Source organism: Streptomyces sp. NPDC041796, assembly GCF_055590785.1.
The window spans coordinates 57,672-168,898 of the sequence record NZ_JBVJAH010000009.1 but is presented as its reverse complement, the minus strand read 5'-3'; the positions used below and the strand labels follow the sequence as shown (position 1 = coordinate 168,898).

Sequence of the window (111,227 nt, the reverse complement as noted above, 5' to 3'; positions counted from 1 at the left end):
CGTACCGATACGGCGAGGGTGTGGTCGGTGCCGGGCTTCAGGTTGTAGACGCGGGCGCTGTTCGTCTGCACCCACCCGATGGGCTTGCCGTCCAGGAAGAGCTGGTACCAGGCGGCGTTGTCGACGGCCTTCCAGGTGGCCACGACGGAGTCCGGTGCGATCTGCCCGATGGTGACCGTGGGCGCCGTGGACGGCCCGGGCGTCGGCCCGCCCGTCGGGGTCGGGGTGGGTGTGGGCGTTGGCGTCGGATTGGGCTGGGTGGTGCCCCTGGCACGCATGAGGAACTGGCTGTCGGCGATGTTCCAGTGCGTGGCGAGATAGCTGCCGGGCCTGGGGTTGGTGTGGAAGTAGTCGTCGTGGTTGCAGTCCAGCCGGTTCTCGTAGGCGCCGTCCTGGCAGACCGAACGCATCCGCGGGTAGTAGGGGCTGTCCGAGTAGCACATCACGTCCCACTCGTCGGTGCAGTGGGCGCCCCGGCTGGTGTTGGGTGCGCTGTTGTTCACCGCGCCCAGGTTGTGGCCCAGTTCGTGGGCCGCGGTGTGACCGCCCCAGCACCCGGTGTCCGTACGGCCGTAGGAGGGGCCGAAGTTGCTGAGGTTGTTCTGCGCGGGACGCTCGTCGCCCGCGAAGGTGCCTATGCCGCAGTACACCTGGGCGTCGGCGAAGATCATGTACTTGCGGTCACGGCGGTCCAGGCCCCGCGCTGCGAGTGCCCGGTTCATGGCGCTGAACTCGGCGAGCGCCGAGGCGGGGAGCTCGATGTTGAGCACCGTCGGTACGCAGTCGGAGCCGGTGACGTACCGGATGTGCCGTACCCCGCCGGTGTCCTTGGCGCTCTCGGAGAAGATCAGGTCCGCGTCGGCCGCCCACTTGCGGAAGGACGCGAGGTACGTGGCGTACCGGTCCGTTCCGGGGGCGTGGACGTAGACGACCTGGACGCGGTTGCCGGTCGTGCCGTCGCCGTCGCACTGCACGGTCTGTCCGGCGGGGCCGTTCGCGGGCGCCTTGCGGGCGCCGGTACCCGTGGCGGCCGGCGGCTCGCCCGCCTTGGGCGCGGCGGCGTCGAGCGTCGGGGTGGTCCGGGGCAGCTCGGTACCGGACGGCTTGTCGTCGGAGGGGTCACGCCCCGGCTTGGTCGGGTCCTCGGCGGGGACGGTCGTCCTGACGGCCGGGGGTGTGTCCTTCTTGATGTCGACGCCCTTCGGCGGGGCGTCCGGGCCGTGCGTGCAGTGGCCGGTTGTGGTGCGGTAGACGCCGGCGCACGGATCCCCCTCGGGCGCGGGTGTCAGGCCTTCGTAGACGAGTCCGCGGTCGGGCTCGCTCTTCGGCTTCTTGACGAGGGGCTCCGGCTCCTTGTCCCGCGTGGGTTCGGCGGCCGGTTCGGGCGCCGCGGTCGGTGCGGCGGCGGGCTGGGCGAGCGGCGCCGGGCGGTCCGTCCCGGCTGCCGGCCTGGTGGCCTCGTACGCCACGCCACCCATGACCGCCATGGCCGCGACGGCGGCCGTGGCGAGTATCAGGCGGGGACTCCTGCGCCGCTGCGGCTTCAGTCTTCGACGTCCTGACAAGTGGCACCTCTTCCTTGATCGGGGAACGGTGCGCGGAAGCCTGCCAGAACGCCGGGCCGGAAAATTCAGACATAGAGGACCCAAGGAATGTGTGCGTTCCGTTACCTGACGGTTCGAATTGACGAATGCTCAAAGTCGTTTCGGTGCAAGGTCTTTGAAGAGCAGCGGTCGGATTGGTCTAGCCCTCACCAGGCCTCTCGTTATCCAATTGAGATACGGCGGATCGCTATTTGACTTCGCGTCAACGGAATCCCTCACTCCAAGGAATTCTCGCCATTACGCATGGTGCGGCACCGAAATGCATGCTTGGAGGATCCATAAGACACCCCGATGCAGCAGGCGTGGCGCAGCTCACATACTGAGCAGTTGGTAATCTTCCTGGCCTGATGGGAACGTGACGCCGTGGGCTCCGTGGGAGCACCCACGGGACATGCCAGGGAGTGAGGAGCGACTGTGCGTGCGATACACGTCACCGAATTCGGCGGGCCGGAAGTGCTGCGCCTGGTGCAAGTGCCGGACCCCCGGCCGGAGCCCGGCCGCCTCCTGATCGATGTCACGGCGGCCGGCATCAATTACGCCGATACGCACGCGGTCGAGGATTCCTACCTGTCCCGTTCGGCCTTGCCCATGATCCCGGGCGGCGAGGTGGTCGGCCGCACGGAGGACGGGCGTCGGGTCGTCGCCCTCGCGGACAATTACGGCGGTTACGCGGAAAAGGCCTCCGTCCAGGAGGACCTGGCGATCGACGTGCCGGATTCGGTGACCGACGGCCAGGCCCTGGCCCTGATCGTGCAGGGCCTCACCGCTTGGCACCTGCTGCGTACCGCGGGGCGTGTCACCCCGGGTGAGTCGCTCGTCGTGCACGCCGCCGCGGGCGGCACCGGATCTCTCGCCGTCCAGCTCGCGAAGGCGTTCGGCGTGGGACACGTCATCGCCACGGCGTCCACACCGGAGAAGCGCGAGCTCGCCCTCTCCCTCGGCGCGGACGTGGCTGTCGACGCCGCTGCGGAGGGTCTGAAGGACCGGCTGACGGAGGCCAACGGAGGCAGGAAGGTCGACGTCGTCCTCGAAATGACCGGCGGCCCGGTCTTCGAGGAGTCGCTCGCCGCGCTCGCGCCGTTCGGCCGGCTCGTCACGTACGGCATGGCGAGCCGGCAGGCTCCGGAACCCGTCCACGCCGCGCAGCTGATGGGCCGCTCCCGGGCGATCGTCGGCTTCTGGCTGATGCACGCGGTCGGGCGTCCGGGCATGTACCGGGAGCCGATGTCCGAACTGCTGGCGATGGTCGGTGACGGACGTCTGACGCCGCAGGTCGGCGGTGTCTACCCGCTGGCCGAGGCGGCACGCGCGCACCAGGACCTGCGCGCCCGCAGGACCGTCGGCAAGCTGGTGCTCGACACGTCCCGCTGAACCCGGGCCCTTCGCCCGTCAGCCCGCGGTGCGGTCCGCGGCCTCCCGGGCGACGTCGGCGTAGAGGCGGAAGAGGACCGGCCGGGCCTCACCCTGGTCGCGTCGCTGCAAGGCCGCCCAGCAGCGGGCGACGAGTTCACGGGCCTCGGTGCCGGGCCAGGGCCGGGGCAGCAGCTCGGGCGGCAGCAGCGGGTCGGGCTCCATGGCCCGGGTGAGTTCGGCGGCCAGCTCCACCGCGATGGTGAGGAGTTCCGACGGGGAGAGCCCGGCAGGGCCGGTGAGCCGGTCGAGGCGGGGGCGGGCGACGCGGCTGAGACGGTGGTAGCGGTCGGCGATCTCCGGCAGGGGCCACAGGCGGCGGGCGAGTTCGGCGGGCTCCCGGATGTCGCCCCTGCGCAGGTCCGTCGTGGTCAGGAGGGTGAGCGCGTCATGGGCGCCGAGGCGGCGGGCCGCGTCCTCGACGTACGGTTCCCAGGCGTTGGCACAGACGTACAGTCCGCCCTGGAGCGGGGCGCCGCCGAGATGGACGAGCGTCTCACGCAGGGAGTCCCGGGCGGTGCGCGCCGATTCGGGCACGGCGAAGGCGGCCAGGTGCCAGGTGCCGTCCCAGGGCGCGAGCCCGGCGTCCTGCTGGAACGCGTGCCGGAGGAAGTCCGCGTCGGGGGCGAGGGCGCGGCTGGTGTCCTCGGTGGCGTGCAGCAGCGCCTTGCGGCCCCTGCCCTCGTGGGTGAACCGCCCCTCGGTGACCAGGCGCTTGACGCACAGCCGCACCTGCTGGTCGCTCATGCCCAGCGTGTTGGCCACGGAGTACAGCTCGTCGGCGCCCACGGTGCCGTCCTCGCGGATCAGCGCGTGGACGAGCATCCGGGTGGGGACCTCCACGTGGTCCGTCTCTGCGCTCACCGTTCTCCCGCTCCTTGCGCTCCGGTTGTTCCGACGGCCCGGCGCATGGTGGTCACCGCGCCGAACCCCAGCAGCCCGCGCAAGTAAGGCGTGCGCTCGGTGCGCACGGCCCGGAAGCCGCGCCGCTCGTACAGTGCCCTGGCGCGCGGGTTCGTGTCGATCACGTCCAGTCTGACCTCCCGGCAGCCCTGCTCCGCCGCGACGGCGGCGACTTCCTCGATGAGCAGGCTCCCGACGCCCCGGCCGCGGATGTCCGAGTCCACGGCGATGCCGTCCATGACGAGTTGCCCGGGGGCCGGGTGGCGTTCGAACAGGGCGAGAAGCACGAGTCGGTGCAGTCCTCGCAGGTGTCCGTACGCACGCAGGACGGCGGAGGCCGATCCCCCGGTGAGGGCACGGCCGCCGAGCTGGTAGCCGGCGAGCCCGACGAGCCGGCCGTCGAGGAGCGCGCACACCGCGCGGTCGGCGTTCAGGTGGGCGGCGATGAAGGGCACCGCCTTGTCCGGCGGGTTCAGCGCGGGGCCGAGTTTGCGGCCGAAGGCATCCCAGTACAGCTCGGCCGCGCGCCGTTCGGCTCCGGCCGGAATTCCCCGCCGCACCGTCACCGGTCCCGCGGCGGTGTCCGTCGTGTCCCGTTCCATGCCGACCCCCCTCTTCGCCCTGTAACCTTCCAGGAATCTATCACGAACGATACGATCGTTTTCAGAGTGATAGTTCCAGTGCTGCGCGCAGCCGAACAGAGGCGGTCAGAACCCATGTCTTCCCAGGTCCAACGCCGGCGGCGCGGGCGCCGCCTCGCCGTGTGGTCACTCGTCACCGTCCTGGTCCTGACCACCGGTCTCATCGGGGTGGTGCTGTGGCAGAACACCTACGCCATCGACGAGCAGCGCGTCTCCATCCGGCACGGCGGCCACACCCTCAGCGGCGTACTGGCCACCCCCAAGGACGGCCGCCGGTCCCACGGCCTGGTCGTGTACGTCCACGGCGACGGCCCCATCGACGCCACCCACGACGACGGTTACAAGCCCATGTGGGAAGCGAACGCCAAGGCCGGGTACGCCTCGTTGTCCTGGGACAAGCCCGGCGTGGCGGGCGCACCGGGAAACTGGCTCGACCAGTCCTTGGACGACCGGGCCGACGAGGCGGCCGCCGCCATCGCCTGGGCGCGCGCCCGCCCGGACATCGACGACGACCGCATCGGACTCTGGGGCGCCAGCCAGGCGGGGTGGGTCCTGCCGAAGATCGCCGCCAAGACTCCCGTGAGCTTCGTCATCGCCGTCTCCCCCGCGATCAACTGGCTCAGGCAGGGCCGCTACAACCTCCTGGCCGAGCTGCACGCCGACGGCGCGTCAGCGGCCCGCATCAAGGCCGAGGTCGCCAAGAGCGACACCACCCGTGGGCTGCTGGCGCGGCAGGCGCCGTTCGAGGAGTACGTCGGGGCCATGGGCGGCGACGCGGACGGTATGACCGCCGACCGCTGGGGCTTCATCTCCAGGAACCACACCGCGGACGCCACGCAGGACCTCCGCGCGCTGCGGGGCATACCGGTGCTGTTGGCCCTCGCGGGCCATGACATCAACGTGGACGTCGCCGACACCGAGCGCGTCTACCGCGAAGTGCTGGACGCCTCCGGCGCGTTGACGGTCGCGCACTATCCGGACGCGACCCATTCACTGGTCAAGCAGTCCGTCGAACAGTCGGATCTCACCATCACGCTCACCGCGCTCTTCTCGCCCCGCTCGCTCTTCGCGGAGGGATTCCTGGCGGACCAGCGGCGGTTCCTGAAGGATGCGGCGCTTTCCTGAAGAGGGCAACAACGCCCCACCAGCGGGGCCGGCCCCCTGGGGGGCCGGCCCGGACGTGGTGATCAGACGAGGTCGAACCGGTCGAGGTTCATGACCTTGTCCCACGCGGCGACGAAGTCCTTCACGAACTTCTCCCGCGCGTCGTCGGAGGCGTACACCTCCGCCAGGGCCCGCAGCTCGGAGTTGGAGCCGAAGACCAGGTCGGCGCGGCTGCCGGTCCACTTGACCTCGCCCGTGGCGGTGTCACGGCCCTCGAAGGTGTTCGCGTCCTCGGACGTCGACTTCCACGTCGTCCCGAGGTCGAGCAGGTTGACGAAGAAGTCGTTCGTCAACGTCCCGGGGCGGTTGGTGAGGACGCCGAGGGGGGACTGCTGGTGGTTCGCGCCCAGGACACGGAGGCCGCCGACGAGGACCGTCAGCTCCGGGGCGCTCAGGGTGAGCAGGTTCGCCCGGTCGAGCAGCAGGTGCTCGGCCGGAAGCCGGTTGCCCTTGCCGAGGTAGTTGCGGAACCCGTCGGCGGTCGGCTCCAGCGCGGCGAACGACTCGACGTCCGTCTGCTCCTGGGAGGCGTCCACGCGGCCCGGTGTGAACGGAACCCGGATGTCGAAGCCCGCGTCCTTGGCGGCCTGCTCGACGGCCGCGCCACCCGCCAGCACGATGAGGTCGGCCAGCGAGACCCCCTTGCCGCCGGACTGGGCGGCGTTGAAGGACTCCTGGATGCTCTCCAGGGTCCGCAGCACCGTCGCCAGCTGGTCGGGGTCGTTGACCTCCCAGCCGTTCTGCGGCTGCAGACGGATGCGCGCTCCGTTGGCGCCGCCGCGCTTGTCGCTGCCGCGGAAGGATGAGGCCGAGGCCCACGCGACGGACACGAGCTGCGACACCGACAGGCCCGTGGCGAGGACCCGCTCCTTGAGGGCGGCGACGTCCGCGTCGTCGATGAGCTCGTACGTCCGCTCCGGCAGGGGGTCCTGCCACAGCAGGGTCTCGGAGGGGACCTCCGGACCGAGGTAGCGCACGACCGGGCCCAGGTCGCGGTGGGTCAGCTTGAACCAGGCGCGGGCGAAGGCGTCCGCGAACTGGTCCGGGTTCTCCAGGAAGCGACGCGATATCTGCTCGTAGACCGGGTCGAAGCGCAGCGCCAGGTCGGTGGTGAGCATCGTCGGGAGGTGCTTCTTCGACGAGTCGTACGCGTCGGGGATGACCGCCTCGGCGTTCTTGGCGACCCACTGGTGGGCGCCGGCCGGGCTCTGGGAGAGCTCGTACTCGTAGGCGAAGAGGTTCTCGAAGAAGTTGTTGCTCCACCGGGTCGGCGTGGTGGTCCAGGTGACCTCCAGGCCGGACGTGATGGTGTCCGCGCCCTTGCCGCTCCCGTAGGTGCTCTTCCAGCCGAGGCCCTGTTCCTCGAGGGACGCGGCCTCGGGGTCGTCGCCGACGTGGTCCGCCGCGCCCGCGCCGTGGGTCTTGCCGAAGGTGTGCCCGCCCGCGATCAGGGCGACCGTCTCCTCGTCGTTCATGGCCATCCGGCGGAACGTCTCACGGATGTCGCGGGCCGCGGCGATCGGGTCCGGGTTCCCGTTCGGGCCCTCCGGGTTCACGTAGATGAGGCCCATCTGGACGGCGCCCAGGGGGTTCTCCAGCTCGCGGTCACCAGTGTACCGCTTGTCGTCGAGCCAGGTGGTCTCAGGACCCCAGTACACGTCCTCCTCGGGCTCCCAGACGTCCTCACGGCCGCCGCCGAAGCCGAAGGTCTCGAAGCCCATCGACTCCAGCGCGACATTGCCGGCGAGGATCATGAGGTCGGCCCAGGAGAGGCTCTGGCCGTACTTCTTCTTGACCGGCCACAGCAGGCGGCGGGCCTTGTCGAGGTTGGCGTTGTCCGGCCAGCTGTTCAGCGGAGCGAAGCGCTGCTGGCCGGCGCCGGCGCCGCCGCGGCCGTCGCTTATCCGGTAGGTGCCGGCGCTGTGCCAGGCCATGCGGACCATGAAGGGGCCGTAGTGGCCGAAGTCGGCGGGCCACCAGTCCTGCGAGGTGGTCAGTACCTCCGCGATGTCCCGCTTCACGGCGGGGAGGTCGAGGGCCTTGAACGCCTCGGCGTAGTCGAAGTCCTCGCCGAGGGGGTTCGCCACGGCCGGGTTCTTGGCCAGGATCTTCACATTGAGGCGCTCGGGCCACCACTGGCGGTTGCCGCCGCCCTGCGTCGGGTGCAGGGCGCGCTCGTGCGCGACCGGGCAGCCGCCTGTGCCCTCCGGCTTCGGGTCGGTGACGATTGCGTCATGGTTCTCAGGCATGGGAATCCCTCCGGATCAGGCGGATCGCTGTGCTCAGGAACTGCGGGGCGGCGGACCAGTCAGGGCCACGGTCCCGGTCCCGGTGGAGGACCTTCGTCGCATGCGCTTCCCTGCTCTTGTCCTGTCCCTTGGTTGTCGCCGGAACCGATCCTACGATGGACAAAGTCCAAGTCAATGCGATGCCGAGAAACCGAACGAATCCATTCGGCCGGGGGTCGCGGTTAGGGTGGTGGACATGAGCGATCTGCTGGAACGGCTTCGGGGGCGTGGCTGGCGGATGACGGCCCAGCGCAGGGTGGTCGCCGAGGTACTCGACGGTGAGCACGTACACCTCACCGCGGACGAGGTGCTCGCCCGCGCCACGGCCCGGCTGCCGGAGGTCTCCCGCGCCACCGTCTACAACACCCTCGGCGAGCTCGTCGCACTCGGCGAGGTGGCCGAGGTGTCCACCGACGGCCGGGCCAAGCGCTACGACCCGAACGCTCACCACCCCCACCACCACCTGGTGTGCTCGGGCTGCGGCGCCATCCGGGACGTCCACCCCGTGGGCGACCCCCTGGCCGACCTGCCCGCCTCCGAACGGTTCGGCTTCACCGTCTCCGACGTCGAGGTGACCTACCGGGGCATGTGCCCCGACTGCGCCCGCCCCTGAACGGGACGCGGTCCCGGGCGCCGCGGGCCGCCTCCCGGTGAGGGTCGCCGGGGGTACGCGCGGACGCGGCGGGCGCACCACGCGATGCGTCGGCCGGCCGGGTCCACGGCCTGCGCGCCCCGCCCCTTTCACGGCCCGCCGCCCCCGTTCCGTTCCCCGTAGAGGAGTCCACCGGCATGCACGACACCATGTGGGACACCATCGAGCGCCTCGCCCGCCGCTTCGACGACCACGACGAGCAACGCGGCCTGGCCCCGCAGGAGCAGTGGACGCTCCAGGTGTTGAAGATCGCCGAGGAAACCGGTGAGGCGTCCCAGGCCGTCATCGGCGCACGCGGCACCAACCCCCGGAAAGGGGAGAGCCACGACTGGAACGACGTCCATGCCGAGGTCGCTGACGTGATCATCACCGGCCTGATCGCGCTCCACCGGATGCGGCCGGACGATGCCGCGCACTACCTTCAGCGGCATCTGTCCGACAAGGCGGTGCGGTTCCTGCCGCCTGCCTCCGGCGGCCCCGTTCCCGCCCCGGAAACAGCATGAGCGGCACGCGGGACCCGGCCCCCTCACGGCGGTGAGGAAGGCCCGACACCCCTGGCACGACCGCGTACGTCGACACCGCCCTCCAGCGACACGCTCAACCCGCGAAGCGGGCCATCCACTCCTCGACGTCGTCCGCCGAGCGCGGCAGGCCCGCCGACAGGTTCTCGTGACCGTCGCCGGTGACGACCAGGTCGTCCTCGATCCGGACCCCGATGCCGCGCCACTCCTCGGGCACGGTGAGGTCGTCCGGCTGGAAGTACAGGCCGGGCTCGACCGTGAGCACCATGCCCGGCTCCAGCACGCCGTCGACGTACTCCGCGTTACGGGCCTGCGCGCAGTCATGGACGTCCAGACCGAGCATGTGACCGGTGCCCGCCATGGTGAAGCGGCGCTGCAGGCCCAGCTCGTACGCGCGCTCGGCCGGGCCCGCGATGAAGCCCCACTCGACCAGCCGGGCCGCGAGGTGGCGCTGGGACGCCTCGTGGAAATCCCGGTACGCGGCTCCGGGCTTGACCGCCGCCATGCCGGCTTCCTGGGCCTCGTACACCGCCTCGTAGACCTCGCGCTGGAGGGGCGTGAAGGTGCCGCTGATCGGCAGTGTGCGGGTCACGTCGGCCGTGTAGAGGGTGCGCGTCTCCACCCCGGCGTCCAGCAGGAGCAGGTCCCCCGGGCGCACCGGACCGTCGTTGTCCGTCCAGTGCATGATCGTGGCGTGCTCGCCCGCGGCGCAGATCGAGCCGTAGCCGACGGAGTTGCCTTCGAGGCGTGCGCGGCGGAAGAACGTGCCCTCGATCCACCGCTCCGACGAGGCGACCGCCTCGGACAGCTCCCCGATCACATCGGTGAATCCGCGCACCGTGGAGTCCACGGCCTTGCGGAGTTCGGCGATCTCCCAGTCGTCCTTGACGAGGCGCAGGTCGCCGAGTGCCTCCTCGAGTTCGGCGTCCCGCTCCTCCTCGGTGGTGACCGCGGCCTCCAGGGACGGGTCGACACCGCGGACGATGCGGGTCGGCGCACCGGAGGCGGCGGCCAGGTCGGCGGCCGCCGTCCGGACGTCGCGGCAGGAGAGCCCGAGCACGCGCTCCGACTCGGCGAGGGAGCGGCGCCTGCCCATCCAGAGCTCCGCCGTGGCGCCGGTCCAGAATTCGTCATTGTCCCGGCTGTCCCGCGGCAGCTGGTAGCAGTACGCGTCGTGTCCGCCGTCCGTACGCGGTTCGAGGACGAGAGCGCCGTCCCGGGCCTGGTCCCCCGTCATGTGCACATAGCCCGAGTACGGCCGGAACGGGTACGTGTCGTCGTTCGAACGGACCTTGAGGTTCCCGGAGGGAATCACGAGGCGTTCGCCCGGGAAGCGCGCGGAGAGCGCGGCACGTCGGCGGGCCGCGTACGGGGCCTGCTCGCCGAGCCGCAGGTCGCGCCGCTCGGTGTCCGCCCACCCGGTCCGCATGAGCGCGGACAGTTCCTCGGAAATCCCTGAGTAGAGACCGTTCTTCCGGCCTTTCGCCACGGCGTGCACCTGCTTCCTCGGTGGGTTCCTCGGTGGCGAGGTGCCAGGCGGGCCGTACGCTCGGGCCCCGCCTGCCGCCGGGTTCGGCCCGGGCGTCCTCGCCGCCGCCGGTGGTCGGCGGCCCGCGCACGGTATCCCGCGGCGGGCACGGCCGGGGCAGAGGAGTGCCACTGGCACGGATCGGCCACATCGCCCTGCGGAGGCGCTCGATAATGCGGCGTATGACGAACGCCAAACTCGGTGAGGCCCTGCAGCTCCTGGGCATCGATCGGACGGCCGCCCAGGTGTACCTGGCGCTGCTCGAACTGGCCCCCGCTCCACTGAGCGCGATCGCCGCCGCGACCGGTCTGGGCGGTGCGGAACTGGCCGTGGCGTACGGGACGCTGGTCGACGCCGGTCTGGCCAGCGCCGCCGAGGAGGGCGGGGACGTGGTGGCCCCGGTTCCGCCGACCGCCGGCCTGGAGATCCTCGCCCGGCGCCGGGCGACCGAGATCGAGGAGTCACGGGTCACCGTCGGGGGCGCGTTCGAGTCGTTCCGGCGACAGCGGCTCGCCGCGTACAACGACGACCTCGTCGAGGTCGTCACCGGCGAGGCCGTCGGTCCACGGATCCGTCACGCCTGGGCGAGCGCCCGCGAGCAGATCCGGCAGTTCGAGTCACCGCCGTACTTCCCCCTGGCCGGCGCCACGGACGACGCGCTGGCCACGCTCGCCCGCGGGGTGACGCAGCGCGTCATCTACTCGCGGGAGTCCCTGGAGTACCCGGGCCATCTGACCGAGGTCATCGAACCCTGCGTCAAGGCCGGCGAGCAGGCCAGGGTGCTGCCGTCGGTACCGGTGAAGCTCGTGATCATCGACGAGGCGTACGCGCTCGTGTCGCTGTCGATCAAAGAGGCCGACGTGCACAACACCATGCTCGTCGTGCAGCCGTGCGGTCTGCTCTCCGCTCTCATGGCCCTGTTCGAGCAGTCGTGGCAGAACGCGCTGCCGTTCCACGGCCGCACCACCCGTCCGGGCGGACTGCCTCCCGCCGACCGCCGCCTGCTCTGGCTGCTCGCGGGCGGCGCGAGCGACGACGTCATCGCCCGCGAGATGGGATTCAGCCGCCGCACGCTGTATCGCCGCCTGCAGGTACTGATGGCCCGGCTGGGCGCCTCGAACCGCTTCCAGATGGCCTTGCACGCACAGCGCAGCGGATGGCTGTGACCGGCATGCCGCGCGGCCCGCGACACATGTGATGCAGGTCACATCATCGAGTGTCATACGCGGAGGCCCCCGGAAACGTGTGAAGGGCGCAACACCGCCTACAACAGCAGGAGTTGGTTCATATGCGTACACGCCTCGCCTTCAGCGTGATCACCACGGCTCTCCTCGCAGTGGTGCTGGGCCTCGGCGCCGCCCCGGCGGGAGCCACGACCGCCACCACCGGCGAGGCCCGTCGGGTCACCGCCCCGTCGCAGGTGCTGGACGCACCGCCCGGCTGGATCCACCGGGGGAAGTACATCACCCACGGCGGCTGCGTGGAGGCCGGGGTGGACGGCATCCAGCGCGGGCACTGGGACTCCTACCAGTGCGCCAACGGTTTCTTCTGGAACCTGTGGACGAACCGCTGACCACAACCGCCCGGGGGAACGGGGGGTGACCAGGGCGGGCCGGGGCTCGATCTCCGGCCCGCCCTGTCATGTGCGGTCGGCGCAGGGCGGACGGTAGTCCAGGCCGGGGAAGTACCGGGACCACTGGGCCCGGCTGATGGTGACGCGCACATGCCCGCAGGCACGGGAGAGCCCGGAGCCCAGGTCGGTGTCCCAGACGTGGACGGTCTGGTCGGCGCTCACCGTGATGGCCGCCGCCCTGCCCGCGCGGGGGTCGGCCACGTCCCACAGGCGGGCCGTGCGGTCGTCGCTCCCGGAGGCCAGTGTGCGGCCGTCACGGCTGTAGGCGAGCGCGTCGACGAAGTTCTCGTGGCCTGTAAGGACGCCGATGGTGGGCGCGTCGCGCGGATCGGTCACGTCCCAGAGGCGGATGGTGCGGTCGTCGGAGCCCGAGGCCAGTGTCCTGCCGTCGGGGCTGAAGACCACCGGTTTGACGTTGAGCGAGTGACCGGTCAACACGGAGAGCAGGCGAGGGCGGGCCGGGTCGGCCACGTTCCAGAGCCGGATGGTGTCGTCGTAGCTGCCGGTGGCGGCCATGCTCCCGTCCGGGCTCACGGCCATGGAGTACACGGTCTCCGTGTGACCCGTGGGCGTCCGCGACAGGAGTGCGGGGCGTCGGGGGTCGGACACGTCCCAGAGGCGGATCGCGCGGTCGGCACCGACGCTCATCAGCGTGCCCCCGCGCGGACCGTGCGCGTCCCGTGGCCCGAAGGCCAGGGCGTGGGCGCTGCCGTCGAGGCCGGCGAGCGTGGCGAGCCGGCGGGGGCGCCGGGGCGTCGCCATGTCCCACAGGTCGATGCGGCGGTCACCGCCCGCCATGGCGACGGTGCGGCCGTCCGGGCCGACGGCCAGCGTGTACCCGGCCGGGGTCGGCGCGGCCGGGGTGGGCGGGGCCGGAGTGACGGACAGCGTACTGAGCAGGGCGTTCTTGGTGCTTCCGCTCGGTGCCAGGCGGTACGCGGCCAGAGCGATCTGGACGGCCAGTGACTGGTCGTGGGGGCGCAGCCGCACCGACGTGTCGGCGGCCTGCAGCGCCAGGGCACGGTTGCGCTGGAGGGTGACCGTGTTCCGCGCGTGCACGGCGATGCCGACGGCGGTCGCCGCGCACACCAGAAGGACGACGAGGGCCGCGACGAGTCGGCGCAGACGGCGGACCCGGCGGCGTACGCGCATGGCTTCCTTCCTCCCGGCCGTCTCGCTCGCGTCGAGGAAGGCCCGTTCCCGGGCCGTCAGCGTCTCCTTGGGGATGTCCATGGCGGCGGCCAGGCGTACTCCGCGCAAGAGACTGTCGGGGTCCCGGTCCAAGGACTCCCAGACGGCGGTGGCCTCGGTGAGCCCGCGGTGCAGACGCAACCGGTCCCGGTCCTCGCACAGCCATCGTCCGAGACGGGGCCAGCAGCGGATCAGGGCCTCGTGCGTCATCTCGACGTGGTCGCGGTCGGCGGTCAGCAGACGTGCCCGGGTGGCTCGTTCGAGGACCAGCACGGTGTCGGGGGTGTCGTCGAGCTCGTGGCGCGGGACGCGCCGCTTGGTGTCCTCCGTGCCCTCCCCGAGTGCGATGAGCCGCAGGAAGAGCCGGCGGGCGGTCTCCTGCTGGGTGGCGGACAGACCGGAGTGGAAGGCCTCGGCAGTCTGGGCGAGTGCCCCCTCGAACCCGCCGGCCGCCTGGAACCCGGCCAGGGTGAGGGTGTGGCCACGGCGCCGGCGCCAGGTCTCCAGGAGTGCGTGCGACAGCAGCGGGAGTGCCCCGGGCCTGCCGTGGGCACCGGCCGTGAGGGCCGCGAGGAGGGCGCCCTCGACGGTCAGCCCGGCGCGGGCGGCGGGCCGGACGATCGCCGCCCGGAGTTCGTCGGTGGTCATCGGACCGACGGGGACGTGGGCGTCGGCCAAGGCGTCCACGAGGCCCGGCAGGCGAGTGCAGTGCGTGTAGAAGTCGGACCGTACGGCAAGGGCGACGCGGCAGCGGCTGTCGGGAGCCTGTACGGCGTGGAGGAGCGCGCCGACGAAGGCGTCCCGTTCCTCCGTATCGCGGCAGAGGGTGAACACCTCCTCGAACTGGTCCACGAGGAGCATCAGTTCCTCCGCCGGATCCGGTGAGCCGGCCGTGATCTGCCGCACGACGCGGTGCAGTGTGCGCGGCTCCGCCGTGAGTTCGGCGCGCAGGGCACCCGGAGTGACATGGGCGCGGGAGGCGAGCTGGATCGCGCATTCCTCCAAGGGGCTCGGCCCGGGAGTGAGGATCAGGGCGGGTGATCGGGAAATTCTGGGGAGCACTCCGGCGCGCAACACGGAGGACTTTCCGGATCCCGATGCCCCGAACAGAACGAGGAATCTCTCTTTCTCCAGGTGTTCGACCAGCCTGTCGGTGAGACTCTCACGCCCGAAGAACGCATCGGCGTCCACCTGCTGAAAGGACGCCAGGCCGACATAGGGCGGAGGGGTCGTGTCCCCGGCCCGCTCGGGGTCCGTGCCGTCCGTGCCGTCGGGACGGCCCGTCGCCGCGGCGCACTCGGCCGCCGTTCTGCGCCAGATCAGCTCCCATTCCCGCTCGTCACCGCCGCAGGCCCGGACGTAGGCGAGGGTGACGGCCAGGGTGGGAAGTTGACGTCCGGCCGCCGCTCCGGAAAGCGTCGCGATCGAGTAGTGCGCCCGCCGCGCCAGTTCCCGATAGGTGGGGCCGCCGGCCCGTTCCCGCAATCCGCGCAATTGGGCGGCGAATTCGCGTAGTGGGCCGCCCTCCGCGTCCAGCGGACGCTCTCCACGTGGCACCTGTACGCACCTCCCCGGGGTCAGCCGGATTGTTCACCATGCGTTTGTTCAGTGCCAGTCGACCGATCGTGAACAACGGGACTGCGGCTACAAACGGCACATCAGGTTCCGTAACGGCCGGGCCGGACCGCGATCGCGCCCACCCGGTGGAACGTCCCCCCCCCGCCCCCCCCCAGGAGTCCTCATGCACGCCAACACGTCACACCGCGAGGAACGCCCGCTCAAGGTCACCAAGGTCGCCGATCTGACCGGCCCCGGTATCACCACACGGTTCCGCATGGAGGCCACCGACCTGGGCGTACCGGTGCGTGTGCCCGACGGCAGGCTCCTGTTCGTCTTCGGTGACACCTTCGAGGAGGCGTGGGTCGGCGGTGGCTGGTGGCGCTCGCCCGTGGCGCTGTACGGGCACCCCGGCGGCCCCGACGGGCGGATCATCTGGACGGGAGCGGTGGGCGGTCGCCACGCCCGGCAGCTGCTGCCGTACGACCACCACGGACCGGAGTACTCCACCGTGCTGCCGTCCGACGCGATCACCCTCGGCGACACCGTGTACCTGCACGTCATGGTGAACAAGGGCCTCGGCAACGTGGTGCGCACCGAGATCTGGCGATCCGACGACTCGGGCGCGACCTGGCTCCGCACCGGTGCCGTGTTCCCGCCGGGCCTGCACGGCGGCATGTTCCAGCTGCTGACCTGGGCGCCCGGCGACGACGGCTACGTCCACGTCCTGTCGACCGGGTTCCAGCGCGACAAGCCGGTCATCCTGCACCGGGTCCGCCCCGGGCGGCTGACGGATCCCGCCGCGTACGAGCCGTGGGGCCTGGCCGGGGGCCGCTGGGACTGGGGGAACCCGCCGACCCCCGTCCTCGACGGACGGTTCGGCGAGATGTGCCTGCGACCGCTCGACGGCCGGTGGCTCCTGACCTGGTTCAACCAGGGCGACTACCGGATCGAGGGCCTGGTCGCCGACCATCCCACGGCGAACCTGCGCGCCGCGCACCGTCGCACGCTGCTGTGGGGCACGGCCTGGGGCCAGGAGGACGACTCCCACGTGGCGCAGTTGTACGGCGGCTACGTCGTCCCCGGTTCCACGCTCGACGACCTCCATCTGTCGGTGAGCCAGTGGAACACCGCGGTGGGCCGGCCCTACCGGGTGATGCAGTTCCGCGTCCAGGGCCTGGCCCGCTGACCCCCCGCCAGGCATCAGGAACGACAGGAGTCACAGGAGTGTCATCAGACGTGAGCACACGAACGGCAGCCACGGCGGCTCGGACGGACACCCGTCCTCACGCGGCCGCGGAGCTCCGCCCCGTTGGCGTCGCGTGGTCCGACCGCCCGGCCCCGGCGGGGAACGGCTTCGACGAGGTGTTCAGCTCGCTGCTGCCACGCCTGTACCGGCGTTCGGCGCAGCTGACCGGGGGCGCGTCCCACTCCGCCGAGGACGCGGTGCACGACACGTACCTGAAACTGGCGGCCCGACCGCAGCCGTTCCTGGACCATCCGGACCCGTACGCCTACGCCTTCCGCGCCCTGCTCAGCGTCATCCGTGACCGTATGCGGCGGGAACGGAGACTCGTGCCGACGGCCGAGGTCGAACCCCGCTCGGCCGGCGGCTGGGACGGTGGCGTGGAGCGGCGGGCGGCGGAGATCGACGTCCTGCGGCTCCTCAGGCTGCTCACACCGCAGCAGGCGGGCACGGTGATCCTCGTGGACGTCGACGGGTACACCCTCGACCAGGCGGCCAGCATCATGGGCGTGCACCGTGGCACGGTCGCGCGTACGCGTGCGCGTGCCCTGGACCGTCTGCGCCTTTGGATGCGGGCCGACGCCCGATACGGCCGGGAGTGACATGGGGCAGGGCTGCCCAGGTAAGGCATGTACTCCGTGAGAGGGTGTGCCATCGAGGGGCGCGGGCGCCCGGCGGCCCTTGCTCGGAGTGTTCCGCGCACCACGACCGCACGGACAAGGCGATGAGGAGGACCCCCCATGAAGGCCGCCGAAGACGGACGGCAGCATCTGGACGCGGCCAGCGTCAACGCGAAACAGACGCTCCTCCAGCTCCTCGGCCGGGCGGGGGTCTTCTCCGGTGACGCGGAGGAGCTCATCGGGCTCGTCGAGGCCGGGGCGCTCGCTCTCGCGCACCGGGAGATCAGCCGGATCGGCATGAGCGCGCCGGGGGACAAGGGCGAGCTCTACGAGTCCGGCTGGCTCGACGGCACCCATGCCGTCGCCGGGGAACTGGACGACCTCACCGAGCGGGCGGTACGGCGCGCCGTCGCCGCGGATCCGTCGGCACCGTCCGCGGACGACCGTCCTCCCGTCAGGAGGATGCAGGTGGAACGGGCGAAGGTGGCGGTCACGCCCCTCTACCTCTCGTTCAGCGCCGTCTCCGACCTCGATCCCGAGGTGTCCGAGCAGGTGCTCACCGCCGTTCTGGGCACCATGACCTCCAGGCAACGGGCCGGATACGCGGGCCGGCTGGCGGAGTTCGCCTCGGCCCACCGCGTACGCCTGGAGCGGCTGTACGCGGAGTACGGCCCCGGGAGCGCCATCGCGATCCACGGCCGCTACTCCCTCCTCCACTCCCCCACCAGCATCGCCGTACTCGAACGACTCGCCACGGCGGCGCCGGCGTTGCGGGAGGAGTGGGACACCGCCGAACTGCCGCCCGCGTGGCTGGAGGGGCTCAAGACGGCCTGGGACGCGTCGGTCTGACCGACGGACCTCCGCGTCCCCGTCCCCGTGCGGGTCACCGGAACCTCGGGGCGGGCGGTGCTCGACGAGCGGTGTCAGAGGCGACGGCTAGCCTGCACCCATGATCACGAGCACTGGTGACGACGACCGCCTCTTCCCGCCCGCCCTGGCCGACATGGCGGGTGTCGCGTTCGACTACGACGAGGGCCGGGGGATCGACTTCGAGCCGTACGAGGCGTTCGACTCCGCCGAGGAGACCACCGACTGGCTGCGCGGCTGGACCGGTAACCAGGACGTGGACGGCGGCGCGTACCGCGTGTTCGGGCAGGACGGCACGGGCGGGCTCGCCGCCCTGTGGTGCATACGGGCCGGCCGGCCCCTCGGCGAGCAACCCGTGGTGTTCCTCGGCTCGGAGGGCGCGTGCGGTGTGGTCGCCGGGAACCTGTCCGACTTCCTGTGGGTGCTGGCGGACGGCATGGGGCCGATGGAGGCGGTCGAGTACGACGACCACTCGCACCGTCGCCCGGACGCGGTGCTGACCGCGCTCGCACGGCGGCACGCGACCACCCCGCGCCGGCCCGCCCACGAGATCATCGCCGCTGCCCGGGCCGAGTTCCCGGCGTACGTGGAGGACGTCGAGGCCCTCTGCCGGTGAGTGACCGGTGAGGGGGCCACCCGCGGGCTTCAAGTCACCCGCCGCACGGGCCGGTTCGGCCGCCGGATTCGTACCCGTGTCGGGAACCGGTGGGGCGCGTTGACACTCATGGTCCATGGGTACGGGGGGCGGCGCACCGGCGCCGGACTCCCTCAGTTTTCTACGGCTCACGCCATCCCGTGTGCCGTACCGATCGAGTCGAGGACCTGACGTGACCTTGTCGACGCACCGACGCCTGGCCGCAAGCGCCACCCTGATCGCCGCGCTCGCCGCCGGGCTCGCCCCCACCGGCGCGTTCGCCGCGCCCTCCACCCCCGCCACCGCACAAGCGGCCACTCCCGCCCCCGACATGGAGGGCGTGGTCGGGGCCCTGAACGCCGCCATGGGTCAGGGCGCCCCGGGCGCGATGGCCCGGTTCACCGGTCCGGAGGGCGTGGAGGCGCGGACCGTGGGAGTCCGGGACCGTGTCTCGGGCACGCCCATGGACACCCGGGCACGCTTCCGTATCGGCAGCGTCAGCAAGACCTTCTCCTCCGTGGTGCTGCTCCAGTTGGTGGACGAAGGCAGAGTGGAGCTCGACGCTCCGGTGAACCGGTACGTGCCCGGGCTGCTGCCGGACGACCGGATCACGGTTCGGCACCTGCTGACCCACCGGAGCGGCCTGGCCGACTACACGGAGGCGATGTTCGCCCGAACAGTGCCCGGCTTCGAGTCCGTGCGGAACCGGGTGTTCAGCTACCAGGAGCTGCTGGACCTCTCGCTGAGCGAACCGCGCACCACCGAGCCCGGCGTGGCGTACAAGTACTCCAACGCCAACTTCGTGGTGGTCGGCATGCTCATCGAGAAGGTCACCGGCAAGCCGGTCGCCCACGCCTACGAGCACCGCATCATCAAGCCGCTGCGACTGCGCAACACGTCGTACGTGCACCCCGACACCCGCATCAAGGGGATGCACGTGCGTGGCTACCTGCACCCCGACGAGGCCGGCGCCGCGCTCGTCGACTCCACGGAGCAGACGGTGTCCTGGGCGCAGTCGGCCGGGGCGGTCATCTCCAACCCGGCGGACCTCAACACCTTCATGACCGCGCTGATGAGGGGTCGCCTGCTGTCGGCGCGAATGCTGGACGCCATGACCACGGTCACCCCGACGGACTCGGCGAACACCCGGTTCTACGGGCTCGGCCTGCGCCGTTACGACCTGTCCTGCGGCGCCCAGGTGTACGGGCACACCGGCACCGTACAGGGGTACTACACCTACGCGTTCGCGACCCGGGACGGTCGCCGCAGCCTGTCCGCGATGGCCAACACCTCGAACCGGGGCGTGGCCAACACGGCGCTCGGCGGAACGCTGGAGGCCGCGTTCTGCGGGAAGAAGCCGGCCGCGGCGGCATCGACGTCGCCCACGCCGCGCGGCATCCCGATACGGCCGGCCGAAGCGGACCTGCCCGAGCGCCGCTGAGACCCGGCCCGGAGTGAGGCCCCCGCACCTGAGGGGGCCTCACTCCGTGGCCACTGCCCGGCCCCTTAAGGGCCTGATCAGCCCTGGGTCGCACAAGAGCGACACCTCCGGCCGACGACGGCCGGGGAAACGCTGCCTAGCCTCCTTCCCATGAAGCCCATGAAGCGCATGAAGCCCATGGAGTTCGCGAACTCAGTGAAGTTCGCGAACTCAGTGAAGTTCGCGAGGTCAGTGAAGTTCGTGAGCCGGATGAGGTTCGTGAAGCCCATGCACCCGGGGAGGACGTTACGTAGGCCGCGTCCGGCCGCCGTCGCCGTGGTCGCCGCCCTCGCCCTCACCTCGCTTGCTCCCGCCGCGCACGCGAAGGCCCCCTCCGACCGGGCGGCCGGCGTCGCCGCCCCCGGCCAGCGGACGGCGGCCGGTGTGCGGCTGCCGGAGCCCACCGGGGAGTCGGCGGTGGGCCGGTCGACCCTCCACCTGGTGGACCGGTCCCGGGCGGACCTGTGGATGCCGGCCCGGTCGCGGGAGCTCATGGTCGACGTGTACTACCCCGCTCGGTCCGCGGCGGGCTCCCCCTCCCGGTACGCGGACCCGCGGGAGGCGCGGCTGTTGCTGGAGGACGCCGGTGTGCGGGACGCGGCGGCCGTCGCGAAGCTGAGCGCCACCCGCTCCCACAGCGTCGTCCGTGCCCTGCCGGAGCGCGGCCGGTATCCGCTGGTGCTCCTCTCCCCCGGTTTCGGAGCGCCCCGGTTCACCCTGACCACCCTCGCCGAGGAGCTGGCGAGCCGCGGCCATGTGGTCGCCACGGTGGACCACGCCTACGAGTCGGCGGGGACGGTGTTCCCGGGCGGCCGGGTGCTGACCTGTGTGGCCTGCGAGAAGGCGGAGACGCCGGAGGACATGCGGAGGGCAACCGTCAACCGCGCACAGGACCTGTCGTTCGTCCTCGACCGGCTGACCGGGTCGCACCCCGCCTGGCGTCACGCCTCCCTCATCGACCGCGAGCGGGTCGGCGCGGCCGGTCATTCGCTGGGCGGCGCCGCCGCGGCCTCCGCGATGGCGCACGACGGCCGTTTCCGCGCGGGCATCAACATGGACGGCCGCTTCGGCGAGCCCGTCCCGGAGAGCGGGCTCGGAGGGCGGCCCTTCCTGATGCTCGGCACGGACGACGCCGTCCACCGGCCCGGCGGCGAGGACGCGAGCTGGGACGCCGCATGGCGGAACCTGGACGGCTGGAAACGCTGGCTCGCCGTGGCGGGGACACACCACTTCACCTTCTCGGACCTGCCCGTCCTCTTCGACCAGCTACGCCTTCCCTACCCCGGCACACCGCCGACGATCCGTGCCGAACGCGCGATCACGGTGGTACGCACCTACACCGTGGCCTTCTTCGACCTCCACCTGAGCGACCGGCCCCGGCCGGTCCTCGACGGTCCCACGGCGGAGAACCCGGAGGTGAGGTTCCACCGGCCCGAGGGGTGAGCGGGAAGGGCGGGCGCGCGAGTTCAGAAGGCGTAGCGGATGGTCAGCCACGGGGCGTGAGCCGCCACCAGGCGGCGCACGGTCTCCACCGCAGCGGCCTTGGTGGTGTTGCGGTAGCGCACGTTCCAGCCGCCGTTCTCGGAGCGCTTGGCCTGCTGGATGCCGGGTCGCCAGATGGCGTCCTCGGCGCGCGGATGCCATTGCGTGTTGACGTCGTGCAGGTCCCTGTTGTGCGTCAGCATGATCACCTCGGCCGCCGCCTGCTCCTTCACCTCACGCGGCAGTACGTCGTCCATGTGCTGGAGCAGTTCCGCCCAGGCCTGCTCCCAGCCGGGCCTGATGACGACGGGGGACAGGTTGAAGTGCACCTCGTAGCCGGCCTCCAGGAAGTCACCGGCGGCGGCGATCCGTTGCTCGACCGGACTGGTGCGGATGTCCAGGAGCCGGGAATCGTCCGGAGGCATCACGGAGAACCGGATCCGCGTCCTTCCGCGAGGATCGAGCCGCAGCAGGTCGGGGTTGACGAACTTGGTCGCGAACGACGCCTTGGCGGTCGGCCAGCGGGTGAAGGCATGCACCAGGTCGGCGGTGTTTTCGCTGATCAGAGCGTCGACCGAGCAGTCGTTGTTCTCCCCGACGTCGTAGACCCAGGCGTCCGGGTCGCACTGGTTCGGCTCGCGCTTGGGTCCCTGCTCGGTGACGTGGCGCCGCAGTCGCGCGACGATGCGGTCGATGTTGGTGAAGACGGTGATCGGGTTGGCGTAGCCCTTGCGACGGGGGACGTAGCAGTACGCACAGGCCATGGCGCATCCGTTCGCCGCTCCGGGAGCGATCCAGTCGGCGGACCGGCCGTTGGGTCTCACGGTGAGCGTCTTCTTCTCTCCGAGAACGAGAACGGTGCTCTTGATGCGGACCCAGCGCTCGGCGTTCCCCTTGTTCCCGTGCAGGTCCGGGATGCGCCAGTGGGAGTCGACGGGGATGACCTCGGCGTCGGGGAACGCCGCGAGGATCTGTCTGCCGCGCGGGGAGGCCGCGGCTCCCGGCTCCGCGTGGATCTCCCGCACCGCCAGCATGCGGCGCGCCTCCGGCGAGTCCCGGAAACTCCGCTGTCCGGGCGGCGGGGCCGGTGTCCCCGTTCGTAGCTCCTCGAGACCGAACAGTCCGTCGGGGGGTTCGTCCGCGGGGCCGGACGGCTGGGGGGTGGGCATACCTGCTCCGGTGTGTGTCGCTTCGCCCTCCACCTTACGAGAGGGTCCGGGCCCCTTCCCGCTCCTCGCGGGCGCGCTCACGGGGAGAGACGAGCTCCCGCAGGTCGGTGATCCGGTACCCGCGGGCCTGGACGGCCCCGGCTGCCCGCCGCTCTTCGGCTGCTGGGCGTGCTCGGCATGCTCGGCATGCTCGGCATGCTCGGCGGCCACCGGTGCCGCGACCGGCCCGGTCACCGCCCCTACCACCGCGACCTGTGAAGCCGGTGGCTGAGTCATTCGAGGGGCATCCGGCACGGGCCGACGCGGCGGGGCCCGTCGTGAGGGGGCGGGTGACACGATCGCCTCCGTGGCCGCGCTGATCGAGGAGTGTCGATGAGGACGTCCGACCGTTCGCAGGCCGGGCACACCGAGCGCCCGTCCCCGTGGCTGCGCGTCCTGCCGGGAATCTCTTCCGAGCGCCGCGGTTTCGTCCTGGCTTGGTGGGGGTTCGCCCTCACCTTCGGCGGGATGCGTCTGCTCACGTGGCTCATCCACATCGACGTGGCCGGGGTGGGTGACGTCCAGGCGGGCGGGGTCCACCTCCACCATTACGTGTGGGGCATCCTGCTGCTCGTGGTGGTGGGCGCGGCAGGCCTGGCCGAACGCTCCGCGCGAGCGCGCGCCTGGATGGGGCTCGGCTACGGAGTCGGGCTGGCCCTGGTCGTGGACGAGGCGGCGTTGTTGATCAGTCTGGAAGATGTGTACTGGGACACCGAGGGCGGTGTCAGCATCGCCCTGGCCATCGCGGTGATCGCCGTCGCCGGAAGCGTCCTCGCGGTGACCGGGGCTCGGCGGCGCTCCACCACCGCCGGAGGCGGCGGCGGGGGCCGGTGACCCGCCGCGTCGCCCCGCCGCGCGGCCGCGCGCACCGCCATTCCTCAGCGCTCCTCGCAAAAGTGCAGGTCACAGCCGTCAGAGTCACTCGTTCGGCCCATCGTCCTGCGCCGATCGGCTCCCCCGCCCGTAGCGTCGAAGGGCGGCCGAGGTCTCGGCCGGAAGGGAGGCGGGATGATGAAGAGCCGTTCCGCAGTTGCCGGGGTACTGATCGGCCTCGCGTCGATCGTGCCGCTGTCCGGCGTCGCCCACGCTCAGGACCTGGACTGCCGTGACTTCGTCTACCAGGAGGACGCACAGGCGGTGTTCAACAGCGACCCGCGTGACCCGCACCGTCTCGATGAGGACCAGGGACCCGATGACGGCATCGCCTGTGAGGTGCTGCCCCGACGCAACGCCGCTGTCGCTCCCCAACCGGTGAGCCCCCGGCCTCCCACCGCCACTGCGACCCCCACCCGTGGTGTACGTGGTGGCCTGGGCGGCTCGTCCGCCTCCGGTCCCACCGACTGGCAGCTCGGCGTGGGCCTCACATTCACCGTGGGTGCCGCGCTGGCCGGCGGCTATGTGCTGAAGCGCCGCCACGGCTGACGGCGAAAGCGGCGTCGGTCCGCTCGGTCACCGGTCGGCCGGGGCAGTGGGAAGGGTTCCCACTGCCCCGGCCGGAAGTGCGGCGGAAGGCGCGGGGGCACCGGCCGGCCGTCAGCCGTTCCCGGCCTCATCGGCCTCATCGGCCACCCAGCGCAGCAGGTCTCCCGGCTGGCACTCGAGCACCTCGCAGAGCGCGGCCAGCGTGGTGAAGCGCACCGCCTTGGCGCGGCCGTTCTTGAGCACGGCCAGGTTGGCGGGGGTGATCCCGACGCGTTCCGCGAGTTCGCCCACGGACATCTTCCTCTTGGCCAGCATCACGTCGATGTCGACGGCGATCGGCATCAGATCACCTCGTCCAGCTCGGCCCGCATCCGTGTCGCCTCGACGTCGCGGGCGACGGCCTGGGCGAGCAGCATGCGCAGTACCAGGACGATGAGCGCGACGCCCAGAACCGCCAGGGAGGCCCCGCACACCAGGAGCACGATGCCCGGGGCGACGGCCTCGCCGGGCGCCAGGACGACCGCGAGCGCGAACACCAGGAGGGACGCCGCCGTGAACGCGCCGGTCACCACGTCGACGTACCGGAAGGCGGCGTGGGAGAACACCGTTCCCCTGCGCACCATCGTGACCAGGCGCCACACAGAGACCATGACCACCTGGACCGTGAGGACACCCAGGACCATGATCACGAGGAGCGGGGTGCGCAGGTACGCGTAGTCCGGGGTGAGCCCTTCCAGGTCGACGGCCAGCAGCGGCACCATCACCGCCTGCACGAACACCGAACCGGCGAGCAGCACCACGAGCACCGCTCGCAGCGCGAGCACGGTCAGCTTTCCCATCGCCTCTCCCTCGATCGAGTCACGATGGAAATCTATCGAGATTCGATAGGTTCACGCAAGGGTCGCCGGAGGCGGCTGCGTCGCGCCGGACACAAGCTCCAGCAACTCGTCCACCATTCACTGGTCGTACGCGCGCTCGCCGTACGTCACGGCCAGGACGGTGCCGTCTGGGGCGAGGAGGACGTCCGCGGGCAGGCCCGGGCGACCGTGCGGCCGGCTCCGGGATCCTCGTGAGCGCGGACCAGGAGTTCCTCGGCGGCTTCGCCGTACTGCTGCGCGGGCTCCGCGCGTGAGCGGCCGGCCTCGGCGGGGACGCTGAGCACGACCGTCCGCGCCGGGCCAGGAGGCTCGGCGCCCTCTCGGACGAGGTGGTCAGCAGGGTGGGTCGGACGGGGGTGGCGTGGCCGCATTGCGGTGGCGGGGTGCCGTCCGGCGGGGTGGCCGGGTCAGGGTGACCTGCCGTACGAGCTGCTGGAAGCAGGCCAGGGCGGCCACGGCGGGCAGGGCGGCTGCCGTCGCGTCCCGTACGGTCCTCGGGGCCTGAGCGACACAGAGCAGCACGGCGATCGTCGAGAAGAGGAGGACCGCGATCCATGAGTGGGTGGCACGCCTCCGGTGGAACGCCGCTCTGAGGATGGACAGGGAGGCGACCAGCCACGGGCCGTAGACCAGCAGGGGCCACCACCGGGTCACGGCGTCGGAGGTACGCGGCCGGGTGGCGTTGCGCAGCAGGGGCTCGTAGGCGACCACGCCGCCGTAGACGCTGACCATGCAGACGATGACGGCGGTGAGGGCCGCGATGAGTATGCTCCCGCTGCGCAGCAGGCTGACGACGCGCTTCTTCCTCGGCACACGGCGGTGGCCGGCCATCGGGTGACGTACCGGCGGGAGTTCCGCGGTGATCTGCTGCTCGTCCGCCGGCCGGCGGTCGTCACCGGGGATCGCCGGGGCGTCGACGGAGGTGGCGGTGGGCGGGACGGCCCGCTGCAGGGACGGGTCGGATTCCAGCAGGAGCCTGGCCAGTTCCTGGTCCCAGGAGGGGTCCGAGGCGTCGTCGAACGCGGGGTACGACTGCCCGCCCACCACACGGTGCTCGTAGTCGCCGTCCGGCCCCATGGTGGAGTGCCGCTGCTGATCATGGACAGGGGAGCGGGCGTATCGGCTGGGCGTCTCATACATCCCGGACCCGCCCCGTGTCCTCGCCACGGCGGACGGTGGAGGGTTCAGCGGCGTGGAACTCGGACTGAAGCCTGCTCATGGTCACCAGGAAGTCCGCCAGGACCGAGGACGAGTAGTGCAGATCGACGCACTCCGCCCCGTTACGCAGCGTGGCCCCCCTGCCGGTGGTCGATGCGGCGAAGCCCGGCGTGAATGTCCACTTGCCCGCACGGGCGGCCCCGGTGCGGTCGTACCGACTGTCTCCGGCCACGTCCCTGGGGAACGAGATACTCACCTGCGCTGTGGTCATATTCCCCCTAACGCCACGGATCTTGATCCAGGTGTGCGTCATCTGAGTGATATTCATGAGGCATATGAGCGCCCTCCGTAGACCGTTTATCGCTCCGATGGCGTGTCCGGGACAACGGCGTAACTCATGCCCGCTTCGCTCGTCACCGCAGCCTCGATTACTCGTGGATCATTTCCCTCCCCCCTCACCCGGAAGCGGAATTCTGAATTGGGAACGAAACGAGAAGTGCTGTTTCCGGGAATCCGTCCGGTGGGGCGCCGCCCCCGTCTCCACCGTCTGCCGGTCACGCTGTGTGAGCAGGAACGGTGCCCCGCGCCGCGTACGCGCGGACGTCGGCGTCCCGGTCGGCCGTGGCGGCCGCCAGCGCGGCGCGGGCGTGGTCATGGGCACGGTGCCGCAGCAGGGCGAGGACCACGGCTTTGCGCACGTCGGCGTTGACGTCGTCGAGCGCCCGGGCGAGGGCGGGCACGGCCACGTCCGGGTCTGCCGCTCCGAGGGCGGTCGCCGCGCCCGCACGCGGCCGCCAGGCCCCGTCGGCGAGGGCGGCGATCGCGGTGGCCGTGAGGGCGGGCGGGCAGCCCGTCGAGCCCAGCGCCTCGAACGCGGCGCCCCGCACCAGGGGGTCGTCGTCCCGCACCAGGCGCGCCAGTGTGCCGAGGGCACCGTCCGTCGGAGGCACCGTCACCGCCGCGAGGCCCTTCGCCGTGGCGACGCGTACCTCGCGGTCGGCGTCGCGGGCGGCCGTCGCCAGGGCCTCGACCGCGTCGACCGACACGAGCGCACGGACCGTCTCGACGCGTACCGGCACGTCCGGGTCGGCCAGGCCGGGCGCGAACAGGGCGGCGTCGCCCAGGCGCAGGGCGCGCAGGACGGCGTACGCGGCCGTGCGCACCACCGGGTCGCCCGAGGACAGCGCTGCCACCAGCCCCTCGCGCAGCTCCCGCTCCGGGGGCAGGGTCTCGACCAGCTCGCGCAGCGAGTCCGCGGCGGCGCCGCGGACGTCCGCGTCCTCGTCCGCGAGTGCCCGGGCCAGCGCGGGGCCCGTACCGTCCGGTGTGGTTTCCGTGAGCGTGGCGACGGCGGCGCGGCGCACCGCCGGGTCCGGGTCCGCCAAGTACGGCCCGAGCGTCGCGAGGCCGGGCTCGTCCTCGGCGAGGGCCAGCAGCTCCAGGATGCGCGGCGACGCGGCCGTGGCCCTGTCCTCGGCGCGTACGGGTGACGCCGCGACAGGGGAGCCCGTCGGCGCGGCCTCGCGGGGCCCGGCGGTCGCGACCTGCTCCAGCGCCACTTCGCCGAGGTACCGGGACGGGCCGCCGACGGGGGCGTACTCGTCGATGGGCACCAGGTAGGGCGCGACCGGCCGGGCGGTGAACTCCATCGCTCCGGAAGCCGACTTGCGGAGGTCCAGGTGGTGCAGCCACGCTTCGTCGTCCCGCCCCGGATGGTCGGTGCGCTCGTGGTACAGGCCCCACCGCGACTCGGTCCTGGCGAGCGACGCGCGGGCCGCCATCTCGGCGCAGTCCCGGATGAAGGTCACCTCGGCGCAGCGCATCAGTTCGTGCGGGGTGGTGGCGCCCATGCCGGCGATCTCGCCGCGCATCCGCTCGAAGTGCTCGACGGCGAGCGACAGCCTGGCCCCGGACTTGGGCGGGGCGACGTAGTCGTTCACGAACCGGCGCAGCTTGTACTCCACCTGCGGCTGCGGCGGGCCGTCGGGGTTGCGCAGCGGCCGGTAGATCAGCTCGTGGGCCTCGCGCAGTTGGGCGCCCGGGAGTTCGCCCTCGTACGCCCGGTACCGCGAGGCGTCCTCGCCGGCCAGGTCTCCGAAGACGAAGGCGCCGATCATGTAGTTGTGCGGGACGCAGGCCAGGTCGCCGGCGGCGTACAGCCGGGGCACGGTGGTGCGGGCATGGTCGTCGACGCGGACGCCGGAGGCCGAGTGGCCGCCGCACAGGCCGATTTCGGAGATGTGCATCTCGATGTCGTGGGTGCGGTAGTCGTGGCCGCGGCCGGTGTGGAAGGTGCCGCGGGTGGGGCGTTCGGTGGTGTGCAGGATGCCTTCGAGGGCGGCCACCGACTCCTCGGGGAGGTGGCTGAGCTTGAGGTAGACCGGGCCGCGGTCGGAGGCGAGCTCCTCGGCGAACTCGGCCATCATCGCGCCCGACCAGTAGTCCGAGTCCACGAACCGCTCGCCGTGCCGGTTGACCTGGTAGCCGCCGAACGGGTTGGCGACGTAGGCGCAGGCGGGGCCGTTGTAGTCCTTGATGAGCGGGTTGATCTGGAAGCACTCGATGCCGGTGAGCTCGGCGCCCGCGTGGTACGCCATGGCGTAGCCGTCTCCGGCGTTGGTGGGGTTCTCGTACGTGCCGTACAGGTAGCCGGACGCGGGCAGCCCGAGCCGGCCGGCCGCACCGGTGGCGAGGATGACCGCGCCCGCCCGTACCGTCACGAAGGCGCCGGTGCGGGTGTGGAACCCGGCGGCTCCGATCGCCCGGCCGTCGTCACCGGTCAGGACACGCACCGGCATCACCCGGTTCTCGATGCGGATGCGCTCGCGCATCTCACGGCGGCGCAGCTGCCGGTAGAGCACCTTCTTGACGTCCTTGCCCTCGGGCATGGGCAGGACGTACGAGCCGGAGCGGTGCACCTGGCGCACGGCGTAGTCGCCGTGTTCGTCCTTCTCGAACTTCACGCCGTACGACTCCAGTCGCCGCACCATGGCGAAGCCGCGGGTGGCGGTCTGCCGGACCGTGGCCTGGTCGACGATGCCGTCGTTGGCGCGGGTGATCTCGGCGACGTAGTCGTCGGGTTCCGCCCGGCCGGGGACGACCGCGTTGTTGACGCCGTCCATGCCCATGGCGAGCGCACCGGAGTGCCGGACGTGCGCCTTCTCCAGGAGCAGGACGTTCGCGCCGTGCTCGGCGGCGGTCAGCGCCGCCATCGTCCCGGCCGTACCGCCTCCGATGACGAGGACGTCGCAGGAGAGCTCCTCGGCGTCGGTGAGGGAGGGGATGTCCATGGTGCTTGCCTCTCAGGTGCTGAGCGATTCGAGGACGGCGCGGCGCAGGGCCTCGGTGGCGGGATCGGTACGGCTGTCGCGGTCGCGGGGGCGGGGCACGGGCAGCACACGGCCGCCGGTGCCGAGGAGTGCGACCCGGTCGCCGAGGAAGAGCGCCTCGTCCACGTCGTGGGTGACGAAGACGACGGTCGCGCCGGTGCCCTTCAGGACGTCGATGAGGAGCTGCTGCATCTCGCCGCGGGTACGGGCGTCCAGGGCGCCGAACGGTTCGTCCATCAGCACGGCGCGCGGCCCGCCCGCCAGCGCGCGGGCCAGTTGTACGCGCTGACGCTGCCCGCCGGAGATCCGGTGGGGGTGGGTGGCGGCGTGGGCGGACAGCCCCACGCGCTCCAGCCAGGTCTCGGCGGCGGCCCGCCGCTCGGCGCGCGGTACGCCCCGGATGGCCAGGGGCAGTTCGACGTTGCCGCGTACGGTCCGCCACGGGAGCAGGGCGTCCTCCTGGAACACGAGCGCCCGGTCGCCACCGGGGCCGGTGATGGCGTCCCCGTCGAGGGTGACGTCACCGCCCAGGGCGGGCAGCAGTCCGGCGAGGGTCCGCAGCAGCGTCGACTTGCCGCATCCGGACGGGCCGACGACGGTGAGGATCTCCCCGGGTTCGACGTCCAGGTCGAGCCCGTCGACGACGGCGGCTCCGGCGTGGCCGAGCACCGCCCGGCGCAACGTGAGACGGGCGCCGTGGACCGGGGGGCGTACGGGGGAGGCGGTCGTGGTCTTCGTGGGCGTTCCGGTCATGGCGTGGGCCCTTCCGGTACGGGGACGGAGACGGTCCCGGGGGTGGTGGCCGCGCCCGGGCCACCCCGCCCACCCCGTCCGCGCCGTCCGCCCCTTACGGGTTCGCCGTGTGCCGCTCGGAGCGGTGCGGGTTCGACGGGGGCAGGTTGGGCGGGCGCGGATCGGGCGGGGGCCGGCTCGGTCGGCGCGGGCGTGCCCCCCTTCCGCGTGCGCCTGGTGGGTGGCGTGGAGCCCGGGGCGCGCGGCTCGCGCACCGCGGACCGTGGCAGCCACCGGGTCAGGCGGCGGCCCAGGACCTCCACGGCCGTCGAGGTCAGCCAGCCGAGCAGGCCGATGGTCACCATGCCGACGAAGACCCCGGGGTAGTCGACGACGGTGTAGTCCTGCCAGGTGCGGTACCCCACCCCGTACTCGCCGGAGATCATCTCCGCGGAGATGACGCAGATCCAGGAGACCCCGATACCGACCGACAGTCCGCCGAGGACGCCGGGCAGCGATCCGGGGAGCACCACCGAGTACAGGACGCGCCACCGCCCGCCGCCCATCGTGCGGACGGCTTCCTCCCAGACGGGGGTGAGCGCGCGCACCGCGTGCCGGGTGGACACCAGGACGGGGAAGAACGCCGCCGTGAAGGTGATGAAGACGATGCCCTGCTCGTTGCTCGGGAACAACAGGATCGCCACCGGCACCAGCGCGATCGCGGGGATGGGGCGCAGTACTTCGAGCACCGGGCCCACGAGGTCGGCGACGAGCCGCGAGCGGGCGATCGCCGTGCCGACGGCCACGCCCGCGACGGCCGCGAGGAGGAAGCCGGTCACGATGCGGGTGAGGCTGTCGGTGAGGTCCTGCCAGTACACGCCGTCGCCGATCCGCCGGCCGAAGGTCCGCGCCACGTCCGTCACGGTCGGGAACTGTTCGAACCGCAGCCACAGGTTGACGTCGTACGAGGTCAGTAGCTGCCACACGCCGAGCGCGGCGGCCACGGACGCGACCCGCAGCACACGCCGCCCCGTCATGACACGCCTCGCAGCACCTGGTCGTACGGGACGGTCCGCGCACCCGGGTGTCCGGCGGTGTACGCGGCGGCGGCGGACGGGGTCACGAACGGCAGCGGCTTCCTCCCGTCCACCACCCACACCGCCTTGTCGGCGAACCACGGGGTGCCGGTCGTGGTGTCGGGGACGTACGCGGCGCGCACGGTGCCTTCGGCGGCGGCCACGGCGCTCAGCAGCGCCGCCGGGGAGTCGAACGACCGGGTGGTGCCGTCCTTGAACCACACCTCGCCGCGGGCCGCGGGGGCGTGGGCGCCGACGGCCTTGGCGTACGTTCCTCCGTACACCCGCTTGAGGTACCGGTCGTCGACGAAGGCGTCCACGTCCACGTCCCCGACCAGCTTCGCCGACTTCAGCACCGGCACGTCCTTCTTGAGCGCGTCGACGAGTGCGGGCTTGACGGTCGGGTCGAAGGTGGCGATGCCGTGGGCGCCGTTGTAGAGGTAGACGACCTCGGGCGGCAGGCCGGTGGCGCGGGCGACCGACTCGGCGGCCGCGACCGGCTTGGCACGGAGGTGGTCGGTGGCCCGGACCTGCGCGCGCAGGAAGGCCTCCAGCACGGCGGGCCGTTCCTTGGCGAACGCCTCGCGGACGGTGACGCCGTGGAAGGTGGGCAGGTTCAGTTCCGCGCCGTCGTAGAGGGCCTTGGCACGGCCCTGGAAGGTGAGCAGCCCGGGCCAGGCGACGAACTGCGAGAGGGCGTCGGCGCTGCCGGACTGGAGGGCGGAAGCACCGACGGACGGCTGCTGGTTGAGCTTGCGGACGTCTTTCTCCGGATCGATGCCGGCCTGTCGCAGGGCGCGGACGAGCGTGCCGTCGGCGGCCGAGCCCACGGAGGTCGACACCTTCTTGCCGCGCAGGTCCTGAAGGCCGCGCAGCGGTGAGCCGGGTGCGGTCACGATGGTGTTGAGGCCGCCGCGCGGGTTGTAGCCGGTGACGGAGACCAGCCGGGTCGGCCGGTTCAGCTGCTTGCCTCGGGCCGCGTTGATCAGCAGGGGGAAGTCGCCCATCGAGCCGATGTCGATCTTCCCGGCGGTCATCTGGGCCGTGATCGGTGCTCCGGTGGCGTAGTCCTGCCACCGCACCTTGTACGTGATGCCGTCCTTGGTGCCGCGCGCCTTCAGCTCCTGTTCGAAGTAGCCGAGTTCGCGGAGGAGGGTGCCGGCGGTGACGGTGTTGATGGTCTTGGACTGGTAGCCGACGGTGACGGTGACCGTACGGGAGTCGCCGGCGTTCGCGTCACCGCCGCAGCCGGTCAGGAGGGTGGCTGCCAGGGCGACGGCCAGGACGGCGGAGGCGGGTCCTGTGCGTTTCATGGGCGTTGTGCCTTTCAGCGGAGCAGGTAGGGCATGTTGACCTCGACGGCGCCGGTGGGGCACCGGGCCGCGCACGGGCCGCAGTACCAGCACTCGTCGACGTGCATGTAGGCCTTGCCGCTGTCGGGGTTGATCGCGAGCGAGTCGAGCGGGCACATGTCGACGCAGAGGGTGCAGCCGTCGATGCACTTCGACTCGTCGATGGTCACGGGCACGTCGGCACGCTGGGGCGCCAGAGGCATGGCTGTCTCCAGGAAGGGGCGGGGCGGGGGATGAGGGGGGTTCAGCGGGAGCGGTGCAGCAGCCCGCTCATGGTGATGCGGTCACCGCGGAAGCGGATGAACTCCAGGTCCACGGGCCGCCCGTCGCACAGGCGGGTGAGGCGTTCCAGCATCAGGACGGCCGCGCCGCGCGGGGCTTCCAGCACGGCGGCGGAGTGGGCGTCCGCGTTGACGGCCTCGAGGGTGATGTCGGCCGAGCCGAGGGCCTGCCCGGTGAGCCGTTCAATGAGCCGGAACACGTCGTTGTGTTCCAGGTCGCAGTCGAGCAGACCGGAGCCGATGTCCATGGGGATGTACGTCACGTCGAGCGACAGCGGCAGCCCGTTCAGTCTGCGCAGCCGCTCGACGCACAGGACGTCGGACCGTTCGGGCAGGTCCAGCCGCCGTGCCACCGGCGCCGGCGCCGGGACCGGTCCCGCGGTGCGTACCTCGTTGGTCACCACGCCGTGTTCGTGCAGGGTCTCGGCGAGGCCCTGGAGCCGGTCGAGGCCGTGCGGGTACTTCTCGGACACCAGGACGGTCCCCACACCCGGTTGCCGTTCCACCAGCCCTTCGGTGCGGAGCAGGTCGAGCGCCTGCCGGACGGTGTTGCGGGACACGCCGTAGTCCGCGCCGATCCGGCCCTCCAGCGGCAGGACGCGCCCGGGGAACCCGGTGGTGCGTGCCTGGTGCCGCAGCAGGTCGGCGAGCTGCCGGGCCCGGTCCGCGCGCAGCCGGCGCCGACGGGCGGCGGCGACGGGTGCGGCGTGTTCACGGGTGCGTTCGGCTGGCATGCGCTGGACCATACCGATGCTCCGCGCACTATGGTGTTGCGGCAGTATTGCGCCACTTCCGGAATCCAACGCACCGTTGTGACCTGCGGCTTCACGGGCAATGACGGAAGATCTGCCACATCGGGGCCCGCCGGGCCCGCCGGGAAAACGGGTGGACCACCCCGCCGGGGTGGTGGCAGGGTCGCCGACCATGAACCAGCACGCCGTCCTCGCCCTGTCGCCGCAGCACACCACGACAGGTGAGCTGCTGTCGGCCGCCGCCGCGCGGAGGGGCATGCGGGTCGAGGTCCTTCCGCCCCACGGCGGCGCGGGCGTCCTCGAGCCGTGGCGTTCCGGTGACGTCCACTACTACGGAGGGCCGCTGTTCGCGTCCCGGGTCGTGGACGGCCTCGGCGTGGCGCTGCTGGAGCCGGACGACGGCTGGTTGGCGGCGCTGCCGCAGACGTACACGCTCCGCCGGGTCGTCGAGACCACGCTGGGCGAGGCGCGTCGGCTGACCCGCCCCGTGTTCGTCAAGCCGCCGAGTGACAAGAGCTTCCCGGCGGCCGTCCACGCCGACGGTGGCCGGCTCCCCCACGACGGCCCCGGGCTGTCGCCGGCGACTCCGGTCCTGGTCAGCGACGTGGTCACCTGGGAGGCGGAGTTCCGCCTGTTCGTCCTGGACGGTGAGGTGCGCTCGGGTTCGCAGTACGCGACCTTCGGCCGGCTCGACGCGGCGCCCCTCGACGGGCACCGTCACCGCTCCGCCGTGCTGGACTTCGCGGCGGATCTCCTCGGGGCGTGCGGCGACACGCTGCCCAGCGCGGTGGTCGTGGACGTGGGGCTGGTGACGGCAGCCCGGCCGGGGGACGCGGAGGGCTGGGCGGTCGTCGAGGCGAACATGGCGTGGTTCAGCAACTGTTACGCCGCCGACCCCGACCGTGCCCTGGACGTCGTCCTGCGCTCCGCGGGCCCGCGCGCCCGGACGGCCGGGCGGGACCGTCCGTTCTGCCGGTCCTGAGGCGGGGCGGCCGGGGCGGGCGTCCGGAGGGGTCGGCACCGCCTTTTGTGAACGGCGCGCTTCGGGCATGTGGCGGTCGATTCAGCATATGAGACGGGGCCGTTTTCCGCATTGACGTGTCCGGTTTCCGCTGCCAGCCTCATGGACGTGAGCCAGTCAGCGAACTTCTCCGCGCGGCGCCACGTCGACCTCCGACGGCACGCAGGCGCCCTCTGTGCGGTCGACCTCTGCGGCTGTTAGGCGCCTCCGGGGCCGACGGCCCTGACCTGCCCGGACCGGTCCCGCCCTTCTCCCCCGGCGCGTGACCCCACCGCGCGCCCCGGTGACACGGGTGACCGTCCGTCCCCCCTCTTCTCGCCTTCCGCGTTTCCTGCTCCGCGTTCTCCGCGTTCTCCGCGTTCTCCGCGTTCTCCGCCTTTCCGCCTTTCCGGTTTCCACGGCAATTCCCCCGCGGCCTTTCGCCGTTCCGTGCTGCCGCATTCCCTTCAGGAGGTCGCCATGCCGTCCGTCGTCGCCATTTCCGGAAGTCCGTCCGCCGAGTCACGGACCGCCCGCCTGGTGGAGCAGGTGCTGCGCCGGCTCGCCGTCGACGGGCACGTCGTCGACCACATCGTGGTGCGGGACCTGCCCGCGGCCGAGCTCGTCACCGGTTCGGCCGCGCACCCGGCACTGCGGCTCGCCCTGGAAGGGGTGGCCGGCGCCGAGGGTGTCGTCGTCGCCACACCCGTGTACAAGGCGTCGTACAGCGGCCTGGTGAAGGTGTTCCTCGATCTGCTGCCGCAGTCCGGGCTGGCGGGGAAGGCCGTGCTCCCCCTGGTGACCGGCGGCAGTCTCGCCCACATGCTCGCCATGGACTACGCGTTGCGCCCGGTGCTGTCCGCGCTCGGCGCGCGCCACGTGCTCCCCGGGGCGTTCCTGCTCGATTCCGCCGTCCAGCGCGCCGGGACGGACGCGTGCCGTGTCGAGCCGGAGGCCGAACTGCGGCTGTTGCAGGCCGTGGACGGATTCGCCCGGGCGCTCGCCGCGCGGGAGTCGCTCGTCGTCGGCGCCGCTCCCTGACCTCTCCCCCGACCTCATCCGACCCTTGGCTTCCCCGAACCTCTGAACAGGACATTCCCATGAGCACGTTGTCCCCGGTGAACCGACGCCATGTCCTCGCTCTGCTCGGCCTCTCGGCGGTCACGGTCGGCTGCGGCACGGCCGTGGGCGGTGGCCGGTCCGCCGACGGCGGGACCAGGAAGCTCCGCTACCAGGGCTGGAGCGGTCAGGTCACCCCTGCCGAGCTGGCGGAGGACCTGGGTCATCTGCAGGACGTCGAGCTGGAGTGGGTGGGCAACACCATCAGCGGCCCGCAGGACATCCAGTCGGCGGCCACCGGCCAGACCGACTTCGGCGGGGCCTTCAACGGCGCGGTGGTGAAGCTGGCCGCCAACGGCGCGCCGATCAAGGCGGTCATCAGCTATTACGGCTCCGACGAAGACGCCTACAGCGGCTACTACGTACGCGCCGACAGCCCGATCCGGTCCGCCCGCGACCTGATCGGCAGGAAGGTCGGCATGAACACCCTCGGTGCGCACTCCGAGGCCATGCTGGACATCTACCTCCAGCGCGGCGGCCTGTCCGCCGCCGACGCCGACAAGGTCGAGGCGCTGGTCGTCCCGCCGGTGAACACCGAGCAGTCCCTGCGCCAGAGGCAGATCGACGTCGCCGTGCTGAGCGGCGTACTGCGGGACAAGGCCCTGGCGGGCGGGGGCCTGCGGCCGCTGTTCACCGACCACCAGCTCCTGGGCTCGTTCAGCGCCGGGACGTACGTCATGACGGAGCGCTTCATCGAGCAGAACCCGGAAACGGTCCGGACGTTCGTCACCGGCGTGGGCCGGGCCCTCGACTGGTCGCGCAGCACACCGCGCCAGGAGGTGATCGCCCGGATGACGGAGATCGTGCGCAAGCGGCGGCGGAACGAGGACGCCGACACCCTGCGGTACTGGAAGTCGTACGGCATCGCCGAGCCCGGCGGACGCATCACGGGCAAGGAACTCGAGCTCTGGGTCGACTGGCTGGCCGAGCGCGGAGACATCGAGCGGGACAGGATCCGGCTCGACGCCCTCTACACCAACGAGTTCAACGCCTCCTCAGCCGTGAAGGCGACAGCGACAGCGACAGCGAGCGGGAGGTAAGGGCCATGGCTGATCACACGACCGCGCACACCGCAAGGATCGTGTTCCAAGGCGTACGTAAGGAGTTCCCCGTCAAGGGCGAGGGCGGTGCCCGGTCGGCGGTCACCGCACTCGACGGGATCGACCTGACCGTGGGAGCCGGCGAGTTCCTCGTCGTCGTGGGTCCGAGCGGTTGCGGCAAATCGACCCTGCTCGACCTGCTCGCCGGTCTGTCCCGGCCCTCCTCCGGCACGATCCTGCTCGACGGATCACCGGTCACCGGTCCCGGCCTCGACCGGGGCATCGTCTTCCAGCAGTACGCCCTGCTGCCCTGGCGCACCGCCCAGGGCAACGTCGAGTTCGGTCTGGAGGCCGTCGGTGTCCCGCGGCGCGAACGTGCGGCCCGGGCCGCCGAGTTCCTGGACCTCGTGGGTCTGAGCGGCTTCGAGGGGCGCCATCCGCACGAGCTGTCGGGCGGCATGCGGCAGCGGGTCGCCATCGCCCGCAGTCTGGCCTACGACCCCGGTGTCCTGCTGATGGACGAGCCGTTCGCGGCGCTGGACGCCCAGACGCGGGAGTCCCTGCAGGACGAGCTGCTGCGCATCTGGCAGCGCACCGGCAAGACGATCGTCTTCATCACCCACGGCATCGACGAAGCCGTCCACCTGGGGCAGCGTGTGGCGGTGATGACCTCCCGGCCCGGCCGGATCAAGGAGGTCGTCCCGATCGACCTGCCCTCGTCGACGAGCGGCGACGATCCGCGCTCGAGCCCCGGGTTCGCGCGGTACCGGCACCGGATCTGGTCCCTGCTGCGCGACGAGGTGTCCAAGGCCCAGCAGGAGGAGAGGCAGGGAGTCGCCCCATGAGTTCCGTGACCGACATCGCCACCGGCACCGACGCCGTCACCGGTGCGGATCGCGCCGGCGGCCTCGCCCGCCCCGCCGGGGCAGGCCTGAAGGACGCGGCCCCACCGCCGCCCGCCGCCCCGGCCGCACCGCGCGGCGGGAGGCCGCGGTCCGCGGCCCGCAGGACGCTGTACGGGCTCGTCACGGCGGGCGCCCGGTCCGCGGCGATCGTGGCCCTGCTGGTGCTGTGGGAGACCGCGCCACGGCTGGAGCTGGTCGACCGTACGTTCCTTCCGCCGTTCAGCGAGGTTGCCGTGGCGTGGTGGCGGCTCGCCGCCGACGGGCAGCTCGCCGACCACACCCTGGCCAGCCTGACCCGTTCCCTGACCGGGTTCGGGATCGCGGTGGCCGTCGCCGTGCCCCTGGGCCTGCTGATCGGCTGGTACCGGCGCGTGGCCGATCTCCTCGGACCGCTGCTGGAGGTCTTCCGCAACACCGCCGCCCTCGCGCTGCTGCCGGTGTTCGTCCTGCTGCTGGGCATCGGCGAGACGTCCAAGGTCTCGATCATCGTGTACGCCTGCACCTGGCCGGTGCTGCTGAGCACCATCAGCGCCGTCCGGTCGGTGGATCCCACGCTGCTGCGGCTGGCCCGGTCGCTGGACCTGCCGGCGGTGCGGCTCTTCCAGAAGGTGATCCTCCCGGCGTCCGTGCCCTCGGTGTTCACGGGCATCCGGCTGGCCGGAGCCGTGTCCATCCTGGTCCTGGTCGCGGCCGAGATGATCGGTGCGAAGGCGGGGCTCGGCTACTTGATCAACGCCTCGCAGTACAACTTCGCCATCCCGCAGATGTACGCCGGGATCATCACCGTCTCCGCGATCGGCGTGGCGTTCAACCAGTTCCTCGTCGCCCTGGAGCGGCGGCTCAGTTCCTGGCGGGTCCCGGCGAACGGCTGACACCGCCGATCACCCCCTCCACGTCTCCTCCCACCACCCGAAGGACATCACCGTGCCCGCATCACCACCCCGCCAGTTGCACCTCAACGCCTTCCTCATGAACGCCGGTCACCACGACGCCGCCTGGCGGCACCCCCTGACCACACCGGAGCGCGTCACCGATCCGGCGTACTTCCAGGAACTGGCGAGAACCGCCGAACGCGGCCTGCTCGACTCGGTGTTCCTCGCCGACGGGCTCGCCCTGTGGGGCAACGTCCGGCACAACGCGCTCGGCGGCTTCGAACCGCTGACGCTCCTGTCGGCGCTGGCGACGGCCACCGAGCACATCGGGCTCATCGCCACCGTCTCGACCACGTTCAACGAACCGTTCACCACGGCCCGGGCGTTCGCCTCCCTCGACCACCTCAGCGGTGGCCGGGCGGGGTGGAACATCGTCACCTCCGGCTCCCTCGACGAGGCGAGGAACTTCGGACGCGACGAACACCTCGAACACGGGCTGCGCTACGAGCGGGCCCGGGAGTTCGTCGAGGTCGCGGTGAAGCTGTGGGACAGCTGGGAGGACGACGCGGTCGTCCTCGACCGGGCGGGTGGCGTGTACGCGGACACCGGGAAGGTCCGGCCCATCGACCACCGGGGGGCGCACTTCCGGGTACGCGGCCCCCTGAACGTGCCCCGGTCGCCGCAGGGGCACCCACTGCTGGTTCAGGCGGGGTCGTCGGAGGACGGCAAGGAGTTCGCGGCCCGGCACGCGGAGGCGGTGTTCACGGCGCAGCAGACGCTGTCCGACGCCCAGGCGTTCGCCAAGGACCTCCGGAGCCGGCTGTCCCGGTACGGGCGGGCGGAGGACGAGGTGCGGATCCTGCCCGGCATCTGCCCCGTGATCGGCTCCACCGAGGCGGAGGCCCGCGCCCTGGACCGGGAGCTGACCGGCCTCCAGGTGCCCGAGTACGGTCTGGCGCAGCTCTCGGGGATGCTCGGCACCGACCTGACCGGCCTGCCGCTGGACGGCCCACTGCCCGAGTTGCCGGACGAGCGGGACATCAACGGCAACAAGAGCCGCTTCACGCTCGTGGCCGAACTGGCCCGGCGGGACGGACTCACCCTCCGCGAGTTGATCGCCCGGCTCGGGGGCGGGCGCGGGCACCGGGTGGTCGTGGGCACTCCGGAGCAGATCGCCGACGAGCTGCAGGAGTGGTTCACCCGGGGCGCGGCCGACGGATTCAACATCATGCCGCCCTACTTCCCCGGCGGTCTCGACCACTTCGTCGACCAGGTCGTACCGATCCTCCAGGCGCGCGGCCTGTTCCGCACCGAGTACACCGGCCGCACCCTCCGCGACCACTACGGCCTGGCCAGGCCCGCCGCCCGTGCCGGCATCCCCGTGTGAAGAAGCCGTCCCACGAAAGGACCACCGCTCATGACGACCACGACCCCCACCGCCCCCACCGCGTCCCCCGGGCCGGGCACACCGGCCGGTCCGGAGATCCGCCGGATCGGCGGGCGCATCGGCGCCGAGATCCACGGCGTGGACCTGGCGGACGACCTCACGCCCGAGACCGTCGCCGGGATCGGCCGCGCGCTGCTGGAGCACAAGGCACTCGTCTTCCGCGACCAGCACCTCGACGACGCCGGCCAGCTGCGCTTCGCCTCCCTGTTCGGGGAGCTGACGACCGCTCACCCCACGGTGCCGTCGGTCGACGGGCAGCCGCACATCCTGCCGGTCGACGGTGACGAGGGCATCCGCGCGAACCACTGGCACACGGACGTCACCTTCGTCCGTACGCCTCCGAAGGCGTCCACGCTGCGCGCCCTCGTCGTCCCGCCGTACGGCGGCAACACACTGATCGCCAACACGGCCGCCGCCTACCGGGATCTGCCCGGGCCTCTGCGTGAGCTCGCCGACCGGCTGTGGGCGGTGCACACCAACGCGTACGACTACGCCGAGCCGAGGAACGACAAGGCCGCGGAGCACCGCAGGCGGTTCGTCTCACGCCGGTACCGCACCGCCCACCCGGTGGTGCGCGTCCATCCGGAGAGCGGGGAGAGGGGCTTGTTCATCGGCGGGTTCGCGCAGAGCCTCGTGGGTTTCGGCCCGGCCGAGTCGCGGGATCTGCTGCGGGTCCTCCAGTCGTACGTCGTACGGCCGGAGAACGTCGTACGGATCGTCTGGAGCCCCGGTGACGTGGTGCTGTTCGACAACAGGGTCACCCAGCACTACGCCCCCGACGACTACGGTGACCTGCCGCGGCTGCTGCATCGCGTCACGGTCGCCGGAGACGTACCCGTCGGCGTCGACGGCGCCCACAGCCGCACGGAGGAGGGCGACGACGCCGCCCACTACACGCCCGTGGCCACCTGACGGGCTCTCACCACCGCCCCCGGCGGCCGAAGGCCCCGGTCCGTGATCCGGACCGGGGCCTCGCGGTGCGCACGCGGCGGGGTGGCGGCGGGCCGGGGGCCCACCGGTGTCACGCCCGGATCAGACCGCGGGGGCCGGGTAGGTCGGGTACTCCACCCCGGAGACGTGCTGGACGACGCGGATGACCTGGCAGGAGTAGCCGAACTCGTTGTCGTACCAGAGGTAGAGGATCGCGTTGTCACCGTCGACCTTGGTGGCGCCGGCGTCGATGATCGAGGCGTGGCGCGAACCGACGAAGTCCATGGAGACCGCGTCGGGGGCGGTGGTGAAGTCGATCTGGCGCTTGAGCGGCGAGTGCAGCGAGACGTCGCGGAGGTACTCCAGGACCTCGTCGCGGGTGGTCTCGCGGCCCAGGCGCAGGCTCAGGATGGCGATCGAGACGTCCGGGACGGGGACGCGGATCGAGCTGCCGGTGATCGGCGCCTTGAGGTCGGGCAGCGCCTTGGCGACGGCGGAGGCGGCACCGGTCTCGGTGATGACCATGTTGAGCGGCGCCGAGCGGCCGCGGCGGTCGGCCTTGTGGTAGTTGTCCAGCAGGTTCTGGTCGTTGGTGAACGAGTGGACGGTCTCCACGTGGCCGCGCAGGACGCCGTACTCGTCGTCCATCGCCTTCAGCGGCGGGACGATGGCGTTGGTGGTGCAGGAGGCGCAGGACAGGACCCGCTCGTCCGGCTTGATGGTGTCGTGGTTGACGCCGTGGACGATGTTGGGCACGTCGCCCTTGCCCGGGGCGGTCAGGACGACCTTGTCGACACCGGGGCGCAGGTGCTTGGACAGGCCCTCGCGGTCGCGCCACTTGCCGGTGTTGTCGATGAGGATGGCGTCCTTGATGCCGTACGCGGTGTAGTCGACCTCGGACGGGTCGTTCGCGTAGATCACCTTGATCGCGTTGCCGTTGGCGACGATCGTGCTGGTCGCCTCGTCGACGGTGATGGTGCCCTGGAACTGGCCGTGGATCGAGTCGCGGCGCAGCAGCGAGGCGCGCTTGACCAGGTCCTGCTCGCCTCCGCCGCGCACGACGATGGCGCGCAGGCGCAGGCCGTTGCCGGAACCGGCCTTCTCGATGAGGAGGCGGGCGACGAGGCGGCCGATGCGGCCGAAGCCGTAGAGGACGACGTCGCGTCCCTCGCGGCGCTCGATCTTGTTGGCACCCGTGGCGCCGGCGACGGCCTCCGCGGTGAACTCGTCCACCGACAGACCGCGGTCGTCGGTCTTGTAGGTCGCGGCGAGCATGCCGATGTCGATCTGGGAAGGACCGAGATCCAGCCCGGTGAGGGCCTGCAGGAACGGCAGGGTCTCGGTGACCGAGAGCTCCTCGCCGGCTATCTGCCGGGCGAACCGGTGGGTCTTGAGGATGCTGACCACCGACTTGTTCACCAGGGAGCGGCTGTGCAGCAGGACGGTGACGTCCCGCTCGCGGTGCAGCTTCCCGATGATCGGGATCATCGACTCCGCGATCTCCTCGCGGTTCTTCCAGTTGGTGAACGAGTCGTCGTTGACAGTCACAGGTTTATCTTTCGAGCTAGGCGGCGCTCATATGCTAACCCCCCACCACTTTGATCATTCAATGGGTACCGGGTTGTGACGCGACCACACCGAAAGACGGTGGAGTTGACCAGTTTTGTCCCGTTATGCCCCCGCCAGAGGACGGTACCCGGGCAAGCACAATGGCCCCCCGCCTCCGCCCGGCCCCGCGCACCGGACGGGGGCGTCCGACGGGGGAACCGGGGCGGAGACGAGGGGCCGAGGAGAGGCCGGGCCGCGGTTACGGCGCCATCTCGTACGTGCCGGAGAGCGCTTCGACCCGCTCCCAGACGCGGGCCGAGCGGGCCTCGTCGACGACCGGCCGGCGGACCGCGCCCAGCGACCAGAGCTGCTGCTGCTCGGTGGCGGAGTCCTTGCCGTGCAGTTCGACGGCGTGGGCGGAGAAGTCGCGCACGAGGACGGCGAACAGCTCGTCCAGGACGTCCTGGTCGAGGCCGGTCAGGCGCGCCTGCTCCAGGATGAGCTGGCCGTGCACGACCAGCGCGAACAGCTGGCCGACGGCGAGGAGCAGGTCGAGGTCGCGGCTCTGCTCCTCGTCGGGCGCGGCGGTGGTGACGAACTCGCACAGGGCGTCGGCCTGCTCCCGGAACCGGGCGACGTTGGCCACGTGGGCGTACGCGTCGAAGGCCGGACGCCAGTCGTGGAAACGCACGGAGCCGAGACCCCGGGCCGGTCCCTGCTGGAACAGGAACGTGTCGTCGGCCGCGTCGAGGCGGGTGGGGACGGGCTCGTAACCGGCGGGGTTGAGCAGGTGGTTGCGCATGAACTTGAGGATCAGCGCGAGGTTGACGTGGACCGTCCCCTCCAGCTTGGGCAGGCCGCGGATCTCGATCGCCGCCTGGGCGAAGTAGTTGTCCTTCTCGAAGCCCTTGGCCGCGATGACGTCCCACATCAGGTCGATGACCTTCTCGCCCTCCGTGGTCACCTTCATCTTCGTCATCGGGTTGAAGAGGAGGTAGCGGCGGTCGTCGGGGCCGGCGGAGCGGAAGTAGTCGACGGCCCGGTCGCTGAAGAGCTTCATCCCGACGAGACGGACGTACGCGTCGGTCAGCTCGCGGCGCACGTGCGGGAACGCGGTGACGGGCCGGCCGTAGAGGATGCGGTTGTGGGCGTGGGTGACCGCCTCGTACATCGCGTGCTCGCAGATGCCGATGGAGGCGGTGCACAGGTTGAACTTGCCGACGTTGACCGTGTTCAGGGCGGCGTCGAAGGCGGCACGGCCGGTGTGCAGGACGTCCTCGGGGCCTACGGGGTAGTCCTCAAGCCGGAACTCGCTGACGTACTTGGAGGAGTCGACGACGTTCTTGACCAGGTGGTACGCCGGGTGTCGGCTGTCGGCGGCGAAGAAGACGTACCCGTCGGGGCCCTCGACGTCGGTGCGGCGGCCGAAGACGGAGACGAGTCCGGCGGCGTTGCCGTTGCCGATGTAGTACTTGGAACCGGTCGCACGGAAACCGCCCTGGCCGTCGGGCTCCAGCAGCATGTCGGTGGAGTAGATGTCGGCGCCGTGGGCCTTCTCGGACAGGCCGAAGGCGAACACCTCGCCCTCGGCGAGCAGTTCGGCGGCGCGGGCACGCGCGGCGGCGTTGTCGCTCTGCCAGACCGGGCCGAGGCCGAGGATGGTGACCTGCCAGGCGTACCAGTAGTCCAGCCCGTAGAAGCCGAAGATCTCGTTGAGGGCGGCGATCCGGGCGGTGTCCCACCGCTTGTCGCCTTGATCGGCGGACTGGTCCCCGGCGGCGGAGGCGGGGGTGAGGAAGGTGGCGAAGAGCCCTTCCTTGGCGGAGAAGTCGAGGAAGTCCGCCAGCCAGGCGCGGGAGCGGTAGTCCTCGATCAGCTTGCGCTTGCCGCGCTCCTCGAACCAGTCGACGGTGGCGCGCAGCAGCCTGCGGGTCTCCTGGTCGAAGTGCGCGGGGTCGTAGGTGCGCGGGTTGAACAGCAGCGGGTCGGCCATGGGTGTCCGCCTTCCGGGAGGTGTGTGGTGAGGGTGGTGAGGGTGACCGCGGTTCAGCGATCGGGAACGAGCCGGCGGAGGGTGGCGAGGACGTCCTCGAGCCAGGCGAGCTGCATCCGCTCGTACGCGATGCCGCCGCGGAGCACGACGTGCTGGAGCTCCCGCCCGGCGTCGGGCGGCCCGGAGGCGTGTGGGGCCTCGGGGCCCGTGAAGTCGCGCCGCTCCCCCGCGAGATAGCGCGCGAGCCGGTCGGAGTGCGTCCGGTGGTACCGCTCGACCTCGCGGATCAGTGCGGCGGGGTCGTCGAACGCCGCGCCACGGATCTTCACGGCGAGGTCGTGGCGGACGCTCTCCGGTTCGATCGGTTCGTGCAGCCAGGCGGAGAGCGCGGTCCGCCCGAGGGCGGCGACGGAGTACTCCTTCTTGTCCGGGCGGCCCTGCTGCGGCACTTCACGGACGTCGATCCAGCCGTCGCTCTCCATGCGCTTGAGCACGCGGTAGATCTGCTGGTGGGTGGCGGTCCAGAAGTAGCCGATGGACCGCTCGAACCGCCGGGCGAGCTCATAGCCCGAGCCCGGCCGCTCCAGCAGGGACACGAGGATCGCGTGTTCGAGCGCCATGCCCCCGATCCTCTTATGCAACTCGTTGCATAGACAAGCGCGACCGCCCCGGTGAGACGCGGCTCACCCGGCGCCCGCGACCCGGCCATCCCCGCCTGGCCTCCCGGCCCCCGCCTTGAACGACTTCGGCCGGCGAACCGTACCTTCCACGGCGGCCCCCGCTCCTGGGCCGGGGCCGCCGTACCACCGGGTTTCGTACGGAAGGACCTCCGGGTGTCGATCGAGTTGTCTCGTCAGGTGCCGCGCGCCGGCTCCGCAATCCCGCAACAGGGCGACCGGCCGGCCGGAGCGGCGGCACGGGCCCCGGGAGCACGGGTCGTGGTGTCCCGGGTGGGTACGGGGCTCGCCGCCGTGCTGGTGACGGTGGCGCTGCTGCTGCCGGACCGGCTGGAGCGCCTCACGCCCGGCGCGTTCGCGCGCATACCGGTGGAGGCGATAGCCGGCGCCGCGCTGCTGCTGGTGCTGCGGCCGAAGGCCAGGCGGGTCGTCGCCGCGCTCGCCGGGGTGGCCCTGGGACTGGTGACGCTCCTGAACGTCCTCGACATGGGCTTCCACTCCGTGCTCGCCAGGCCCTTCGACCCCGTGCTCGACTGGATCCTGTTCGACGACGCCGAGGCGTTCCTCCGGGACTCCATAGGCCCGGCCGGTGCGACCGGTGCGGTGATCGGAGCCGGCGTCCTGGTCGTCGTGCTGCTCGCCCTCATGGCCCTGTCGGTCGTCCGGCTGAGCCACGTGGTGGTCCGGCACAGTGCCGTGGCGACCCCCGCGGCCCTGGTCACCGGCACGGTCTGGGTCGTCTGCGCGGCGCTCGGCGTGCAGGTCTCGGGTACGGCGGTCGCCTCCCGCACGACGGCCGAGGCCGTGCACGGCCGGGTGCAGCAGGTGCGTGCCGGGATGGCGGACAGGGAGGCGTTCGCCGAGGAGGCCTCGGTCGACGCCTTCCGCGGCATGCCGGGCGACCGGCTGCTGACCGGTCTGCGGGGCAAGGACGTGCTGTTCGTCTTCATCGAGAGCTACGGCCGCAGCGCGGTCCAGGACCCGGAGATGGCGTCACAGGTGGGCGCGGTGCTCGCGGACGGGTCCCGCCGGCTGGGCGCCGCGGGCTACTCCTCCCGGAGCGCCTTCCTCACCTCCCCCACGACGGGCGGCGGCAGCTGGCTGGCCCACTCCACCTTCGCGTCGGGCCTGTGGATCGACAACCAGCAGCGCTACCGCGACCTCACGTCCGGCGACCGCCTGACCCTCACCAGCGCCTTCCGGCGGGCGGGCGGCTGGCGGACCGTCGGCATCATGCCGGGCGTCACCCGGGCCTGGCCGGAGGGGCGGTTCTACGGGCTGGACCACGTCTACGACTCGAGGAACCTCGGTTACAAGGGGCCCAAGTTCAGCTGGACGCCCGTCCCCGACCAGTTCAGCCTGGCCGCCTTCGAACGCCTGGAGCACGGCAGGGCGGGCCACGACCCCCTGATGGCGGAGATCATCCTCACCTCCAGCCACAACCCCTGGGCACCCGTACCGACCATGCTCGGCTGGGACGAGCTCGGTGACGGCTCGGTCTACGAGTCGGTCAAGAGGGCGGGCGAGGACCCCAAGGAGGTGTGGAAGGACCCCGCGCGCGTGCGCACCGAATACCGGCGGGCCATCGAGTACTCCCTGAACAGCCTGTTCTCGTACGTGGAGAAGTACGGCGACGACGACACGGTGGTCGTCTTCCTCGGTGACCACCAGCCGGTCCCGACCGTCACACAGAACCGGCTGGGCCGGGACGTACCGGTGACGATCGTGGCCCGCGACCCGGCGGTGATGGACCGGATCTCGGGCTGGGGCTGGCAGAAGGGCCTGAAGCCCGGCCCCGACGCCCCGGTCTGGCGGATGGACGCCTTCCGGGACCGCTTCCTGACCGCCTACGGCCCGCGATGAGCGGGCCGCGGGCGGGGAACGCCGAGGGGTCGCCACCCGGGCGGGCCTCAGACGCCTCCGCGCGCCGGTTCCCGGGCCACGGCGGCGGCACCCGGCACCCGGACGTGCCACAGCCAGCGGATGTCACGGGCGAAGGACCAGACGAGCAGCGCCAGCGCCGTCATGACCGCCGCGTACGCCACCCCGTCCGGAAGGACCCCGGCGGCGGCCACGAGGAGGACGACGCCCTGGACCGCGGCCACCGTCTTGCGGGCCATGCTCGGCGGCAGCGGCCCGTTCAGCCACGGCAGGACCCGGGCCGCGGCGACGAAGACGTACCGCATGGCGCCGATCGCCAGGACCCACGGGCCCATGGACAGGGCCACCCCGATGCTCAGCACCAGGATCAGGAAGGCGTCGACCTCCATGTCGAACCGCGCCCCGAACGCGGACGCCGACCCGGTGCGGCGGGCCACCTGGCCGTCGACCGCGTCCAGTACCAGCGCCACCGCGGTGAGCGCGACCAGGACCACCACCGGCGGCCGGCTCACGAAGAGTTCCGCGACCAGCGCCGTGACGCCCCCCGCGAGCGTCAGCCGGGTCAGCGTCACGACGTTGGCCGGGCCGAAGGGCTTGCAGCCGGGCCACGACCGGTACAGGGCCCAGGCGAGCACCGCCCAGGTGGCGGCCGTGAACACCAGGCCCGCCAGCCATCCCACGGGCCCCAGCCCCGCCCCGGTACCCAGCAGGTGCAGCAGACCGATCTGTGCGGCCGCTCCCAGGACCGGCTCATGGCGCAACGGACGTGCTTCGGAAATGTCGCTCACGGACACGGGTCGTCCTCCGGACCTGTGACAAAGTCAATGGCCGTCGCATACCCTGCGCGGCCTCGTCACCCTCACAACGTGCAGCAACAGCCCAGCGTTCAACAGGAGAACCGCAATGAAGCGCACCGCGCGCGCCTTCTGGCTCCGCTCCCCCGGCCACGGCGAGATACGCGAGGTGGACCTGCCCCGGCCGGCGGACGACGACGTCGTCGTCCGCACCCTGTTCTCCGGCGTGAGCCGGGGCACCGAGGGCCTGGTCTTCCGGGGCGGCGTACCGGAGAGCCAGCACACGGCGATGCGGGCGCCGTTCCAGGACGGCGAGTTCCCCGGACCCGTCAAATACGGGTACCTCAACGTGGGTCTGGTCGAGGAGGGCCCACCGCACCTGGTCGGCCGGACGGTCTTCTGCCTCTACCCGCACCAGACCCGGTACGTCGTCCCGGCCGGCGCGGTGACCCCCGTGCCGGACGCGGTGCCCGCGGCGCGGGCGGTGCTGGCCGGGACGGTGGAGACCGCGGTGAACGCCCTGTGGGACGCCGCGCCGCTGGTCGGTGACCGGATCGCGGTCGTCGGAGCCGGGATGATCGGCTGTTCGGTCGCCGCCCTGCTCGCCCGCTTCCCCGGGGTGCGCGTCCAGCTGGTCGACGCCGACCCCGCCCGGGCGGCCGTCGCCGCCGCTCTGGGCGTGGACTTCGCCCTCCCGCCGGACGCCCTGGGCGGCTGTGACCTCGCCGTCCACGCGAGCGCCACCGAGGCGGGGCTCGTCCGCTCGCTGGAACTCCTCGCTCCGGAGGGGACGGTGCTGGAGCTCAGCTGGTACGGGGACCGGCGCGTGAGCCTCCCGCTGGGTGAGGCGTTCCACTCGGGCCGTCTGGTCGTACGCGGCAGCCAGGTGGGCCGGGTGTCCGAGGCGCGGCGCTCCCGCCGGACCTTCGCCGACCGGCTGGCCCTCTCGCTCGACCTGCTCGCCGACCCGGTCTTCGACGCCCTGGTGACCGGCGAGTGCGCCTTCGAGGAGCTGCCGTCGGTGCTGCGCGGGATCGCGGCGGGTGACCTGCCCGGACTGTGCCACCGGGTGCGGTACGGCACGGCGGACGGCGCCACGGAGTCCGGCTGAACGCACGGCGTGTGCGGACCGTAGTAACGACAGGGGCCGTAGAGCGGCCGCATCGAAGGACCCGGAGGTCACAGCCGTTGTTCAGTGTCACAGTCCGCGAGCACCTCATGATCGCTCACAGCTTCCGCGGGGAGGTGTTCGGGCCCGCGCAGCGTCTGCACGGCGCGACGTTCCTCGTGGACGCCACCTTCCGCCGTGCCGAGCTGGATGCCGACAACATCGTCGTCGACATCGGTCTCGCCACGAAGGAGCTCGGCGGTGTGGTGGCCGAGTTCAACTACCGCAATCTCGACGAGGTGGCCGAGTTCAAGGGCGTCAACACCTCGACGGAGTTCCTGGCGAAGGTGGTGGCCGACCGCCTGGCCGACCGGGTGCACGCCGGGGCGATGGGCGAGGGCGCGCGGGGGCTGACCGGCATCACGGTCACCCTGCACGAGTCGCACATCGCCTGGGCGAGTTACGAGCGGGCTCTGTGAGCGACCGCGCGGCCGGCCCGGCCGCTGTGCCCGAGCGCTCGGTACGGGTGGTGATGCCCGGTGGCGTCGACGACCCGGCCGCGCCGAGCGGCGGCAACGTCTACGACCGCAGGGTGTGCCGGGACCTGCCCGCCGTCGGCTGGCAGGTTCACGAGCACCTCGTGGAGGGTGACTGGCCCCGGCCCTCGGCGGCCGCGCGCGCCGGGCTGGGCAGGCTCCTCGGGGAGGCGGCGGACGGCAGCCTGGTCCTCCTCGACGGGCTGGTCGCCTGCGCCGTCCCCGAGGTCGTGGTCCCGGAGGCCGGCCGGCTGCGTCTGGCGGTGCTGGTGCACCTGCCGCTCGGTGACGAGACGGGACTCGCCCCGGAGTCGGCCGCGGTGCTGGACGCGGCCGAGCGCCGGACGCTGCGCGCGGTGACGGCGGTCGTCGCCACCAGCACCTGGGCGGCGCGGAGGCTCGCGGCCCACCACGGGCTCGCCCCCGACCGGGTCCATGTCGCCGCGCCCGGGGTGGACATCGGGCCGCTGGCGCCCGGCAGCGCGACCGCTTCCGGCACCTCGCGCGACGCCTCGCGGGGTACGGGCGGCGACCCGCGCCTGCTGTGCGTGGCCTCGGTGACCCCACGCAAGGGGCAGTACGAGCTGGTCCAGGCCCTGGCGACGGTCACCGACCTGGCGTGGAGCTGTGTCTTCGTGGGCGGGCTCGGCCAGGACCCCGACTACGTCGACCGGCTCCGGAAGCTGATCGCGCAATGCGGTCTCGACGACCGCGTGCACCTCGCGGGTCCGCGCAGCGGACCGGAGCTCAACGCCAGTTACGCGGGCGCCGACCTGCTGGTGCTCGCCTCGCACGCGGAGACGTACGGCATGGCCGTGACGGAGGCGCTGGCGCGGGGGGTTCCCGTGCTGGCGACGGCCGTCGGCGGGCTGCCCGAGGCGGTGGGGCGCGCGCCGGACGGCAGTGTGCCGGGTGCCCTGGTGCCGCCGGGCGACCCGGCCGCGCTCGCCGGGGCGCTGCGGCGCTGGCTGAGCGAGCCCGGGGAGCGCCATCGCGCGAAGGTCGCCGCGCGCCGGCGGCGTACCGCGCTGGCCGGCTGGGAGACGACCACCCGGAGTCTGGCCAGGGCACTGGAGCAGCTCCGTCAGGAACCGCGGGAGGCCGCGTGAGTGTGACCGAAAGACCTCGTTACGCCCCGGAGTGGCTGGCGCTGCGGGAGGCCGCCGACGCCGCCGCCCGCGCGCGTGAGCTCCTCGACCCGCTGCGGCGGCACCTGGAGGCGAACCGGTCGCGGCAGGAGGCCGTGCCGGTGATCCGTGACCTGGGTTGTGGCACGGGTTCCATGGGGCGCTGGCTGGCCCCGCTGCTGGGCGGCCCGCAGCACTGGGTGCTGCACGACCACGACGCCGCTCTGCTGCGCCTGGCCGCCGAGCGGCTGCCGCGTACGGGTGGTGACGGCGGCCGGATCACGGTCGCGACGCGGCAGGGCGACATCGGCCGGCTCACCGCGGCCGAGCTCTCCGGCACCGGTCTGGTGACGGCGTCGGCGCTGCTGGACGTGCTCACGCGCGAGGAGGTGGACCGGCTGGCCGCGGCGTGCGCGGGGGCCGGTTGCCCGGCGTTGCTGGCGCTGTCGGTGGTGGGGCGGGTCGAACTGACCCCGGCGGACCCGCTGGACGGTGCGATCGGCGGTGCGTTCAACGACCACCAGCGCCGCCTCGACGAGGGCCGCCGGCTCCTGGGGCCCGACGCCGTCGGGGCGGCCCAGGAGGTCTTCGGCCGCCATGGCATGCGGGTGCTGGTGTCCTCCAGTCCGTGGCGGCTGGGTGCCGCCGAGTCCGCGCTGACGGCCGAGTGGCTGCGGGGCTGGGTCGGCGCGGCCCGCGAGCAGCGGCCGGATCTGGCGCCGCGTGCCACCGCGTACCTGCGGCGCCGGCTGGAGGCCTGTGAGGCGGGTGAGTTGCGGGTGGTGGTGCACCACAGTGACGTCCTGGCCCTGCCGGGGGACGCGGGCGGCGCCGCGTGATGGCTCGCGCGGTGCGGGGCCGCCTCGGCATGGTGGCGGGGGCGGCCATCCTCGCCGGGGTGGTGTGGTGGCACGGCGCGGGTGCCGTCCCGGACGCGCTGCGGGGCGTTCGGGGCTCCACCCTGGTGGGGGCCGTGGGCCTCGGTCTGTTCACCACGGTGCTCAGCGCATGGCGTTGGTGTCTGGTGGCGCGGGCTCTGGGGGTGCGGCTGCCGCTGGACCGGGCCGTCGCCGACTACTACCGGTCCTTGTTCCTGAACGCGGCGCTGCCCGGCGGCGTCGTGGGTGACGTGCACCGTGCGGTGCGGCACGGGCGGAGTTCCGGTGACGTCGGTCTGGGCGTGCGGGCGGTGGTCGTCGAACGGGTGGCGGGGCAGGTGGTCCTGGTCGCGGTCGGCCTGGTGCTGTTGTTCACGCACCATTCGCCGGTCCTGGCCGAGGCCGGGAGGGCGGCCACGGGACTGCTCGTGGTCGCGGCCGTCGTCGTGTGCGCGCTGACCGCGGCGGCTGCCGTACGGTTCCGCCGGCGGAAGCCCGCCGCGGTGGTCGGCGCCGCGCCCGCCGCGGGGCGTTCGGTGGTGTTGCTCCCGGGGAGCGTGGCGGGTGTGCTGGTGTCGTCGGTGGCGGTGCTGGCGGGGTATCTCGCGATGTTCCTCCTCGCCGCCCGCGCCGCCGGTTCGACGGCGCCGGCGGGCGAGTTGCTGCCGCTGATGGTGCTGGCTCTGCTCGCGATGGCGCTGCCGCTGAACGTCGGCGGCTGGGGGCCTCGGGAAGGTGTCACCGCCTGGGCCTTCGGCGCGGCGGGCCTGGGCGCTGCCCAGGGGCTGAGTGTGGCCGTGGTGTACGGGCTACTGTGCCTCGTCGCGAGCCTGCCCGGTGCCGGTGTGCTGCTGGTCCAGTGGCTGGCCGGGATGCGGCGGCGTGCGCAGGTCGAGTTCGAAGAGGGTGTCCTCGCCGAGCAGGGTGCGCCGCACCGGTGGGCGGAGCGCGTCGCGCATCAGGTCCGGGCCGGGGAAGGCGAGTCCCGGGACGCCGTCGCCGAGCAGGACCGGCGCGACGGTGAGGTACAGCCGGTGCAGGGCGCCCTCCTGGAGGAAGCGCGACACGGTGACGCCGCCTCCTTCGACGAGTACGCGGCGAAGGCCCCGGTGTGCGAGCTCCCGCACCAGGTTGCGCGGGGCGAACGCGGCGCGATCGGGCAGGGTCAGGACGTCGACGCCGTCCGGGTGGCGGGCCGGTGCCCGGTGCTCGTCGCCGGCGGCCACGACCCACAGCGTGGGCGCCTCTCCGTCGCTGAACACCCGGTGCCGCGGTGGTACGCGGGCGTGCGGATCGAGGACGACGCGCACCGGGTGGTCGCCGGGGCAGGCGCGTACGGTCAGCCGGGGGTTGTCCGCGACGGCGGTACCGGCCCCGACGACCACCGCGTCGGCGAGGGCGCGCAGCCGGTGCAGGTGCTCGCGGTCCTCCTCCCCGGTGACGTAGTCGGCGTCCCCGGTGCGGCTGGCGATGAACCCGTCCAGGCTCTGGCCCAGTTGCGCGAAGGTGACGTGCGGGCCGGCCAGGCACAGCGGCAGGTAGCGGTCGGCCAGGTCGTCGGCCTCGGGGGAACCGTCCCGCCACCGCATCCGGCCGTCGGTACCGCGTACCAGGCCGGCGGCTTCGGCGTCCGCCAGTGACCGGATGCGGCGCAGCCGCTCCCAGGCGCCGGCCGCGTCGACGCAGTGAACGCCGGTCACCGTACGCCCTGCCCGGAGGCGGGAACCAGAAGTGAGAGGTACTCGCCGAAGGAATCGACCAGGGCGGCCAGCAATTTCCTTCCCTTCTCGGCGGAGGCCCGGGAAGGGCGGCCGATGACTCCGGATTCCGTATACGCCCGCATACCGAGCGAGAGCAAATGCTTACGTTCGTCGGCAGTCCAGTCGGACGTTTCATAACCGGGCCGGACCAGTTCCGGATGGTCATGCAGAAGAATGGACACCTCCACCTCTCCCGCATGCATATCGCTGTGTGACGGCGTCAGCACACCGGCTCTTTCCCGGGCCGCGTCCCAGTCGGCCGGACCGGGGAAGAGCGCCATTCGCGTGCCGGTACCGGCCGACTCCTGAACCACATTGCGCAGCACATAGTTTCCACCGTGCCCATTGACCAGGACGAGGTTTTCGATACCGGACCGGCGGAGTGACTCGGCGATGTCCCGCACGACGGCGTACAGCGTGACGGCGGAGATACTGACGGTCCCCGGCCAGTCGGCGTGCTCGTGCGAGCAGGAGATCGTCACTGGTGGGAGCAGGTGCACAGGATGCACATGGGCGATCTCGCGGGCGATCGCACAGGCTATGACGGTGTCGGTCATCAAGGGGAGAAACGGGCCATGCTGCTCGAAACTCCCTATGGGGAGGACTGCGACATCGGCACGGCCGTCTCCCACGTCCCCCGTTGTCGTCTCCAGCGGCAGCATACCCAATGCCGGCATCCGCGGTCGCGGAACGCTCATCGTCCCCGCCCCTTTTCTGTCGTCAGTTTCCCGCCCACTCCGGGAGGTTACCCGATACGATCGGGCCATGATAGATACCAATGACGTGCTCCGTGACACCACTCGCCGAACGGGCGTCGAGCATGTGGTGAATGTGCAGTTGTCCACCGGGTTCGGCGATTTCCGCGCCGCCGGCTATCTGGACCACGACCGGGGCCAGGAACAAATAGCGTTGGTGTACGGCGATATCGAGGGCGACGACGTCCTCACCCGCCTCCATTCCGAGTGCCTCACCGGGGACGCCTTCCGGTCCCGGCACTGCGAGTGCGGGGAGCAGCTCTCCGCGGCGCTGCACGCCATCGCGAGCGAGGGGCGGGGCGTGCTCGTCTACCTCCTGGGGCACGAGGGCCGCGGCATCGGTCTGCTGGCGAAGCTGCGCGCGATGCAACTCCAGTCGGAGGGCCTGGACACGGTGGAGGCGAACCTGGCACTGGGTTTCCCCGACGACGCCCGCGACTACGGGGCGGCGGCGGGGATCCTGCGCGACCTCGGGGTGCGTTCCGTACGGCTGTTGTCCAACAACCCGCGCAAACATGACGCGTTGCGGCGACACGGCATCACGATCAGCGAGCAGGTGCCGCTGCTGATACCGCCGCGTGAGGAGAACCTCTTCTACCAGTGGACCAAGAGGGAGCGCCTCGGCCACCACCTCCCGCACCTGGGTCTGGAGCGCACGGCCGACCCGTCCTGAACGGTGGGATGAGACAAGCTCGCTCGCGCTGCGTATTGCCTGACGACGAACGCAACACCGCGGTCCCGGTCACCCCGGGTCGCCACGGAAGGCATGTACCCCGCCGAGGAGCACCGCCGTGCACGTTGATGACGTTGATGACAACGAACCCCTGCGAACTCCGGGTGCGGAGCCCGGCTCCGCTCAGTCGATCATGGACTCGTTCCAGCGGGTGCTGGACGACCTGGACGCCGCACGCGCCGAACTCCGCGGCACCGGTGGGCTGACGGGCCCTCCACCGACCGTGACGGTGGAGCCGTTGTGGGCGCGCGCCACGCACCCGGAGGACGCCCCCGCGGCCGAGCCTCCCCGTACCGCCCCGTGGCGGGACGTCACACCGTGGCCGGACCAGCAGGCCTCTCACACGGCACCACCACCCACCGCCCCCTCGTGGCGGGATCCCCGGAGCGTCAGGCGGCCACGCCTCGTCGTCAGGCGCGGACGCCTGGCGGGAGTGTGCGGGGTCGGCGCGGTCGGCGGTCTGCTCGTGGTGTCCTCGATGCTGGCCAACGGCGCGCTGACCTCCAGTGGTTCGGTGCCCTCGGGGCAGCCGGTCCGGCCGCCGCACCAGGACGTGCACGGCTCGCGTGACGACGCCGGCCAGGAGGGGCGCGAGACGCCGAGGCGCACCTACCGGATACCGCAGCTCCACCCGGGCGACGGGTCCCGCGGACACTACGACATCGAGGTCCGGGCCGTCGCGGCCCGGTTCCAGGATCCGCCGCCCCGGCCTTGATGACCCCCACGCCGAACACAACGGCCGCTGCGCACGTACTGGTCCAACAACAAGCCGGAACGGACGCGATGACTGATGAAGGACGGACGAGATGACCGTGACCTCAACCACCGGAAGCGGAAGGACGTGGCGGGGCAGGAGCATCGCCCTGCTCGCCTGTGGCGCACTGGCCGCCGGCGGGCTGGCAGCCGCCGGCGCGAGTGTGCTCCAGCCGGAGACGGCACATGCCTCCAGCCACCGGGAGGCCCCCCTGATATCGGGGCAGCCGCAGTTCGACACCACTGATGTGTACGCCTTCGTCAGCCCCGACCATCCGGACACGACGACCCTGGTGGCGAACTGGCTGCCGTTCCAGGAGCCGGCGGGTGGCCCCAACTTCTACACGTTCGCCGAGGACGCGCGGTACGACATCCACGTCGACAGCGACGGCGACGCCCAGGACGACCTGGTGTACCGGTTCACCTTCGCCGACCACCGCAAGAACGAGAACACCTTCCTCTACAACACCGGTGCGGTGGAGAGCCTGGACGACCCGGACCTCAACTTCACCCAGACCTATGACATCGAACTGCTGCGCATGAAGCACGGGAAGGTCGCCTCGCGCCACGAGCTGGCGAAGGACCTGCCGGTCGCACCGTCGAACGTCGGCAAGGCGTCGATGCCCGACTACCAGAAGCTGCGCGACCAGGCCGTACGGAAGGTCCCCGGCGGGCTCAAGGCGTTCGCCGGCCAGGCCGACGACCCGTTCTTCCTCGATCTGCGGGTCTTCGACCTGCTGTACGGCGGTGACCTGTCGGAGGTCGGGAACGACACGCTCAGGGGCTACAACGTCAACACGATCGCCCTCCAGGTGCCGAGTTCGTACCTCCGGGAGTCCGAGAAGCAGCCGGTCGTCGGCGTCTACGCCACGACCGAGCGCAAGAACGCCGAAGGCCACTGGACGCAGGTGTCACGGCTCGGCATGCCGCTGGTCAACGAGGTCGTCAACCCGGTCAAGGACAAGGACAAGTTCAACGCCTCCTCGCCCGAGAACGACGGTGACTTCCTGAAGAACGTCACCGAGCCCGAGCTGCCGAAGCTCATCGAGGGGATCTACAAGATCAAGGCGCCGGCGGAGCCGCGCAACGACCTCGTCTCGGTGTTCCTGACCGGGGTCAAGGACCTCAACCAGCAGCCGAACGGCAAGCCGTCGGAGATGCTGCGCCTCAACACCTCCATCAAGCCGGTGGCCGAGCCCAAGCGGCTCGGGGTGCTCGACGGTGACAACGCGGGCTTCCCCAACGGGCGTCGGCTGTCGGACGACGTGCTGGACATCGCCCTCCAGGTCGTCGAGGGCGAACTCGTCGGCGCGAAGAACGACCTGGGCGACGCCGTCGACGCCAACGACAAGGAGTTCGGCCGCACCTTCCCGTACGTAGCGCTGCCCACCGCCGGTTCCGACGCCAAGGCGGCGGAGGCGGCCACGAAGGCGGACACCACCGGGCTCACCGGCGGGGTCTCCTCGCTCACCTCGTCGTGGGACGACAACACGGTGATGCTCGTCTCGGCCGCGGCCGGAGCCGTGTGCGTCCTGCTCGTCGGCTTCGGCAGGGCGATGTGGTCACGCTCCCGCCGTCAGCCCGAACGCCGGTCCTGGCTCGGCTGACACCGACGCCCCCATGACGCCCGGCAGCGTTCCTTCCCCCCACGGCGCTGCCGGGCCCCCATCCAGAAGAACCAGGAAGGCACAACGGATGCTCGTACGGAAGCCGCAGTCCGCCCCGTGGCAGGGGCGGCAGGGGCGGTGGCGGATCGCGGCGGTCGTGGCGGTGGCCCTCGGGCTCACGGCCGGCTCGGTGGCGTCCGGGGCCGACGGCGAGACCGGCCCCCAGCAGGCGGCGCCCGCACTCGCGGCGGTCGTGCCCGTGGAGCGTCTGGCGGCCGGTGACCTGGGGCGGGGCATCGCCCGCCTGCAGCAGCACCTCAAGGACCAGCCCCGCGACGCCACCGGGTGGGCGACGCTGGGGACGGCGTACGTCGAGCAGGCACGCACCAGTGGTGACCCGACCCGGTACCCGCAGGCGGAGAAGGCGTTCGGGCGTTCGCTGGAACTGCGCCCCGCCGACCGCAACGACGCGGCGCTCGCCGGACAGGCCGCGCTGGCGGCGGCCCGGCACGACTTCGACACGGCGCTCAGCCGGTCCGACCGGGCGCTGCGGGTGAACCCGTACAGCGAACGCGCCCTGTCCACCCGGGTCGACGCCCTCGTCGAGCTCGGCCGCTACGACGAGGCGCTGAGCGCGGTGCGGCTCGCCGACCGGCGGCGCCCCGGCATCCCGGTCTTCACGCGGTACGCCTACGTCCTGGAGCTGCGCGGCGACGTGAGCGGGGCGCGCCGGGTGCTGCTGCGGGCCCAGGACTCGGCGTTCACCCCCGCCGATGTGGCCTACGTCGCCACCTCGCTGGGTCAACTGGAGTGGAACCAGGGCAGGTTCAAGGAATCCCTGAAGCACTTCGCGACCGCCCTGCGGGCCGATCCCGGCGATGTGCCGGCGCTGGAGGGGCGAGGACGCAGCCACGCCGCACTGGGCGACATGAAACGCGCGGTGAGTGATCTCGAAGAGGTGGTACGGCGTCACCCGACGCCGGGCCGGCTCGCCACGCTCGGCGAACTGTACGAGGCGACCGGCCGGCGCGACCGGGCGGAGGAGCAGTACGCGCTCCTCCGGACCATGACCCGGCTGGCCCGCGCGAACGGCGTCGCCACCGATCTCGAGTCCGCCCTGATCGACGCCGACCACGGCGACGCGGCCGGGGCGTTGACGGCGGCGCGAGCCGAGTGGACCCGCCGCCACAGCGTCCACACCGCGGACGCGCTCGCCTGGGCACTGCACGCCAACGGCAAGGACGCGGAGGCGCTGACGTACGCGAAGAAGGCCGCGGCCCTGTCCCCCGGTTATCGCAACGCCTCGTTCCTCTTCCACCGGGGCATGATCGAGCACGCCCTCGGCGACGACGCCGGGGCTCGGCGCGATCTGCGTGCCGCGCTCGCACTGAACCCCGGCTTCTCGGCGACCGGCGCCCGTGAGGCCAGGGCGGCCCTGTCCGCGCGTGAGGAGGCGTCATGAGCCGCCGCACGGCCGGGGGTGCCCTCGCCGCGCTGGTGACGGGGGTGGCCCTCGCGCTGCTCCCCGCCCAGGCGGCGCAAGCGCATCCCCTGGGCAACTTCACCGTCAGCCAGTACGACGGCCTCGTCGTCGCTCCGGGCACGCTGACGGTGGACCACGTGGAGGACCTGGCGGAGATCCCGGCCTCGCAGGAACGCGGGCGCATCGACACCGACGGGGACGACCGCCTGGCGCCGGCGGAGTTGTCGGCCTGGGCCCGGGCGCGATGCGACGCGGCGGCGCGGGGTGCGCGGCTCGTGGTCGGCGGCGGGACCGCGCGTCCGCCGGTGGCCAAGAGCGCGAAAGCCGAGGTGCGCCCGGGACAGGCGGGGTTGCAGACGCTCCGGGTGACCTGCGCGCTGACCGCCCCGCTCCCGCGTGAGGAGCGCATCCGTCTCGACTACGCACCGGCGGCCGTGGCGGCCGGACCGGGGTGGCGGGAGATCACCGCGCGGGGCGACCGGACGACACTCGGCGACGCGGACGTTCCCGGCGACTCGGTGTCCCGGCGGCTGACCGCCTACCCCGACGATCTGCTCTCCTCGCCGCCCGACTCCCGGAAGGCCGCCTTCACCGTGCGGCCCGGCGGACCGGCACTGGCCGGGCCGGAGAAGGCCACGGAGGACTCGCCCGCGTCGGGAGTCCTGCCGAGGGGCGCCGACCGCTGGGCGGAGGCACTGACCGGCCTGGTGGCCCGGCACGAACTCACCGTGGGCTTCGCTGTCCTGGCGCTCGGCGCGTCCGTGCTGCTGGGCTCGATGCACGCGCTGGCCCCGGGGCACGGCAAGACCATGATGGCCGCCGCCGCGGCGGCGGGAGGCCGCAGTTCCCTGCGCGACATGCTGACGCTCGGTGCCTCGGTGACCCTCACCCACACCCTGGGCGTCTTCGCCCTCGGGGCGCTGATCACCGCCGGGTCGGCGGCGGCGCCCTCGGTGGTGTCCTGGCTGGGCATCGCGAGCGGCACCCTGGTGGCGGTGGCCGGCGCGCTGCTGCTGCGCAGGGCCTGGCGCCGACGCCATCGCGCACACGGGCACGGCCACGGCCACGGGCACTCGCACGGCCATGAGCACGGACACGCGCATGGGCACGACCATGACCACGGGCACGAGCACGAGCACGGCCACGGGCACGAACACGGCCACACGCACAGCCACTCCCCCGGGCACCACCATCACGGCCACTCCCACTCCCACCTGCCCCCCGCTCCCGGCCTGCGCGGGGTGGTCCTCATGGGCCTGGCCGGCGGACTGGTGCCCAGTCCGTCCGCCGTCGTCGTGCTGATCGGGGCGGCCGCCCTCGGGCAGGCGTGGTTCGGGTTCCTGCTGGTCCTGGCGTACGGGGCGGGGGTGGCGCTCACCCTCGCGGCGGCCGGGTTCGCCGTGGTGCGGCTGCGGGAGACCACGAAGCAGCGGCTGGTGCTACGGCCGCGGGGCCGGGTCGTGGGGCTGGCCCAGCGGATGGCACCGCTCGGCACGGCCGCGGTCGTCCTGGCGCTGGGGTGCGGACTGGTGCTGCGAGGGGCGGCTACGGCGCTGGCGTGACGGCGGGCAGCGCCTGTTCGGTCCAGATGGTCTTGCCCTCGCGCGTGTAGCGGGTTCCCCACCGCTCGGTGAGCTGGGCCACCAGGAAGAGCCCGCGGCCGCCCTCGTCGGTGCTGCGGGCGCGGCGGAGGTGCGGGGAGGTGTTGCCGGTGTCGGACACCTCGCAGATGAGGTGGCGGTCACGGATGAGCCGAAGGGTGATCGGCCCGCCGCCGTACCGGAAGGCGTTGGTGACCAGTTCGCTGACGATCAGTTCGGTGGTGAAGAGCATGTCCTCCAGCCCCCACTCGGCCAGCCGGGACGCCGTCAGGGTCCGGGCGCGGGCGGCCGCGGTCGCCTCCACGGGCAGCTCCCAGGTGGCCACCTTCTCCTCCGCGAGGACGCGGGTACGCGCCACGAGCAGGGCGACGTCGTCGGTGGGGTGGTCGTAGAGCAGCGCGTCACGCACCACTCCGCACGTCTCCTCGAGCGTGCGGGCCGGTTCGGTGAGCGCGACGCACAGATCGGCCACGCGCTCGTCGACGTCCCGCTCGTCGACGCCCCGGTCGCCGGCCTGGACGAGGCCGTCGGTGTAGAGGGCGAGGAGGCTGCCTTCGGCGAGGTCCAGTTCGGCGGACTCGTACGGCAGGCCGCCCAGGCCGAGGGGCGGGCCGGCGGGGAGGTCGAGGAGGCTCGCCCGTCCGTCGGGGGTGAGGATCGCCGGGGGCGGGTGACCGGCGCGGGCGAAGGCGCAGTGGCGGGACACCGGGTCGTACACGGCGTAGAGGCAGGTGGCGCCGACGACCTGGCGGGAGAGGTCGTCGGTCGGCTCCTGCTCGGCGGCCAGGCGGTCCACGAGGTCGTCGAGGTGGGAGAGCACCTCGTCGGGGGCGAGGTCGAGGTTGGCGAGGGTGTGGACGGCGGTACGCAGGCGGCCCATGGTGGCCGCGGCGTGGATGCCGTGGCCGACCACGTCACCGACGACGAGGGCTACCCGCAGCCCGGAGAGCGGGATGACGTCGAACCAGTCGCCGCCGACACCGGCCGCGGCGTCGGCGGGCAGGTAGAGGTGGGCGACGTCGACCGCCGGGTGCCGGGGCACCAGGTGCGGGAGGAGGCTGTGCTGGAGGGTGAGCGCCGCTTGGTGCTGCTGGGTGTAGCGGCGTGCGTTGTCGATGCAGACGGCGGCCCGGGAGGCGAATTCCTCGGCGAGGGTGACGTCGTCCTCCTCGAACGGATCCAGTCGCTCCGACCGCCACAGGCTGAGCAATCCGAGCACGAGGCCGCGGGCGACCAGGGGCACCACCAGCAGGGAGTGGACGCCCTGGCCGAGGGCGTGCCGCGCGGGCTCCGGTTCCATGGACAGCCACGCGCCGGGGTCCTCCGGGCCGGTGTCGAGGACGGGTTTGCGTTCGGCGAGGCAGCGGGCCTGGACCGTCCCTGGTGGAACGTCCATCGTGTGGCCCACCGGGTGCATCAGGTCCGCACCGTCCGGCGGGACGGTGCGGACCGCCGCCCGGCACAGTGGCCCGACGGTGTCCTGGAGGGGCTCCTCGCCCCGGGTCACCGGTTCCAGCAGGTCCACGGACACCCGGTCGGCGAGGTCGGGGGCAGCCACCTGGGCCAGCTCCCGCGCCGTCTCCGTGACGTCCAGTGTGGTGCCGATGAGGGCGCTGGCCTCGTTGAGCAGGGCGAGCCGGCGGCGGGCGCGATAGCGGTCGGTCACGTCCTCGACGGTCTGTGTCACGCCGAGGATCCGGCCGGAGGGATCCTGCAGCCGGAACGCCGACACGGAGACGAACAGCTCCCCGCCGGGGTCCCGGCGCAGTACGGCCGGCTGCTCGGCGAAGATGGCGGAACGGCCGGTCTCGAGGACCTCCCGCAGCTGCCGCTCCACCGTGTCGGTGTCGCGCTGGATCAGGAAGTCGCTGGTGCGCAGCCCGCGGTGCTGCTCGACCGGGATCCCGCTGAACTTCGCGATCGCCCGGTTCACCCGGAGGATGGTCAGGTCGGGGGCGTGGACGGACAGGCCGATCGGTGAGCGGCCGAACAGTCCGTCCAGCACCGACCGGTCCGTCTCCCACTGGATGACCTCCTCGGCCGGGGCGCCGACGAGGAACCACTCGCGGTGGGCTCCGTCCTTGGTGATGGAGCGGGCGCGGCACCCGATCTCGACCCGCCGGCCGTCGCGGTGCCGGACGGGTACGACCCCGAACCAGCCCTGGCCGTCCACGCACGCGGCGACGGCGTCCAGGACGACGCCCCGGTCCGCCGGGTCGACCAGGAACCCGGCCGCCGGGCGCCCCAGTACCTCTTCGCTCGGGTATCCGAGCAGCGCCTCGGCCGGGTCGCTCCAGCCGACGACCGTGCCGCGGTCGTCCAGTACCGCCGAGGCCGAGCGCCGGACGGCGAACGGGTCTTCGGGCCCCTCGCTGAACGTCGTGACCGGTGTGTCCATCGCTACCACTCTTGCACCTTACGTTGCGGAATGTGCAGTTGATGGTGGTCGGCGCGGTTCATCGGCCAATCCGTGGGGAGCAGGGCCCTGGCGAGGAGCACCGCCACGTCGTCCTGCGGCGCGGAGGGCAGCAGCCTGCCGAGGATCCGGTCGCAGATCTCGTCCAGCGGGCGGTCGAGGTGGAGCAGTGACCGGGCGAGCTGCTCCATGCCCTGGTCGAGGTCCCGGTCACGGGCCTCGATGAGGCCGTCGGTGTAGAGCACGAGGAGTCCGCCGGGGCCCAGCGGCACGTGCTCGGTCCTGAAGTCCCGTACGCCCGTTCCCAGGGGCGTCCCGGGGGGACCGTCGAGGAAGGCGATGGTGCCCCGGGCGTCGGCCACGGCCGGGGGCGGGTGGCCGGCCCGGGCGATGAGGCACTCGCCGGCGGCGGGGTCGTGGATGGCGTAGACGCAGGTCGCCATCTCGTTCTCGCCGAGGTCGGCCACGGCGGCGTCCAGGGAGACGAGCATCCGGGCCGGTGGGACGTCCTGGCGTGCGAGTGTGCGCACCGCGGTGCGGAGTTGCCCCATGACGGCCGCCGCGTGGATGCCGTGCCCCATGACGTCCCCGATGACGAGCCCGGTCCTGCCGCGCGGCAGGGCGATGGCGTCGAACCAGTCACCGCCGACCTGGTGGTCGCTGGTGGGGAGGTAGCGTCCGGTGAGTTCCAGGCCGGTCACGTCCGGCAGGGCGCTGTTGGTGAGGCTGCGCTGGAGGGTGAGGGCGGCCTCCCGCTGGCCTGTGTACATGAGCGCGTTGTCGATGTTGAGCGCGGCCCGGGCGACCAGGTCGTCGATGAGGACGCAGTCCTGCTGGTCGAACGGTTCCCGGTCGCGGGTGCGGGTGACCACCACGGCACCGAGCACTTTGCCGCGGGCGACCAGCGGGACCAGTCGCGCGGAGCCGATACGGGTTGCGAGGAAGGTCCGCAGCCGGTCGGAGCGCGGATCGCTGACCAGGGCCGGGATGTCGGTCTGGTACAGGTTCATGGGTTGCCCCTCGGCGATGACCCGCTCGTACACCGATCCGATCGGGACCTGGTAGGTCAGGCCGACCGCGAGCGCCTCGGACGGGGCCGAGGGATCGGTGAAGGACATCGCCACCCTGCGCGTCACACCCTGCGTCGACGCGGTGGCCTCCTCGGGGTCCAGGACCTCTTCGCGCAGGTGTACGTCGGCGGAGTCGGCCAGCCGGGGCACGAGCAGGTGCACGACCTCTTCGGCGGTCTGCCGCAGGTCCAGGGTGGTGCCGATCCGTGTGCCGGCCTCGGCCAGCAGGGCGAAGCGCCGACGGGCCCGTTCGGCCTCGACCTGCGCCCGCTGCCCCTCGGTGATGTCGATGAGTGAGGCGACCAGGCCCAGACGGTTGCCGGCGTTGTCGAGCAGCGGCGCGTACGAGCAGGACCAGGTCCGTTCGTGCTCGGGGTCGGCCGGGGTGCGGCCGGTGCGGCGGACGTCGACCACGGCCTCGCCCTGTTCCAGGACCTGCCGCATCACCGTCTCCAGCGCGGCCGCGTTGATCCCCGGGGCCACCTCGGGGAGGCGTTTGCCGAGGTGGTCGTGGGCGGAGACACCGTTCATCCGGGCGAGTGCCTCGTTGACCCGGAGGAAGCGCAGGTCGGGGCCGAGCAGGGCGAGGCCGATGGGGGACTGGCTGAACAGCCCTTCCAGGGCGGCGAGCGAATCACGCATGTGCCGTACGGCGGAGGTCTGCACGGCGATGGCCAGGATGCCCGTGCGGCCCTGGCGGTCGGCGGCCGGACAGATCCACATCTCCATCTCGACGAGGTGCCCGTCGCGGTGCCGTACCGGGAGGGTGGCGACCACGGCTTCGCCCGCGAGGACCCTCCGGGCGAGTTGTTCGGCCAGTTCCCAGTTGGGCTCGGGGACGAGCAGCGGTTTCGCGTGGCGGCCGATGACCTCTTCGAGCGCGTAGCCCAGCACGTCCTGGGCGGCCAGTGACCACTCGGCCACGTTCCCGTCGGCGTCGGTCCGCCACAGCGCGATCGGGAGCAGGTCGCGGAGCACTCCGGCGTATCCCACCGCGGTCAGGGGCTGATCCGGTGCACCACTGGTCGACTCGTGCGTGTCCAACGCGATGACCTCACCACCGGGGCGTGACGCCGGTTCATGGGCTCAAACACTGAAAAATCATCTTATCCGAGGCATTACTCACCGCGCGTCGTGGCGGGGTGCCGTACCAGGTGGAGCGTGGTGACGGCGACGAGGACGGTCACGCAGGCGGTGAACGTCAGCCCCGCGCGTTCCAGGCCCAGCCACATCGTCAGCGCGCCCACGCCGACGACCGGCAGCGAGATGCCGGTGTAGGCGACGACGAAGAACGAGGAGACGGTGGCCGCCCGGTGCGCGGGAGGCGCCGCCGCACCGACGGCGGTCAGGGCGGCGCGGAAGGCGAGACCCTGGCCGAGCCCGCCGCAGACCGCGCCCGCCACCAGCAGCGGCAGCGTCTCGGCCCACAGGGACGCGCCCACGAGGAGGAGCCCGGCCACCAGCACCAGGCAGCCGAGCGGCAGAGCGGTCCCCACGGCCAGCCGGCCCGTCAGCGACTGGCCCACGGTCGAGGCGAGGAAGACCGAGAAGACCACGAGGCCCGAGACGGCCAGATTGTCGATTCCGAGGGTGTGGGAGACGAAGCTGGGCGCCACGGCGGTGAACAGTCCGAGGAGCGAGAACCCGGCGAAGGCGGCGAGGGATGAGGGGGCGAAGACGCCACGGACCTCCGGGGGTACGTACAGCCCCTGGGGCCTCGGCCGGGCCCTCGGCCGTGGGTGCGGGACGGTCTCGGGCAGCAGCAGGACGATGACGCAGGCGACGGCCACCAGGCCGAGGTGGACCAGGAACGGCAGGGACAGCGGCATCGGGGCGTACTCCGCGAGCAGCCCCGACAGCAGGGGTCCGCAGCCCAGGCCGCCCATGTTCGCCGCTGTCGCGACGAAGCCCGCGCGGGACTTCCGCTCCGGCGCCGCCAGCTCCAGCACGGTGACCGTGCCCGCCCCGCTCAGCAGTCCGGCCGAGAAGCCCGACAGCACCCGGCCGGCGAAGAGGGCGGGCAGGCCTCCCTCGAACAGGAAGCACAGCGCGCTCGCCGCGGCGAAGCCCAGCGCGCCCAGCAGGACGGGGCGCCGGCCCGCCCGGTCGGAGTGGTTGCCCGCCAGCAGGAGGGTGAGGATCACTCCCACGGCGTAGCTGGCGAAGACGACCGTCACCATCAGCTCGGAGAACCCCAGCTCCTCGCGGTACAGCCCGTACAGCGGGGTGGGGAGCGTCGTACCGGCCATACCGATGGCGAAGACCACGCCCGCGGCCAGATAGCCGGGGCGCCCCTCACGGCGGGGACGGCTGCGCCGGGAGTCGGAAGAAGTGCGGGACATGACGATCACACTAGGGAAGAAAGCTGATCATTCTCGCAAATCGTCACGCACGAAACGCCACAAGGGGCTCGGAGGACGGGCAGTGGGAGAGCACACGGTCAAAGAGGGCTCCTTCCGGCACCGGGGGGCGGAACTGTTCTACGAGGACGCCGGCCGGGGCCCGCTCGCGGTGTACGCGCACGGCGGCTTCGCCGGCCGGGCCGCGGAGGACCGGATGGGCCTGTTCGACTGGGCCCCGGTCGTGCGCGCGGGGCGCCGGCTGGTCCGCTACGACGCCCGCGCCCACGGCCGGTCCACGGGCGAACCGGTGGACGGCGACTACACCTACCCCTCCCTCGCGGCCGACCTGCTCGCCCTGCTGGACCATCTGGGTGCCGGCGGGCCGGTCGACGCCATGGGCGCGTCCATGGGGTGCGGGACGGTGCTGCACGCCGCCGTCCGGGCACCGGAACGCTTCTCCCGGCTGGTCCTCCTCATCCCGCCGACCGCCTGGACGACACGGGAGGCGTACGCGCGGCACAACCGGGAGTCGGCCGGCACGATCGAACGGGACGGGTCCGACGCCTGGCGCGCCGCCCGGGCGGGACGGCCGCGCCCCCCGGTGGTGGCCGACGTCCCCGAGGTGCCGCCGACACCCGACGAGCGGGTCCTGCCGTCCATTCTGCGGGGCCTGGCGCTGTCGGACCTTCCTCCCCCGGAAGCGCTCACCCGGCTGCGCCTGCCGAGCCTCGTCCTGGCCTGGACGGACGACCCCGGTCATCCCCTGTCCACGGCGGAGACGGCGGCCCGGCTGCTGCACGCGGAGTTTCATGTGTCCCGGACCCGGGCGGACGTCCGCACCTGGGGAGAACGCATCGCGGAGTACCTTTCCCGCCCCCGGCCCTGACCGGCCGTCATCCCTGGCCGCGAACCCGATGGGCCCAACACCACGTGCCACGGGCGGCGCACGACCTTACCGTCGTAGTCACTCAGCCGACGGATCAGAGGGAACCTGATGCATGGTCACCGGAACAGCGGCAGCGGGAACACCATCGGCGGGCTCGTCACGGCGGCGCTGTGCGCGTCGGCCGTTCTGATGCTCGCCGCCCCCGCCGCCGATGCCGCCGCGCCCCGTCCGGGCGGACGTGTGGACTGGAACGCCATCGCCAAGTGCGAGTCCAACGGCGACTGGGACGCCAACACGGGCAACGGGCATTACGGCGGCCTCCAGTTCAAGCAGTCCAGCTGGGTCGCCGCGGGCGGCCTGAAGTACGCGCCGCGGGCGGATCTGGCCACCAAACGCGAGCAGATCGCCACGGCCCGGAGGCTCGCTGCCATGCAGGGCATGGGTGCCTGGGCGTGCGCCCGGCGCTGAGGAGCGCCGGACGCCCGCCTCGGCGTACCGCTCAGAAGTTGCCGTAGTTGACCTGCCACGTGGGCAGGCCCATCCGGCGCCAGACGGCGACGACGCGGTCACGGTCGTCCAGGGAGACCCGTACCGCGAATCGGTGACGGACGTGCCGGTCGAAGAGTTCGGCCTTCACGACGTCGTCGCGCCGGTGGTCACCGGCGGCGCGCATCCACAGCTCGTCGTACGGCACCTCGTGGCGCCGGAGCCACTCCTCCGTCGTCCCGCGGTGCTCCTCGCCCCGCCCGGAGAGCAGCACGACGACGTCGTCGTCGGCGCGCCGGAAGGAGTGCAGGGCCTGCCGCACCGAGACGTTGAGCAGGTCCTCGCCGCAGCGCGTGAAGTCGTACGGCCCGCGGTCCCCCCTCAGCGCCAGGGTGCCGTCGATGTCGCACAGGACCGCCGACGGCAGCGCCGGGTCGGCGACGTACGGCTCCACCGGCGGCTGGTCGTTGAGCCAGGCGTCGGTGAGCTGCCAGCCGCCCTTCCTGGCCTTCAGGTGCTTGTCGGCCAGGATCCGGATGATCTCCTCACCGACCGGACGTTCCCGCTCGCCGTCACGCCGTATGCACTCCTCCAGTGGGACACCGGTGAAGTCGTGCACGACGAAGGCGGCGAGCCCGTGCACGGCGGCCTTGAGCCGCTTGGGGATGTGCGGCGTCAGGTGGGTGTTGTCCACGACGACGTCGAAACCGTCGTCGACGGCGGCCCGGACCGCCGCGTCCTGGACGGCGAGCACGGTCTGCTCGTGGGCGTAGGAATTCCGCTCGCCCCGGGGGACGTCCATCATGGTGCGCAGGTCGTCGAGATTGACCCGGCGCATCCGGCCGTCGGACTCCGCCTGCAGTCTGCGCGCCTCGGTCGTCTTCCCCGATGCGGGCAGGCCCGTCATCACATGTACTACGGGCACCGCTCAGTTCTCCTCGTCGTTCTTGAAGGGGTCGGACGCCGCCGGCCGTACGGAACGGTACGTGGCGAGTTCCGTCGGACGTCCGTCCAGGCGCAGGAACATGGCCGGGCGGACGGCCGGGTCGGGCAGGGCCTTCACGGCGCGGGCGAAGGCGGCGCGGTCGCCGCCCAGCGGGGTGAGGGTCCGGTACGCGTCGTCGATGGCGCGCTCCCGGTCCGCCACGTCCTTCTCGATCCGTGCGATCACCTCGCGCACCCAGGCGTCGAACTCGTCCGGCACCTGCTCCAGCAGGGCGTCGAGGGGACGGCCGCCCGACGCGGCGATGTCGGCCGCCGAGCAGCCCAGCGCCTGGGCCACCTGCCCGGCGGGCAGGTGCGCGAAGCGCTGGATGCCGTGGCCGCGCCAGATGTCCCGCTCGGTGACGCCCGTCAGCACCTTGTGGAGGCGTACGTACTCCGACAGTTTGGCCTTCGCCCGCACCCCGGACGCGAAGCGCAGGACGAAGCCCTCCGCGTCCGTCCCGGTCGCGGTCCCGCCCCCGGGCAGGGTGTTCGACGCGGTCAGGGCCACCAGCTCGGCGAGCGGCACGGGCGGGCGGACCGTGACGACGGAGCCGATGGCCCGCCAGGCGGGGGCGGCGTCGGCCAGGGGTATCTCCGTGCCGTCCTTGGCGAAGGCGGCGAGCAGCACCAGGTCCCGGCGGTCGCCGTAGTCGACGACGATGCGGTTCTCCGGGTAGAGGATCTCCGCCAGGTAGGTCACCCCCGGGGTGAGGGCCGAGGTGTCCTTGCCGTCGAGCCGGCGCTGCGCCCAGGTGGCCTGCGTGCTGATGAACGACCCCTTGGACGCGACCCGCCACCGGCCCGCGTAGTGGAAGACGACGGCGAGGCTGCCGTCGACCTTGTCGTACACCTCGAACGGTTCGTCCGGCAGCGCGGGGGCGTACGGCTGACCGGACTCGTGCTCGCCGACGTTGAAGAACTTCGGCAGCGGCAGCGCGACCACCTCACCGGTGGTGTCGTCGGCGACGAGGCCTCGGCAGCGCATGGTGACGCGGTTCCAGATCCGCTCGTACTGGCACGTCCTGGTGTACGTGTAGATGGACAGCGGCAGCTCGGGGTGCGCCTTGCGGGTGACGTGCCCTGCGTCGAGCGCTGCCGCCAGTTCCTGCGGCGGCAGCAGCTGATGGAGAGTCAGGTATGCCTGGCTCATGTGTTCCTCCCGTTCGAGATGCCGCATTCTCGCCTCCGGGAGGCCGTGGAAGACAGCGAATTAGCAGCCCAGCGGCGCGACGACCCCCTCGTACATCATGCGCATGACAGCGCACGAGCCCCCCGTCGCCCCCGTCGGGGCGGGCAGGCGGGGCGTACGGGACCGCGGGGGTTACGACCGGCGGCGGGGTTTGCCGCGCTTGCCGGCCTTGGCGCCGCCGGAGCCGCTCCGGGAGCCCTTGCCGGCCGGCTTGCCCGCCGTGGGCTTGCGCCGGGCGGCGGCTCCGCCCTTCTCGGGGCGCGCGGCCCTGGACTGAGCCGGGGCCTGCGGGCCCCGGGTGCTGTTCACGGTCCTGCCACGGACGATCCCGATGAAGTGCTCCACCAGGTCCGTCGTCTCCTCCTCCGGCCACGACAGCGCGACGCGCGACTGGGGCGCGTCCGTCACCGGCCGGTACGTGAGGTCCTTGCGGTGGTGCAGCCGGGCGAGCGACTGCGGGACGACGAGCAGGCCGATACCCGCCGCGACCAGTTCGACGGCGTCCGCCGTCGTGTCGGGGCGCTCCTTCGCCGGGACTCCCGGCGGGCGCTCCCATCCGAGGGTGTCGTCGAGGGGGTGCAGCACGACCTCGTCGGCGAGGTCCTCGGCGGACACCTCGTCGACCGCCGCCACCAGGTGGTCCTTCGGGATCACGACCACCGTCGTCTCGGTGTACAGGGGGATGGCGCTGAGGTCCGTCCGGTCGATGGGCAACCGCACCAGACCGGCGTCGGCGTCACCGGCCCGCAGCAGGCCGGCCGCTTCGGCGGCGGGCACCTGCACAAGGGCCAGTGGTACGTCGGGCAGCCGCTCGTTCCAGATCCGCACCCACTTGGTCGGCGTCACACCCGGGACGTAGGCGAGCCGGAACGAAGGGGATACATCCGAGCCTGTCACCCCGCCAGGTTACCGGTCGTGGTCGGAGGTCGTGCACACGCTCGATACCCTTGACACATGAAGTCGCACCAGACCACCCAGACGATGAAGCCCGCCACGGCGGCGAAGAAGCTGGGTGTGTACCTCGAGGCCACCCCCGCCGAGTTCCAGGAGGGTGTCGTCTCCCGCGCCGAACTCGACGCGCTCCAGGCCGATCCGCCCGAGTGGCTGCGGGAACTGCGCCGCAACGGCCCCCACCCCCGGCCGGTGGTCGCGGCGAAGCTGGGCGTCTCCATCTCCGGTCTCGCGCGGGGCGGCGTCACCGAGCCGCTGACCACGGAGCAGATCGAGGCGCTGAAGACCGAGAGCCCCGAGTGGCTGGTACGGGAACGCGCGGTCCAGGCCGAGGTCCGGAAGGAAGCGGTGCGGATCAAGGAGAAGAAGGCGGAGCGCGCCTGACGCGAGGCTCCCCGCCCACGCCTTCGGGGACGGCCCCGACAGGCGTGGCACGGGCGCCGGGCCTAGGTTGGACCCATGGGGGTGTCCCGTCCCGGCGGCGAGGTGGGCCAAACATGCGTGCCTACGATCTGGCTGAGCCCTATCCGTACGTCACGACCGACGACGACGCGCTGGAGGCGGCCCGGCTGCTGGCGGAGAACTCCCTGCCGGCCCTCCTGGTGCTGGACGCGGACGGCCTGCCCCACGCCATCGTGCCCGGCTCGCAGCTGCTGCGGCAGCTGGTCCCCGCCTACGCGGTCGACGACCCGCTCCTCGCCGCCTCGGCCGGGGAGCGGGTTGACGTGGAGATCACCGAGCGGCTCGCCGGGCTCACGGTCGCCGAGTGGGTGCCGCGGCGGCTCTTCCCGCCCCCGTACGTGGGGCCGGACGCCACACCGATGGAGGTGGCGGCACTGATGGCCCGAACGCACAGCCCGCTGGTCGCGGTGGTCGAACGCGACGGCGGCGGCCGGGTGCAGCTCCTGGGCACCGTGACCGCCGCCCGCCTGATCAGGTACTTCCTCGTCCGGCTCGGGCGGAGCGGGACGGCCGGCGGACCGTAGGCGCCTCGCCGGGACCGTCCGGCCGGCCGGAGGTCCGGGCGCCAGGACCGTCAGGTGATCGCGGCGCCCTGCGCCACCAGCACCACCACATCGACGCCCGCCACCGCGATCGAGGCGATGAACGGCACCCTCTCCCGGCGGCGGCCGACGACGGCGCCGCCCACGGCCAGGGCCACGGCCACCGCCACGGCGAGCGGGCCCAGGACCCCGTCCCCGGCGGGCCCGCCGAAGACGAGGACTGCGGAGGCCGCCACCAGCGGCACGGGCAGCAGCAGCCGTACCCGGTCCGGGCCGAGGCGGTGCGGCCAGCCGCGTACCCCGACGGCCAGGTCGGAGCCGATGTCCGGAAGGACGTTGCCCAGGTGCGCCCCCACACCGAGCAGCGCCCCGGAGACGACGACCCACCAGTGCGGCCAGGGGCTCCCCGGCAGGCTCAGCGCCACGAACGCGGGCAGGGCGGCGAAGCCGGCCACGTACGGCAGCCAGGACAGCGCGGTGGCCTTGACCCCGAGGTTGTACGCCCACGCGGCGCCCACCCCGGCGAGGTGGATCCCGCCCGCGAGCGGACCGCAGGCGAGCGACAGCGGCACGGCGAGACCCAGCGCCACCCCGGCCGCGCCCCGGACGGCCGAGGCACCGACGGTCCCCGACACCACCGGTTTGCCGTACCGCCCGGTTGCCCGGTCGCGGGTGGCGTCGACGGCGTCGTTGCACCAGCCGACCGAGAGCTGGCCCGCCAGTACCGCGGCGGCGACCAGCAGGCAGCCGCGTCCGTCGTGCCCGGCTGCCGCCGCCAGAACCGTCACCAGCACGGTGACGGCCACGGTGGGGCCGGGGTGACAGGCCATCAGCAGCCCGCCCACGGCGCCGGTGCGTGCCGATGCGGTCCGGTCGGTGACGTCCACGGCGCGAGCGTAGGCGCACATGGCGCCGGGAGAACGGACCCGGGGTACGGCGACACGGCGACACGGCGCTCAACGGGCGAACCTGCGGTACGCCGGCACGGCGCGGGGGCACACATGGGAGGCCGACGTCCCCGACCTGGAGCGCCGATGACCCGGATCGCAGCCGTTCACGGAGCCCTGCCGCAATACCGGCACTCCCAGCGGGACCTCGCCGACATGGCGGCCCGGCACTGCCTGCCGTCCGGGGCCGACCGGCGCGCTCTCGACCGGCTGCACCGCGGCACGGGGGTGCGCTCGCGCCATACGGCGCTCCCGCTGGACCGGTACGGCGAGCTGGACGGCTTCGGTGCCGCCAACGACGCGTTCATCGCCGGTGCCGTGGAGCTGGGTGCGGAGGCGGTCACCGGGGCACTGCGCGCGGCGGGTCTGTCGCCGCGGGACGTGGACCTGCTGATGTTCACCTCGGTGACCGGCATCGCGGCGCCGTCGGTGGACGCCCTGCTCGTGGGGCGACTCGGGCTGCGGCCGGACGTCAGACGGCTGCCGGTCTTCGGCCTGGGCTGTGTGGCCGGCGCGGCCGGGATCTCCCGGCTGCACGACTATCTGCTGGGCCGGCCGGACGACGTCGCCGTGCTGCTCTCGGTCGAGCTGTGCTCGCTGACCCTGCAGCGGGCCGACCCCTCGCCGTCCCAGCTGATCGCGACCGCGTTGTTCGGCGACGGTGCCGCGGCCGTCGTGGCCCTGGGTGCCCGGCGGCACGGCGCGTCGGGTGCGGGCGGCGGGCCGACCGTGGTGGCCGGCCGCAGCCGTCTGTACCCGGACACCGAGCGGCTGCTGGGCTGGGACATCACCGGTTCCGGCTTCCGCGTCGTCCTCGATCCGGCCGTGCCGGACGTGGTCCGCAAGAATCTCGCCGGCGACGTCGACGGCTTCCTGGCCGACCACGGGCTGGGCCGTGGCGACGTGACCGCGTGGGTGAGCCACGCCGGCGGCCCGAAGGTCCTCGACGCCGTGGCGGAGGCGCTCGACCTGCCGGACAGTGCCCTCGACGTGAGCCGGCGGTCGCTCTCGGCGGTCGGCAACCTGTCGTCGGCGTCCGTACTGCACGTCCTGCGCGACACCCTGGCCGAGGCCCCGCCGCCCGGCACCCCGGGGCTGCTGCTGGCCATGGGGCCGGGTTTCTGCACCGAGCTGGTCCTGCTGCGCTGGTGAGAACGGGAGAGACGGATGGTCTGGTACACCCTGCTCGTTCTGGTCGTCGGTGCGGAGCGCGTCGCCGAGCTCCGCGTCGCCCGCCGCAACGCTCGCTGGAGTCTGGCCCGTGGCGGGGTCGAGTCGGGGCGCGGGCACTACCCCGCGATGGTGGCCCTCCACACGGGTCTGCTCGTCGGCTGTGTGGCCGAGGTCTGGGTGGCGGAGCGGCCGTTCCGCCCGTGGCTCGGCTGGACCATGCTGGCCGTGGCCGTCGCGGCCCAGGGGCTGCGCTGGTGGTGCGTACGGACCCTGGGGCCGCGCTGGAACACCCGGGTCCTGGTGGTGCCCGGCCTGCCCCTGGTGACCGGCGGCCCGTACCGGTGGCTGCGGCACCCGAACTACGTGGCGGTGGTGGCCGAGGGCCTCGCTCTGCCGCTGGTGCACGGCGCGTGGCTGACGGCCGCGCTCTTCACGGCGTTCAACGCGGCGCTGCTCGGCGTCCGCGTCCGCTGTGAGGAGGCGGCTCTCGGCGGGGCCGCCGGTGCCGGTGGCGTGCCGGTGTCCGCCGGCGCCCGGGGCGTACCGCGGTGATCGACGTGCTCGTCGCGGGCGGTGGGCCCGCGGGCCTGGCCACGGCGATCCACGCCGCGCTGCACGGGATGGAGGCCGTCGTGATCGAGCCGCGTCCGGGGCCGGTGGACAAGGCGTGCGGTGAGGGGGTGATGCCGAGCGGTGTGCGGTCCCTGGCCGCCCTCGGTGTGGAACCGGCCGGTCACGCGCTGCGCGGCATCCGGTACGTGGCCGCCGCGCACCGCGCCGAGGCCGGTTTCCGTGCCGGCACCGGGCTGGGCGTGCGGCGGACCGTGCTGAGCGCCGCGCTGGCCCGGCGGGCCGCCGACCTGGGCGTGCGGGTCCTGCCGGGCAGGGTGGACGGCGTCCGGCAGGGTGCGGACGCGGTGAGCGCGGCGGGGCTGCGGGCGCGGTGGCTCGTCGCGGCGGACGGCCTGCACTCCCCCGTCCGCCGGGTCCTCGGCCTGGAGCTGCCCGACCGGCGGCCGCGGCGGTTCGGCCTGCGGCGGCACTACCGGATGGCGCCGTGGTCGGACTTCGTCGAGGTGCACTGGTCGGCGAGCGGGACCGGAGAGGCGTATGTGACACCGGTCGGCGGTGACCTGGTGGGGGTGGCCTTCCTGAGCACGGCGAAACGCTCGTACGACACGCACCTGGGCCACTTTCCGGAGCTGGCGGCCCGCCTGGGGTCGGGGGCGGCGACGAACGCCGTACGGGGTGCCGGGCCGCTGCGCCAGCGGGTCCGGGGCAGGGTGGCCGGCCGGGTGCTGCTCGTCGGCGACGCCGCCGGGTACGTGGACGCGCTCACCGGCGAGGGCATCTCCCTGGCCCTGGCGGCGGCGGAGGCGGCGGTGCGGTGCCTGCGGGCGGGGCGGCCGGAGGCGTACGAGAGGGAGTGGCGGCGGCTGTCGCGCCGGCACCGGCTGCTCACCGAGGCGCTGGTGCGGGTCGGCTCCCGGCGGGACACGGCGCGGCTGGTCGTTCCGGCGGCCGCCCGGATGCCGCCGGTGTTCGCCGCGGCGGTCCACGCCCTGCAGTGACTTCGCCGTTGCTCTCCCGGCGCACCGGTGCCGGGCGGATACTTGCCGCATGGACACCCTCAGGGAGCGTGTGGGCCGTGGTCTGTTCACCCGTGTCGCGGGTCCCTCCGGCCCGGTCAACCGTGCCCGGATCCACGGCACGCCGGGGCCCCGCTGGTTCGGCCCGGACCGGCCGATCCGCCGGGTCCACGGTGACGCGTCGATGTTCATCGGCGGGCTGAGGGCGTTGCTGATGCAGTCGCTCCACCCGCTGGCGATGGCCGCGGTGGCGGCCCACTCCGGTTACCGGGGCGACCCGTGGGGGCGCCTCCAGCGGACCAGCACGTTCCTGGCGGTGACCACGTACGGCACCGCGGACGACGCGCGGCGGGCGGTGGAGCAGGTGCGGGCCGTGCACGAACGGGTGCGCGGGACGACCGCCGCCGGGGAGCCGTACCACGCCGCCGATCCGCACCTGCTGGGCTGGGTGCACGTCGCGGAGGTCGACAGCTTCCTGACCGCCCATCAGCTCTTCGGCAGGCATCCGCTGGACGCCGCGGGCTGCGACGCGTACATCGCCGACACCGCCCGCGTGGCGGCCGCTCTCGGGGTCGTCGACCCGCCGCGCGACCGGGCCGGGCTGGCCGACCGGCTGGCCGCGTACCGCCCGGAGCTGCGCGCCACGCAGGAGGCGCGCGAGGCCGCCCGGTTCATCCTGCTCCAGCCGCCCCTGCCGTGGATCGCCCGGCCGCCGTACGCCGTCCTCGCCGCGAACGCGGTGTCCACGCTTCCGGTGTGGGCGCGGCGGCCACTGGGGCTCCCCCGCCTCCCGGGTGTCGAGGAAACCGTCGTCCGGGCGTCCGGGCACGCGCTGACCAGGACGATCCGGTGGGCCATGCGGCCTCCCCCGCCGACGGCCAACGGCGCGGCCGGCGCCTAGCGGGCGTTCTTCACGCGGTACGCCAGGGACGGCTTGCCGTGCGTGTCGGCGACGGCGATCAGCAGGCCTCCCAGCACGGAGAGGTTCTTGAAGAAGTGCGTCCGCCGGCGCGCGCGTTCCTCCGGGTCCTCCACCGTCCAGTACGCGTGCCCGGCGAGGGTCGTCGGGACGAGGGTGGCGGCCAGGGCGAGCGCGGAGAGGCGCGGGAAGCGGCCCGCGGCGAACAGCACTCCCGCGCCGACCTGGACGGCGCTGTTGACGCGTACCAGTTTCTCGGGGTCGTCGGGCAGCGCCGGGATCCGTGCGGCGAGGGGCCGGGCCACCGGTTCGGCCACCGGGGCCACGGCCTTGGGGTCGCGCCAGGTGCGCAGTCCTCCGGTGACGAAGGTGGAGGCCAGCAGCGGACGGGCCAACTTTCGGAAAATCGCCATGCGACGCGGGTGCCCGGCACCGCGCTGGGCATGCCCCTCGGGAACGCCCTCGCCGGGGACTTGCGGAGGGGCGGTCGTGTGAAACGCGATCGAGGGGTGATCATCGCTCTTGTACTGATCGCACCAGACGGTTTCTTACGGACATGGAGGAGTGGACGGATGCCGAACGAGCGCGCGGGGCGGCCGGCGCGGCCGGAGGACCTCATCGATGTGGCCCGGCTGGTGACCGCGTACTACGCCCTGCACCCCGACCCGGCCGAGCCGGCCCAGCGCGTCGCCTTCGGCACGTCCGGGCATCGCGGGTCCTCGCTCACCGGGGCGTTCAACGAGGACCACATCGCCGCGACGAGCCAGGCGATCTGCGAGTACCGGGCCGGTCGGGGCATCGACGGGCCGCTGTTCCTCGGTGCGGACACCCACGCGCTGTCGGAGCCCGCGCGGGTGACCGCCGTCGAGGTCTTCGCGGGCAACGGGGTGACCGTCCTCGTGGACTCCGCCGACGGTTTCACGCCCACCCCGGCCGTGTCGCACGCGATCCTCACCCACAACCGGGGGCGTACCTCCGGCCCGGCCGACGGCGTGGTGGTCACCCCCTCGCACAACCCGCCGGCCGACGGCGGGTTCAAGTACAACCCGCCGAACGGCGGGCCGGCCGGCTCGGAGGCGACCGGGTGGATCCAGGAGCGGGCCAACGAGATCATGGCGGGCGGCCTGAAGGACGTACGGCGGCTCACCTACGCCCGGGCGCTGGCGGCGCCGACGACCGGGCGGTACGACTTCCTCGGCTCCTACGTGCGGGACCTGCCGTCCGTGCTCGACCTGGACGCCGTGCGGGCCGCGGGCGTACGGATCGGGGCGGACCCGCTGGGCGGCGCGTCGGTCGCGTACTGGGGCCGGATCGCAGAGGAGCACCGGCTGGACCTGACGGTGGTGAACCCGGTCACCGATCCCACGTGGCGGTTCATGACGCTGGACTGGGACGGAAAGATCCGGATGGACTGTTCCTCCCCGTACGCGATGGCGTCGCTGATCGAGGGGCGCGACCGGTTCCAGATCGCCACGGGCAACGACGCGGACGCCGACCGGCACGGCATCGTCACCCCGGACGGCGGTCTGATGAACCCCAACCACTACCTGGCCGCCGCCATCGCCTACCTGTACCGCCACCGTGAGCAGTGGCCGGACGGCGCGGGGGTCGGCAAGACGCTGGTGTCGTCCGGCATGATCGACCGGGTGGCCGCCGATCTCGGGCGGCGGCTGGTCGAAGTGCCGGTCGGTTTCAAGTGGTTCGTGGACGGGCTGGCCGACGGCACGCTGGGCTTCGGTGGCGAGGAGTCCGCCGGCGCCTCCTTCCTGCGCCGGGACGGCTCGGTGTGGACCACGGACAAGGACGGCATCATCCTGGCGTTGCTGGCGTCCGAGATGCTGGCCGTGACGGGGCGAACGCCCAGCGAGCACTACGCCTCGCTCACCGCGCGGTTCGGTGAGCCGGCGTACGCGCGGATCGACGCACCCGCGACCCGGGAGGAGAAGGCGGTCCTCGGCCGCCTCTCCCCCTCCCAGGTGACGGCCGACAGCCTCGCCGGGGAGCCGATCACGTCCGTGCTCACCGAGGCCCCCGGCAACGGCGCGGCCGTCGGCGGCATCAAGGTGACCACCGAGAACGCCTGGTTCGCGGCCCGTCCTTCGGGCACCGAGGACGTCTACAAGGTGTACGCCGAGTCGTTCCTCGGCGCCGATCACCTGACACGCGTGCAGGAGGAGGCCCGGTCGGTCGTGTCGGCCGCGCTGAACGGCTGAGACCTTTCTCCTCACATGCCCGTTTTCGGCCGGTGGTTCCGTGTGAGCCACCGGCCGAAGCACACCCTCTTGCCTGCAACGCGGCTGGAGCAAATACCACGTTGAGCATTCGGAAGCAAGCTCTCCGTTACCCCCCTTGGCTGGTTATGATCGGCACCCGCACGCGTCACCACAGCCGGACCGGCCGTCCCCCACGCCCTTCCCCAGGGCTGCGCCGGTCCCGGTTGCCGGCCTGTCCCCGCACCCCGCTCACGAGGGCTGATGTCTTCCATACAACCCGAAGGTCCACGCGTTCCGCCGACCCGTCGTCGGCGGCGCTCCGTGCGCCTCCGTACGCTGCTCATCCTGCTGGCGCTCGTCCCCACCGTGGCGATGGGCACCCAGGTCGCCGTGACCGCGGAACGGCTGCTGGCGCAGTCCGGGCACCTCCGCGCCGATGTGGCGGCGGGTGAACGGATCGGTCATCCGCTGCACGCGCTCATGGTCGCGATGCAGACCGAGCGGACGATGACCGCCACGCGGTGGGCGGGCACCGCCGTCGCCGAGGAGACGGTACGCACCCGGCGCGCCGCCACGGACCTGGCCGCCGACGCCTTCCGCCGCGAGGCGGCCGCGGCGGGTCCGGGGACCGAGGAATCGGACCGCCGCCTGCTGGAGGTCATGAAGGGCCTCGACGACCTGGACGCCTACCGGGAGCGCGCGGACGCCCGCATCGGCAGCGCCGACAGCGTGATCGTCTTCTACAGCGACCTGATCAGCCAGATGATCCGCTACTTCCAGGACGGCTTCAGCCACACGGACGACGCCGGCCTCACCCAGGAGAGCCGCGTCGTCATCACCATGTTCTCGGCCGCGGAGATGATGGCCCAGGAGGACACGTTCCTGGCGCTGGCCGGGCCGTCCAGGGAACTGAGCACGCGCCGGTTCGCCGACTTCGTCAACGCGGTGGGGGCTCACCGCCATCTGTACGACCGGTGGATCGTGCCGTTCCTGCCCGCCGAGGACGCCGACCGCTTCACGGCGCTCACCGGGACGGAGGCGTGGCAGACCAAGACCCGTGTCGAGAACCAGGTCCTGTCCGACCACCAGGACACCGACTCCGGCGTGAAACTGCCCCGCGGCATCAACGACTGGGCGGCCGCGCACCGGAAGTGGTCGGCCGAGCTGGACGCGCTCAACACCGACCGTACGCGGGCGCTGCTCGACCACGGCGACGCCAGGGCGTCGGAGCTGGAGGCGGAGGTCACCTGGCTGATCGCGGGCAGCAGCGGCGCGCTGCTGTTCGTCACGGTCGTCGTCGTGCTCACCACCCGCTCGGTACTGCGCCGTCTGCGGGTGCTGCACGAACGTACGGTGACCGTCGCGGAGGAGACACTGCCGGACGTCGTGGCCCGGCTCCAGCAGGGCCGTCCCGTCGACGACGGGGCGCTGCCCGCGGTCCGGGGCGAGCAGGACGAGGTGGGCCGGGTCGGCGACGCGTTCGCCCGGGTGGTGGCCGTGTCCGTCGACGGTCACCGGCAGCTCGCGGCGGAGCGCCATGGCTTCGGCATGTTCGCGGCCGGTATCGCCTCCCGCACCGGGAACCTGGTCAGCCGCCAGCTCACCCTCACCGAGGAGCTCCAGGACACCTTCGGCGGCGACGAGGCGCTGCTGGCCCAGCTGATGCGGTCCGACCAGTTGACGGTGGGTATGCGGCGGCAGATCGAGAACCTGCTCATCCTGGCCGGTGGCGAGATCCCCGATCCGCACACCGAGCCCATGCGCGTCGCCGACCTGCTGCGCGAGGCCGCGGCGGAGGTCGAGGAGTTCCGGCGGATCGAACGACAGGCGCTGGACGAGATCAGCGTGGAACCGCGGGTGATCAGCCAGATCAGCCACCTCCTGGCGGAACTGCTGGACAACGCCACCCGGTTCTCCCCGCCGCGCTCGAAGGTCGTCATCCGGGCGGAGCTGGTGGCCGACGGCCTGTCCGTCGAGATCGAGGACCGTGGTCCCCGCGTGACGCCCGCGCGGTACGAGGAGATGAACGGGCGCCTCCACTCGGCTCCCCCGTACTCCGTCCTCGCGGAGAACGCGCACCGGCTGGGCCTCTTCGTGGTCGGCCACCTCGCCGACCAGCTCGGGGCCACCGTCACCCTGCGCCGCTCGGTGTACGGCGGCACCTCCGCCGTGGTGATCATCCCCCGGGAGCTCCTCGTGCCGACCGAGCGCGAGCACGAGCCCGTGGCCGCCCCGGCCGCGGTGGTGCCGCCGGCCGCGCCCGCCCCCCGCCGCTCCGACGAGGACAGACCCGAACTGGTCCTGCACAAGGCCGACCCGCTGCCGGTCCGCCAGGCACCGGCCCGGCAGGCCGCACCTGCCCTCGAGGCGGCGTCCCGTCAGGTACCGGCGCTGGAGGCGCCGGACCGGCCGGTGGGCCGCGGCGCGACCCGCGGCGGCGCCACGCGCCCGGCCCTCCCCGAACGCGTCCCGCAGACCCACATGGCCGAGCAACTCCGCGAGCCCCGTACGACGGACACGGCCCCCCGTCCGGACGCGGCGACGCCGCAGGAGGTGGCCGACGCCTGGGACGACTACGAACAAGGCACCCGGACAGTGGAAATCGAACTCCGACAGGATCAGCCATGACGACAACGAACGACATGATCTACAGCGTTCTGGACAACAACCTGAGCCGGATCGCCGGCATCCAGGGAGCGGTGCTCCTGTCCAACGACGGGATCAAACTGAGCGCCTACCTGCTGGACCGCCCCCAGGCGGAGCGCATCGCGGCGGCGTCCTCCGGCATCGCGTCGACGATGAAGGCGATTTCCCGGGAGATCGACGGCGGCCGGGTGATCCGCCAGCTGGTCGAGATGGACGACCGGTACCTGTGCATCGTCGGCTGCGGCGAGGGCAGCACGCTCATCGTCGTGACGTCCCGCAAGGCGCGGCTCGGCGAACTGGGCGGGGAGGCCGTGCGTACCGCACAGGCGCTGGGCGAGTGGCTGGGCACACCTGAGCGCACCCAGGCTGCCACGTCGTAATGTCCGACGAGCCGCAGCGCGGAAGCCGTCGCAGGACGCGGCTGTACGCCTTGACCGACGGTCGTACAGCCGCGCCGCACACCGTCCTCACGATGGACACCACCATCACCGCGGCCGTCGCCGACGCCCCCGACGGCCTGCCGACCGAGTGGCGGGCCGTCCTGTCCATGTGCCCGCCGCCGGGCGGGCGGGCGGTCGCCGAGATCGCCGCGCGGATGGGGATGCGCCTGACGCCGATGACGCTCCTCCTCGGTGAACTCGCGGACCGCGGGCTGATCCACCACCGGCCGCCCCTGGAGGGCGCCGAGACCACCAATGTCCACCTGCTCATGAGAATCAGGGACAACCTTGCCCGGATATGACACCCCTGCCCAGGAAGCGGCGCCCGTCAAGATACTGATCGCCGGCGGGTTCGGCGTCGGGAAGACGACCCTGGTGGAGACGGTCTCCGAGATCGAACCGCTGCGTACGGAGGAGCGGCTCACGGCCGCGGGTGTCGGCGTCGACGACCTCGACGGCATCGAGTCGAAGACGGCGACCACCGTGGCGATGGACTTCGGCCGCATCACCCTCGACGACGCCGGGGTCGTGCTCTACCTGTTCGGCACTCCGGGGCAGGAACGCTTCTGGTTCATGTGGGACGAGCTGCTGAACGGGGCGCTCGGGGCGATCGTGCTGGTCGACACCCGCCGTCTGGACCGCAGTTTCCCGGCCGTGGACTTCTTCGAGAGCCGCGGGCTGCCCTTCGTCGTCGGTGCCAACTGCTTCCACGGCGAACAGGCCTACACGGAACGGGAGATCAGGGCCGCCCTGCACCTGCGCGACCCCCGGACGCCCATCCTCATGCTCGACGCGCGCGCCCGCGCCGACGTCCGGGGCGCGCTGCTCGCCCTCCTCGACACGTGCATCGACAAGGCGCGGACCACGGCGTCCGTCTGAGCCCACCGGCGGTGGGTGGTCCCGCGCTCTCAGGCGGTGTCCACCGCCGGTGCCTCACGGGCTTCGCGCAGCGCCAGGTGCACCGACCACAGCACCGACACCAGGGGAACCGCGACCACCGCGCCCACGACGCCGGCCGCGACGGCTCCCCCGATCACGGAAATCGCCACCACCAGCGGGTGCAGCCGGACCGCCCAGCTCATCACCAGTGGATGCAGCAGATGCCCCTCGATCTGCCCGATGACCACGATCAGCGCGACCACGACGGCCGCCGTCAGCGGCCCCTCCGCGGCCAGGGCGACCACCGCGGCCACGGCCAGCGCGACCGGGGAGCCGATCAGGGGCACGAACGCGGCGAAGAACTCCAGGAGCGCCAGCGGGACGGCCAGCGGCACGCCGAGGAAGTACAGCGCCACCCCGACCAGGACCGCGTTGGTCGCGGCGACGAGCACGATCCCGCGCGTGTACCCGGTGAACGTACGCCAGGCCGCCCGCCCCGCCAGACCCCACCGCGACCGGACGCGTTCCGGCAGCTGCCCGCAGAACCAGGCCCATTGCCGGTCGCCGGAGTGGAGGAAGAACACCGAGGCGAACAGCCCGAGGGCCACGGCCGTCAGCACGTGCACCAGGCTTCTCGCGCCGCTGAGCGCCTCGCTGAGGAGCTTCGAGCGATGACCGGAGAGGAAATGCCCGAGCTTGCTGTGCAGGTCGGACAGCACGTCCGGGTGGAGCCGGAACGGCGGCTCCTCCAGCCACTTCTCGATACGGTCCAGTCCCACCCTGAACTCCCGCATCAGCGTGGTGCTCTCACCCGCCACCGCCTCGCCGACCAGCGCCAGCACCCCGAACAGCAGGGCGATCCCGCCGAGCAGCGTCACGGCGACGGCGAGTCCCCGGGGCACGCGGCGGTCGAGGAGGTCGGTGAGCGGCCGGAGCATCGCGGTGACGACCAGCGCCAGGAAGAGGCCCACCCCGATCTCGTGGAAGCGGCCCAGCACGGCGAAGACGGCGTACACCGCCGCGCCGACGACCAGCAGACGCCACGCGTGGGCCGCGGCCCTGCGGAGGAACGGGGACACCTGGGGCTCCATGCCCACCGGGGTACCACCGCGGGCCCGGCCCGCCACGCGGCCGGCCCGACGTTCGCCCGACCGGGACGCCGGACGGACGAACGAGCCGGGCGCGGGGCCCGGTGAGGACCGTTCAGAGGCCGACGTCCCTGGTGCGGAGGTCGGCCGGTGTCTCGCGGCGGACGAGCAGCCTTGCACCGCCCTCGGCGACGGCGACGACCGGCGGGCGGCCGACGAGGTTGTAGCCGGAGGCCATGGACAGCTGGTAGGCGCCGGCGACCGGTACGGCGAGGAGGTCGCCGGGGTGGACGTCACCGGGCAGGCCGGCGTCCACCGCCAGGACGTCACCCGCCTCGCAGTGCCGTCCGACGACGGTGACCGTGCGGGCGCCGGCGGACGGGTGCCGTCCGACGAGGCGGGGTGTGTAACGCGCGCCGTACAGGGCGGGTCTGGGGTTGTCGCTCATGCCGCCGTCCACGGCGACGAAGACGTGCTCGCCCGTGTGTTTGACGGCCAGGACCCGGTAGAGCGCGATGCCGGCGGGTCCCACGATGGCGCGTCCGGGTTCGATGAGCAGGCGCGGCACGGGCAGCCGGGCGGCGGCGCAGCTGTCCGCCAGGGCGGTGCGGACCGTACGGGCGAGTCGGGCGGTGTCGAGGTGCCGTTCGCCGGGGCGGTAGGCGACGGCGTGGCCGCCGCCGAGGTCCAGCTCGGGCAGGACGACGCCGTGCGAGTCCCGGACGCGCGCCATCAGCCCCACCATGCGGCGCACGGCCGTGGCGTACGGCTTGACCGAGGCGATCTGCGAGCCGAGGTGGCAGTGCAGTCCGGTCAGTTCCAGCTCCGGCCGGTCCAGGACGCGGGCGATGGTGTGCTGCGCCGAACCGTCGCTGATGGCCAGGCCGAACTTCTGGTCCTCGGTGCCGGTCCGGATCTTGTCGTGACCGCCGGCGCTGATGCCGGGCACGACCCGGACCATCACCTTCTGGCGCCCGTCCGGCCCGAGGGCGGCGGCGAGGCGGGCGATTTCGGAGGGGCTGTCGATGACGACGCGTCCGACGCCGAGCCGCAGCGCGGTGTCCAGGTCGTGCGGGGACTTGGCGTTGCCGTGCAGCACGATGTTCTCGGGCGGGAATCCGGCGGTGACGGCGAGCTGGAGTTCGCCGGCGGAGCACACGTCGAGGCCGAGGCCCTCGTCGTCGACCCAGTGGACCATGGCACGGGAGAGGAACGCCTTGGCCGCGTAGAACACCTCGGCGGCGGGAAAGGCGTGCCGGTAGGCGCGGCACCGCGCCCGGACCTCGTCCTCGTCCAGGACGTAGGCGGGTGTGCCGAACCGGTCGGCGATATCGGTGAGCGGTACGCCGCCCACGGACAGGTCGCCGTCGGGCAGCCGCCGGGTGGAGGCGGGCCACAGGGAGAGATCGCTGTCGCCGGGCGTCGCCGTGGCGGCCGGGGGCGTGTGGAGGGTGGTCATGGCGGTCCTTTCAGCCGGTCCGCAGGAGCCCGGCCCGCGGGGAGGTGACGGCGGCCACCGAGGTCGCCGCGGGCGCGGTGAACCGGGGGTCCACGGTGAGGGTGGTGGCGCCCACGGGGGCGGTGAGCGCGCGCAGGGCGGGGCGGGACAGCCTGATCCACGCCTGGCGCGGCCCGAGTGCGGCCGCCAGCCGGTGTTCGGTGGTGAAGCCGACCGCGGTGCGGCCGCCGGGCGGGGTGCGGAACAGCCGTACGGCGCACCCGAGGGGTCCCGGCCGGACGGGTACGTACAGCGGTCCGGCCGGGACGGGTTCGGGCGGTTCCGGATCGTCGGCGCACCGGAGCTGTGCCATGGGGTTCCTCCTGGAGGATCCTCGGACGAGCGGGAACCCCGGCGCGGGGAGGCCGCCGGGGTGTGCTGTCGACGGTATGCCCGTCGGGCGGGGCCGGTTGAACGTCGTTGACGCCGTGCTGACGGGGCGGCAGCGAGCCTTGACGCCGTCCTGACGGGTGCGGGCGGGTTTGGCCGCTTCTGAGGGCCCATGAGGCCTGCCGGAGGCTCTACGATGGGCGCCCACGGGCCAGCGGCGGACGGGAACGAGTGGTTTTGACCGGGACCGGGCTTCTCACGGAGCGTCAGCTTGCCGCGCACCTCGCGGAGGTGGGCGTCGAGCCGGGCGGTTTCCTGCTGGTGCACGCGTCGTTACGGGCGGTGGGCCCGGTCGCGGGCGGCGCGGAGGCGGTACTGCGCGCGGTGCGGGCGGCACTCGGGCCGGACGGCACCGTGGTGGTCCCGGCCTTCACGGCCCGCAATTCGGACACCTCACCCGCCTATCGGGAGCGGGTGCGCGGGCTCGCCGAGGCCGGGCGCACGGCCCTGCGCGCGGCCATGCCCCCGTACGACGCGGACACCATGCCGTGCGACGCGGGGCTCGGGGTCCTGCCCGAGATCGTGCGGACGAGTCCCGGCGCGGTGCGCAGCGCGCATCCGCAGACGTCGTTCGCCGCGCTGGGGCCGCACGCCGAGAAGGTCGTCTCCGGACACCGCCCGGACTGTCATCTCGGTGAGGACTCACCGCTCGCCCGGCTCTACGACCTGCGGGCGCGGATCCTGCTGCTGGGGGCCGGGTTCGGCAGCTGCACGGCCTTCCACCTCGGCGAGTACCGGGTGGCGCGGCCGCCGCGCCGGACGTACCGCTGTGTGGTGCGGGACGGCGGTGGCGTACGGCGGTGGTGGGAGTACGAGGACGTCGCCCTCGACGACGGTGATTTCGCGGCGCTGGGCGCGGACCTGGAACGGTACGGCGGCGGTGCGGTGCGGAGCGGGTTGGTCGGATCGGCACGGTGCCGGCTCGTGGGGGTCGCCGAGGCGGTGGACTTCGCGCGGCTGTGGTTCGCGCGCAACCGGTGCGGCTCCTCTGGTGGACGGTGACGGGCGATCAGTGACCCCACGGGGGCACCGGATCGGGTCCGGAGGGCCCCGAATGGCGTACGTTTCCTCATTCGTTCGCGAACGGCCGGTTCGGGGGCGCCCCGGACCGGGCAACTCTTCCGAGACCTGTGGGAGTTGCCCTGGACCGTGGGGGGACTGTGACCGTGCTGCGCGGCCGTGCGTTTCTGATGTTCGTTCTGGCGTCCCTGCTGGGCGCCTCCCTGGCGGGCGCGCCGCCCGCCGCCCCGGCGCCCGTGTGGCAGCGGATCGCGTCGGGTGTGGAATACCGGTGGTTCGACATTCCGTCCTCGCGCGGCACGGCACGCGCCCATCTGCTGTCGGTGGACCTGGGCAACGCGCGAGTGTCGACGGGGCTGCTCCACCCGGGAGTGGTCGCGGCACGTTCCCCGCTGTCCACGCTGGCGGACGGCGCGGGGGCGGTCGGGGGCGTCAACGGTGACTTCTTCCACCTGTCGGAGACGCAGCACCCGGGCGTGGAGGCGACGGGTGCCCCGGTGGGTCCCGCCGTCGCGGACGGGCGGCCACTGAAGGCCGCCGTGCCGAACGGGCAGCGCTTCGGTCCGGCCCTGCCGCCGGGCACGACCACCCGCCACGTACTGGGCGTCGGGGAGGACGGTCTGGCACGGATCGGCGAACTGGCGCTGGAGGGGACGGTGTCGTCGGAGTGGGGTGAGCTGCCGCTGGGCGGGCTCAACCAGTACGCGCTGCCGGTGGACTCGGTGGGGGTGTTCACCAAGGACTGGGGCGCCGCCTCACGTGTGCGCGCCACGTGCGGCACGGACACCCAGCGGGACGCGCCGTGCAGTGACGAGACCTACGAGGTGACGGTCCGCGGTGGTCAGGTGGCCTCGGTGTCGGAGACGCCCGGCCGCGGTGCGATCGCCCCGGGCACGGAGGTGCTGGTCGGGCGTGAGGCGGGGGCGCGGGAGCTGCGGCGGATGGAGGTCGGTGACCGGGTGCACGTCACGTACGCGCTGGCCGGTGGCTCGTACCGCTTCGCGGTGGGCGGCTTCCCGGTGCTGCGTGGTGGGGAGCCGCTGAGCGGGATGGACAAGGTGACGCCCGCGGTGCGCACGGCGGCGGGGGTCCGGGACGGCGGGCAGCGGCTGCTGCTGCTCGCCCTGGACGGTTCGCCGGGGTTCCGCAGCGGGCTGAGCGTCGTCGAGGTGGCGGACGCGATGCGGGACCTGGGCGCGACGGACGCCGTCAACCTGGACGGCGGCGGCTCCTCCACTCTGGTGGCCCGGGAGGGCGGCGCGGCGAAGGTCAAGGTGCTCAACCATCCCAGCGGCGGCGCCCAGCGTGCCGTGCCGAACGGCATCGGGGTCTTCGTGCGCGGTGAGGACACGCCCTAGGGCTTGAAGTTGCTGACCACGTCGGCCGTGGCGGAGACGCCGTTGTAGATGGTCGGCGCCAGGCTGGTGCTCGCGAGGAAGAACCCGAGCAGGCCGCACACCAGCGCGTGGGAGATCTTCAGTCCGCCGTTGCGCAGAAAGATCACCGCCATGATCAGCAGAAGCACCACCACGGAAATGGATACGGCCATGCGTCACCCTCCTCGGCCAGTCGCCGCACGGTGTGTGTGGCATTCGGCGGCCAGTCTGGCGGAGCGGAGGCGCCGTCCGGACGTACGGCATGTCGGCCGAACGGGTATTACCGGGCGGTGACCCGTTACTCGCGGTGGGCGCGGAGGAAGCGCGCGAGTCCCGCCAGGTCGTCGGTGTTGACGTGGTCGACGCGGGCGGCGAGCAGTTCGGCCCATACGGCGTCGCGGGCGGGGCCGGGCGCGTCGGGGGTGGCCCAGAAGCGGAGGCGGCGGCCCTCGCGGTGGGCGGAGGCGGCGAGTGCGTGGAGCGTGGCCCGCTCGGCGGCGGGGAAGGGACCGGTGCCCTGCCAGCGGAAGGTGTGGGTCCAGTTGGAGCTGACGAGCGGGATGAGGGAGGCGGGGGCGCCGGTGCCCAGGTCGTCGAGTCGCCCGTCGTAGAAGGCGGGGCGGACGGTTTGCGCCTCCATGGGTGCGCGGGCCGCACGGTCCCCGGAGACGACGACCGTGACGGCTCCGGTCCGGACCCTGCCATGGACGCAGGTGCTGAGCATGCGCCGGTGGGCGGCGAGTTGGCGGTGGAGTTCACGGTACGCGGCGACACCGTCGGCCTTGATGTCGACGAGGAGCTGCACGGGCCGGCGGTGGCCCGCGTACACGGACCCGTGGTTGGCCTTCACGCGGGCCGCCAGCGGGTCGAGGTAGAGGGAGCGCAGGGTGCGTGTGGGGTCGAGCTGTGCGGGCTCGTGGGCTACGAGGAGCTCGCCGTCGACGAGGAAGACGTCGGCCTCGACGCTGGTGAAGCCGTGCGCCAAGGCGTCGTGCAGGGGCCGTCGGTGCAGGTAGTCGTTGTGCGCGTGGGCCCGGCGGAGGGGCCGCACGTGCGACGTGGACACGGGGTGCGCGGCCGCCCGCTGGGAAGGCAGGGTGAGGGCGGTGGCGGCGGTGGCGAGGGTGACGACGGCGGAGCGGCGGGACAGCGGCGCCATGGATGCCTCCGGGGCACGAGGTGCGGCGAGGACAGGAGGGACGGCACCGAGTATGCGGCCCCTGCCCTCGAACGACGGTGCGTCCGCGGGGAGTTGGCCGATACGTCATGGACTCGTCACCCCGGGTTCGCGTCACCGGCGGCGGCCGTGCGTCCGGCGCCCGGCGCGGGCTCAGCGCCGGCGTGCCCGCCGCAGCTCGGGGTGGCTGCCCGCGGCATGCAGGTGCTCGAGCGCGTCGAACACGACCGTACGGTCGTACCAGGCCAGCCAGCGGCCCACTTGGCGGCCCGTGCTCTCCAGGGCCTTGAGCTGGGCGGCGTGGAGGTCCTGGATGGGCCGCTCGAAATGGGCGGAGACCATGCCCACGCAGCGCCCTCCGCCGACCAGCGGCACGCTGTGGGCGGCGCGGCTGCCGGCCTCCAGGATCGTCCGGCGGGCGTCGTCCGTGAACACCGGGTCCGTGGCGACGTCGCGCACGGTGACCTGCGCCAGGTCCTGCGCCGCCCGTGCGCAGGCGGTGCCGTCCCCGCCGACGAAGTGGAAGAAGTCCACGAACTCCTCGCTGAGCCCCGCGTGCTTCTCCAGCCACAGCCCACCCGTGGCGTGGTCCCCGATCTGGACGTTGCCCATGTGGGTGGCGGTGACCGCCAGGGTCTGCGACAGGACCGCGCCCAGCACGGCGCCCCGGTGGGCGTGCGAGGCGTCGTCGATGGCCAGCAGGTCCAGTGCGGGAGCCGGGTGCCTCACCCGGCCGGGGAACCACGCCTCGCCGCGGTCGTCGGGCCGCTCCAGCCGGACGACGGCGGCGGCAAGGGTGCGCAGCCTCACGTTGAAGCGCTGGGAGGAGAGCTGGAGCAGCGCGAAGGCGGCTTCGGCGTCGGCGAGCCGGTACCGCTCCTTGAGGATGCCCTGCGCCTCCGCGATCAGGGGCCGGTTACGCGCCTGGGCCTGCAGGTGGCGGACCTGGTCACGCAGCCGCGCCAGCTCACCCTGTGGGTCGTCCCGCTCCCACGCGCCGGCCTTGTACGTCTCGGTCATGGCGGGGCGCCTGCCCCCTGACGTGCGGGTCACACCCCTCCGCCGGCACAGTCACCCCACTCCGTCGTCCGGTCGCACCAGCGTTCCAGAAGCACACGGTCGTGCCCGACGGCGAGGAGGCCCGCGCCGTGGTCGCGGCGGTACGTCTCGACCGCGCCGACCAGGGCGGCGGTCGTGGAGGCGTCGAGCATCGCGGTCATCTCGTCGCAGATCAGCCAGCGGGGGCGCAGCGCCAGGGCACGGGCGAGGCAGGCCCGCTGCAACTGGCCGTCGCTGACCTCGTGCGGGCGCCGGCCGAGGAGGTCGTCGGTGAGGCCGACCGTCCGGGCGAGTACGGTCACCCGGTCGTCCGCCTCGTCGCGGCGGCCGGTCGCGCGCAGCGGCTCGGCGATCAGGTCGCGCAGCCGCAGCCGTGGGTCGGCGGACATACGGGGCTGCTGGAACACGACGCCGATCGCGGTGCGCAGGCCGCGGGGGGCGCGGTGGCGCCAGCCGCGTACCTCTTGGCCGTCCACGACGACGCGCCCCGCGTCCGGCCGGTGCAGCAGGGCGGCGACCCGCGCGAGGGTCGACTTGCCGCAGCCGCTGGGACCGAGCAGGCCGACGGCCTCGCCGGGCTCGACGGTCAGGGACGCGGCCCGGAAGACGGGGTTGCGGGGCTCGTATCCGGCGGTGATGGCGTCGAGTTCAAGCACGGACCGTCTCCTCGCCGTGGTGGCCGGCCTGGCTGTGGTGGCAGGCGACGCCGTCCTCGAAGCCCGGCACCGTGCCGCAGTCGTCGCTCGCCCGGTCGCAGCGCACGGCGAAGGCGCAGCCGTCCGGGAGGGCGCCGAGCTCCGGGGGCATGCCCGGGATGGGGGTGAAGTCGCGTTCGGGGAGGGCGGCGAGCAGGCCGCGCGCGTAGGGGTGGCGGGGGCCGGGAGCGCCGAAGAAGCGGTCGGCGTCGGCCAGTTCGACGATCCGGCCCGCGTACATCACGGCGACCCGGTCGGCGATGCGCTCGGCGGCCGCCAGGTCGTGGGTGATCAGCAGCAGGGCGCGGCCGTCGTCGGCGTGGCGGCGCAGTTCGTCGACCGTGCGGTCGACCAGGTCGCGGTCGAGGCCGGTGGTCGGCTCGTCGGCGAGCAGCAGCGGGGCGTCGCCGATGAGCGCGAGGGCGGTGGCGGCGCGTTGGGCCTGGCCGCCGGACAGCTCGTGGGGGTGGTGGTCGAGGAGGCGGGCGGGGAAGGAGGCCCGCTCGGCGGCCGCCTCGGCCGCGGCGCGCAGGGCGGCGCGCGGCGTGCCGGTCAGCTCGCGCAGCGTCTCCTCCAGCTGTGCGCGCACGGTCCGTACGGGCGTCAGGTGTGCGGCCGGGGACTGGGGGACGAGTCCGATGCGCCGTCCTCGTACCGTACGGGCGAGGGTGCGTTCGCCGGCCGTGAGGAGCTCGATGCCGTCGATCGTCGCCGTACCGGCGGTCTGGGCGTTCCCGGGCAGCAGGCCGAGGAGGGCGGAGGCGAGGACGGACTTGCCGCAGCCGCTCTCGCCGACGAGGGCGAGGCACTCCCCCGCGGCGAGGTCGAAGCTCGCGCTGCTGACGGCGGCGATGTGGCGGCCGCCGCGCATCCGGAAGCGCACGGACATCTCTCGTACGGACAGCACGGGGCTCACAGCATCAGCTCCGATCGGCGGCGGGGGTTGAGCCGTTCCCGCCAGGCACCGGCGAGACCGGCGATGGCGAGCGTCGGGATGATCAGGAACAGGCCGGGGAAGAGCGTCGGCCACCAGTCGCCGGCGAGCAGCGACCCGCGCGCTGTCTGCACCAGGTTGCCGAGGCTCGCCTGGTGGGAGGGGAGGCCCAGGCCCAGGAAGGACAGCGCGGACTCGTGCCACATGGCGTGCGGCACCATGAGCACGGCCGCCAGGCCGGCTTGCGGCAGCACCGCGGGCAGCAGGTGGCGGACCGTCACCCGCCACCGGGAGGCGCCACCGGAGATGGCCGCGTCGATGTACGGGCGGGAGCGCAGCGACAGGACCTCGGAGCGGACGATCCGGGCGGTGGACAGCCAGTGCGTGAGCGCGACGGACACGATGACCGGCCATACGCCGGGGCGGAACATCGCCACGATGAAGATGCCGAGGAGCAGGTGCGGTACGGAGGAGAAGGTGTCGACGAGCCGCATCACGAGCCGGTCGGTCCAGCCGCCGAAGGCCGCGGCCGCCGCGCCCACCGCCGTACCGATGACGGTGGCGACGAGCGCCGCGACCAGGCCGACGAGGAGCGAGACACGCAGGCCGTAGACGCAGCGCAGCAGCAGGTCGCGGCCGACGTCGTCGGTGCCGAAGGGGTGCGCGGGCGACGGTGGCCGCAGCTTCAGCGACAGGTCGACGGCCTGCTGGTCGAGCTGCACGAGCGGTGGTACGACGAGCACGGCGAGGGCGACGGCCGCCACGACGACGGCGGAGACCGTGACGCGGACGGCGCGGGTGGAGCGGCGGGTGCGCCCGTGGGAGCGCCATACGAGGTCAGCCATCGAAGCCCACCCTGGGATCGGCGAGTCCGTACAGCAGGTCGGAGAGGAGGTTGCCGAGCAGCACGGCCGTCGTGGCGAGCACGGTCAGTGCGGCGAGCAGCGGGAAGTCGACGGAGGTGGCGGCCTGGACGGTCGCGGCGGCGATGCCCGGCCAGCTGAAGACGGTCTCCACGAGCAGCGCGCCGGTGATCAGTTCGGGTACGCGGGAGCCGACGAGGGTGAGCATCGGCAGCATGCCGGAGCGGAGCGCGTGCCCGAGGAGCACGGTGCGTTCGTTCAGGCCACGCGCGCGTGCCCCGCGGACGGGGTCCTCGTCGAGCGCGTCGGCGACGCCCTGGCGCACGTACAGGAAGAACCACGGCAGTTGGGAGACGCCGAGGACGAGGGCGGGCAGTACCAGGTGGGAGGTGACCTGGCCGACGGTGATGGTCTCGCTGGCGGTGTCGGTGAGCCCGCCGGCCGGCAGGACGCCCAGTTCCAGGGCGAAGAACCAGATGGCGAGCAGCCCGAGCCAGAAGGCGGGGGCGGCCTCCAGGGTGTACGCGGCGGAGCTGACGCACCGGTCGAGCAGGCCGCCCTGCCGCCGCGCGGCCAGGACGCCCAGGGCCGTACCGAGGAGGATGGCGACGGCGAACGCGGTGGCGGCGAGCAGCGCCGACCAGCCGATGCGCTCGGCGATGACGTCGGCGACGGGCTGCCGCATGACGCTGGAGTCGCCGAGGTCTCCGGTGAGGGCGGAGGTCAGCCAGTTCCACCAGCGCGGGACGAGCGGCTGGTCGACGCCGAGGTTGGCACGCAGCTGGTCGAGGTTCTCCTGGGAGGCGGTGAGCCCGGCGGTTCCGGCGTAGGCCTTGACGGGGTCGAACGGGGAGGCCGCGGCGACGGCGAAGACGGCGAACGTCACCATCAGGAGGACGGGGACGGCGAACAGGGCCCGCCGTCCCGCCATCCTTGCCATCGCGCCCCATGGCGGGCGGCGGCCGGTGTGCTTGAGGGTCACTTCTTCGGGGTCCAGTCCTCGACGTTCCACCACGGGCCGGCGGCGAGGCCGTGGTCGTGCGGCTCGACCTGGGTGGACAGGCCGTTCCACGCGTCGTCGACGACGTACAGGTGGTCGATGTGGGTGAGGAAGGTGTAGCCCGGGTTCTTCACCAGCTCGCGCTGGACGGTGTCGTACGCGGCCTTACGGGCGGCCTTGTCGTTGGTGGTGCGGCCGGTTTCGAGGGCCTTGTCGACGGCGGGGTTGTCGTACCAGGCCATGTTGTTGAAGCCGTCGCCGCCGAGGGAGGACGTGAGCAGCAGGTACTGGTCGAAGTCGGGGTCGCCGGGCGAGCCGCCGCCGGCGAGGACCGCGTCGTGCTTCATGTGCGGCTCGATGACCTCCCAGGTACCGGCCTGGGTCGTGATGTCGATGCCCGCCTTCTTGGCGTCGGAGGCGTAGGCGAGGGCGTGGTCCTGGCGGAGCTTGTCGCCGGAGAGGTACCAGAGGGGGAAGGCCGCGCGCACGCCGTTCTTGACGCGGATGCCGTCGGGGCCGGGCTTCCAGCGGGCTTCGTCGAGGATCTTCCCGGCCCGGGCGAGGTCGTGGGGGCGCTCGGTGCCCTTGGTGAACCACTCGCTGTCGGTGGGGACGGGACCGTAGGCGGGCTTTCCGGCGCCTTCGAGGATCTTGTCGACCATGGCACGGCGGTCGACGGCGACGTCGAGGGCGCGGCGGATGGCGGTGTCGCCGGTGACCTTGTTGTGGGTGGGCAGGGTCACCAGGCGGTAGTCGTAGGTCGTGGCCTCGTGGGTCTTCTTCGCGCGGTCGCCCTTGAAGCCCTTGGCGAGGTTCGGGGGCAGGATGGCGCCGTCGAGGTCGCCGGAGCGGAGGCGGGTGGCGCGGACGTCGTCGTCCTTGATGATCGCCATGGTGAACTTCTTCACCTTCGGCGCGCCGCCCCAATAGTCCGGATTCGCCTTGAAGCTGATCTTCTCGCCCTTGGACCAGCCGGTGAGGACGTAGGGGCCGGTGCCGATGGGCTTGGTGGTGAAGGGGCCACTGTTGACGTCCTGCTTCGCCGCGACGTGCTCGGGCGCGATGCCGAGGACGGTGCGCTCGGCGAAGGCGGCGTAGGGGTACTTGAGGGTGAAGACGACGGTGTCGTCACCGGCCGCCTTCACATCCTTCAGGGCGTCCAGCTCGGTCTTGGAGGCGTTGTTGGTCCTCTTGTCCAGGATGGTGCGGTAGGTGAAGACGACGTCCTTGGCCGTGAAGGGCGTTCCGTCACTGAACTTCACGCCCTTGCGGAGCTTGTACGTGTACGTCAGTCCGTCCGCGCTCACCTCGGGCAGCGCGACGGCGAGGGCGGGCTTCAGCCTCATGTCGCCGTCGAAGGCGAGCAGCCCGTCGAAGATCTTGGAGTTGCCGTCCTTGCCGTAGCCGAGCAGGGGGCTGAGCGACTCGGGCTCGTACGCGATGCCGACGACCGCGCTGTCCCCGGCGGCCGAGCCGGCTCCGGACGCGCCGGGGTTCGAGCAGGCCGCCGCGGTGATGGCCAGGGCTCCGGCCAGCGTGGCGGCGGCCATGCCGCGTATGGATCGGGCGGTCATGGTTCCACACCCCTCGTAAAGCTGATGAAGATCGGCTGCTGTTGCGAACGATTCGCAATTAAACAGCATGTAGAGGGGTGGGTGCTCTTGCGGTCCTTACTCGATCACACCGGGGCGGGGAGATCGACCAGGTCGGCGAGGGTGCGCTTGTGGTGTCCCGCCGATCCCAGGGCGACCTGGCCGGACTTGGCGCGCTTCAGGTAGAGATGCGCCGGGTGCTCCCAGGTCATTCCGATGCCACCGTGCAGTTGGACGCACTCCTCGGCGGCGTGCACCGCGACGCGCGAGCAGTACACCTGGGCGACGGCCACGGCGAGCGGTGCCTCGGGGCTGCCCGTGGCGAGTGCGTCGGCGGCGTTGCGGGCGGCGGCGCGGGCGTTCACCACCTCCAGCCAGAGCTGCGCCATCCGGTGCTTGAGCGCCTGGAAGGAGCCGACCGGCCGGTTGAACTGGTGGCGTTCGCGGGTGTGCCGGACGGTCTCCTCCAGGCACCACTCGGCCACCCCGAGCTGCTCGGAGGCGAGCAGCCCGGCGCCGGCGAGAAGCCCCCGGCGCACCGCGTCGCGGGCGGCCCCGGAGTCCGCGAGCCGGGTCCCGCCGCCGTCGGCGGTCACGGTGGCGAGCGGGCGGGTCAGGTCGAGCGCGATCTGGGGCGTGACGTTGGCGTCGGCGGCGTCGACCGCGTACAGCCCGTCGGGGCGCACCACGAGCAGGACGTCGGCCCGGGCGGCGTCGGCCACGCCGGTGACAGTGCCGGTGGTCGCCGGCTCGTGGCCGGGCCCGGCGGAGAGCGGGACGGCGAGCACCGCGACCTTGCGCCCGGCGGCGAGCTCGCCGAGCAGGTCACCGGCCTGGACCGCCAGCAGTGTCTCGGTCGCGACGACGGAGCTGGTGAGGTACGGGACCGGCGTCACCGCGCGGCCGAGTTCCTCCAGCACGACGGCGGCCTCGCGGTGGGACGCGCCCTGGCCGCCGAGCTTCTCGGGGACGAGCAGCCCGGCCGTGCCCATGTCGGCGGCCAGCGCCTTCCACAGGGCGGGGTCATGGGCGCCGGCGTCCTCGACGCGGCCGGTCAGGTCGGCCGGGGCGGCGCGGCCGGCGAGCAGGGAGCGTACGGCGGCACGAAGGTCGCCCTCGGCCTCGGAGTACAGCAGGTCGGTCATCGCGCCAGGTCCTTCCATGCGACGTCCTTGTCGTTGCGCGGTTCGGAGGGCAGACCGAGGACGCGTTCCGCGACGATGTTCAGCAGCACTTCGCTCGTACCGCCCTCGATGGAATTGCCCTTGGAGCGCAGGTACCGGTAGCCGGCGTCGCGGCCGGTGAAGTCGACCAGCTCGGGGCGGCGCATCGTCCAGTCCCCGTACAGCAGGCCCTCCTCGCCGAGTAGCTCGACCTCCAGTCCGCTGATCTCCTGGTTGAGACGGGCGAAGGCGAGTTTCATGCCGCTGCCCTCGGGGCCCGGCTGTCCGGCGACGAGCTGCTGCCGCAGCCGCTCACCGGTGAGCCGGGCGACCTCTGCGTCCACCCACAGGTCGAGCAGCCGCTGATGGAGGTCGTGGGTGCGCAGCTCGGGGCGGTCGCGCCAGGTCCGGGAGACGGTCCCGATCATGCCGCCCTCGCGCGGGATGCGGGCGCCGCCGATGGCGACGCGCTCGTTGTTGAGCGTGGTCTGGGCGACCTTCCAGCCGTCGCCGACCTCGCCGAGGCGGTGCGCGTCGGGGATGCGGACGTCGGTGAGGAAGACCTCGTTGAACTCCGCCTCGCCGGTGATCTGGCGCAGTGGCCGGACCTCGACGCCCGGGTCGGTCATGTCGCACAGGAAGTAGGTGATGCCCCGGTGCTTGGGCAGGTCGGGGTCGGTGCGGGCGATGAGGATGGCCCAGCGGGCCACATGCGCGCTGGACGTCCAGACCTTCTGGCCGTTGACCACCCAGGTGTCGCCGTCCCGGACGGCGCGGGTGCCGAGGGCGGCGAGGTCGGAACCGGCGCCGGGTTCGCTGAACAGCTGGCACCACACCTCCTCCCCCACCCACAGGGGGCGGAGGAAGCGCCGCTTCTGCTCCTCGGTGCCGTACGCGAGGATCGTCGGGGCCGCCATACCGAGGCCGATGCCGATGCGGCGCGGGTCGTTGTCGGGGGCTCCGGCGGCCTCGAGTTCGGCGTCGACGACGGCCTGGAGGGAGCGAGGCGCGTCAAGGCCTCCGAGGCCCACGGGGTAGTGGACCCAGGCGAGGCCGGCGTCGAAGCGGGCCTTGAGGAAGTCGGTGCGGTCCGTGGTGGTGGGCGGGTGCGCCGTGAGCAACTCCTGTGTGCGGGCGCGCAGTTCGGTGGCGTCGGTCACTTGGCGGCTCCTTCCGGGAGGACGACCAGGCGGCCGGTGGTCGTGCCGTCGGCGACGCGCTGGACGGCGGCCGCCGCGTCCTCGAAGGCGACGCGGTCGCTGATCAGCGGCTTGATCAGGCCCTTGGCCGCGTACTCGGTCAGGGTGTCGTGGCAGTGGCGGACCGCGCCGGGGTCCTTCTGGTTGTACAGGCCCCAGTGCAGGCCCATGATCGTGTAGTTCTTGACGAGGGCGTGGTTGAGGGCGGGGGCCGGGATGTCGCCACTGGCGAAGCCGACGATCAGGATCCGGCCCTCGAAGGCCACGCACTTGGCGGACTTGGTGTACGCGTCGCCGCCGACCGGGTCGTAGATCACGTCCGCGCCCCGGCCGCCGGTGGCCTCCTTCACCGCGGCGACGATGTCGTCGGCGTGCCGGTCGATGACGACGTCACAGCCGAGCTGCCGCGCGGCCTCCGCCTTCGCGGCGCCGCCGACGACCCCGATGACCGTGGCGCCGGCCGCCTTGCCGAGCTGGACGGCCGCGCTGCCGACGCCGCCCGCCGCGGCGTGGACGAGGAGCGTCTCACCCTCCTTCAGGGCCGCGCGGCGGTGCAGCCCGAACCAGCCGGTCTGGTAGCCGATGTGCAGGGCGGCGGCCTCGGCGTCGTCGAGCGCGTCGGGTGCGGGCAGGACCGCGGCCTCGTCGGCGACGACGTACTCGGCGAGCCCGCCGTGGGGCAGGGCGGGCGTGGCGATCACCCGCCGGCCGTCCTCGGTCTCGCCGCAGATCTCCACGCCGGGGGTGAAGGGCAGCGGCGGCCGTACCTGGTAGTGGCCGCGGCACAGCAGCGCGTCGGGGAAGTTGATGTTCGTGGCCCGGACCTTGAGCAGGAGCTGCCCGTCGCCGGGCGTGGGCCGGTCCACCTCTTCGCGCCGCATCACCTCGCCCGGCTCGCCGTTCCGGTGTACTCGCCATGCCTGCATCGAGGGCCTCCACAAAGAGTCGGGCAGTACCGCGCTGGGTCACACTGCTCCGCATACTAAGCGGTCGCTTGCCGGGAGGGGAACATCCCCGGGGCATCAACGGCGGAACAGGCGCACAGCCCGGCCGGCCCCGCCTCGGTCGTTGAACGTCGCCCCTCCCGTATCCGTATGGATCGGCGGTCCGCACTCCCCGTGCGGACCTTCCTCGGGCAGGGAGGGCAGTTCCATGGCCGGCGACATCACCACGCTTTTCCGGGCGTCCACCGCACACAGCCCCTCGATCGCCATGCTCGACCGGGCAGGTGGCGGGGGCGCGGGCGGGGCCCCCGGCCGGATCACCGACTTCTGCATCCCCTGCAATCCCTACTTCCCCACTCCCGCGATGTTCGAGCAGCTCGGCGGACGCCTCAGAGAGATCCTCACGTACTACCCGAGCGGCGCGGACACCATCACCGCCGAGCTGTGCCAGACCCTGGGGCTCAATCCGCAGACCGTCGCCATGGGCAACGGCTCCACCGAGCTGATCACCTGGATCGACCACCTGCTCGTCCGGGAGTCCCTCGCGGTGCCCGTGCCGACCTTCGGCCGGTGGACCGACCAGCCCATGGAGACCGGCAAGCGCGTCGACATGATGCTGCTGCCCGAGGCCCACGGCTTCCGGCTCGATCCCGATGCCTTCGTACGGTTCATCCGCACCAGGGGGTCCCGTACGGCCGTCATCTGCAACCCCAACAACCCGGACGGCGGGCTGCTGGCCAAGGACCAGGTACTGGCGCTGTGCGACAGCCTCCAGGACCTGGACCTGGTGGTGGTCGACGAGTCGTTCCTCGAATTCTCCGACGCGGCCGCCGCGACGAGCATCGTCGAGGAGGCGGTGCTGCGGCCGCATGTGATCGTGCTGCGCAGCCTCGGCAAGAACTTCGGTCTGCACGGCGTACGTTTCGGCTACCTCGTCGCCAACCCGTCGCTTGCCGGGCGGATCCGCTCCATGCTGCCGAAGTGGAACCTCAACTCCTTCGCGGAGGCGGTGGTGTTCATGCTCAAGGAGCACCGCCAGGAGTACGAGGAGAGCCTGCGCCGGGCCCGGCAGGACCGGCAGGAGATGACCGCCCGGCTCTCGGCCCTGTCCGGGCTGACCGTCTACCCCTCGCAGGGCAACTTCGTGTACGTACGGCTGCCGGTGGGCGTGGACGGGGCGGCACTGCGCGACCGGCTGCTGACCGAACACGCCGTGCTGGTGCGGGAGTGCGGCAACAAGGTGGGCAGCTCCAGCCGCTTCCTGCGGCTGGTGGTCCGCCCGCCGCAGGAGGTGCGGCAGCTGGTGTCGGCGCTGGAGCAGGTGCTGTACGGAGGCTCCGCGCAGCCGGCCCCGGGGCCGGTCCCGCTGCCGCCGCTCGCCGCACCGGCGGGGACCGTGGCGGGGGCGCCGGTCGCGGGCGCTCCGCACGGCCTGCAACTCGTCCCCGCGTCGGCCCCGGTCCTGGCGCCCGCGCGGACGCCGATGCCTCTGGGGCCACCCGCACCCGCGCCGATGGCCGCCTCGGCGACCCCCACCGCACCCCCCGCCGCGGTACCGGTCGTGGGCCCCATGGCCATGGCCAGGGGTTATACGTCCTCCGGTACCGCCGCCGTCGACCGACTGGTCAGCGGCTGAACACCTCGAAGGTCACGGCCGGGCGCCCGCCGAACCGTGCCGCCGCGGCCTGGGCGTTGCCGGTGAGGAACGCACGGCAGTACTCCTCCGGATCCTGGTCGGTGAGACCCTCGATGTAGGCACGGTGTTCCAGCAGTGACCGTACGGCCCGCTCCAGGCCGGGCGTCGCGTCGACGGCGTGCGTCGGCGAGGACGAACCCGCGACGGCCACCCAGCGCACGCCGTCCCACGGTTCGAGTCCCTGCTCGATCAGCTCCGGGAAGATCCAGCGGTTCCCGGCGTCGCCGGCCGCGTCGAGGGTGGCGCGGCCGACGGCCACGTGGTCGGGGGTGTTCCAGGCGACCCCGCCCCAGGTGTCACGGTGGTTGAGCGTGATGACGAGCTCGGGCCGGTGGCGCCGGATCGCCGCGGCGATGTCACGACGGAGGCCGAGACCGTATTCGATGACGCCGTCCTTGTGGCCGAGGAATTCCACCTCCGACACACCGACGACCGCCGCACTGGCCCGCTGCTCCCGCTCCCGCAACGGCCCGCACGTGGCGGGATCGATGGTGTCGATGCCCGCCTCGCCGCGGGTCGCGAGCACATAGGCGACCTCACGGCCGCCGTCGGTCCAGGAGGCGACGGCGGCGGAGCACCCGTACTCGAGGTCGTCCGGGTGTGCGACGACGGCGAGGGCGCGCTGCCAGTCCTCGGGCATCGGCTGGAGCTGGTGGTTCTGATGATCGGTCATGGCGGCAGGATACGGGCGTGATCACCGCCGTGGCGGGGTGTCCCACCGCCCCCTTTCACCGGGCATGGCCTCGGGCCGCCCGCCCAGGGCCCCGCCCGCACCATGGGGGTGTGCGGGCGGGGCGCCGCCGGACGATCAGCGGGGGGACGTCCCGTCCGCCGCCCTGATCCGGTCACGGATCCAGACACCGGCCGGCTTCAGCGAGCCGGTTCCGGTCCAGGGGCCGTTGTTCGCACACGTGCCGGTCCTGAAGACGGCGCCGGAACGGTGGTCGTCGGAGAAGTTCCAGTTGACCCAGCTGATCTTCTTCTTCGCCATCAGGTCGAGATACCGCTGCGCCATGGCGAAGTCGTCGGCGCCTTCGCCCGCGTAGTCCTGCGTACCGAACTCGGTGACGAAGACGGGCAGTCGGTCCGCCGCTCTGGAGAGGGTGCTCAGGTATGCGTCGCGGTGGGAGGCGGCGTAGAAGTGGAACGTGTACATGATGTTGGAGGCGCGCACCGGGTTGTCGACGACCTCCTTCTCGTCGGATCCCTCCGAGACGCCGAACGACGACCACGCGCGCGTGCCGACGAGAATGGGACTACGCGGGTCATGGGCGCGGATGACGGGGATCAGTTCCTCGGCATAGCTCTTGACGCGGGACCAGCTGACGCCGCTGGGTTCGTTGGCGATCTCGTACAGCAGGTTCTTCTTGTGCGCGTGCCGGCGGGCGATCTCGGAGAAGAACGTCTTGGCGCGGCCCAGGTTGTGGTGGGGGTCGCCGGGGCTGAGCATGTGCCAGTCGACGATGGCGTACATGCCTCGTGAAGTGGCCTGTTCGATGATGGAGTGGACCAGGTCGGTGTAGCCGCGCGGGTCGGTCTCGTATCCGCCCTCCTGGACGTACATCGAGATGCGCAGGACGTCCGCGTGCCAGTCGGTGGCCAGGGCGTTCAGCGAGGCGTTGGTGACGCACTGGCGGTACCACTGCAGGCCGTGCGTGGACATGCCGCGCAGTTGGACGGGGGTGCCGTCCTGGTTGCAGAGCTTGGTGCCGCAGACCTTGAGCCTGCCGTTGACGGCGACCGGTGTCGCGGCGGTGGGGGCGGATGCGGGGTTCACCGTTCCATGATCCGCTCCGGTCGTGGCGGCGGCGGGGAGGGTGAGGGTGGTCATCGCGGCGAGGGCGACGAGGAGCGCGGCGATGAGGGTGCCGACGCCGGCGAGGGGACGGAGGCGGATCCGTGCCGGTCTCATGTGGGGGTCTCCGATGCGTTGACGGGAGTCGAGACTGGAAGGAAACTTTCCTAACCGATGAATAGCAGGCGGGAGTTGCGGCTTGCAAGGTTCATGACAAGTCAAGGGATCCCGGGGGCGGCCCGGGAAAGGGCGAACCGAGGCCGCACGGCCTCAACGGCCACGACGACGGCAACACCTTTCAGCAGGCCGTACGGCCGCGCCGACCGCGAAGCGGGCAGACCGCCCGACGACCCCTGGGCCGAGAACGGCCGCGGGGTGCCCGCGCTGTGGACACCCGTGCGAGGGACGTTCGCGGGAACGGCATACTGACCGACCGGGCGCGATCACTTCCCACATGCTAGGAGCAGCCATGGTTGACCGGATCGCCACGGAGAAGACGACCTTCAGGCCGGTCTTCGAGGTGGGGTCGTCCTTCATGGAGCAGGCGCGGGGCATCGAGGCCCGGTTCCAGCACGCGATCGCCCCGGCGACGGTGGACTTCGACTTCGGCGAGATCAGCCGGGCGGCGAACGCCATCCCCGACAGCTCGACCGTGAAGATCATTCGGGGCTGGGGTCTCCAGGAGACCGCTCCCGTCAGCGTGATGGTCCTCTCCCTCAAGGAGGCCGTACGCCAGGCCCTTCCGGAGCCGTTCACCAACCCCGCCTTCTGGGACAAGACCGAACAGGCGCTCACCGACGCCTTCGTGGGGCTGTACGGACAGACGGGCACCCACCTCTCCTTCTACCGGGAGGAACCGGACGACACCAGCTACTACTACAACCTGTTGTTCGCCCTCCAGGACGAGGAGACGGGCGACTCCGTCCACGCCGTCGCCTTCTGCGCCAATGTGACGGTCGCCCTGAGCCCCGAGGGCGTCCGGGCCCTGACGGTCGACGACACGGCCCAGTACACGATCCGCGTCAACGCCATCACCGTGCGGCGGACGCCGCCGTCCGCCGGCTGACCACCCCGACGCGGCCGAGGGGCCGCCGTGCCTACGCGCTCGGCGCGGGGCGCGGCGTCCCCGGGGGAGCGCCGACGCGGTCGGGGAGGCGGTTGCCGATGCTCCGGTAGGTGAGAGGCAGGCCGGACAGCCGCTCGGGCAGCAGGCAGTTCTTCCCGTCCACGACCACCGCGGGCGGGGCCATGCGGGCGGCCATCAGGGACCAGTCGGCCTCGATGGTCTCCGGCCACTCCGTGAGGACGACGGCCGCCCTGGCGCCCTGGACGGCCGTACTCGGATCGGGGCACGGCTGGGCGCCGGGGAAGAGCCGCAGCAGCTGTTCGGGGTCCATCGCGGGATCCCAGACCCGGACGGCCGCCGCCTCCGCGACCAGCTGGGGGACGAGGACCCGGCTGGGCGCCGCGCGCATGTCGTCGCTCCACGGCTCGTAGCGGGCTCCGAGGACGGCGATCTCACAACCGGCCAGCTGCTCGCCCAGCTCCTCGCGCAGGATGTCGCGCACCAGCCCGGGCTGTGCGCGGTTGACGGCGATCGTCGCGTCGAGCAGGGGCGTCGGCACTCCCCGGCCGTCCGCCCAGAACGCCAGCGCCGCGGTGTCCTTGGGCAGGCACGAATCCCCGAAACCGAGCCCCGGCTGGAGGAAGGCGTGACCGATCCGCGGATCGAGCCCCGCCCCCTGCATCACCTTGTCGATGTCGAGATCCGGCGCGGCGCACAGCCGTGCGAACTCGTTGGCGAAGCTGAGCTTCATGGCGAGGAAGGTGTTGCTGGCGTACTTGATCATCTCGGCGGTGTCGGGGGTGGTCACCACCCATGGGCAGTTCAACTCCCCGTACAGGCGGTGCAGCACCGGCAGCGCGTCCTGCGACCAGAGGCCCACCACCGTCCGGGACGGGGTCGTCCAGTCGTCCAGGGCACTGCCCTGGTTGAGGAACTCGGGGTTGTAGGCGTAGCGGTCGCGCATCTGGGGGTGTGCCTGGAGGAGCCGGGCGCTGGTGCCGGGCGGGACCGTGGACTTCAGCACCACGGCCGCCGGCGGCGGCAGCAGGGCCGCCACCTCCGCGAGGGCGGACGTCACTTGTGACAGGTCGGCGGCCCCGGTCTCGTCGGGCGGTGTGCCCACGGTGATCAGGACGACCTCGAAGGGCTGTCTGAGGTGTGTGTGCGCCAGGTCCGACGCGAAGGTCAGCCGCCCGGTCTCGCGGGCCAGCGACAGCTCCTCCTGGAGGCCCGGCTCGGACACCGGTGCACGGCCCGCCTCCAGCGCGGCCAGCCGGGCCGGCTCACGCTCGATGCCGGTCACGTGATGCCCCTGCCGGGCGAGGGCGACAGCCCCGGTCACTCCGACATAGCCCTGCCCGACGATGGCGACCCGCACGTGACTCTCCCGACACCCCGGCGATACCAGCAACTGCTGCCGCTCCATACGCGGAAACGCCAGCTTGCAGCCCCGCACACCGCCGGGCCACCGGTCCCGGCCGTCCGGGTGACGGGCGACCGGCGACCGGTGACCGGCGGTGGTGTGGCTTCCGCCGTCAGCTTCTGGTGTCGGCGAACCAGGCGAATCCGTCCCCGTCCCGGTCCCCGTCACCGTCGCCCCGCTGATGGCCCCCGGCTCCCACAGCTTCGGTGGTGTGCGGCAGCAGCAGTTCGACGCGTACGGTTCCGGTCTTGCGCTGCTGGTCCACGAACTCGTCGATCTGCGTCCGGCAGGCGTGATCCAGGTGCGTCATGGCCGTCAGGTCGAGGCGGATCCGGCGCGTCCCCGCCGCCACGAGCGCCTCGATGGCTTCCAGCGCCTCCAGCAGCCGCGGGAGCCGGACGAACGTGGCGCTGCCGGTGATGGTGAGCTGCGCCGTCCCGCCGTGGTTCGTCTGCCTCAGGGTCGTCCGCGACATGCGCAGCACCGCCAGCAGGGTCCCTGCCGCGAGGCCGATCAGTACGCCTTCCAGCAGCGCCGTACCGAAGATGGCGAGGGTGGTGACCCCCATGACGACGGCTTCTCCACGGTCCTGCTTCCACAGCAGCCGGAACTGTTCCGGTGCGAACAGCTTCCATCCGCTGTGGACGAGGACGCCGGCGAGGACGGTGATCGGGATGAGGGCCAGCAGACCGGGCAGCAGGAGGGCGAAGGCGAGGAGCCACAGGCCGTGCAGGGTGCGCGACAGCCGGGTGCGCGCTCCGGCCTGGACGTTGGCGGAGCTGCGGGCGACGACGGCCGTCATGGGGAGGGCGCCCAGGGCGCCGCAGACGGTGTTGCCGACGCCCTGGGAGAACAGTTCGACGTTGTAGCGGGTGCGCGGTCCGGAGTGCATGCGGTCCACGGCGGCGGCGGTGAACAGGCTCTCCGCCGACGCGATCACGGTGAAGGTGAGGATGGTGGCGATGACCGCCGGGTCCGCGAGCCCCGCGAGTTGCTCCGGGCCGGGCAGCCGGATCGATCCCAGCAGGTCGCCCACTTGCAGGGTGTTGATGGTGACTCCGGGCAGCGCGGCGACGCCCATGCCCAGGACGACCGCGACGAGCGCGGCCGGTACCCGGCTCACCGGGCCGGGCACCTTCTTCCAGAGGAAACTGAGCACCACGGTCGCCGTACCGAGGGCCGCCGCGACGAGGGCCTCCGGCTTCCCGAAGGTGGCGACGACCAGTCCCGGCAGCCCCAGCAGGTTCTCCACCGGTGTGCCCGGCGCCTTGGCGTCCGCCAGCACGTACGACTGGCCGATCATCAGAGGCAGGCCTATCCCGGCGAGCATGCCCTGGACCACCGCGACCGAGATCGCCTGGAACATCCGGCCCAGCCGGATGAGTGCGAGGGCGATCTGGAGCAGTCCGCTGATCAGGACGATGATGCCGAGCATCGCCAGACCGTGCTCCAGTACGGCCTCGGCGACCAGGGCCGCGAGACCTGCGGCGGGGCCGCTCACCTGGAGTGCGCTGCCGCGCATGAGGCCGACCACCAGGCCGCCCACGATGCCGGAGACGATGCCCAGTTCGGGCGGGGCGCCGGAGGCCACGGCGACGCCGATGCACAGCGGCAGGGCGACCAGGAAGACGACGAACGAGGCGGTGATCTCCGTACCGAGGTGCGCGCCGCGCAGTTCGGCGGCGAGGCTCGGGACCGCCACCGACGGTGCGGGGGTGGCGGCGGGAGCGGCCGGTCCGGCGGTGGAAGGGACGGAGGGGGCGGGTGTCCGTACGGCGGAGCGGGGGCCGGTGCGGCCGGTGGGGCGTGCGTGCCGGGCACGCTGCCGGGGCGGGGACGGGGACGACATGCGGGGGCTCCTTGCGCGTGGGGGGTTCGGGCAGGGCGGGTCAGTGGGGTGCGAACCCGCCGTCCTCGCCCAGTTCGTGCAGGACGCCGCTGTCGATGCGGTAGTACCAGCCGTGGAGCCGTAGCTCGTCGTCGTCCAGGAGCCGTCGGACGACGGGGTACGTGCCCAGTGTCGCGAGCTGATGCACCACGTTGAGCTGCACCAGCCGTTCCAGGGAGTCGCTGTCCCCGGTCGTGCGTGAGGCGAGCGCGGGGCGGACGAGCGAGAGCCACGCGTCGACACCCGGGAGGAGCGAGAGGTCGCTCCCCGAGGCGAGGGCGCTCATCGCGCCGCAGTGGGAATGGCCGCAGATGACGATGTCGCGGATGCCGAGCACTTCGAGCGCGTACTCGATGGTCGCCACCTCACCGGACACGTCGGCCGCCCAGCGGGGCGGAACGATGTTGCCCGCGTTGCGCAGCTCGAAGATCTGGCCGGGACGCGCACCGGTGATGTGGGCCGGGACGACCCTGGAGTCGGAGCAGCTGATGACGAGCGCCTGTGGGGACTGGCCGTCGGCGAGGCGCCGGTAGGTGTCCGAGGCGTCGGCGACCTGCTGGTGGAAGGAACGGGCGTGGTCGAGAAGGGCCTGCATGTGTCCTCCTGGTCGACGGACGCCGCAGGGGTTCCGAGCGCCGTGCGGGGCGTCGGGGTGCCTGCGGGCTGTGCGGACGACACTAGGAAGGCGTGTTCAAGGCGCAGGCCAGCGTTTGGTTAATACGTTTCCAGCAGCCGCCCAGTTTTGGGCCCGCGGGATTGTGTGAGCTATCGCTCGAAGAGCCCGTGAGACGGCGTGCGGCGGCCGGTCCTGTTGTACGGTGCGGAATCCGAACAGGCATTCAGTGCCTGGTAGTTGGCGCGTTCCGGGTGCCGTGCGGCGGCTTCGCAACGGTGGGGACCGGAAGGACGGGAACGACTCATGCGGGTGCTGCTCATCGAGGATGACACGACCATCGCCGAACCACTGGCCGAGGGTCTCTCCCGCTACGGACTGACGGTCGGGCGGGTGGCGACGGGCGGAGCCGCGCTCGCCGGTCCGTTCGGGGACATCGTGCTGCTGGACCTCGGCCTGCCGGACATGGACGGGATCGACGTCTGCCGCCGGATCCGGCAGGTCTCGCACGTACCGATCATCATGCTGACCGCCCGCGGCGAGGAGGCCGACCGGGTGGTGGGCCTGGAGATGGGAGCCGACGACTACCTGGCGAAACCTTTCAGCATGCGGGAGCTCATCGCCCGCATCCGCGCCGTGACCCGCCGCACGCGCGCCGCCACGGGTCACCCCGACCACACGGCCCTCCCCACCACCGCACACGCGCCGGGGCCCGCTGCCGACCGCCCCGACGGGCCGCGGCGCCTGGGCGCCCTGGTGGTGGACCGGCGGACCCGCCAGGCATGGGTGGGGGACGCCCTGATGGCGCTGACGCCCAAGGAGTTCGACCTGCTGGCGCTGCTGGCGCAGGACCCGGGAGCGGTGTACTCGCGCCAGCAGATCCTCGACGAGGTGTGGGACCCGCACTTCCACGGCCCCACCAAGACCCTCGACGTCCATGTGGCGGCGCTGCGGCGCAAACTGGGCGATCCCGGCTGGATCCACACGGTACGGGGTGTGGGATTCCGCCTCGTCGTCCCGGCGTCGCACGGCTGACGGGCGCCGACCCGACATGACGCGACGCCTGCTCCTGACCCATCTGACGGTGGCCCTGCTGGTTCTGCTGTGCCTGGAGGTGCCGTTGGGCATCGTCTACGGCCGGGCCGAGCACCAGCGGGCCACCCGGGCCGCCGAGGACGAGGCGGAATCCCTCGCGGCCTACGCCGCCGTCTCTCTGGCGGGCGGCCGGGCGGCGGCCCTGACCGACCGGGTGGCGCACTGCGCGGAACGCATCGGCGGAGAGGCGTTCGTCTTCGACACCGAGGGCCGCCTCACCGCCTCCTCACGGGCGCTGACGCCCTCCGCCGCGCGGGACATGGCCGACCGCCGGGAGGTGCGGTCCGCGTTGCGCGGACAGGCGGCCATCGACGTCCGTATGGGGACGGTAGGCGGGGTGCGTGTGCTCGCCGCCGCGGCACCGGTGCCACTGGGCGCCTCCCGCTTCGGCGCGGTACGCGTCACACTCCCCACCGACATGGTGCGCCGGCGGGTCCACGGTGTGTGGCTGACCCTCGCCGCGGTGGGGCTGGTCGCCCTGACGGCCGTGGTCGCCGTGGCGTTCTGGCTGGCCCGCTGGACGAGCCGACCCGTCCTCGAACTGGAACGGGCGACCGCCCGCCTCGCCGAGGGCGACCTCTCGGTGCGGGCGACCCTGGCCACGTCGACCGGCCCGCCCGAGGTACGGAGGCTGGCGGTCACCTTCAACGAGACCGCCGCCCGCCTGGAGCACCTGCTCGCATCGCAGCGCGCCTTCGCCGGGGAGGCCTCGCACCAGCTGAAGACTCCCCTGGCCGCCCTCCGGCTGCGCCTGGACAACCTGGAGCCCGATGTGGCCGCCCATGCCAGGACCGGCCTGACGGCGGCGATGACCGAGACGGAACGACTGGCCCGGATGGTCGAGGGACTGCTGGCGATGGCACGGCTCGACGAGAAGGCCGTCATGCGCGTGCCCGTCGACCTCGACCGCGTGGCCGTCGACCGGGTACAGACCTGGACGCCCGTGTTCGAGGAGCGGGGCTGCCGACTGGCACTGGGCGTCGAGCACGCCGGGCAGGCCCTCGCCGTTCCCGGAGCGGTGGAACAGATCCTGGACAACCTGCTCTCCAACGCCCTTCGTGTCTCGCGCCCCGGGTCCGTGGTGCTCCTGGACCGCCGCCTCCCCCGACCGGCACGCCGCTCCCCGCGCGAACACCGGCCGGTATGGGCGGAGTTGCATGTCATCGACGAGGGTCCCGGCATGCCCCCGGAACACCGGGAACGCGCCTTCGACCGGTTCTGGCGCGCTCCCGGCTCGACCGAGGGGGGCAGCGGCCTCGGCCTGTCCCTGGTCCAGCGCCTCGCTGTCGCGAGCGGCGGCCACGCCGCTCTGGAGGAGGCCGCCCGCGGCGGCGTCGACGCGGTGGTGCGGCTGCCCTCGATCCCGTCCCGCAGCGGTACCGGGTCCGTCCCCGGGCGGGTCGAGTCGCTGATCCAGTGGCCCGCCCGGAGGGCCGTCCCCACGCCCCGCCTCCGGGGCAGGCCGCACCCGCGCACCACGCCCCGCCCGTGACCGGGCGCCCTGGTCACTCCCCCGGGCGTGTCCCGGTCGGCAGGTGAACCACGATCAGGGCGAACGCCGCCAGGACGACGTAACGCAACGCCGAGTCCAGCCCGTTCCAGTCGGAGGACTGCCACATGGCGAACCACTCTCCCCCTATGCCGAAGAAGCCGAGACCGAACAACAGCAGCACCATCACCAGGCCGGCCGTGCTCGCCCGGCGGGCACGGTCGTAGGCGTTCCGCCGCAGCCCCACCGCCCACAGCCACGTGGCGAGCACGAGCACCGACGCGGTGAGGACCTCCCAGCCGATGATGGCGAGGTACGCCGCGTTCTGCAGGGTGGGCGAGGTGACCGCACGCCACATCAATTGCGGGTCCGTGAACGTGGTGTCCATGGCCAGGACGTGCTGGACGAACTGCTGGTTGGTGCCGAAGTCGGTGATGTTGCCGAAGGCCACCAGGACCATGGACAGCGCGACGGTTCCCGTCAGAGCGGCCGCGGCGACGGGCAGAGTGCCCGGCCGGAGAAGCCGGTCCATCGGGGTACCGGTGCGTTCGGTGGTGCCTGACACGTTGAATTCCCCTCGTCAGCCGGATGGTTGCGCGCAACCTCGGTCCGCTTCTTTTCATCATCCTCCGTGCGACAGGTCAACACTGCAGTGGGGAACGGACGATGAACCGGACGACGACACAGGGAAGCGGCACACGGACGGAATCCGGAGGCGGGGCGAGCCGTCGGCGCCTGCTGGGGGCGGGCGCCGCCGCCGCGGTCTCGGGGGCGTTCCTCACGGGGATGGCGGGCACCCGGGCGCCGGGCGCGGGCGCCGGGGCGGCGGGCCCGGGTGCGGGTGTCGGGGCGGCGGCCAGGGCGGCAGGCGCGCCCCGCGCGGCGGACTGGGCGGCGCTCGCCAAGGGGCTGGACGGAACACTAGTCCGGCCGGGCGACCGGGACTACGACGTGGCCCGTACGCTCTTCAGCCCCCGGTTCGACGCCGTGCGTCCCGCCGGGATCGCGTACTGCGCCCGGCCCGAGGACGTCCGCGGCTGCCTGGCGTTCGCCCGCCGGCACGGCGTGCCCGTGGCGGTGCGCAGCGGGGGGCATTCGTACGCGGGCTGGTCGTCCGGACCGGGTCTGATCGTGGACGTGCAGCGGATGGCGTCCGTCTCGCTGTCGGGCGGCACCGCGACGATCGGCGCGGGCGCCAAACTCATCGACGTCTACGACCGGCTGACGGCCCGTGGCCGGACCGTGCCCGCCGGGTCCTGCCCCACCGTGGGCGTCGCCGGGCTGGCGCTCGGCGGCGGCATCGGTGTCGTCAGCCGGGCCTATGGCCTGACCAGCGACAGCGTCACCGGGGCCAGGATCGTGACCGCCGACGGCCGGATACGGGACGTGGACGCCAAGCGTGACCCCGATCTGTTCTGGGCGCTGCGAGGCGGCGGCAACGCCCAGTTCGGTGTCGTCACCGAACTGCGGATGCGTACGCACGCCGCGCCCGAGTGCACCACCTTCTTCCTGAAATGGCCGTGGTCGCGGGCGGCCGCCGTGGTGCGGGAGTGGCAGCGGTGGGCGCCCACCGCGCCGGACGGGATCTGGGCGAACCTCCACCTGGCCGCGCCGGTGGGCGGGCGGCCCGGGTCGGTCCGGGTCGGCGGTCTCGCCCTCACGGGCCGGGCGGACCTGGAGAACCGGCTCGACCGGCTGGCAGACGCCATCGGCGCGGCGCCCACGTCGGAGTCGATCCGTACCCGCCCGTTCATGGACGCGATGAAGGTCATGGGCGGGGTCTCGGGCTGGACCATCGCGCAGGCCCACCAGAAGGGGTCCCTGCCGGGGCGCACCCCGCAGGGCAGGGTGGCGCGCGAGTCGTACACGGC

105 protein-coding genes and 1 pseudogene (2 of these 106 cut by a window edge) are annotated in these 111,227 nt (G+C 72.5%); 53 read left to right on the top strand and 53 right to left on the bottom strand.

The genetic code is table 11. From position 1 onward, the window contains the following. Positions 1–1,565, bottom strand: the 5' portion of a protein-coding gene (locus tag ACZ6C1_RS20045; RefSeq protein WP_469242455.1) for an RICIN domain-containing protein. The gene continues 499 nt to the left of window position 1, outside the view; the window shows 1,565 of its 2,064 coding nt (coding positions 1–1,565); its start codon is at positions 1,563–1,565; the stop codon falls past the left edge of the window. A 453-nt stretch (positions 1,566–2,018) separates the two neighbouring features. Between ACZ6C1_RS20045 and ACZ6C1_RS20040 the strand changes: the two genes are divergently transcribed. Further along, positions 2,019–2,975, top strand: a complete 957-nt coding sequence (locus ACZ6C1_RS20040) for a quinone oxidoreductase family protein (RefSeq protein ID WP_469242454.1) — start codon at positions 2,019–2,021, stop codon at positions 2,973–2,975. Between the two features lie 18 nt (positions 2,976–2,993). On the opposite strand, the gene ACZ6C1_RS20035 is transcribed toward ACZ6C1_RS20040, so the two are convergent. Both ACZ6C1_RS20035 and ACZ6C1_RS20030 read right to left on the bottom strand, forming a co-directional pair. Further along, positions 2,994–3,839: a PaaX family transcriptional regulator C-terminal domain-containing protein gene (locus ACZ6C1_RS20035; protein ID WP_469242637.1), complete on the bottom strand. Its 846-nt coding sequence runs from the start codon at positions 3,837–3,839 to the stop codon at positions 2,994–2,996. A 35-nt stretch (positions 3,840–3,874) separates the two neighbouring features. Continuing rightward, a complete protein-coding gene (locus ACZ6C1_RS20030) occupies positions 3,875–4,519 on the bottom strand; it encodes a GNAT family N-acetyltransferase (protein WP_469242453.1) in 645 nt (214 codons plus the stop codon). 114 nt (positions 4,520–4,633) lie between these two features. On the opposite strand from ACZ6C1_RS20030, the gene ACZ6C1_RS20025 reads away from it, so the two are divergent. Beyond that, complete coding sequence (locus ACZ6C1_RS20025; protein WP_469242452.1) at positions 4,634–5,683, top strand: alpha/beta hydrolase family protein; 1,050 nt, start codon at positions 4,634–4,636, stop codon at positions 5,681–5,683. 62 nt (positions 5,684–5,745) lie between these two features. Here ACZ6C1_RS20025 and katG read toward each other — a convergent pair whose 3' ends face one another. Further along, on the bottom strand, positions 5,746–7,971 hold the full coding sequence (katG, locus tag ACZ6C1_RS20020; protein ID WP_469242451.1) for a catalase/peroxidase HPI: 2,226 nt from the start codon (positions 7,969–7,971) through the stop codon (positions 5,746–5,748). Between the two features lie 235 nt (positions 7,972–8,206). Between katG and ACZ6C1_RS20015 the strand changes: the two genes are divergently transcribed. Then, positions 8,207–8,623, top strand: coding sequence for a Fur family transcriptional regulator (locus ACZ6C1_RS20015; RefSeq protein ID WP_469242450.1), 417 nt, complete (start codon positions 8,207–8,209; stop codon positions 8,621–8,623). Positions 8,624–8,799: 176 nt separating this feature from the next. Beyond that, positions 8,800–9,165, top strand: a complete 366-nt coding sequence (locus ACZ6C1_RS20010) for a MazG-like family protein (RefSeq protein WP_469242449.1) — start codon at positions 8,800–8,802, stop codon at positions 9,163–9,165. A 94-nt stretch (positions 9,166–9,259) separates the two neighbouring features. Here the strand turns inward: ACZ6C1_RS20010 and ACZ6C1_RS20005 are convergent, their stop codons facing one another. Beyond that, positions 9,260–10,672 (bottom strand): aminopeptidase P family protein, encoded by a 1,413-nt coding sequence (locus tag ACZ6C1_RS20005; protein ID WP_469242448.1) that lies wholly within the window; start codon positions 10,670–10,672, stop codon positions 9,260–9,262. Between the two features lie 221 nt (positions 10,673–10,893). Here ACZ6C1_RS20005 and ACZ6C1_RS20000 point away from each other — a divergent pair, with 221 nt between their 5' ends. Both ACZ6C1_RS20000 and ACZ6C1_RS19995 read left to right on the top strand, forming a co-directional pair. Beyond that, on the top strand, positions 10,894–11,877 hold the full coding sequence (locus tag ACZ6C1_RS20000; RefSeq protein WP_469242447.1) for a LuxR family transcriptional regulator: 984 nt from the start codon (positions 10,894–10,896) through the stop codon (positions 11,875–11,877). A gap of 122 nt (positions 11,878–11,999) precedes the next feature. Then, complete coding sequence (locus ACZ6C1_RS19995; RefSeq protein ID WP_469242446.1) at positions 12,000–12,284, top strand: hypothetical protein; 285 nt, start codon at positions 12,000–12,002, stop codon at positions 12,282–12,284. A gap of 66 nt (positions 12,285–12,350) precedes the next feature. Here the strand turns inward: ACZ6C1_RS19995 and ACZ6C1_RS19990 are convergent, their stop codons facing one another. Continuing rightward, positions 12,351–15,092, bottom strand: coding sequence for an nSTAND1 domain-containing NTPase (locus tag ACZ6C1_RS19990; RefSeq protein WP_469242445.1), 2,742 nt, complete (start codon positions 15,090–15,092; stop codon positions 12,351–12,353). 184 nt (positions 15,093–15,276) lie between these two features. Here ACZ6C1_RS19990 and ACZ6C1_RS19985 point away from each other — a divergent pair, with 184 nt between their 5' ends. The 5 genes from ACZ6C1_RS19985 to ACZ6C1_RS19965 all read left to right on the top strand — a co-directional run bounded on the left by ACZ6C1_RS19985 (position 15,277) and on the right by ACZ6C1_RS19965 (position 19,900). After that, a complete protein-coding gene (locus ACZ6C1_RS19985) occupies positions 15,277–16,281 on the top strand; it encodes a DUF4185 domain-containing protein (protein WP_469242444.1) in 1,005 nt (334 codons plus the stop codon). A gap of 50 nt (positions 16,282–16,331) precedes the next feature. Beyond that, the gene (locus tag ACZ6C1_RS19980) at positions 16,332–16,940 is read left to right on the top strand and encodes an RNA polymerase sigma factor (RefSeq protein WP_469242443.1); all 609 of its coding nucleotides are present in this window, start codon (positions 16,332–16,334) and stop codon (positions 16,938–16,940) included. 138 nt (positions 16,941–17,078) lie between these two features. After that, positions 17,079–17,807, top strand: a complete 729-nt coding sequence (locus tag ACZ6C1_RS19975) for a hypothetical protein (protein ID WP_469242442.1) — start codon at positions 17,079–17,081, stop codon at positions 17,805–17,807. A gap of 100 nt (positions 17,808–17,907) precedes the next feature. Continuing rightward, positions 17,908–18,441, top strand: a complete 534-nt coding sequence (locus tag ACZ6C1_RS19970) for an SMI1/KNR4 family protein (protein ID WP_469242441.1) — start codon at positions 17,908–17,910, stop codon at positions 18,439–18,441. A 211-nt stretch (positions 18,442–18,652) separates the two neighbouring features. Beyond that, entirely contained in the window at positions 18,653–19,900 is a 1,248-nt protein-coding gene (locus tag ACZ6C1_RS19965) for a serine hydrolase domain-containing protein (protein WP_469242440.1), read from the top strand. Between the two features lie 77 nt (positions 19,901–19,977). On the opposite strand, the gene ACZ6C1_RS19960 is transcribed toward ACZ6C1_RS19965, so the two are convergent. Beyond that, the gene (locus ACZ6C1_RS19960; RefSeq protein WP_469242439.1) at positions 19,978–20,169 is read right to left on the bottom strand and encodes a hypothetical protein; all 192 of its coding nucleotides are present in this window, start codon (positions 20,167–20,169) and stop codon (positions 19,978–19,980) included. On the opposite strand from ACZ6C1_RS19960, the gene ACZ6C1_RS19955 reads away from it, so the two are divergent. Further along, positions 20,168–21,382 (top strand): alpha/beta hydrolase family protein, encoded by a 1,215-nt coding sequence (locus tag ACZ6C1_RS19955; protein WP_469242438.1) that lies wholly within the window; start codon positions 20,168–20,170, stop codon positions 21,380–21,382. The two genes, ACZ6C1_RS19960 and ACZ6C1_RS19955, sit on opposite strands and share 2 nt — an antisense overlap. Positions 21,383–21,405: 23 nt before the next feature. Here the strand turns inward: ACZ6C1_RS19955 and ACZ6C1_RS19950 are convergent, their stop codons facing one another. Continuing rightward, on the bottom strand, positions 21,406–22,590 hold the full coding sequence (locus ACZ6C1_RS19950; RefSeq protein WP_469242437.1) for a spore photoproduct lyase family protein: 1,185 nt from the start codon (positions 22,588–22,590) through the stop codon (positions 21,406–21,408). A gap of 372 nt (positions 22,591–22,962) precedes the next feature. On the opposite strand from ACZ6C1_RS19950, the gene ACZ6C1_RS19945 reads away from it, so the two are divergent. Together ACZ6C1_RS19945 and ACZ6C1_RS19940 are read left to right on the top strand one after the other, a co-directional pair. Next, positions 22,963–23,463, top strand: coding sequence for a hypothetical protein (locus tag ACZ6C1_RS19945; RefSeq protein ID WP_469242436.1), 501 nt, complete (start codon positions 22,963–22,965; stop codon positions 23,461–23,463). Between the two features lie 177 nt (positions 23,464–23,640). Then, positions 23,641–24,051: an excalibur calcium-binding protein gene (locus ACZ6C1_RS19940; protein ID WP_469242636.1), complete on the top strand. Its 411-nt coding sequence runs from the start codon at positions 23,641–23,643 to the stop codon at positions 24,049–24,051. Positions 24,052–24,162: 111 nt separating this feature from the next. Here the strand turns inward: ACZ6C1_RS19940 and ACZ6C1_RS19935 are convergent, their stop codons facing one another. The 11 genes from ACZ6C1_RS19935 to ACZ6C1_RS19885 all read right to left on the bottom strand — a co-directional run bounded on the left by ACZ6C1_RS19935 (position 24,163) and on the right by ACZ6C1_RS19885 (position 33,591). Then, positions 24,163–24,393, bottom strand: coding sequence for a helix-turn-helix domain-containing protein (locus ACZ6C1_RS19935; RefSeq protein WP_469242435.1), 231 nt, complete (start codon positions 24,391–24,393; stop codon positions 24,163–24,165). Next, the gene (locus ACZ6C1_RS19930; RefSeq protein WP_469242434.1) at positions 24,393–24,890 is read right to left on the bottom strand and encodes a DUF2975 domain-containing protein; all 498 of its coding nucleotides are present in this window, start codon (positions 24,888–24,890) and stop codon (positions 24,393–24,395) included. Before ACZ6C1_RS19930 ends, ACZ6C1_RS19935 begins: the two co-directional genes overlap by 1 nt. Before the next feature lie 146 nt (positions 24,891–25,036). Beyond that, positions 25,037–25,213, bottom strand: coding sequence for a hypothetical protein (locus ACZ6C1_RS19925; RefSeq protein ID WP_469242433.1), 177 nt, complete (start codon positions 25,211–25,213; stop codon positions 25,037–25,039). A gap of 49 nt (positions 25,214–25,262) precedes the next feature. Further along, a complete protein-coding gene (locus ACZ6C1_RS19920; RefSeq protein ID WP_469242432.1) occupies positions 25,263–26,069 on the bottom strand; it encodes a DUF2637 domain-containing protein in 807 nt (268 codons plus the stop codon). Continuing rightward, positions 26,062–26,415, bottom strand: coding sequence for a hypothetical protein (locus tag ACZ6C1_RS19915; protein WP_469242431.1), 354 nt, complete (start codon positions 26,413–26,415; stop codon positions 26,062–26,064). The genes ACZ6C1_RS19920 and ACZ6C1_RS19915 overlap by 8 nt, the downstream gene beginning before the upstream one ends. 226 nt (positions 26,416–26,641) lie before the next feature. Next, on the bottom strand, positions 26,642–29,377 hold the full coding sequence (locus ACZ6C1_RS19910; protein WP_469242430.1) for a fumarate reductase/succinate dehydrogenase flavoprotein subunit: 2,736 nt from the start codon (positions 29,375–29,377) through the stop codon (positions 26,642–26,644). Positions 29,378–29,389: 12 nt separating this feature from the next. Further along, positions 29,390–30,169, bottom strand: coding sequence for an ABC transporter ATP-binding protein (locus tag ACZ6C1_RS19905; protein ID WP_469242429.1), 780 nt, complete (start codon positions 30,167–30,169; stop codon positions 29,390–29,392). Beyond that, entirely contained in the window at positions 30,166–31,185 is a 1,020-nt protein-coding gene (locus tag ACZ6C1_RS19900; protein ID WP_469242428.1) for an ABC transporter permease, read from the bottom strand. The genes ACZ6C1_RS19905 and ACZ6C1_RS19900 overlap by 4 nt, the downstream gene beginning before the upstream one ends. Continuing rightward, on the bottom strand, positions 31,182–32,537 hold the full coding sequence (locus ACZ6C1_RS19895; protein ID WP_469242427.1) for an ABC transporter substrate-binding protein: 1,356 nt from the start codon (positions 32,535–32,537) through the stop codon (positions 31,182–31,184). Before ACZ6C1_RS19895 ends, ACZ6C1_RS19900 begins: the two co-directional genes overlap by 4 nt. Positions 32,538–32,551: 14 nt before the next feature. Continuing rightward, complete coding sequence (locus ACZ6C1_RS19890) at positions 32,552–32,779, bottom strand: 4Fe-4S dicluster domain-containing protein (protein WP_064067780.1); 228 nt, start codon at positions 32,777–32,779, stop codon at positions 32,552–32,554. 41 nt (positions 32,780–32,820) lie between these two features. After that, positions 32,821–33,591, bottom strand: coding sequence for a GntR family transcriptional regulator (locus ACZ6C1_RS19885; RefSeq protein WP_469242426.1), 771 nt, complete (start codon positions 33,589–33,591; stop codon positions 32,821–32,823). Between the two features lie 190 nt (positions 33,592–33,781). Between ACZ6C1_RS19885 and ACZ6C1_RS19880 the strand changes: the two genes are divergently transcribed. The 8 genes from ACZ6C1_RS19880 (at position 33,782) to ACZ6C1_RS19845 (ending at position 40,904) form a co-directional block, all read left to right on the top strand. Beyond that, complete coding sequence (locus ACZ6C1_RS19880) at positions 33,782–34,591, top strand: ATP-grasp domain-containing protein (RefSeq protein WP_469242425.1); 810 nt, start codon at positions 33,782–33,784, stop codon at positions 34,589–34,591. A 141-nt stretch (positions 34,592–34,732) separates the two neighbouring features. Next, entirely contained in the window at positions 34,733–34,831 is a 99-nt protein-coding gene (locus ACZ6C1_RS19875) for a putative leader peptide (RefSeq protein WP_469242424.1), read from the top strand. Positions 34,832–35,089: 258 nt separating this feature from the next. Next, positions 35,090–35,650 (top strand): NADPH-dependent FMN reductase, encoded by a 561-nt coding sequence (gene ssuE / locus ACZ6C1_RS19870; protein ID WP_469242423.1) that lies wholly within the window; start codon positions 35,090–35,092, stop codon positions 35,648–35,650. 59 nt (positions 35,651–35,709) lie between these two features. Then, positions 35,710–36,768, top strand: coding sequence for an ABC transporter substrate-binding protein (locus ACZ6C1_RS19865; RefSeq protein ID WP_469242422.1), 1,059 nt, complete (start codon positions 35,710–35,712; stop codon positions 36,766–36,768). Positions 36,769–36,773: 5 nt separating this feature from the next. Next, positions 36,774–37,613, top strand: a complete 840-nt coding sequence (locus ACZ6C1_RS19860; RefSeq protein WP_469242421.1) for an ABC transporter ATP-binding protein — start codon at positions 36,774–36,776, stop codon at positions 37,611–37,613. Next, positions 37,610–38,545 carry an ABC transporter permease gene (locus ACZ6C1_RS19855; RefSeq protein ID WP_469242420.1) on the top strand — a complete coding sequence of 312 codons (936 nt, stop codon included), beginning with the start codon at positions 37,610–37,612 and terminating at the stop codon, positions 38,543–38,545. The genes ACZ6C1_RS19860 and ACZ6C1_RS19855 overlap by 4 nt, the downstream gene beginning before the upstream one ends. A gap of 52 nt (positions 38,546–38,597) precedes the next feature. Next, a complete protein-coding gene (locus ACZ6C1_RS19850; RefSeq protein ID WP_469242419.1) occupies positions 38,598–39,932 on the top strand; it encodes an LLM class flavin-dependent oxidoreductase in 1,335 nt (444 codons plus the stop codon). 30 nt (positions 39,933–39,962) lie between these two features. After that, positions 39,963–40,904 (top strand): TauD/TfdA dioxygenase family protein, encoded by a 942-nt coding sequence (locus ACZ6C1_RS19845; protein ID WP_469242418.1) that lies wholly within the window; start codon positions 39,963–39,965, stop codon positions 40,902–40,904. 120 nt (positions 40,905–41,024) lie between these two features. Here the strand turns inward: ACZ6C1_RS19845 and ACZ6C1_RS19840 are convergent, their stop codons facing one another. The 3 genes from ACZ6C1_RS19840 to ACZ6C1_RS19830 form a co-directional block, all read right to left on the bottom strand. Then, a complete protein-coding gene (locus ACZ6C1_RS19840) occupies positions 41,025–42,470 on the bottom strand; it encodes a glyceraldehyde-3-phosphate dehydrogenase (RefSeq protein WP_469242417.1) in 1,446 nt (481 codons plus the stop codon). Between the two features lie 259 nt (positions 42,471–42,729). Then, positions 42,730–44,463 carry an acyl-CoA dehydrogenase family protein gene (locus ACZ6C1_RS19835; protein ID WP_469242416.1) on the bottom strand — a complete coding sequence of 578 codons (1,734 nt, stop codon included), beginning with the start codon at positions 44,461–44,463 and terminating at the stop codon, positions 42,730–42,732. A gap of 53 nt (positions 44,464–44,516) precedes the next feature. Further along, entirely contained in the window at positions 44,517–45,083 is a 567-nt protein-coding gene (locus ACZ6C1_RS19830) for a PadR family transcriptional regulator (RefSeq protein WP_469242415.1), read from the bottom strand. A 318-nt stretch (positions 45,084–45,401) separates the two neighbouring features. Here ACZ6C1_RS19830 and ACZ6C1_RS19825 point away from each other — a divergent pair, with 318 nt between their 5' ends. Further along, positions 45,402–47,003 carry an alkaline phosphatase family protein gene (locus ACZ6C1_RS19825; protein ID WP_469242414.1) on the top strand — a complete coding sequence of 534 codons (1,602 nt, stop codon included), beginning with the start codon at positions 45,402–45,404 and terminating at the stop codon, positions 47,001–47,003. A gap of 47 nt (positions 47,004–47,050) precedes the next feature. On the opposite strand, the gene ACZ6C1_RS19820 is transcribed toward ACZ6C1_RS19825, so the two are convergent. Next, positions 47,051–47,815: a CDP-alcohol phosphatidyltransferase family protein gene (locus tag ACZ6C1_RS19820; protein WP_469242413.1), complete on the bottom strand. Its 765-nt coding sequence runs from the start codon at positions 47,813–47,815 to the stop codon at positions 47,051–47,053. Between the two features lie 109 nt (positions 47,816–47,924). Between ACZ6C1_RS19820 and ACZ6C1_RS19815 the strand changes: the two genes are divergently transcribed. The 5 genes and pseudogenes from ACZ6C1_RS19815 to ACZ6C1_RS19795 all read left to right on the top strand — a co-directional run. Then, positions 47,925–48,926: a zinc-dependent alcohol dehydrogenase gene (locus ACZ6C1_RS19815; RefSeq protein ID WP_469242412.1), complete on the top strand. Its 1,002-nt coding sequence runs from the start codon at positions 47,925–47,927 to the stop codon at positions 48,924–48,926. 77 nt (positions 48,927–49,003) lie between these two features. Beyond that, entirely contained in the window at positions 49,004–49,402 is a 399-nt protein-coding gene (locus tag ACZ6C1_RS19810; protein WP_469242411.1) for a 6-pyruvoyl trahydropterin synthase family protein, read from the top strand. 53 nt (positions 49,403–49,455) lie between these two features. After that, positions 49,456–50,568, top strand: a complete 1,113-nt coding sequence (locus ACZ6C1_RS19805; RefSeq protein ID WP_469242635.1) for a glycosyltransferase family 4 protein — start codon at positions 49,456–49,458, stop codon at positions 50,566–50,568. Then, positions 50,565–51,425: a class I SAM-dependent methyltransferase gene (locus ACZ6C1_RS19800; protein ID WP_469242410.1), complete on the top strand. Its 861-nt coding sequence runs from the start codon at positions 50,565–50,567 to the stop codon at positions 51,423–51,425. Before ACZ6C1_RS19805 ends, ACZ6C1_RS19800 begins: the two co-directional genes overlap by 4 nt. Beyond that, positions 51,392–52,348, top strand: a pseudogene (locus ACZ6C1_RS19795) (lysylphosphatidylglycerol synthase transmembrane domain-containing protein); the annotation flags it as partial. The gene ACZ6C1_RS19800 and the pseudogene ACZ6C1_RS19795, both read left to right, overlap by 34 nt. Here the strand turns inward: ACZ6C1_RS19795 and ACZ6C1_RS19790 are convergent. After that, positions 52,274–53,053: a RibD family protein gene (locus tag ACZ6C1_RS19790; RefSeq protein WP_469242634.1), complete on the bottom strand. Its 780-nt coding sequence runs from the start codon at positions 53,051–53,053 to the stop codon at positions 52,274–52,276. The pseudogene ACZ6C1_RS19795 and the gene ACZ6C1_RS19790 overlap by 75 nt on opposite strands. 107 nt (positions 53,054–53,160) lie before the next feature. Further along, a complete protein-coding gene (locus tag ACZ6C1_RS19785; protein ID WP_469242409.1) occupies positions 53,161–53,922 on the bottom strand; it encodes a creatininase family protein in 762 nt (253 codons plus the stop codon). 67 nt (positions 53,923–53,989) lie between these two features. Here ACZ6C1_RS19785 and ribA point away from each other — a divergent pair, with 67 nt between their 5' ends. From ribA to ACZ6C1_RS19760, 5 genes are all read left to right on the top strand, one after another. Next, a complete protein-coding gene (gene ribA / locus ACZ6C1_RS19780) occupies positions 53,990–54,652 on the top strand; it encodes a GTP cyclohydrolase II (RefSeq protein WP_469242408.1) in 663 nt (220 codons plus the stop codon). 118 nt (positions 54,653–54,770) lie between these two features. Then, positions 54,771–55,427, top strand: coding sequence for a hypothetical protein (locus ACZ6C1_RS19775; RefSeq protein WP_469242407.1), 657 nt, complete (start codon positions 54,771–54,773; stop codon positions 55,425–55,427). A 91-nt stretch (positions 55,428–55,518) separates the two neighbouring features. Further along, positions 55,519–57,072 (top strand): DUF4331 domain-containing protein, encoded by a 1,554-nt coding sequence (locus tag ACZ6C1_RS19770; protein ID WP_469242406.1) that lies wholly within the window; start codon positions 55,519–55,521, stop codon positions 57,070–57,072. Between the two features lie 88 nt (positions 57,073–57,160). Further along, positions 57,161–58,534 carry a tetratricopeptide repeat protein gene (locus ACZ6C1_RS19765; RefSeq protein ID WP_469242405.1) on the top strand — a complete coding sequence of 458 codons (1,374 nt, stop codon included), beginning with the start codon at positions 57,161–57,163 and terminating at the stop codon, positions 58,532–58,534. Continuing rightward, positions 58,531–60,117 (top strand): HoxN/HupN/NixA family nickel/cobalt transporter, encoded by a 1,587-nt coding sequence (locus ACZ6C1_RS19760; RefSeq protein ID WP_469242404.1) that lies wholly within the window; start codon positions 58,531–58,533, stop codon positions 60,115–60,117. The genes ACZ6C1_RS19765 and ACZ6C1_RS19760 overlap by 4 nt, the downstream gene beginning before the upstream one ends. On the opposite strand, the gene ACZ6C1_RS19755 is transcribed toward ACZ6C1_RS19760, so the two are convergent. The 3 genes from ACZ6C1_RS19755 to ACZ6C1_RS19745 all read right to left on the bottom strand — a co-directional run bounded on the left by ACZ6C1_RS19755 (position 60,101) and on the right by ACZ6C1_RS19745 (position 65,984). Beyond that, positions 60,101–62,554: a SpoIIE family protein phosphatase gene (locus ACZ6C1_RS19755; protein WP_469242403.1), complete on the bottom strand. Its 2,454-nt coding sequence runs from the start codon at positions 62,552–62,554 to the stop codon at positions 60,101–60,103. The two genes, ACZ6C1_RS19760 and ACZ6C1_RS19755, sit on opposite strands and share 17 nt — an antisense overlap. Positions 62,555–62,556: 2 nt before the next feature. Further along, on the bottom strand, positions 62,557–64,686 hold the full coding sequence (locus tag ACZ6C1_RS19750; RefSeq protein ID WP_469242402.1) for a SpoIIE family protein phosphatase: 2,130 nt from the start codon (positions 64,684–64,686) through the stop codon (positions 62,557–62,559). 74 nt (positions 64,687–64,760) lie between these two features. Beyond that, positions 64,761–65,984 carry an MFS transporter gene (locus ACZ6C1_RS19745; RefSeq protein ID WP_469242401.1) on the bottom strand — a complete coding sequence of 408 codons (1,224 nt, stop codon included), beginning with the start codon at positions 65,982–65,984 and terminating at the stop codon, positions 64,761–64,763. Positions 65,985–66,066: 82 nt separating this feature from the next. Between ACZ6C1_RS19745 and ACZ6C1_RS19740 the strand changes: the two genes are divergently transcribed. Both ACZ6C1_RS19740 and ACZ6C1_RS19735 read left to right on the top strand, forming a co-directional pair. Continuing rightward, entirely contained in the window at positions 66,067–66,870 is an 804-nt protein-coding gene (locus ACZ6C1_RS19740) for an alpha/beta fold hydrolase (RefSeq protein WP_469242400.1), read from the top strand. Between the two features lie 108 nt (positions 66,871–66,978). Then, positions 66,979–67,338 carry a transglycosylase family protein gene (locus ACZ6C1_RS19735; protein WP_469242399.1) on the top strand — a complete coding sequence of 120 codons (360 nt, stop codon included), beginning with the start codon at positions 66,979–66,981 and terminating at the stop codon, positions 67,336–67,338. Between the two features lie 31 nt (positions 67,339–67,369). Here ACZ6C1_RS19735 and ACZ6C1_RS19730 read toward each other — a convergent pair whose 3' ends face one another. From ACZ6C1_RS19730 to ACZ6C1_RS19720, 3 genes are all read right to left on the bottom strand, one after another. Next, entirely contained in the window at positions 67,370–68,281 is a 912-nt protein-coding gene (locus tag ACZ6C1_RS19730) for a phosphatase domain-containing protein (RefSeq protein ID WP_469242398.1), read from the bottom strand. A 3-nt stretch (positions 68,282–68,284) separates the two neighbouring features. After that, entirely contained in the window at positions 68,285–69,493 is a 1,209-nt protein-coding gene (locus tag ACZ6C1_RS19725; protein ID WP_469242397.1) for a T4 RnlA family RNA ligase, read from the bottom strand. A 171-nt stretch (positions 69,494–69,664) separates the two neighbouring features. Next, a complete protein-coding gene (locus tag ACZ6C1_RS19720; RefSeq protein ID WP_469242396.1) occupies positions 69,665–70,429 on the bottom strand; it encodes a LysR family substrate-binding domain-containing protein in 765 nt (254 codons plus the stop codon). A gap of 57 nt (positions 70,430–70,486) precedes the next feature. Here ACZ6C1_RS19720 and ACZ6C1_RS19715 point away from each other — a divergent pair, with 57 nt between their 5' ends. After that, positions 70,487–70,867 carry a DUF5997 family protein gene (locus ACZ6C1_RS19715; RefSeq protein ID WP_469242395.1) on the top strand — a complete coding sequence of 127 codons (381 nt, stop codon included), beginning with the start codon at positions 70,487–70,489 and terminating at the stop codon, positions 70,865–70,867. Positions 70,868–70,980: 113 nt separating this feature from the next. Beyond that, the gene (locus tag ACZ6C1_RS19710; RefSeq protein WP_469242394.1) at positions 70,981–71,469 is read left to right on the top strand and encodes a CBS domain-containing protein; all 489 of its coding nucleotides are present in this window, start codon (positions 70,981–70,983) and stop codon (positions 71,467–71,469) included. A gap of 50 nt (positions 71,470–71,519) precedes the next feature. Here the strand turns inward: ACZ6C1_RS19710 and ACZ6C1_RS19705 are convergent, their stop codons facing one another. Then, a complete protein-coding gene (locus ACZ6C1_RS19705) occupies positions 71,520–72,374 on the bottom strand; it encodes a UbiA family prenyltransferase (protein WP_469242393.1) in 855 nt (284 codons plus the stop codon). Positions 72,375–72,521: 147 nt separating this feature from the next. Here ACZ6C1_RS19705 and ACZ6C1_RS19700 point away from each other — a divergent pair, with 147 nt between their 5' ends. Genes ACZ6C1_RS19700 through ACZ6C1_RS19685 form a run of 4 tightly spaced genes read left to right on the top strand, consistent with a single transcriptional unit; the run spans position 72,522 to position 76,097 of the window. Continuing rightward, complete coding sequence (locus ACZ6C1_RS19700; RefSeq protein WP_469242392.1) at positions 72,522–73,586, top strand: type III polyketide synthase; 1,065 nt, start codon at positions 72,522–72,524, stop codon at positions 73,584–73,586. Between the two features lie 15 nt (positions 73,587–73,601). Then, positions 73,602–74,159, top strand: coding sequence for an isoprenylcysteine carboxyl methyltransferase family protein (locus ACZ6C1_RS19695; protein WP_469242391.1), 558 nt, complete (start codon positions 73,602–73,604; stop codon positions 74,157–74,159). Continuing rightward, positions 74,156–75,178: an NAD(P)/FAD-dependent oxidoreductase gene (locus tag ACZ6C1_RS19690; RefSeq protein WP_469242390.1), complete on the top strand. Its 1,023-nt coding sequence runs from the start codon at positions 74,156–74,158 to the stop codon at positions 75,176–75,178. Before ACZ6C1_RS19695 ends, ACZ6C1_RS19690 begins: the two co-directional genes overlap by 4 nt. Positions 75,179–75,227: 49 nt before the next feature. Further along, entirely contained in the window at positions 75,228–76,097 is an 870-nt protein-coding gene (locus ACZ6C1_RS19685) for an oxygenase MpaB family protein (RefSeq protein WP_469242389.1), read from the top strand. Here ACZ6C1_RS19685 and ACZ6C1_RS19680 read toward each other — a convergent pair. Further along, positions 76,094–76,528, bottom strand: coding sequence for a DoxX family protein (locus tag ACZ6C1_RS19680; RefSeq protein ID WP_469242388.1), 435 nt, complete (start codon positions 76,526–76,528; stop codon positions 76,094–76,096). The genes ACZ6C1_RS19685 and ACZ6C1_RS19680 overlap by 4 nt on opposite strands. 159 nt (positions 76,529–76,687) lie before the next feature. Here ACZ6C1_RS19680 and pgm point away from each other — a divergent pair, with 159 nt between their 5' ends. From pgm to ACZ6C1_RS19655, 5 genes are all read left to right on the top strand, one after another. Next, positions 76,688–78,328 carry a phosphoglucomutase (alpha-D-glucose-1,6-bisphosphate-dependent) gene (gene pgm / locus ACZ6C1_RS19675; RefSeq protein WP_469242387.1) on the top strand — a complete coding sequence of 547 codons (1,641 nt, stop codon included), beginning with the start codon at positions 76,688–76,690 and terminating at the stop codon, positions 78,326–78,328. 321 nt (positions 78,329–78,649) lie between these two features. Next, positions 78,650–80,956 carry a sensor histidine kinase gene (locus ACZ6C1_RS19670; protein WP_469242386.1) on the top strand — a complete coding sequence of 769 codons (2,307 nt, stop codon included), beginning with the start codon at positions 78,650–78,652 and terminating at the stop codon, positions 80,954–80,956. Then, a complete protein-coding gene (locus tag ACZ6C1_RS19665) occupies positions 80,953–81,354 on the top strand; it encodes a roadblock/LC7 domain-containing protein (protein WP_351811152.1) in 402 nt (133 codons plus the stop codon). The genes ACZ6C1_RS19670 and ACZ6C1_RS19665 overlap by 4 nt, the downstream gene beginning before the upstream one ends. Continuing rightward, positions 81,354–81,716 carry a DUF742 domain-containing protein gene (locus ACZ6C1_RS19660; protein WP_469242385.1) on the top strand — a complete coding sequence of 121 codons (363 nt, stop codon included), beginning with the start codon at positions 81,354–81,356 and terminating at the stop codon, positions 81,714–81,716. The genes ACZ6C1_RS19665 and ACZ6C1_RS19660 overlap by 1 nt, the downstream gene beginning before the upstream one ends. After that, positions 81,703–82,293, top strand: coding sequence for a GTP-binding protein (locus ACZ6C1_RS19655; protein WP_469242384.1), 591 nt, complete (start codon positions 81,703–81,705; stop codon positions 82,291–82,293). Before ACZ6C1_RS19660 ends, ACZ6C1_RS19655 begins: the two co-directional genes overlap by 14 nt. A 29-nt stretch (positions 82,294–82,322) precedes the next feature. Here ACZ6C1_RS19655 and ACZ6C1_RS19650 read toward each other — a convergent pair whose 3' ends face one another. The 3 genes from ACZ6C1_RS19650 to ACZ6C1_RS19640 all read right to left on the bottom strand — a co-directional run bounded on the left by ACZ6C1_RS19650 (position 82,323) and on the right by ACZ6C1_RS19640 (position 85,192). Next, positions 82,323–83,384 (bottom strand): AI-2E family transporter, encoded by a 1,062-nt coding sequence (locus tag ACZ6C1_RS19650; protein ID WP_469242383.1) that lies wholly within the window; start codon positions 83,382–83,384, stop codon positions 82,323–82,325. Between the two features lie 112 nt (positions 83,385–83,496). After that, entirely contained in the window at positions 83,497–84,840 is a 1,344-nt protein-coding gene (lysA, locus tag ACZ6C1_RS19645) for a diaminopimelate decarboxylase (RefSeq protein WP_469242382.1), read from the bottom strand. Between the two features lie 10 nt (positions 84,841–84,850). Further along, the gene (locus ACZ6C1_RS19640; RefSeq protein ID WP_469242381.1) at positions 84,851–85,192 is read right to left on the bottom strand and encodes an SAV_915 family protein; all 342 of its coding nucleotides are present in this window, start codon (positions 85,190–85,192) and stop codon (positions 84,851–84,853) included. A 254-nt stretch (positions 85,193–85,446) separates the two neighbouring features. Here ACZ6C1_RS19640 and ACZ6C1_RS19635 point away from each other — a divergent pair, with 254 nt between their 5' ends. Next, the gene (locus ACZ6C1_RS19635) at positions 85,447–86,271 is read left to right on the top strand and encodes an AAC(3) family N-acetyltransferase (RefSeq protein ID WP_469242380.1); all 825 of its coding nucleotides are present in this window, start codon (positions 85,447–85,449) and stop codon (positions 86,269–86,271) included. Positions 86,272–86,459: 188 nt separating this feature from the next. After that, positions 86,460–87,647: a phosphodiester glycosidase family protein gene (locus ACZ6C1_RS19630; protein ID WP_469242633.1), complete on the top strand. Its 1,188-nt coding sequence runs from the start codon at positions 86,460–86,462 to the stop codon at positions 87,645–87,647. Here ACZ6C1_RS19630 and ACZ6C1_RS19625 read toward each other — a convergent pair. The 11 genes from ACZ6C1_RS19625 to ACZ6C1_RS19575 all read right to left on the bottom strand — a co-directional run bounded on the left by ACZ6C1_RS19625 (position 87,644) and on the right by ACZ6C1_RS19575 (position 98,273). Continuing rightward, positions 87,644–87,838, bottom strand: coding sequence for a hypothetical protein (locus tag ACZ6C1_RS19625; RefSeq protein ID WP_469242379.1), 195 nt, complete (start codon positions 87,836–87,838; stop codon positions 87,644–87,646). The genes ACZ6C1_RS19630 and ACZ6C1_RS19625 overlap by 4 nt on opposite strands. 125 nt (positions 87,839–87,963) lie before the next feature. Beyond that, on the bottom strand, positions 87,964–88,824 hold the full coding sequence (locus ACZ6C1_RS19620; RefSeq protein WP_469242378.1) for a phosphatidylinositol-specific phospholipase C/glycerophosphodiester phosphodiesterase family protein: 861 nt from the start codon (positions 88,822–88,824) through the stop codon (positions 87,964–87,966). 171 nt (positions 88,825–88,995) lie between these two features. Continuing rightward, positions 88,996–89,862, bottom strand: a complete 867-nt coding sequence (locus tag ACZ6C1_RS19615; RefSeq protein WP_469242377.1) for an ANTAR domain-containing protein — start codon at positions 89,860–89,862, stop codon at positions 88,996–88,998. A 29-nt stretch (positions 89,863–89,891) separates the two neighbouring features. Further along, entirely contained in the window at positions 89,892–90,557 is a 666-nt protein-coding gene (locus ACZ6C1_RS19610; protein WP_469242376.1) for an ABC transporter ATP-binding protein, read from the bottom strand. Beyond that, positions 90,550–91,485, bottom strand: coding sequence for an ABC transporter ATP-binding protein (locus tag ACZ6C1_RS19605; RefSeq protein WP_469242632.1), 936 nt, complete (start codon positions 91,483–91,485; stop codon positions 90,550–90,552). Before ACZ6C1_RS19605 ends, ACZ6C1_RS19610 begins: the two co-directional genes overlap by 8 nt. Before the next feature lie 23 nt (positions 91,486–91,508). Next, entirely contained in the window at positions 91,509–92,375 is an 867-nt protein-coding gene (locus ACZ6C1_RS19600; protein WP_469242375.1) for an ABC transporter permease, read from the bottom strand. Continuing rightward, positions 92,368–93,333: an ABC transporter permease gene (locus ACZ6C1_RS19595; protein ID WP_469242631.1), complete on the bottom strand. Its 966-nt coding sequence runs from the start codon at positions 93,331–93,333 to the stop codon at positions 92,368–92,370. The genes ACZ6C1_RS19600 and ACZ6C1_RS19595 overlap by 8 nt, the downstream gene beginning before the upstream one ends. 38 nt (positions 93,334–93,371) lie before the next feature. Then, positions 93,372–94,967, bottom strand: coding sequence for an ABC transporter substrate-binding protein (locus ACZ6C1_RS19590; RefSeq protein ID WP_469242374.1), 1,596 nt, complete (start codon positions 94,965–94,967; stop codon positions 93,372–93,374). A gap of 104 nt (positions 94,968–95,071) precedes the next feature. Then, entirely contained in the window at positions 95,072–96,148 is a 1,077-nt protein-coding gene (locus tag ACZ6C1_RS19585; protein ID WP_469242373.1) for an acyl-CoA dehydrogenase family protein, read from the bottom strand. Further along, positions 96,127–97,308 (bottom strand): acyl-CoA dehydrogenase family protein, encoded by a 1,182-nt coding sequence (locus ACZ6C1_RS19580; protein ID WP_469242372.1) that lies wholly within the window; start codon positions 97,306–97,308, stop codon positions 96,127–96,129. The genes ACZ6C1_RS19585 and ACZ6C1_RS19580 overlap by 22 nt, the downstream gene beginning before the upstream one ends. Next, the gene (locus ACZ6C1_RS19575) at positions 97,305–98,273 is read right to left on the bottom strand and encodes an NADPH:quinone oxidoreductase family protein (RefSeq protein WP_469242371.1); all 969 of its coding nucleotides are present in this window, start codon (positions 98,271–98,273) and stop codon (positions 97,305–97,307) included. The genes ACZ6C1_RS19580 and ACZ6C1_RS19575 overlap by 4 nt, the downstream gene beginning before the upstream one ends. 226 nt (positions 98,274–98,499) lie before the next feature. Between ACZ6C1_RS19575 and ACZ6C1_RS19570 the strand changes: the two genes are divergently transcribed. Beyond that, positions 98,500–99,927 (top strand): pyridoxal phosphate-dependent aminotransferase, encoded by a 1,428-nt coding sequence (locus ACZ6C1_RS19570; protein WP_469242370.1) that lies wholly within the window; start codon positions 98,500–98,502, stop codon positions 99,925–99,927. Here ACZ6C1_RS19570 and ACZ6C1_RS19565 read toward each other — a convergent pair. After that, complete coding sequence (locus tag ACZ6C1_RS19565; RefSeq protein ID WP_469242369.1) at positions 99,917–100,660, bottom strand: PIG-L deacetylase family protein; 744 nt, start codon at positions 100,658–100,660, stop codon at positions 99,917–99,919. The genes ACZ6C1_RS19570 and ACZ6C1_RS19565 overlap by 11 nt on opposite strands. A gap of 135 nt (positions 100,661–100,795) precedes the next feature. Continuing rightward, a complete protein-coding gene (locus ACZ6C1_RS19560) occupies positions 100,796–101,899 on the bottom strand; it encodes a glycoside hydrolase family 5 protein (RefSeq protein WP_469242368.1) in 1,104 nt (367 codons plus the stop codon). Between the two features lie 352 nt (positions 101,900–102,251). Here ACZ6C1_RS19560 and ACZ6C1_RS19555 point away from each other — a divergent pair, with 352 nt between their 5' ends. Then, complete coding sequence (locus ACZ6C1_RS19555) at positions 102,252–102,848, top strand: Type-2Aa cytolytic delta-endotoxin (RefSeq protein ID WP_469242367.1); 597 nt, start codon at positions 102,252–102,254, stop codon at positions 102,846–102,848. A 31-nt stretch (positions 102,849–102,879) separates the two neighbouring features. Here the strand turns inward: ACZ6C1_RS19555 and ACZ6C1_RS19550 are convergent, their stop codons facing one another. The 3 genes from ACZ6C1_RS19550 to ACZ6C1_RS19540 form a co-directional block, all read right to left on the bottom strand. Next, on the bottom strand, positions 102,880–104,226 hold the full coding sequence (locus ACZ6C1_RS19550; RefSeq protein ID WP_469242366.1) for a UDP-glucose dehydrogenase family protein: 1,347 nt from the start codon (positions 104,224–104,226) through the stop codon (positions 102,880–102,882). A 157-nt stretch (positions 104,227–104,383) separates the two neighbouring features. Then, complete coding sequence (locus tag ACZ6C1_RS19545) at positions 104,384–106,120, bottom strand: SulP family inorganic anion transporter (RefSeq protein WP_469242365.1); 1,737 nt, start codon at positions 106,118–106,120, stop codon at positions 104,384–104,386. Positions 106,121–106,160: 40 nt separating this feature from the next. After that, positions 106,161–106,754: a carbonic anhydrase gene (locus tag ACZ6C1_RS19540; protein WP_469242364.1), complete on the bottom strand. Its 594-nt coding sequence runs from the start codon at positions 106,752–106,754 to the stop codon at positions 106,161–106,163. A gap of 324 nt (positions 106,755–107,078) precedes the next feature. Here ACZ6C1_RS19540 and ACZ6C1_RS19535 point away from each other — a divergent pair, with 324 nt between their 5' ends. Next, positions 107,079–107,807 carry a response regulator transcription factor gene (locus ACZ6C1_RS19535; RefSeq protein WP_469242363.1) on the top strand — a complete coding sequence of 243 codons (729 nt, stop codon included), beginning with the start codon at positions 107,079–107,081 and terminating at the stop codon, positions 107,805–107,807. Between the two features lie 16 nt (positions 107,808–107,823). Next, positions 107,824–109,359, top strand: coding sequence for a sensor histidine kinase (locus tag ACZ6C1_RS19530; RefSeq protein ID WP_469242362.1), 1,536 nt, complete (start codon positions 107,824–107,826; stop codon positions 109,357–109,359). A 13-nt stretch (positions 109,360–109,372) separates the two neighbouring features. Here ACZ6C1_RS19530 and ACZ6C1_RS19525 read toward each other — a convergent pair whose 3' ends face one another. Further along, positions 109,373–109,888 carry a DUF2165 domain-containing protein gene (locus ACZ6C1_RS19525; RefSeq protein WP_469242630.1) on the bottom strand — a complete coding sequence of 172 codons (516 nt, stop codon included), beginning with the start codon at positions 109,886–109,888 and terminating at the stop codon, positions 109,373–109,375. Positions 109,889–110,022: 134 nt separating this feature from the next. Here ACZ6C1_RS19525 and ACZ6C1_RS19520 point away from each other — a divergent pair, with 134 nt between their 5' ends. After that, positions 110,023–111,227, top strand: the 5' portion of a protein-coding gene (locus tag ACZ6C1_RS19520; RefSeq protein ID WP_469242361.1) for an FAD-binding oxidoreductase. Its footprint extends 433 nt past the window's final position; the window shows 1,205 of its 1,638 coding nt (coding positions 1–1,205); its start codon is at positions 110,023–110,025; its stop codon lies off the right edge, out of view.

Bases quoted from the DNA above. Each gene is read 5' to 3' on its own strand.
- ACZ6C1_RS19765 (WP_469242405.1), top strand. From the start codon at position 57,161: ATGCTCGTACGGAAGCCGCAGTCCGCCCCGTGGCAGGGGCGGCAGGGG.
- ribA (WP_469242408.1), top strand. From the start codon at position 53,990: ATGATAGATACCAATGACGTGCTCCGTGACACCACTCGCCGAACGGGC.
- ACZ6C1_RS19565 (WP_469242369.1), bottom strand. From the start codon at position 100,660: ATGACCGATCATCAGAACCACCAGCTCCAGCCGATGCCCGAGGACTGG.
- ACZ6C1_RS20000 (WP_469242447.1), top strand. From the start codon at position 10,894: ATGACGAACGCCAAACTCGGTGAGGCCCTGCAGCTCCTGGGCATCGAT.
- ACZ6C1_RS19770 (WP_469242406.1), top strand. From the start codon at position 55,519: ATGACCGTGACCTCAACCACCGGAAGCGGAAGGACGTGGCGGGGCAGG.
- ACZ6C1_RS19725 (WP_469242397.1), bottom strand. From the start codon at position 69,493: ATGAGCCAGGCATACCTGACTCTCCATCAGCTGCTGCCGCCGCAGGAA.
- ACZ6C1_RS20035 (WP_469242637.1), bottom strand. From the start codon at position 3,839: ATGCTCGTCCACGCGCTGATCCGCGAGGACGGCACCGTGGGCGCCGAC.
- lysA (WP_469242382.1), bottom strand. From the start codon at position 84,840: ATGACCACCCTCCACACGCCCCCGGCCGCCACGGCGACGCCCGGCGAC.
- ACZ6C1_RS19900 (WP_469242428.1), bottom strand. From the start codon at position 31,185: ATGACGGGGCGGCGTGTGCTGCGGGTCGCGTCCGTGGCCGCCGCGCTC.
- ACZ6C1_RS20015 (WP_469242450.1), top strand. From the start codon at position 8,207: ATGAGCGATCTGCTGGAACGGCTTCGGGGGCGTGGCTGGCGGATGACG.
- ACZ6C1_RS19880 (WP_469242425.1), top strand. From the start codon at position 33,782: ATGAACCAGCACGCCGTCCTCGCCCTGTCGCCGCAGCACACCACGACA.
- ACZ6C1_RS19805 (WP_469242635.1), top strand. From the start codon at position 49,456: ATGCCCGGTGGCGTCGACGACCCGGCCGCGCCGAGCGGCGGCAACGTC.
- ACZ6C1_RS19555 (WP_469242367.1), top strand. From the start codon at position 102,252: ATGGTTGACCGGATCGCCACGGAGAAGACGACCTTCAGGCCGGTCTTC.
- ACZ6C1_RS19700 (WP_469242392.1), top strand. From the start codon at position 72,522: ATGACCCGGATCGCAGCCGTTCACGGAGCCCTGCCGCAATACCGGCAC.
- ACZ6C1_RS19995 (WP_469242446.1), top strand. From the start codon at position 12,000: ATGCGTACACGCCTCGCCTTCAGCGTGATCACCACGGCTCTCCTCGCA.
- ACZ6C1_RS19695 (WP_469242391.1), top strand. From the start codon at position 73,602: ATGGTCTGGTACACCCTGCTCGTTCTGGTCGTCGGTGCGGAGCGCGTC.
- ACZ6C1_RS19525 (WP_469242630.1), bottom strand. From the start codon at position 109,888: ATGGACCGGCTTCTCCGGCCGGGCACTCTGCCCGTCGCCGCGGCCGCT.
- ACZ6C1_RS19940 (WP_469242636.1), top strand. From the start codon at position 23,641: ATGAAGAGCCGTTCCGCAGTTGCCGGGGTACTGATCGGCCTCGCGTCG.
- ACZ6C1_RS19905 (WP_469242429.1), bottom strand. From the start codon at position 30,169: ATGACCGGAACGCCCACGAAGACCACGACCGCCTCCCCCGTACGCCCC.
- ACZ6C1_RS19860 (WP_469242421.1), top strand. From the start codon at position 36,774: ATGGCTGATCACACGACCGCGCACACCGCAAGGATCGTGTTCCAAGGC.
- ACZ6C1_RS19920 (WP_469242432.1), bottom strand. From the start codon at position 26,069: ATGTATGAGACGCCCAGCCGATACGCCCGCTCCCCTGTCCATGATCAG.
- ACZ6C1_RS19680 (WP_469242388.1), bottom strand. From the start codon at position 76,528: ATGGCGATTTTCCGAAAGTTGGCCCGTCCGCTGCTGGCCTCCACCTTC.
- ACZ6C1_RS19945 (WP_469242436.1), top strand. From the start codon at position 22,963: ATGAGGACGTCCGACCGTTCGCAGGCCGGGCACACCGAGCGCCCGTCC.
- ACZ6C1_RS19615 (WP_469242377.1), bottom strand. From the start codon at position 89,862: ATGACCGAGACGTACAAGGCCGGCGCGTGGGAGCGGGACGACCCACAG.
- ACZ6C1_RS19640 (WP_469242381.1), bottom strand. From the start codon at position 85,192: ATGGCACAGCTCCGGTGCGCCGACGATCCGGAACCGCCCGAACCCGTC.
- ACZ6C1_RS19975 (WP_469242442.1), top strand. From the start codon at position 17,079: ATGAAGGCCGCCGAAGACGGACGGCAGCATCTGGACGCGGCCAGCGTC.
- ACZ6C1_RS19930 (WP_469242434.1), bottom strand. From the start codon at position 24,890: ATGGGAAAGCTGACCGTGCTCGCGCTGCGAGCGGTGCTCGTGGTGCTG.
- ACZ6C1_RS19875 (WP_469242424.1), top strand. From the start codon at position 34,733: ATGGACGTGAGCCAGTCAGCGAACTTCTCCGCGCGGCGCCACGTCGAC.
- ACZ6C1_RS19910 (WP_469242430.1), bottom strand. From the start codon at position 29,377: ATGGACATCCCCTCCCTCACCGACGCCGAGGAGCTCTCCTGCGACGTC.
- ACZ6C1_RS19785 (WP_469242409.1), bottom strand. From the start codon at position 53,922: ATGAGCGTTCCGCGACCGCGGATGCCGGCATTGGGTATGCTGCCGCTG.
- ACZ6C1_RS19545 (WP_469242365.1), bottom strand. From the start codon at position 106,120: ATGTCGTCCCCGTCCCCGCCCCGGCAGCGTGCCCGGCACGCACGCCCC.
- ACZ6C1_RS19630 (WP_469242633.1), top strand. From the start codon at position 86,460: ATGTTCGTTCTGGCGTCCCTGCTGGGCGCCTCCCTGGCGGGCGCGCCG.
- ACZ6C1_RS19685 (WP_469242389.1), top strand. From the start codon at position 75,228: ATGGACACCCTCAGGGAGCGTGTGGGCCGTGGTCTGTTCACCCGTGTC.
- ACZ6C1_RS19760 (WP_469242404.1), top strand. From the start codon at position 58,531: ATGAGCCGCCGCACGGCCGGGGGTGCCCTCGCCGCGCTGGTGACGGGG.
- ACZ6C1_RS19605 (WP_469242632.1), bottom strand. From the start codon at position 91,485: ATGTCCGTGCGCTTCCGGATGCGCGGCGGCCGCCACATCGCCGCCGTC.
- ACZ6C1_RS20030 (WP_469242453.1), bottom strand. From the start codon at position 4,519: ATGGAACGGGACACGACGGACACCGCCGCGGGACCGGTGACGGTGCGG.
- ACZ6C1_RS19665 (WP_351811152.1), top strand. From the start codon at position 80,953: ATGACGACAACGAACGACATGATCTACAGCGTTCTGGACAACAACCTG.
- ACZ6C1_RS19570 (WP_469242370.1), top strand. From the start codon at position 98,500: ATGGCCGGCGACATCACCACGCTTTTCCGGGCGTCCACCGCACACAGC.
- ACZ6C1_RS19530 (WP_469242362.1), top strand. From the start codon at position 107,824: ATGACGCGACGCCTGCTCCTGACCCATCTGACGGTGGCCCTGCTGGTT.
- ACZ6C1_RS19735 (WP_469242399.1), top strand. From the start codon at position 66,979: ATGCATGGTCACCGGAACAGCGGCAGCGGGAACACCATCGGCGGGCTC.
- ACZ6C1_RS19895 (WP_469242427.1), bottom strand. From the start codon at position 32,537: ATGAAACGCACAGGACCCGCCTCCGCCGTCCTGGCCGTCGCCCTGGCA.
- ACZ6C1_RS19625 (WP_469242379.1), bottom strand. From the start codon at position 87,838: ATGGCCGTATCCATTTCCGTGGTGGTGCTTCTGCTGATCATGGCGGTG.
- ACZ6C1_RS19575 (WP_469242371.1), bottom strand. From the start codon at position 98,273: ATGCAGGCATGGCGAGTACACCGGAACGGCGAGCCGGGCGAGGTGATG.
- ACZ6C1_RS19835 (WP_469242416.1), bottom strand. From the start codon at position 44,463: ATGGCCGACCCGCTGCTGTTCAACCCGCGCACCTACGACCCCGCGCAC.
- ACZ6C1_RS19885 (WP_469242426.1), bottom strand. From the start codon at position 33,591: ATGCCAGCCGAACGCACCCGTGAACACGCCGCACCCGTCGCCGCCGCC.
- ACZ6C1_RS19915 (WP_469242431.1), bottom strand. From the start codon at position 26,415: ATGAATATCACTCAGATGACGCACACCTGGATCAAGATCCGTGGCGTT.
- ACZ6C1_RS20010 (WP_469242449.1), top strand. From the start codon at position 8,800: ATGCACGACACCATGTGGGACACCATCGAGCGCCTCGCCCGCCGCTTC.
- ACZ6C1_RS19650 (WP_469242383.1), bottom strand. From the start codon at position 83,384: ATGGAGCCCCAGGTGTCCCCGTTCCTCCGCAGGGCCGCGGCCCACGCG.
- ACZ6C1_RS20025 (WP_469242452.1), top strand. From the start codon at position 4,634: ATGTCTTCCCAGGTCCAACGCCGGCGGCGCGGGCGCCGCCTCGCCGTG.
- pgm (WP_469242387.1), top strand. From the start codon at position 76,688: ATGCCGAACGAGCGCGCGGGGCGGCCGGCGCGGCCGGAGGACCTCATC.
- ACZ6C1_RS19715 (WP_469242395.1), top strand. From the start codon at position 70,487: ATGAAGTCGCACCAGACCACCCAGACGATGAAGCCCGCCACGGCGGCG.
- ACZ6C1_RS19955 (WP_469242438.1), top strand. From the start codon at position 20,168: ATGCACCCGGGGAGGACGTTACGTAGGCCGCGTCCGGCCGCCGTCGCC.
- ACZ6C1_RS19660 (WP_469242385.1), top strand. From the start codon at position 81,354: ATGTCCGACGAGCCGCAGCGCGGAAGCCGTCGCAGGACGCGGCTGTAC.
- ACZ6C1_RS19855 (WP_469242420.1), top strand. From the start codon at position 37,610: ATGAGTTCCGTGACCGACATCGCCACCGGCACCGACGCCGTCACCGGT.
- ACZ6C1_RS19845 (WP_469242418.1), top strand. From the start codon at position 39,963: ATGACGACCACGACCCCCACCGCCCCCACCGCGTCCCCCGGGCCGGGC.
- ACZ6C1_RS19620 (WP_469242378.1), bottom strand. From the start codon at position 88,824: ATGGCGCCGCTGTCCCGCCGCTCCGCCGTCGTCACCCTCGCCACCGCC.
- ACZ6C1_RS19790 (WP_469242634.1), bottom strand. From the start codon at position 53,053: ATGCGGTGGCGGGACGGTTCCCCCGAGGCCGACGACCTGGCCGACCGC.
- ACZ6C1_RS19890 (WP_064067780.1), bottom strand. From the start codon at position 32,779: ATGCCTCTGGCGCCCCAGCGTGCCGACGTGCCCGTGACCATCGACGAG.
- ACZ6C1_RS19540 (WP_469242364.1), bottom strand. From the start codon at position 106,754: ATGCAGGCCCTTCTCGACCACGCCCGTTCCTTCCACCAGCAGGTCGCC.
- ACZ6C1_RS19935 (WP_469242435.1), bottom strand. From the start codon at position 24,393: ATGCCGATCGCCGTCGACATCGACGTGATGCTGGCCAAGAGGAAGATG.
- katG (WP_469242451.1), bottom strand. From the start codon at position 7,971: ATGCCTGAGAACCATGACGCAATCGTCACCGACCCGAAGCCGGAGGGC.
- ACZ6C1_RS19585 (WP_469242373.1), bottom strand. From the start codon at position 96,148: ATGGAAGGACCTGGCGCGATGACCGACCTGCTGTACTCCGAGGCCGAG.
- ACZ6C1_RS19985 (WP_469242444.1), top strand. From the start codon at position 15,277: ATGCACGCCAACACGTCACACCGCGAGGAACGCCCGCTCAAGGTCACC.
- ACZ6C1_RS19535 (WP_469242363.1), top strand. From the start codon at position 107,079: ATGCGGGTGCTGCTCATCGAGGATGACACGACCATCGCCGAACCACTG.
- ACZ6C1_RS19595 (WP_469242631.1), bottom strand. From the start codon at position 93,333: ATGGCAAGGATGGCGGGACGGCGGGCCCTGTTCGCCGTCCCCGTCCTC.
- ACZ6C1_RS19600 (WP_469242375.1), bottom strand. From the start codon at position 92,375: ATGGCTGACCTCGTATGGCGCTCCCACGGGCGCACCCGCCGCTCCACC.
- ACZ6C1_RS19865 (WP_469242422.1), top strand. From the start codon at position 35,710: ATGAGCACGTTGTCCCCGGTGAACCGACGCCATGTCCTCGCTCTGCTC.
- ACZ6C1_RS19745 (WP_469242401.1), bottom strand. From the start codon at position 65,984: ATGTCCCGCACTTCTTCCGACTCCCGGCGCAGCCGTCCCCGCCGTGAG.
- ACZ6C1_RS19560 (WP_469242368.1), bottom strand. From the start codon at position 101,899: ATGAGACCGGCACGGATCCGCCTCCGTCCCCTCGCCGGCGTCGGCACC.
- ACZ6C1_RS19755 (WP_469242403.1), bottom strand. From the start codon at position 62,554: ATGGACACACCGGTCACGACGTTCAGCGAGGGGCCCGAAGACCCGTTC.
- ssuE (WP_469242423.1), top strand. From the start codon at position 35,090: ATGCCGTCCGTCGTCGCCATTTCCGGAAGTCCGTCCGCCGAGTCACGG.
- ACZ6C1_RS19970 (WP_469242441.1), top strand. From the start codon at position 17,908: ATGATCACGAGCACTGGTGACGACGACCGCCTCTTCCCGCCCGCCCTG.
- ACZ6C1_RS19815 (WP_469242412.1), top strand. From the start codon at position 47,925: ATGAAGCGCACCGCGCGCGCCTTCTGGCTCCGCTCCCCCGGCCACGGC.
- ACZ6C1_RS19590 (WP_469242374.1), bottom strand. From the start codon at position 94,967: ATGACCGCCCGATCCATACGCGGCATGGCCGCCGCCACGCTGGCCGGA.
- ACZ6C1_RS19830 (WP_469242415.1), bottom strand. From the start codon at position 45,083: ATGGCGCTCGAACACGCGATCCTCGTGTCCCTGCTGGAGCGGCCGGGC.
- ACZ6C1_RS19960 (WP_469242439.1), bottom strand. From the start codon at position 20,169: ATGGGCTTCACGAACCTCATCCGGCTCACGAACTTCACTGACCTCGCG.
- ACZ6C1_RS19710 (WP_469242394.1), top strand. From the start codon at position 70,981: ATGCGTGCCTACGATCTGGCTGAGCCCTATCCGTACGTCACGACCGAC.
- ACZ6C1_RS19950 (WP_469242437.1), bottom strand. From the start codon at position 22,590: ATGCCCACCCCCCAGCCGTCCGGCCCCGCGGACGAACCCCCCGACGGA.